Consider the following 115,343-nt stretch of genomic DNA (forward strand, 5'->3'; position numbering starts at 1 on the left):
TAGTTTTACGGTAAGTCCACTGTTCTTCCCAGGAGCTGACATAGGTAAACTAGCTGTGTGTGGAACTTGTAATGATCTTGCTATGATGGGTGCAAAGCCAAAATACCTGACTTGTAGTGTTATTATAGAGGAAGGTTTTCCTGTAAGAGACTTAGAAAAGATAGTACGCAGTATGAAAAAAGAGCTTGAAGTAAATGGTGCTATTGTTGTAAGTGGTGACACTAAAGTAGTTCCTCGCGGCAGTGTAGATAAGATTTTCATAAATACTACAGGTATTGGAGAAGTTCTTAAAAAAGGCATCAGCTCAAACAACATAACTAAAGATGATTTAATACTTGTTAATCGTGACATCGGTTGTCACGGTGCTACTATATTTGCTGCTCGCGAAGATATAGATATGAGTAGTTCATTAGAGAGTGACTGTGCTTCTCTTTACCCACAAGTAAAAGCTCTTCTAGACGCAGACATAAAGATAACTGCTCTTAGAGATGCAACAAGAGGTGGAGTAAGTGCCGTACTAAATGAATGGTCAAAACAGTCAAATATCTGTATAGAAGTAGAAGAAGAGAAGATTCCTGTAAGTGATGAAGTAAACGGCATCTGTGAGATGCTAGGTTTTGAAGCGGCAGCTCTCGCAAACGAAGGAACTTTTGTTCTGGCTATTAACAAAGAAGATGCCCACAGAGCGGTAGAGATACTAAAAACATTTGAGAATAATTCTCACGCAACGATAATCGGTAAGGTTACAGATGCTCACTTGCAAAAAGTAATACTCAACAGTAGCTGGGGTACAAAAAGATTTTTAGATACTCCAAGCGGTGAACTACTCCCTCGTATCTGCTAAATATGAAAATACTTCTAATTATCTCTAGTTTTAACTCTCTTTCTCAGAGAGTATTTTGTGAACTTCAAGATATGGGACACACAGTCTCAGTACAGTTTCCTATAAGTGACAAAGAGATGTTAGATGCAGTAGATAGTTTTAAGCCTGATATTATCTTTTCTCCCTTTTTAAAAAAGTTTATTCCCAAAGAGATTTTTCAAAATACTCCGACTTTCATTTTGCATCCTGGCATCCGAGGTGACAGAGGTCACAACGCACTTGATCATGCCATACGAGATAAAAAGGAAGAATGGGGTGTAGTTATACTCAAAGCAAATGAAGAGTTTGACGGTGGTGAAATATATAGCGAAGTACGTTTTAAGATGAGAGATGCATCTAAGGCGTCTATATATAGAACAGAAGTAGCAGATGCAACACTAAAAGCTATGAAAGAACTCTTTGTAAACTTAGAAGATAAAGCTTTTAAACCGACTCCACAACTCCAAGCTCCGATGCATAAATACTTAACACAAGAAGATAGAGCTATAAACTGGGAAAAAGACACAACAAAAGAGATAATAAGAAAAGTAAGATTTAGTGACAGCTATCCGGGTGTAAAGGATGAGTTTTTTGGCGCCGAGTGTTATCTCTTTGGAGTTTGGGAAGAAGATAAACTAAAAGGCAAGCCAAAAGAGGTTCTTGCTAAAAGGGATGGCGCTATCTGTGTAGGTACTATAGATGGGGCAGTATGGATAAGCCACCTCATAGAAGATGGAAAGTTCAAGCTTCAAAGTACTTATGTTTTAAAGGAAAAAATAAAAGGTGTTAAAGAACTTCGTCTTCCTCTTATCTTTGATATGACATATAAAACATTTTACGAGATCGGTTCGCATAGAGACGGTGATGTAGCATATCTGTGTTTTAACTTTCATAACGGTGCGATGACTTCTGAGCAATGCATTAGACTAAAGTATGCATTTGATTATATAAAAGAGAGCGCTAAAGTTGTTGTACTTATTGGCGCTGAGGAATTCTTCTCAAATGGCATCCATCTAAACATACTAGAAGACTCAAAGAAGCAGGGTGAAGACGGCTGGAGTAATATCAACGCTATGAATGATGTAGTCAAGTCTATTATATTTTCTGATGAAATTATTACAGTTTCATCTCTACATAAAAATGCAGGTGCAGGCGGAGTCTTTTTGGCTCTTGCCTGTGACTACGTTGTAGCATCTGAGTCTACAGTGCTAAATCCCCACTATAAGACTTTGGGTCTTAGTGGAAGTGAATACCATACTTACAGTCTTCCAAAAAGAGTAGGGGAAGAAAAAGCAAATGAATTACTGGAGAAATGTCTGCCAATAAGTGCCAACAAAGCAAAAGATATAAAGATGATTGATGAAGTCTTTGCTAAAGAGAATTATTTTGATGATTTGAGAAAGTTTGCAGCATCTTTACTAGAAAATGAAGATAGTTATGATGACTTTATATATGAAAAGCAAGATTATTTAGAAGATAACAAAGAGTATATAAATAAATGTAAAGAGCAAGAGCTTAAAGTCATGCATCCAGAATTCTGGGATGAGGCAAGTGAGTTCCATGCTTTAAGACATGAGTTTGTGTATAAAGTATGTCCAATTAAAACACCAGAGAGGTTAAGAGATGCATGAATATAGTATAGTCCAGTCATTGTTAGATAGTTGTGAAGAAAATGCAAGAGCAAATAATGCTTCTAGAGTGCTAAAAGTAGTTATAAAGATAGGTGTTATGAGTGGAGTTGAACCAGATCTTTTAAAAACAGCATTTGATACCTTTAAAGAAAAAACTATATGCGAAGAAGCTGAGTTTATCATTAATATACAGAAGGTTGTTATTTATTGTAACAATTGTGAAAAAGAGTCAACACTTGCCGAATTAGAGTACTGTTGTCCTCATTGTGAGAGTGTAGATTTGAAAATAATTGATGGTGAAGATATGTACTTAATGCAATTGGAACTTGATTAAATAAAACTTAAAGCTTGATTGGGTATAATTCCGCACTTTTATAAATATTCAAGGAATTGTACATGTACGCAATTATCAAAAACGGTGGCAAGCAGTATAAAGTTCAAGAGGGTGATATTTTATTACTAGATAAAATGTCTCTTGAGCCAAAAGCTACTATCGAGATTACAGAAGTTCTTGCAGTAAATGCTGGTGAACTTAAAATGGGAGCTCCATTCGTAGATGGTGCTATAGTTACTGCTGAAGTAATTAATGAAGGTCGTGACAAAAAAGTTATTATCTTCAAAAAACGTCGTCGTAAAGACAGTAAAGTTAAAAGAGGTTTCAGAAGAGACTTCACTCGTGTTCGTATCACGAAAATAACTGCATAATTAAGTAGGAGATTCAGATGGCACATAAGAAAGGTCAAGGTAGTACACAGAATAATCGTGACTCAGCTGGTAGAAGACTGGGTGTTAAGAAGTATGGTGGTGAGGCAGTAATACCTGGTAACATCATTATTCGTCAAAGAGGAACTAAGATTCACCCGGGTAAAAATGTTGGTATGGGAAAAGATCATACTATATTTGCACTAGTTGAAGGTGTTGTTAAATTCGAAAGAAAAGACAAAAAACGTCAACAAGTTTCAATCGTACCTGCTGCATAATTCCACTAATATTTGAGCTTCGGCTCAAATATTTCTACATTCAACAAACTTAGGTTTAACACCTAAACAATTTAAATATTTAACAATTTACTCTTTTTAAGCTCAAGTGAATTTTTAAGTATTAAGAAGTATAAAACCAAGGAAAACAAATGTTTACAGATAGTGTCGAATTAACAGTCTCATCAGGAAAAGGTGGACAAGGGTGTGTATCATTTCGTCGTGAAAAGTTTGTACTTAACGGTGGTCCTAATGGTGGAGACGGTGGAAAAGGTGGCGATATTTGGTTCAAATGTGATAACAATACACACACACTTTCTCATTTCCAAAGAAAAATGCACATAAAAGCAGAAGGTGGCGTTCAAGGCGAAGGTTCTCGTATGACGGGTAAATCTGGTGCGAAAAAAGTTATTATCGTTCCTCCTGGAACTCAGATTATAGATATGGAAACTGGTGAAGTTCTTTTTGACATGCTTGTAGATGGACAAGAAGAGAAGTTTATAGAGGGTGGAAAAGGTGGACTTGGAAATACTCACTTTAAATCACCTACAAATCAAAGACCTACTTATGCTCAACCTGGTGAACAGGGTGAAACAAGAGCTATTAAACTAGATCTTAAACTTATTGCTGATATTGGATTAGTCGGTTTTCCAAATGTTGGAAAGTCTACTCTAATCTCTACAGTTTCAAATGCTCGTCCGGAGATTGCAAACTATGAGTTTACTACACTTACTCCTAAACTAGGTCAAGTAAATATAGGTGACTTCGAATCATTCGTAATGGCAGATATTCCTGGTATTATTGGTGGAGCACATGAAGGTAAAGGTCTTGGAATTCAGTTTTTAAGACATATTGAAAGAACTAAAACTCTTTTATATATGGTAGATTTAGCTTCATATAGAGATCTTAAAGAGCAGATTGATACATTAAAAGATGAGATATCTTCTTTTTCAGAGAATTTGGGAAATAATAAGTATGCTATTGCTCTAACACGTGTTGATATAGTTCCACCTGAAGAGGTAAATGATTTAGTAAATGGTTTCTTAGATCTTCTTGGTCTTGAAGCAAACAAAGGCAGTGAGTTTGATTTTGATTCAGCTATGCCATACTATATTCAAGATTCTGCAGATGAAACATTAGGCTATGACAGAACAAAACCTTACTTAGTTGCACCAATATCTTCAGCTACTAATAAAAATATAGAAGCATTGAAATATGCACTATTTAATCTAGTTCAAACTGGCAGAGAATAAAATGAAAAGGGTTGTTGTTAAAGTTGGTAGTGCTGTTTTAACGCAAGATGATTCTATTGCAGTAGAACGCATGGAAGCTTTGGTTGATTTTTTAGCAGAATTGAAAAAAAGTAATGAAGTTATATTAGTATCTTCAGGTGCAGTTGCAGCTGGATATACAAAACTACAACTAGATCGTGATGTACTAAAAAATAAGCAAGCACTAGCATCTATAGGTCAGCCAATTCTTATGCATAAGTATTCCAAAAAATTTTCTAACTATGACATAATCACTTCCCAAGTTTTAGTAACAGCAGCAAACTTCAAAAAAGATGGAGATATTAAAAGAATCAAAGATACAGTTGATACTCTTTTAGTAAATGGTGTAATACCAATCATAAATGAAAATGATGCAACAGCAACAGAAGAGCTAGTAGTTGGTGATAATGATCAACTATCTGCGTACATAACTAAACATACAGATGCCGATATATTGATAATACTATCAGATATAGACGCTTACTATGATGATGATCCTCATAAAAACAAAGATGCTAAGGTACTTAAAATTGTCAATAACATTGATAAGTGTGCCTTGGAAAAAGAGGCGACTCCTCACGGTAATTTTGCTACAGGTGGAATAGTTACAAAACTAAAAGCTGCTTCATATCTTTTAGAGCATGGTATAGATATGTTCTTAGCAAGTGGTTTTGACTTGAGTGATGCTAAAAGTTACATGATATATAAAGATCATGATGGCGGAACACTCTTTACGAAGACAAATATCTAGATGCGTATTATTTTTATGGGCACGCCTGATTATGCTGAGGCAATATTAGAGCGTATTATTAATACAGCCGACATGGAAGTAGTTGCTGTTTATACTCAACCAGACAAACCTGTTGGTAGAAAAAAAGTTATTACTCCTCCTGTTGTTAAGACTTTAGCTCAAAAACACGGGATAGCTGTTTATCAACCAAATAGGCTTAGAGATAGTGAAACAGTAGAAGAACTTTTAAAAATAGAAGTAGATTATATAGTAGTTGCAGCTTATGGACAAATACTTCCATTAGAGATTTTACAACACGCTCCATGTATAAACCTTCATGCTTCTATTCTTCCTCAGTATAGAGGTGCAAGCCCAATTCAGCAAACTCTTCTTAATGGTGATAAAAAAACAGGTGTTACAGCGATGTTAATGGATGTTGGTTTAGATACTGGTGATATATTAAAGATAGATGAAATAGATGTTAGTGATGATGAAATGGTAGAGACACTTTTTGATAGACTAACAACTACAGCATCTGAGTTAACTATAGATATACTTAAAAATTTTAACTCTTATGAGCCTGTTAAGCAAGATGAGTCACTTGCTACTCACTGTGCAAAGATAAGCAAACACGATGGTGAAGTTAGTTTTACAGATGCTACAGAGCTTTATAATAAATACCGTGCATTTACTCCATGGCCGGCAATATATTTAGAAAGTGGACTTAAACTAAAGAGTATAAAGCTTGAAGAAAAAATATCTAATAATGAAAATGGAAAAATACTTCTTATAGATAAAGATTCAATAGTTGTTGGATGCGAAAAGGGAAGTATAAGAATATTCAAAATTCAGCCAGCATCAAAAAAAGAGATGGATATTCTTTCATACATCAATGGTAAAAGATTGACTCTTGCAGACACTATATCTTAAAGAGATAGGTTCAACCCAAAACTATTTAAAAGATCTTATTAAAGCTAAAAAGATAAACCTTCCATTTGCAGTTGTTGCAGATGCTCAAACAAACGGAATAGGCAGCAGAGAAAACATCTGGAACTCGTTAGAGGGAAATCTATTTTTATCATTTGCAATAGAGTTGAAAAACTTACCAAAAGATTTAAAACTTGAATCAGCATCTATATATTTTGCTTATTTATTAAAAAATACACTTAAGAGTTTAAATTCAGAAGTTTGGTTGAAATGGCCTAATGATTTTTATATAAAAGATAAAAAAATTGGTGGAATGATTACAAACATTGTAGGTAATGCGCTTATTTGCGGAGTGGGTTTAAACTTAGTTACACAACCTGATGGATTTTCAAAGTTAGACATAGAAATTACTAAAGAAGATTTACTAAAACTATATTTCACTAATATAGAAAAAAAAATCTCATGGAAGCAAGTTTTTAGTAAATATGAGTTAGAATTCCATAAGAACAAAAACTTTTTTACACATAATAATAGTTTAAGAATTCCATTGGAAGATGTAACGCTTCAGAGTGATGGCTCGATTGTACGCAACGGCGAAAGGATATATAGTCTAAGATGAGTGAAGTAATAGTAATTGCAAATCAAAAGGGTGGTGTTGGTAAAACAACTACTGCTGTAAACTTAGCTGCATCACTGGCTGTAGCAGAGAAAAAAGTGCTTTTGATAGATGCAGATCCTCAGGCTAATGCTACTACGTCTTTAGGTTTTCACCGTAATGATTATGAGTTTAATATCTACCATGTATTGATTGGTACTAAAAAGTTAAAAGACATAATTTTAAAATCAGATTTACCGACACTTCATCTAGCTCCTTCAAATATTGGTCTTGTTGGAATTGAAAAAGAGTACTATGATAATAATAATAAAGATGGGCGTGAGCTTGTATTAAAAAGAGCTATAGCAAATGTTCAAAAAGATTATGACTATATCATTATTGATTCACCTCCGGCACTAGGACCGATGACAATCAATGCTTTATCAGCATCTAACTCAGTGATTATCCCTATACAATGTGAATTTTTTGCACTTGAAGGTCTTGCACAACTTTTAAATACAGTTAAGCTTGTAAGAAAGTCTATTAATCCAAGTCTTAGTATAAAAGGTTTTTTGCCAACTATGTTTAGTTCTCAGAATAATTTGTCAAAACAGGTTTTTGCTGACTTATCTCAACACTTTAACGGTAAACTCTTTAAAGATCAAAAAAACAAATATATAGTAGTTCCAAGAAATGTAAAATTAGCTGAGGCTCCATCTTTTGGAAAACCTGCAATTTTATATGATGTAAAATCCGTAGGCTCTATAGCTTACCAAAATTTAGCACAAACGATAATTGCATAATGAAATCTCAAAAACTCGGCCGTGGATTAGACGCTCTTTTAGGTGAAATAGATGAAGCCTATGAAAATGAAGGTTCATCAAGAGATGAAGTTATGGAATTGCCTCTTAAAGATATCAGACCAAATCCATATCAGCCAAGAAAGCAGTTTGATGAAAATTCTCTTTTAGAACTTGGTGAATCTATCAAAAATGATGGCCTTCTTCAGCCTATTATTGTTACTCAAGATTTTGATGGATATGTGTTAATAGCAGGCGAGAGAAGACTTCGTGCATCTAAGTTAGTAAAACTAAAAACAATTCGTGCAATACTTATTCACTCTGATGAGAATAAAATGAGACAGTTTGCACTTATTGAAAATATTCAAAGAGATGAGTTAAATGCAATTGAACTGGCAGAAGCTTATAGTGAATTAATTAAGATGTATGATGTGACACAAGAAGAACTTGCAAATAAAATACATAAAAGCAGAACGCACATTACTAATACTATCAGACTATTACAATTATCCCCTAAAACACAAAAAGCTTTAGTTGAGAAAAAAATTACAGCTGGACATGCAAAAGTTTTAATCGGACTTGATGAAAAACAACAACAACTTATGGTTAACTCGATTATTGGTCAAAAACTTAGCGTAAGAGAAGTTGAGGGAATTATTAAAAACATGAAAGAAGAAAAAAACTCTTCCGAGCCTAAAAATAATTTCGTTGAGTATGATTTCTCTGATATTAAAGAAAGATTTGATTTTCTTGGGTTTAAAGCCAAAGCTTCTAAAAATAAATTGACTATAGAGTTTGACAATGAAAGTCAAATTAGTGATTTTTTAAAGTATATCTCAAAATAGTGATAAAAGACTGTGTACATTCAGCATAGTTTATATAAATTATAAAATTCTTTAAAATTCTTTCATCGTTTAACTATCCTTTCAATTTTCTCATAGTATAATCACGCAACTTTTAGGAGGTGCTATGTTAGATATAAATCCGATACTACTTTTAGCTACATTTGTTGTATTTCTTTCACTAATTGCCGTTCTAAACAGTTGGCTTTATAATCCTTTATTTAGTTTTATGAATAAAAGAAATGATGACATCAAAAAGGACCTACAAAAAGTAGGTAATAATGATGATGAAATCAACGAACTTAATTCAAAAGCTCAATCAATAATTACAAATGCTAAGCTGGAAGCTGCGGCCCTAAGAGAGAAAGTTATACAAGATGCTAAAGAGTTAGCAGATAGTAAGTTAGAAGCGAAGCGTGCTGAATTAGCTAGCCAATATTTAGAATTTGAGCAATCACTTGCTCAATCTAAAGAACAGTTAACAAGTGACATTATGTCACAGGTTCCACTGTTTAAAGAAGCTGTTAAAGCTAAATTTAGTCAAATATAAGGATGTGGTGTGAGTAGAATTTTACTATTAATTATAATGATATCAACTTATGCATTAGCATCTAGTGGTGCAGAGGGCGGAGGAACAGACATTATCCAAAGAACGGTAAACTTTTTACTATTTTTTGGTCTTGTTTGGTACCTTGTTGCTGAACCTGCTAAAAACTATTTTGCTGCGAGAAGTCAGGGAATTGCTGATGAGTTGCAAAAAGTACAAGATAAGTTAAGTGAGTCTGTTTCTCTTAAAAAAGAGGCGCTAACTAAAATTTCTGATGCTGAAAAGTTTGCAGAAGAGTTAGTAACTGTTTCAAAAAGAGAAAACAAAATCATAAATGACAACATCATGCTTCAATGTGAAGCAGACTTAGAAACAATTACTAAGCAAAATACTTCATTGATGGAGTTTGAACAAAGAAAAATGGTTCGAACTGTTGTTCAGGATGTATTAAGTGAAGTATTAAGTCAAAGTAGTGATAGTTTTGATAAAGAAGCTATGGCTAGTGTTATCTTAAAGAAGGTGGCATAGATGGAAGAATTAATTGCAAAAAGATATATCAAAGCTCTAAAACAGGGTTCTGATGCACAGACAATGCAAAATATGACTGTAGTCTTTTCAGCATTGGCCCAATCATTTAAAGATGCAAAATTTATCCAAATTATTGACAATCCAAATGTAACTAAAGAAGAAAAATTAGAAATTATTTTAGCAGCAGTTAAACCTGCTAAGTCTGAAACTATTGATTCTTTAGTGAAAATACTTGTAGAGAAAAAACGTCTATTTATCATTCCTGCGCTTGCTGAAGCTATGAGAAAAGACATGGTTAATACAAGTAAAACTTATAGCGGTGTTGTTTATAGTGATAGTGATATAGATGCCAAAGTTATAGAAGACTTAAGTAGTGGTTTGAGTAAAAAATTTGATTCAAATATTTCATTAGAATTTATTAAAGACAACTTTAATGGTATTAAAGTGGATGTAGAAGATCTTGGCATAGAGATTAATTTTTCTAAAACAAGAATTAATAATCAAATTATAGAACATATAGTAAAAGCAATTTAAGTTCATGAGAGGAGAAAAGTAGTGGTAGCAAAAATTCAAGCTGATGAAATCAGCTCAATAATTAAAGAGCGTATCGATAACTTTGAATTAAGTGTTGATATTAACGAAACAGGTAAAATCGTTTCTTATGCTGATGGTGTTGCACAAGTTTACGGACTTAACAACGTTATGGCTGGAGAAATGGTAGAGTTCGACGAGGGAACAAGAGGTTTAGTAATGAACCTTGAAGAAAGTGTAGTAGGTGTAGTAATACTAGGCCTAGGTACAGAACTTAAAGAAGGTATGTCTGTTAAAAGACTTGGTCGTCTTCTTAAAGTTCCTGTAGGAGATGCACTTTTAGGCCGTGTAGTAAATGCACTTGGTGAGCCAATTGATGGTAAAGGTCCAATTGAAACTACTGAAACTCGTTTCGTAGAAGAAAAAGCACCTGGTATTATGGATAGAAAATCTGTTCATGAACCATTAGCTACTGGTATCAAGGCTATTGACGCACTTGTTCCAATCGGTAGAGGTCAAAGAGAGCTTATTATTGGTGATAGACAAACTGGTAAAACAACTGTTGCACTAGACGCTATTATCAATCAAAAAGGTAACGGTGTTATTTGTATCTATGTTGCAATCGGTCAAAAAGAATCAACTGTAGCACAGATTATTCGTCGTTTAGAAGAGCATGGTGCATTAGAATATACAATTATTGTATCTTCAACAGCTGCTGAAGCTGCTGCACTTCAATTTTTAGCTCCATACACTGGTGTTACTATGGGTGAGTACTTCCGTGATAATGCAAGACATGGTCTAATCGTATATGATGATTTATCTAAGCATGCAGTTGCATATCGTGAGATGTCACTTATTCTTCGTCGTCCTCCGGGCCGTGAAGCATACCCTGGTGATGTTTTCTATATCCACTCTCGTCTTTTAGAAAGAGCTGCAAAAGTTTCAGATGAAAAAGGTGCAGGTTCTTTAACTGCTCTTCCAATTATTGAAACTCAAGCTGGTGATGTTTCGGCATATATTCCAACTAATGTTATCTCTATTACAGATGGTCAGATTTTCCTAGAGACTGAACTATTCAACTCAGGTGTACGTCCAGCGATTAACGTTGGTCTTTCTGTATCTCGTGTTGGTGGTGCTGCTCAGATTAAAGCTACTAAGCAAGTTGCTGGTACTTTACGTCTTGACCTTGCTCAGTATCGTGAACTACAAGCATTTGCTCAGTTCGCATCAGACCTTGATGAGACATCTCGTAATCAACTAGAACGTGGACAAAGAATGGTAGAAGTTTTAAAACAAGGACCTTTCTCTCCACTTTCTGCTGAGAAGCAAGTTGTTATTATTTTTGCTGGTAACGAAGGCTTCTTAGATGATTTTGCTCCATCAAATGTAGTTCGTTTTGAAGCTGAGTTATATCCATTTATTGAAGCATCATATCCTCAAATTTTTGAGAATATCAGAAGCTCTTCTAAAGTAGATGATGATACTAATGCATTAATGATTAAAGCACTTGAAGAATTCAAAGCTACTTTTGTAGTGGCATAAGGAAAACTTTATGGCAAACTTGAAAGATATTCAAAGACAGATAAAGAGTGTTTCTAACACTCAAAAGACAACTCGTGCTATGAAGCTTGTATCTACTGCAAAGCTTCGTCGTGCAGAAGAGCTTGCAAAACGCTCTCGTCTTTATGCTGCAAAAATGAATCAGGTTATTGCCGAAATAGCTGGACGCATTAAATGTAATAAAGTTGGAGGAATTGACAATCGTTGTTTTATCGAGATTGAAAATCCAAAAATGGTTGACATTATTTTTGTAACTGCAGATAAAGGTCTATGTGGTGGTTTTAATATTCAAACTATTAAAGCCGTTAAAAAACTAATTGCAGAATACAAAGAAAAAAATGTAAAAGTGCGTCTGCGCGGAATCGGTAAAAAGGGTGTTGAGTTCTTTAAATATAACGAAGTTGAAATGTTCGACTCAGTTACTAATTTAAGTTCAAAACCTGATAAAGAAAGAGCTGATGAGTTCATCATGACTTCTATTGAAGATTATAAAGATGGTAAAATCGATGGTCTTCATTTGATTTACAATGGATACAAAAATATGATAACGCAAGAGTTACATGTTAATAAAGTATTACCAGTAGATACAGAGCAATTTGAGTGTGATGATATTCAAAACTCGATGCTTGAAATAGAAGCTCAAGATGAAGAACATATGCTTGATTCTTTAGTGAGTAGATATGTTGAATACGCTATGTATTATGCACTTATAGATTCAGTAGCTGCTGAACATAGTGCTAGAATGCAAGCTATGGATACTGCTACTAATAATGCAAAAGATATGGTTAAGTCACTAAATGTTCAATTTAATAAAGCTAGACAAGCAGCTATTACTACAGAACTTATAGAGATTATAAGTGGTGTGGAGTCTATGAAATAATGGAGAAAAATATGATTGGTAAAATAAGCCAGGTTATGGGCCCGATTGTTGATGTTGATTTTGATGGTTATCTTCCAATAATTAATGAAGCAATCGAAGTTCAAATTAGTTTAGAAGGTGCTGAAACTCGTTTAGTACTTGAAGTTGCGGCTCACTTAGGTGATGGTCGTGTTAGAACAATTGCTATGGATATGAGTGAAGGTTTAGTACGTGGTATGAATGCTACTGCTACTGGTTCACCTATAAAAGTTCCAGTTGGAGATAAGGTACTTGGTCGTATCTTTAATGTAATTGGTGAGACTATTGATGGAGGCGAGCAGGTAACTGATTCACCTACTTGGTCGATTCACCGTGCACCTCCACCTCTAGTTGATCAGTCAACTACTACTGAGATGTTTGAGACAGGTATCAAAGTTGTTGATTTACTTGCTCCTTACTCTAAAGGTGGTAAAGTTGGTCTATTCGGTGGTGCTGGTGTTGGTAAAACAGTTATTATCATGGAACTTATTCACAATGTTGCAATGGGTCATGATGGTCTATCTGTATTTGCTGGTGTTGGTGAAAGAACTCGTGAAGGTAATGACCTTTACCACGAGATGAAAGATTCTAACGTACTTGATAAAGTTGCACTTTGTTATGGTCAGATGAGTGAGCCTCCAGGAGCACGTAACCGTATTGCTCTTACTGGTCTTACAATGGCTGAGTACTTTAGAGATGAGATGAATCTTGACGTTCTAATGTTCGTTGATAATATATTCCGTTTCGCTCAATCAGGTTCTGAAATGTCAGCACTTCTTGGTCGTATCCCTTCAGCTGTTGGTTACCAACCAACTCTAGCTCGTGAAATGGGTGCATTACAAGATCGTATTACATCAACTAAAAATGGTTCAATTACTTCTGTTCAAGCTGTTTACGTACCAGCGGATGACTTAACTGACCCTGCTCCAGCTTCTGTTTTTGCTCACTTAGATGCAACTACAGTACTTAACCGTAAAATTGCTGAAAAAGGTATCTATCCTGCAGTTGATCCACTAGATTCAACTTCAAGATTACTTGATCCACAAATTATTGGTGAAGAGCACTATTCTGTAGCACGTGGTGTTCAACAAACACTTCAAAAGTACAAAGATCTTCAAGATATTATTGCAATTCTTGGTATGGATGAACTTTCTGAAGATGATAAAAATGTTGTTGAAAGAGCTCGTAAAATTGAGAAATTCTTATCTCAGCCATTCTTCGTTGCAGAGGTATTTACAGGTTCTCCTGGTAAATATGTTTCTCTAGAAGACACTATAAAAGGTTTCAAAGCAATCCTTAATGGTGAATGTGATGATATGCCGGAAAATGCATTCTACATGGTTGGTGGTATGGATGAAGTAATTGAAAAAGCTGCAAAGCAAAAAAAATAACTCATAATATACTAAAGGACTGTAATGGATAAGTTAAGACTTGAAATCCTAACTCCTAATGGTGAAATCTTTAACGATGACGTCGTTAGCGTAACTCTTCCAGGTGAAGAGGGAGAGTTCGGTGTTTTACCACAGCATGCTTCATTAACAACTCTGTTGGAAGCTGGTGTGATTGATATCGAAAAAGATGATAAATCAGTTGAGTCAATTTTAATAAACTGGGGTGTAGTTCAAGTTGACGAAGCCAAAGTAATTGTTTTAGTTGAAGGTGCTGTTGCTATTCGTGGTGATAATGAAAGTGATATTGCAACTGCACTTGAAGATGCAAAAAAACTTATTAATGATATTGCTGATTCAAATCCAGCAATTGCTTCTGTTTCAGCTAGAATTGAATCAGCAGCAAAAAGATTACTATATTAGATGATCAACAATCTCATAGATTTTTATCTTAAAAGTCACCCAGTAACTTTGGGTGTACTGGCTCTATTGTCAGTATATTTTATTGTTCTTAACTGGGTGTTTTTCTACCGCTATTTTTCTATTAATAGTTGGCTACAAAATGAAAACAGCTCATTAGAGTCTCTTCTTTTGGGTGCTTCAACTGTTAGTGTGAAATCTTTTTTAAATAACTTCTTAAAAACCAGTACTAATGTTAGTAAAGAGATTCTAGGATTAGCAATGCTTGCTGCTACGAAAGAGGCAACTAAAGGCTTATCTTTACTATCTATATTTGCATCAACCACTCCGTTTATAGGACTTTTTGGAACTGTTGTATCAATTTTGGATACTTTTACACATATAGGTCAAAGTACAGGAAGTATGTCAGTTATTTCTAGTGGTGTTTCAGACGCACTAGTAGCTACTGCAGCCGGCATATTTGTTGCAATTTTTGCATATACATATCACCAAGTTTTAAAAAGAAAATCTTTCGAACTTGTTAGTTGCCTTCAGATGCAAAGTGACGCAGTTCTAGCTAGAAAAGTTTAGCAATATGTATGATTTTGAAGATAAACCAGAGCTAAATATTACTCCACTTGTGGATGTAATGTTAGTTTTACTAGCTATATTAATGGTAATAGCTCCAAATATTATATACGAAGAGCAAATAAAACTGCCACAAGGCTCAATGAGCAAACAGCTTTCTAAAATACCACCAGTACATATATCTATAGATAAAGAACTAAATGTTAAAATAAATAAAGACAATTATCAACTACATGAATTCATGGATAATTTTTTTCTTTATTCTAAAAAATTAGATTTAAAAGCTACGGTACTTATTAGTGCAGATAAAACTTTGGACTATGGTGTTGTTATGTCAGTTTTGGCTGCAGTAAAACAAGCAGGCTTTTCTGAGGTTTCATTAGCTACAAATGGGTAATAATAACTCATATTTTTATATAAGTGGTTTTATTTCTTTATCACTTTTTGCTTTCTTTGCATCTCTCATTATTTATATGTTATTTACAAAATCAAATGTTGATATATACGCTTTAAAAAAAGATAACTATATATCTATATCTCTAAATATGCCAGAAATACAAACAAGTTCAAAAAAAAGTGTTGCTACACCTATAGAAGAAAATAGCGTTATCGAGCCCAGCGACGTTAATATTGATGACTTGTTCAGTGATGTATGGACTAAAAGTATTAAAAAACAAAATATAGTTGAAAAAAATGTTGACAACAAAAGATTATTGGAGATTGGGAAAAAATTCAAAACTATTGATAAAAATAGTGTTAAGCCTGTATCAGAGAAGTTAACTGATAATAGTGTAGTTGAAAAAAGTGATGATTCACAAAAGATTTCAACTGCAAATGCGGTTAATGAATATTTGGCTAAAATTCAGGCTTTAGTTTATCAGAACTTTGTTCCACCTCAAAATTCTCAAGGACATAGTGTTAAGGCTATTATTGAGTTAAGTGCTATTGGAAAGGTTATGGATTTTAGAATCTTGACTTATTCAGCAAACAGTAGCTTAAATGATGAGTGTGACAAGATAAAAGATAGACTTTTAGGAGTGTTGTTCCCTGCAAATCCGCAAAACAAATCCGGAAATTATGTAATTATGTTAACATCCAAGGAGTAATTTTGAGAATATTATTTATACTTTTATTCATATTTAGTTTATCGCATGCAAATGATGCAACAATTGAAGTTATTAAAAAAGTAGAATCTCTTCCTACATTAGCAGTTGAAGATTCATCAGTAAGTTATGATGATACGTTTAGATTAAAGTTTTTTAAGGCTTTAGTTGCAGATTTAAATGTAATATCACTATTTAACGTAGATAGACATCATAGACAAACCCACTTTAATGACTCAGCTGTTATGGTTGATAATAAGGATATGGACTACGTTTTAAGATATAAGATGTTTGAAGATGATGACGGTGCTTTAAATATTGATCTTAAACTTATACATAAAGAAAATATAGCTCTAAATAAAAAGTATAGAATCAGTAGGAAAAATGTTTTTATGTTTGTTTCTCATACAATAGCTTACGATATTAATGAGTTTATGGGAGCCCCATCGGTTGAGTGGATGAAGCGAAGAGTTATTTTTTCTAGAGTTGTTGCTCCACAGAAAACTGAAGTAGTAATTTCAGATTACACTCTTGCGTATCAGCATACTGTCGTGAAGGGTGGGTTTAATATCTTTCCAAAATGGGCTAATAATGCTCAAAATGCATTTTATTATACATCTTTAGACGAAAAAAAGCCTACACTTAAATATGTTGATATTAAAACTGGAAAAAGTAAGGCTATTATATCTTCAGATGGTATGATGATCTGTTCTGATGTAAGCAGAAATGGAAAAAAACTACTACTTACAATGGCTCCAAAAGGTCAACCTGATGTCTATTTATATGATGTAGATACTTTTAAGACTCAACAACTAACTACATATGGCGGAATTGATGTTAATGCGCAATTCATGGACAGTGAAACAATTGTATTTATATCTGGCAGACTAGGTTACCCAAATGTTTTTTCTAAAAAAATTGGTAGTAACAGTGTAGAGCAAATGGTATATTATGGTAAGAGTAATTCAGCATGTAGTACACATGGAGAATATATAGTATATAAGGCAAGAGAGAGTTCAAATGCATTCTCAACAAATACTTTTAACTTACATTTGATCTCAACAAAGACAGATTTTATTAGAAGACTTACAGCTACTGGTGTAAATGAGTTTCCTAGATTTTCTATAGATGGAGATGCCATATTATTTATTAAAAACTATAAAGCTCAAAGTTCTATAGGTATTATAAGATTAAATCATAATAAGAATTATCTGTTTCCTCTTAAGTATGGTAAGTTACAAGCAATGGATTGGTAAGAAGATAGTAATATAGATGAAATTCATCACTTTGTACTGTGATATATCACTTTATTATTCTTTTTTTGGTACAATCAGAACAATTTAAAATCAAGGTAAGTAAATATGAAAAGTATAGTATTCTCAAGTATCGTAATGGCACTTTTAGTTTTTAGTGGATGTGCAGACAAGAAGCCTGCAGTAGATGAAAAAGTAAAAGAAGAAGTAGTTGCCCAAGAAGTTGAAGCCGTAAAAACTGAAACTGTATCCGCTGAAGATGCAACAGTTGGTGAAAGCAGTATGGAAAAATCAGATTCTAATGAGATGAAAATGGCGAACCTAGAAAAAGAATTATCAACTGTATATTTTGATTTTGACAAGTTTGTTATACGTTCTGATATGGAATCAAAAGTTACAAATTCTGCTACTGTTGCAAATAATACTGCAAAAGCATTCACTGTAAAGCTTGAAGGTAACTGTGATGAGTGGGGTAGTGATGAATATAACTTCGCACTAGGTCTAAAAAGAGCTTCTACTGTAAAAAAAGCATTAATGGCTGAAGGTGTAAACGAGACTCGTATCACTATGGTGAGCTATGGTGAAAGTAACCCAGTGTGTAATGATAAAACTCAAGATTGTTGGTCAAAAAACCGTCGCGTAGACTTTAAACTTCTTCCGTAATCTATGAATCGCATTATTTTAGTTGTTCTCATTGCAGCTATTGTGCCATTTAACTTATTCAGTGCTGAACCATCTGCGTTTGGTGCTGGTAATCTAGAAACTTCTCAACCTTATGGCTTAACTTCAAGTGAAAAGGTTATTCTTCAAAACAAAGACAAATTAAAAAAAGTTGTTGTCAATAGTAATAATCAAGCGAATCAAGTTGATTCATTAAGAGAGAGAATAGACGGTTTGCAAACTATTATTGAAGGACTTAGTCAAAAGTCTCAAGAAAATAGACTAAATCTCAAAAATTTAGAGAAAAAAAATACAGATGAGTTAATTAGTTCAAATGAGTATGAAAAGAGACTAAGTGAAATATCTCAAGCAAATGCTTTAGAGATAAAAGATATGAAGCTTGCAGTTAGTGAGCTAACTGCTTTAGTAAATATTGTAAATACAGCATATGTTTCAAAAGATGAATTTAATACTTTAGTAAGTGATTTTAATGTATTCAAAGAGTTAGTATCAAAAGAGTTAAAAGAAGGTTCTACTCCTAAAAAATCAAAGATTGATAGTATGTCAAATGCTGAAGTTGCAAAATTAGCACAACAAAGTTATGATAAAAAATATTATACTGAAAGTATTGAATATTATACTCATCTAATTAAGAAAAACTATAAACCTGCTGGTTCGCATTATAAGTTAGGTGAGATTTATTACTATAGAAAAAATTATGCTGAAGCAATCGCATATTTTAAAAAGAGTGCTTCATTGTATTCTAAGGCTTCCTATATGCCTACTCTAATGCTTCACACTGCTGTATCTATGGAGAAAACAGGTGATGAAAAAAATGCAAAATCTTTTTATAACGGTGTTGTAGTTAAATATCCAAATTCTACAGAAGCTAAAACAGCAAAAAGTAATCTTAGTAAGATGAAGTAGTTGCATAATATTTTAGTAATATTATGCATATTTATGTTAAAATCCAAAAAAATTAATAAAGGCTAATATAATGGCAATAGAAGCAAATCAAATCGTATCAATAGAGTATGAAGTTCGTGATGGAGAGGCTGTAGTAGACAGCAATGTAGGTGGATCACCTTTAGTATTTATGTTTGGTAAGGGTCAAATTATTCCAGGTTTAGAAACTGGAATTGTTAACATGGCAATTGGTGAAAAAGGCGATGTTTTAGTTAAAGCTGAAGATGCTTATGGAACTCATAATCCAGATGCTAAACAAGAAGTTCCTAAAGACCAATTTGCTGGAATTGACTTAGAAGTTGGAATGACTCTTTATGGTCAAGGTGAAGATGGTGGAACAGTTCAAGTTGTTGTAAAAGAGATAGGTGAAGAGACTGTAATAATTGATTTCAATCACCCCCTTGCAGGCAAAGATTTAATGTTCACAGTTACTGTAAACAATGTTAGAGATGCATCTGCTGAAGAAGCAATGACAGGTATTCCTGCTGAGAATCAACAAGACGATGAGTGTTGTGGTACAGGTGGTGGCACTGGTTGTGGATGCAACTAGTTTCATAACTGCTTCTGAGCCTTCGGCTCAAGCATTTAAAACAGCAACACTTTTGAAAACACTTAGTGTAAACTCTCTGATTTCTGGAGAAGTTGGTGTCGGTAAGAAAACTCTTGCTCGCTATATACTTCCAGACGCCATTATAATAGAGGCTTCTGATTTTGATGAATTACTTAGTACACTTGAAAGTGTAAATGAAATAATTATTATCAATTTAGAAAATTCTCCAAATATTAAGAGGGTTGTAGATGCTATTAATGTTAACTCTGTTAGGGTTGTGGCAACATCTAAAAGCTCTTTTTCCAATGAATATATAGATGAGATTTTTAGTGTTAAATTTGATATTCCACCTCTTCGTGATAGATTAGAAGATGTAGAAGAGTTAGTTGTGATGTTTATCAATGAAGCATCTTCTTTGTTTTGTAGTAATACTAAATTTAATACTAAAAATTTTACTCCTGACTTATCTCAAAATTCAAATTCACTTAAAAGACAAGTGATGATTCACTCTTTGTTACAAGATATTAAAGATGTAGAATTAATGGATATAGTTGAGAATTATTTAGTTGATAAACTTGGTTCACAAAGTGACTATAGAAACTTTTTGCATCTATATGAAGTACCACTTATAAAAGCTGGTCTCAGTAGATTTAAATCACAACTTCAATTATCGGATAAGTTAGGTTTAAATAGAAATACACTTAGAAAAAAAATTGCGGATAACAAAGAATATTTATAAATAAAGAAGGGAAATAATATGAATAAAATAGCAATGATATTTGCAGGACAGGGTAGTCAAGCAGTAGGTATGGGTCAGGACTTTTATGAAAATTCAGATATAGCAAAAGAGATGTTTGCAAAAGCTGGTGAAAGAATTGGTGTTGATTTTAAAGAAATTATTTTTGAAGAAAATGAAAAACTAGCTCAAACAGCTTATACACAACCGGCTATACTTCTTGTCCAAATGGTAGCTTATCGTCTTTTTAAAGAAGCTTGTCCAAAGATTGAAGCAACACTTTTCTTAGGTCATTCACTTGGGGAATTTTCGGCTTTATGTGCTAGTGGAGCAATAGACTATATTGATGCGGTTGAATTGGTTCATAATCGTGGCGCATTCATGCAGAGTGCTTGTGATGAAATTGAAGCTGGTATGATGGCAATTGTTGGTTTAGACGATGCTAGTGTTGAATCTATCTGTTCTGCCGCACAATCTGAGGGTAAAAAAGTTTGGCCTGCAAACTATAATCAGGATGGGCAACTTGTAGTTGCCGGTATGAAAGCAGATTTGGCTTCACTAGAACAAACTTTCAAAGATGCTGGTGCAAAAAGAGCACTTCTTCTTAATATGTCTGTAGCATCTCACTGTGACATCTTAGCTCCTGCACAAGAGCCTTTAGCTGATATGATGAAGACAATGATTAAAGATGAGTTCAGTGCACCTATTATTTCAAACGTAACAACTTTACCTTATAGTACAAAAGATGAAGCTGTATCACTGCTAAAAGATCAATTAGTAAAACCAGTAAAATATAAACAATCAATATTAGCAATTGCAGGCGATGTTGACATAGCTATTGAATTTGGAAATGGTGTTACTCTTAAAGGCTTAAACCGTAGAATTGCTCAAGAATTAATTACACTTAATATATCAGATATGGCTAGTTTAGAAAAAGTTGCAGAGGAAATATGTAACTAACATGAGAGTTACACTTGCTCAAACATCACCTAAATTAAATCGTTCTAATTTAGATTATATCTGTAAGACTATAGAAGAATTTAAAGATAAGAGTGATTTAATAGTATTTTGTGAATTATCCCTAAATGGTTATTTGTTGCAAGATAAACTATACGAAGATGCATGGAATAAGGATGAGCTTAGTTTATTAGAAGATTTAAGCAGTGAGATAGACATTGTAGTTGGGGGTGCTATGAAAGATAAAGAAGCATTTAGGAATGCAGCTTTATATTTTTCAAAAGGCAAACTTCTAAGTCAACATAATAAAGTTCATCTTCCAAATTATGGGATGTTTGAAGAGGCTAGATACTTTAAAGCCGGTGAAATATTTGAAAGCTTTACTAGTCAGTTTGGTAAGACTTCAATGTTGGTTTGTGAAGATCTATGGCATGACTCTGTTCATCATGATTTAATAAAAGAAAACCCAGATTTAATAATTGCACTAGTGGCATCACCTGCTCGTGGTTTTACAGAAGAAGGTTTAGTCATAGAAAATAAATGGTACTCTATAATTAAAACCGTAGCTTCAGAATGTAGTGCAGAATTGATTTTCGTAAATAGAGTTGGGTTTGAAGACGGACTTGGGTTTTGGGGTGGAAGTTGTATAGTAGAAAAGAATGGTAGTATTAGACACCAACTACCGCGTTATGAAACAATAATAAAAACATTTGACATATAAATAGGAATATAAATGAAAATAGCAATAATGGGTGCAATGCCAGAAGAAGTGGCTCCAATATTAGAAAAATTAGGAACATATAAAACAACAAAATATGCAGATAATGAATATTATGAAGCCTCATATAAAGGCGTTGATATAGTTGTAGCTTACTCTAAAATAGGTAAAGTGTTTTCAACATTAACAGCTACTACAATGATTCAGCATTTTAATTGCGACAAACTACTTTTTAGTGGTGTAGCTGGTGGCATAAATCCAAGTCTAAAAATTGGAGATTTAATAGTAGCGACAAAATTATCTCAGCATGATTTGGATATTACCGCATTTGGACACCCTATGGGCTTCGTTCCAGGTGGTAGTGTATTTGTTGAAGCAGATCAGGGATTAATTGAACTCTCAAAAGAGGTTGCAAAAGAGTTAGGTAAAACTGTGCAAGAAGGTATTATCGCTACTGGTGACCAATTTGTGCATGATGAAAAAGTTAAAGAGAATATTGTAAAGCATTTTAATGCTGATGCTTTAGAGATGGAAGGTGGATCTGTAGCAGTTGTTTGTAAATCTTTAAATGTTCCATTCTTTATTCTTCGTGCTATTAGTGATACTGCAGATACAGATGCCAGTTTTTCATTTGATGAGTTTATGGAATCGAGCGCGATTATATCAGCTGAGTTTATTATGAAAATGGTAGATAAGGTAATTACAAAATAAATGAAAAGAATTTGCCCATCTAAAAAAATCATGTCTAAACTAGGTAAAACTAATGCTGAGTTTGGCCTTATAGAAGAGGGCGATAAAATCTTAGTCGGACTAAGTGGCGGTAAAGACTCTTTAACAATGATTCATGCTATGAAAGAGCAACAGCATCGTGCTCCTTTTAAATTTGAGTTTATAGCTGTAACAGTTGGTTATGGCATGGGTGAGAACTTTGATAACTTAGCCAAACACTGTAAAGAATATGATATACCTTATATTGTCCACGATACTAAAATATATGATTTAGCAGAAGAAAAAATTAGAAAAAACTCATCATTTTGTAGCTTTTTTTCAAGAATGAGAAGAGGAACACTTTATGGTATAGCTGAAGAACAAGGATGCAATAAACTTGCCCTTGGACATCATATGGATGATGCTGCAGAGAGCTTTTTCATGAACTTTATTTATAATGGTCAGATGCGGTCTCTTGCTCCAAAATATAGAGCAGAAAATGGTTTAATAATAATTCGTCCTCTTATCCAGATGAGAGAGCGTCAACTATCCGCTTTTGTACTTGATAATGATATAGCTGCAATTGGTGATGAAGCTTGCCCGGCTATGCGTTTTGATGTTAAAATGCCACACGCACGAGCGAATATGAAAGAGATGCTATCTAAGATGGAGAAAGAGTTTCCATCGCTCTTTACCTCGCTAAATGCGGCATTTAAGAATATTTCTGTTGATAGTTTTTTTGATAAAGAGAAGTTTAATATTTAGAAGCAAGATTTTCTTCATCTTTAGCAATTTGTGATTTTTTATTATGAAGAGTCTCTTCTTTCAATGTTTTTAAAAATTCTAAAATATTTTCTTGGTATGAAATAGTATCTCTGTCATGTGTTAATTCAATAATAGGTTTTAAAGATTCTATATCAATTTTTTTAGCATATCTTGGAATAATTTTTAACTCTTTTTGTATGTGTGCAATAAGTGTATCGATATCTAAGCCATTGTTGTCTTGTACTTTTTTTACAAGTTCTTTTGTAGAGAGCATTAAAAGATTCGCCCTATCTTCGTCATTTTTATATATCTCCATACCAATGTTTTTTACAATAATATAATTTTCCACTGTCCTTTCCTCATCGGAAGCTATTAAGAGTGCAAAAATTTTGGCTCGAAATTCTAATGAACCATGATGATGAACAAAAAATTCACGAAAGGCACTGAAGAAATGGTGTTTAAGTCTAAAACTCAGTCTCATTTAAATTCCTACTACTTGTATATATGGTATTATACATCTTTGAATTTAAAATATAGTTTTATAGGTATGAAAAATGTTAAATGAAGAAGATTATAGCGTTTTAAAAAATAGTTTTATAGATTCACAGAGGCTTTTTAATAAGTTAAATGATGTTGCAAATCAAGCTTGTGAACTTGATTATGATGAGAGTGGATTGTTCTATGAAAAAGAAGAAATGCTTGACAGACATTGGTTGAAACTTAGCTCAAAAATCATAGATGCTCTTGGAGCCTCTTTAGAAGCTTACAATGTTGAACTGCTGAAAAATGATACATTAGAAAAAAGAGAGTTAACTATAAATTTAGTAAAAGAAGAAGAATCTAGCAAGATAATTGTAGATTACAGTGAAGATGGTGCACTCAGCATCTCACAAATAAGTTAAGGAGAAATTTTATGGGTAGAGCCTTTGAATATAGAAAAGCATCAAAAATGAAAAGATGGGGAGCAATGTCAAAATTGTTTCCAAAACTTGGCAAAATTATTACTATGGCAGCAAAAGAGGGAAGTAATGATCCTGATATGAACTCTAAACTTCGTACTGCAATATTAAATGCTAAAGCTGAAAATATGCCAAAAGATAATATTGAAGCAGCAATAAAAAGAGCTTCAGCAAAAGACACTGCAAGTATGCTAGAAGTCAATTTTGAAGGGAAAGCTCCTCACGGTGTTTTGCTTTTTATTGAGTGTATGACTGATAATAATACTAGAACCGTTGCAAATGTTAAAAATATACTTACAAAGCATGGTGGAGAATTACTAACTAATGGTTCATTAGAGTTTATGTTTGATAGAAAAGCAGTTATTGAGTTTTCTTTAAAAGATGATATGGATATTGAAGAACTAGAATTAGAATTAATTGATGCAGGACTTGAAGACATAGAAGCAGAAGATGATGTATGTTTGGTCACTGGTGATTATACTAGTTTTGGATCACTAACTGAGGCTCTAGAGAGTATGGATATTGAAATAACTAAGGCTAACTTAGAAAGAATGGCTAATACCCCTGTAAACATTACTGAAAAGCAACAAGCAGATATCGACAAAATACTAGAAAGATTAGAAGATGATGAAGATGTGCAAAAGGTTTTTACAAATCTAGCATAATATGAAGTTTATTAACACAGTATATACAAATACTCTTGAGGTTAAGCAATCAAAATTTATTGCTTTCCTCACTCCTTACACTCTATTCCAAGAAACACTTGATAAATTAAAACAAGAGCACACTAAAGCCAGACATTTTGTTGTTGCGTATAGATACTTAAATGAGTTTAATCAAATTGTAGAGCATTCAAGTGATGATGGTGAGCCAAAAGGTACATCTGGAAAACCGTCATTGTTCGTTCTGCAAGGCACAGATATGATAAATAGTGCAGTAATTATAGTTAGATATTTCGGTGGCACTAAACTTGGTACTGGTGGTCTTGTTCGTGCTTATAGTGATGCAGTAAATTTAGTTATAGATGAATCTACTCTTTTAGAATACAAGCAAGAGATAGAGGTGAAAATATATTTTGAATATTCAAATATTAGAATAGTAGAATATGAGTGTGAAGTATTTGATGTGCAAATAGTTGATAAATTTTTTGATATTGGGACTATATATATACTAAAAGCAAGTAAAGTGATAATGGAAGAGTTTTTAACTAAGCTTGACAGGTTGGTAAAGATCGTAGAGTAGATATAAATATCTACCTACCTACCTTGAACAGCATTCCCCATATCCCACATTGGTAAGAATATACCAAGAGCTAAAAGAATTACCATAGATGCTATGATTAATAGCATTATTGGTTCTATCGCTTCAGATAGACCATCGATAATAGCGTCAAATCTCATTTTATAGTATTCTGCAACTTTTTTTATCATTGTATCTAGTGTACCACTGTCTTCACCGGCTCTGACCATTTGAATAATCATATTTTCAAAAAGTTTTGTTTCTGCAAGTCCAGTATTTAATGTTCCACCTTTTTCAACAGTCATTCTTACTGACGATAGTTTTAGTTTAAGAGGTAGATTGTCAATCATAGCAATAGATGTATCAAGTGCTTCAGCAATTGGAATACCTGCACGAACAAGCTCTGCAAAAACTAAGGTAAAACGACTAAGGGTAGAAAACTTTATAATATTATTTATAAGATATGTCCTAAGTAAAAACTTATGCCATCCAAATCTTATATGTCTATAATTATTTATTAAATATTTAAATGTCGTAAAGGCTAAGAATAAAATAGCTAAAACATATAGACCATAATTATTAAATAGATGTTCTAATGTCAGTAGTATTTGAGTAGGCATTGGAAGCTCTGCATTAAGAGATTCAAAGATATCTTTAAATTGTGGAACAACATAAGATATGAGAATTGTAAAAGCTATTGCCATTGCTATCATAACATTTCTAGGATATGCCATTGCTTTTTTAAATTTAATTATATTCGCGCGAATCTCTTCAAGCATATCAGCAAGTGAGTATAAGGCTTCATCTAGGTTACCTGTCTTTTCACCAAGTTGAACCATGGCAATTGAAAGGTTCCCAAGTTCAAAACGAAAATTTTCCATTGATGAAGATAGTGCATGACCAGCATTGATATCGTCTGCTAGTCTGCCAAATACATGTTTAAGAGCTTGATCATCTGTTGAAGCAGCAATTTCACTAAGTGAATCATGGATGGAAATACCAGCATTAGTCATTACAGCTAGTTGTCTAACAGCAGCAATAAGTGCATCTGGCTTAATCTTTCTTTTTTTGATATTTTGAAAAAAGTTTGCTTTAAATCTTTTTAGTTGTGCCTCAAGAGGTTCTTTCCCCTCGACTACTTTAATAATTATTCCAGAATGCTTTAGTTTGGCGTACTCATTTGCTTCTTTTCTATCTTTTGCATAAAGCGGTATCTCTTCTCTCTTACCTTTTGTAAGAATCGTTACAATAAAATATTTCATCCCTTAGCCACCCTTAATACTTCTTCAATACTAGTTACTCCATCCAAAGCTTTTTGAATGCCATTTTCAAATATTCCTACAAACCCATCTTTTATAGCTTGAGATAGCATAGCATCTTTTGGTGCACCTTTTGCAATAAGAGATGATAATTCTTCCGTTACATTTAAGACTTCACAAATCATTTCTCTACCCATGTACCCAGTGTCATTGCACTCTTTACATCCTTGACCATGATAGAATATTGCATTTTCTGGAATAAATTTTTCTAATTCCTCTAATATGGAAGCTGGAACTTTTTCAACTGCTTTACATTTAGAACAAATCTTTCTAACTAGTCTTTGCGCTTGTATAGCTACTAATGCACCACTGATAAGATAGTTTTCTATTCCCATGTCAACCATACGTGGAATAGCACTTATGGAATCATTGGTATGCAGTGTGGATATAACCATATGACCAGTTAAAGCTGCTTTAATGGCAATTTCCAGTGTTTCTTGATCACGAATTTCACCAATCATAATTTTATCTGGATCTTGTCTAAGAATTGAACGAAGTGCATCCGCAAAACTTAGACCAACTTTTTGGTTAACTTGAACCTGCTGAATTAGATTCATTCTATACTCAACAGGGTCTTCAACGGTAATAACTTTATCTTCAACATTTCTAAGTTCATTAAGTGCACCATATAGAGTTGTTGTTTTACCACTTCCTGTAGGTCCAGTTACAAGTATAATCCCAAAAGGTTCTTTAAGACCTTTTAAAAGTTTGTTGTAGCTAAGCGTATCCATACCAGCATCTTCAAGTTTTACAAGTGCTTTTTCTTTGTCAAGTATACGCATAACAATAGATTCACCATACAGGATAGGAAGTGTTGATATACGAAAATCAAATTCTCTTGTACCAACTGCAGTAGAAAATCTACCATCCTGTGGCTTTCTCTTTTCTGCAATATCAAGATTTGCTAATAGTTTAAGTCTTGAGGCTAGAGGAGGATATATGTCTTTTTCAAAAATGAATATTTCAGCTAATTTTCCATCAACTCGAGCACGAACAACACAGTTTTTCTCTGTTGGCTCTATATGAATATCACTAGCTCTACCTCTAATACAAGCTTTCAAAATAACATCTATAAGTAGCAGAATTGATGAAGCCTCTTGTTGTTCTTCTATAGAGTTAATTGAGTTTAATTCATCACGTATTTTTTTTACTAAACCTTTTACACTATCTTTTAGCTCTACTTTAAATAGGTATGATTGTATTTGCTTTTTAGAAGCTGTAGCTATTTTTACAATCTTTCTTGGAAAGAGTCTTTGTATTGCTTCTTGAGCTTCAATATTAAGTGGATCACTAAAAGCTATTGTAACATACATGTCATCTTGAGAAATTGGTAAAGAGAGATATCTTTTAAGTTGAGCTAGTGGTACTTGACTTGTTAAATGATAGTCCATATCTATAGCATCTAAATCTAAAAAAGATAATTCTAAGTCTTTTGATAATTTTTGTAAAACTTCTTTTTCATCAATGTAGTCATAATTATCAATTATTGAGAGTTCGTAAACACCATTTCTTATTTGTTCAACAATAAAACGAATTAACCTATCCATAGTCATAAAGCCAGACAGTGTGATATCTCTCAATATTAAATCTGAACTTAAGCCTTTTGATAAGAGCCTGTCAACTTGGCCTTGCATGATTGACCCATTGGCAAGCAGGTCATTAGTTATTCTATCCATAATTAATTCCATTTACCAGTAAACACGTCGTTTTATGTTTATTGTATCATAAAACTCTTCAATAACTATTTTGCTTAGCTTAGTGTCTTTTTCAAGATATAATTTATATGATAGTTTTTTATCATTTTCATCTTCAAAGAGGTAAAAAGCTCTTGGCTCATGAACACCTAGTTTTGCATAAAAATCAAATACCTTTGATAAGACATAGTCAGTTGTAGGTAGGCTTAAAGACGATAAATCATAGTTGTCAATTAGTGCATGATAAAGTAGTTTTTTCTGCATAAGTATTACAGAAAAATATGCAGAATTAGCACGAGCCTCACGAGAAAATTTAAGTAAAGCTACTGGTATTGCTAATCGATCTATGTAGTCAGAGTTTAGGCAAGCAAAGGCGTATAATGAAACAAACTCTTCATCTTTTTTATATTTTTTAAAATTATCAAAACCTATACTACACACATCTTCATATTTTTTATTTTGGTAAAGATTAAACATGTTTTGTTTTATATCTGCATATAAGCTAATGCTAAAAAGTAGTATTAGTAATAATTTCATTTGAATTTCCCTGATGTAATCTCATCTAAAAGTATTTTAGCCTGACTAGAATGTGAGTGCTCGATGTACTTTTTTAATGTTTTAATAGCTTCATCTTTTTCATTTAGTTTAACTAATGATTTTGAAAAAATAATCCAACTAGCTTCTATATTGTCATTTATTTCGTTGGTTATAAGTGCATAGTTGTAAGATTTATGATACTCTTCAATTTCATAATATTTTTTTGCTACAAATAGACTAAGAGCTGGATTATTGTTCTTTTTAAATCTTTTTATAACATGGCTAATATCTTCTTGCGTATTTTGTCTTTCAATGTGTACTACATTTTTTTTCTCGATTGCTTTTACTTCAATTTGCTCTAGTTTTTCTTTTGGTGCTATTACTTTTTGTGTACTTTTATTCTTTGGTTTGATATTTACGCTTGGTGTACGAACTTCGTCATTGTCATCATAAGATATAGAACTATGTTTTATGTTTGACATAAAATTTAATGAAGGAGAAAGAATCAACATTTTATCATCAGAAGCTTGTTCTTTAGGAATTATTTTTTGAGTTTCTACTTTAGCAACTGTTATATTTTGCTCAATTATTTGCTTTAGCTTAGGGGTTGTATTTTCGTTTATTTGAATAGTTGTCTTCTCTTCTATTGTTTCTGTATTGGTAAATTTGTCAGAATTATTAACCATAGAAACAAGAATGAAAATAATAGATAAACTAGTCATTATAACAATATGAGGAATATAAGATTTAATCTTATATTTACGCCATCTTTTCTCTAAGTCATTTACATTAAGCATTTATTAGACCTGTTTGTATAGCTGACATCTCTACAATTTTTTTAGATATTACATCTGTTTTGATATTAGATGGATTATTTTCATAATACCAAGAATATATATCAAAGAGTGTATATAGTAATTTATTAGTATCTCTGTAATTGCCTTTTGTTAATTTAAATATTAGATTAACTGGTTTTTGAGAGAACATATTAGCACTATCAAAACAATTTGCTTTCATTAGTTTCTTTTGTATATAAATTTTTAGTTCACTACTTGAAGCATTTTCAAGTTCAATGGTTTCCCAAATTCTTGTTTGGAAGTGCTCTTTGGCAATTAAGTCTTCTTTTTCTGTTTTGTGCAGTGTAATGACAAACTTTACAGTTCTTGTATCTGATAAGAGCCTAATCTTTTCCATTTGAACACTAGAATATAGTTGTGCTTCATCTAATAATACTAATGGAACTTGAGAATCTTCTTTGAGATTTTGATTTACAATAAGCATAAATTGAGTGAAATTTAGTTCTCCTTGGTATTTTACTTCAAATAAATCTCGAGCGAGTGATTTAAAAAATTCACTTTCATCTAATATTGGAGTTTGATATATAAATACTTTTTGAGAAGAAGATAGGTCATGATAAAGTTTTGTTAAAAACATACTTTTGCCAGTTCCAGGCTTTCCATAAAGAAGTATCATCTTTAAAGGTTTTTTTACAGAGTCCTTTAAAGATTGATAAATAGTTGATACACGATCTAGTTGAATGTAATCTCTTGCGTTTACACTGTCTAGAAAAACATTTTTAGAGTTTTCAAAGATGCTATTTTTCATCTTCCTCTTTCACTTTATTGTCTTTTTGATGCTTTCCTGTGCTATCAACTTCTTTTGATAGACTGTCAGCTTGGTTTGATATAGAACTTTTATTTAGAATAACAGTATGATCTGTTATCCCTTTGTAGCCTAATTCAGCTAAAGAAAGATTATTATTTGCTTTATCGATGATGTGTGGCTCAATTACAATAACTAGTTCTTGTATTTGTTTTGTCATCTCTTCATATTTGAAAAGATAGCTCAACCCAGGAATATCACCTAATAAAGGTACCTTATTGGATTTGTTGACATTTTTAGTATTTATTAAACCACCTAAAATAATTCTATTACCATCTTTTACAGTTACTACAGATGATAGTTGACGACGATTTAGGTCTGGAGGCATGACTCTATTCGCTGAACTCTCTTGAGATATGTCTTGTGCAGTTTCTGAAAGAGAAGGATTAATTTTCAATGTAATTGATTTGTCGTCTGCAATTTCAGGCGTTATGTCTAAAAGAACACCTGCAAACACTGATTGAACAGTGTCATTTTGAGTAGTAGCGGCTACTCCGCCACCTGTTCCTTGTTGGTTTGTTTCTGATTTTATTTTGTAAAAATATTCTGTTCCCGCTGTTATAAGTGCAGGTTGATTATTAAGAGTCAAAACTTTTGGATTTGAGATTGAAACTACATCACCTTGCGTTTGTAGGAATTTTATAACTTCATCAAGTGTCCCACCAGCTTTTACAGTGACAAGACTTGCTTCATTTACCGCTTGTGCCCCAGCTGTAGTTATTTCAGTTCCAGTAAATGTTGGAACATTGTTCTTTGATAAATAGTTAGCAGAGAGTGTAACTTTTTGAAGTGCATAAAGTTGTTGCCAATCTACACCAGTAGTTTTTCCTTCTTCCATTGTTACTGAGAGAAGTTGTACATCTATTAATACCTGTAGTTGCACTTTGTCTTGAAGTTTTTTTAAATAACCTTCAAGTCTATTCATTTGTTTTAAAGTAGCTGTTACAGTTACAAGCCCTGCATTTTTATTAATTATAGGTGCACTGGCTTGATATATATCTTGAGCTGTGTTTATAACTTTTTGGAATTCTAAGTCAAGTTCCTCCCAAAATTTAACTTCATCTGTAGACTCTATTTTAATTCCAGATTCAGCAGAAGAACCGCCACCAGATGAACTTCCAGAGGCTCCTGCTGTAGATGCTGTTGTAGAAGACGTTCCAACAGCTCCGGGAGTGCTTGTAGCTGATGATGAGCTTAGTGTTATATTTGTACTTCCTACACCTTTTCTTTGAGAAAGAATGTAGTCTATACCAAAAACCTTTGTGTTTAGGTATGATATTTTTAAAATATTATTTTCAAGTGTGTAATATAGATTATTTTCCTTTAAAATAATACTTAGCACTTCATCAATCGTTAAGTTCTTTAAATGAGTTTTGTTTAGTTCAGTCTCTAAAAACTTTTCAGCATGTGGATCTGTTACTATGACACTAAATTCACACTCATCACTTAGTTGTTCTACAAAATCTATAATTTTAGTATCTTTAGTAGAACTTATGCTAAAAAGCTCATAAGAACAATCTGCGTAACTACTACTTGATAAAAGAAGTGTTATAAGTGACCCATAAACTATTTTCTTGATATTTTTCATTCTCTTATCCTGCTTATTTGAATTTTAAATTTCGTTTTGTATCGCTTGTTGTAAGGACTAACTTTCCATTACCTTTAGTTAGAACTACATTTGTTCTACTGATACTTGAGAGTTTAAAACTATCTACACTCTCATTAATCTTGTACCATTCACCATTTATTAGAGCTGAATTATTGATTATAGCACTAAGAATAAGAGGCTTAGATGGTTGATGCAATATAATAATGCTAGTAGAGTCTGATGAAGTTGTAGACTTTTTAGTAATAGAATGCATCACAGTCTTTTTTTTACTTTTAGTGTATTTTTGCTTAGTACGTTTACCAAAAAAAATAAAAGGATCTTTTATATTGGTAAGTTCTGAATCATTCATGCCCTTTCTGGCAGGTTTAATTGCTTCTACCTGAGTGTCCACCCATGATAGTTCATTAGCGCTAGGCGCGATTGATAAAAATAGAGCAAAGGCTATTACAATATGTGTTTTCATTAGTATGTAATCCCCCAAACTGAGATAAATAGTTCTGTATTTAGTGTTTTATCTGCTTTTATGCCTAAGTCATGGATGTCTACAACTAAATCACTTTGCTCTAATGAGTTTATGAATCTAAGAGTATCTTTATAGTTTCCATTTGTTTTTAAGCTTATATCTAGAATATGTCCGAATGAATTATTATTATCTGAATATTGATTTGTAAAATCAATAATCTTTATACCATGTTTTTTTGCATTAATTGAAACAGAATGCAGATACTCACCCCATGTTCTCTCATCATATATAAGTGATGAAATAGTTTCTATTTTACTTTTAATGTAAGCATTGTTCTCTTTCTGAGTTATTAACTGGGATTCAAATTTTTTAATTTCTCTATCTAGTATAGTTATTTTTGACTCAGGATTGGTCTGCAGATATGCTTTATCCATATTTATCTTAGAACTAATAGAAGTAATTTGTTTGTTTTTCTCTTCAAAACCAGTTTGAGAACTTTCCCAAAAAAGTAGATATGAAAAAGCGAAAATAAGACCAAAAATCATTATATAGGTCATATATATATCTTTTTGAGTTTTATCTTTAAAAGAGGCATCTATGCTTTGTAAGTAATCTTCTATATTTATTTTCATAATATACTCACTTTTAGTTCACTGAAGTATTTTTTAGACTTTTCTTTGAATTCTATATGTTCGAGTGAAAAGTTAAATTTACCTTCATGAATTTTTGTTAAATACTCTATCATCTCTGTGATTTTTTTGTCCTTCTCTGAAATGAGATTAAGCGTAAATGTTTTCAATTTTTCATCTTCTTTGTAAGATAAAGAATCAATATTAATATTAAATTTATTTAAATCTTTTGTCAATACAGACAAGAGTTTAGCTTTCATAGGGTAATTGACTTTAACATCATGAATTTTAATTAGAGTAGCTTTTTTCTCAGAATAATCTTTTATTTCTTTATCTAGTAGAGTTAAAACTTTAGCTTTATCTGCTTCTCTATTTTTTAAAGTTGCTTGTCTAGTTATTTTTATATTATGAAGTTCTGTATACTCTGTACTCAATAAATCATATTGAAGAGTTTGAGCATAAGTTAAAACCCAGTATGTAACTGGATACATAAAAGCAAGGACAAGTGAAGCTACACTAAGAAGTATAATCTTACCACTCTCTCTTTGCATAAATTTTGGAGGACGATGATAAGTTGTAAAGTTACAATCATATTTTTCATCCTTTGGTAGTGTTGTGTATATGTGCATTAATGCATGAAGTTGATCTATATATGCACCGTCACTCTCAAAACCATAGTTAAACTCAAAGTTACTTGATTTAATACCGAGTTCAACTTCTGTCATTTCATCTAACTTAGTTACGGTCTGAATTTGTGAACCTATATAAACATGTTCAATTTTTTCAAGTTCATAAGCTCTTTTTACATAAGTTAAAATATCATTTGCATTTGCAAAGATTTCTTTGTAAAGTTTAATGAAATATTCTTTGTAATCACTATTTGTCTCTTTTAGATTATGTTCAGAAAAGAATTCTATGAAGTTTTCAAATTCAACTCTCTCTCCATATAGCTCACAAAATCTTTCATGCATCTGCAAAAAAGAATAGTTAATTGATTTTGTATATAGAAACTCTTTTTCACTATAAACTGTTATAAATGCATCATTTTCTTGAAAGTAAATAAAACAGTGCACACCACCGGTTTCTATGATTTCCTTCTCATATAAAGATTTAAGTAGTAATGGAGAAGGAATTATTGTATCAATATATTTTATTTTAGAGGTTACAATAGAAAATGTTTCTTCTATTGTTAAAGGATCTATAATAAAAACATGAAAATTTCTGTTGTCTTCATCAAGAGAATTGAATGTCTCAATAAATTGTATTTGATAGGTAACTGCCTGGTCAAGTGCTAGTTCATCATAAACTTTGTTATTAATAGCATCATGTAAATCTTCTTCAGGAATATTCTTTGAAATAGATATCTGAGAATTAATAAAGCCTTTAGTATTTAAATATGAAATTGCATACTGTTCTTTACTGAATTCGGGAGAATTAGTTTGTGAAAGAAAACTAGAGATACCGCTAAGATATGTATCTTTGTATGGATTAACAGAAATTACACTTGAAAAAGAGTGTTCAGTTTTTTTACTCATTTACTATAATCCTATTTAAAGTGAGCCGTTGACATAGCGCAAAATTCATCATCTTTATAAAATTCTACTCTATATATTTTATGGCTTTTATCAACAGAAAAGCTTTTATCTAAATCTTTGTATTTTATGTCAATTCCACTCTCATTGAGATGTTCTTGTGACTTAAATCCAATTACATTTACACGAAAACCACTGTTGTTCATTATGCTAAAATCGTCATTAACAAAAAAAGATGAAGCAATTTTAACAGATTTTACCTGTTCATCAAATTTAACATCAAATTTTTGTTCACAATTTTTTGCAATTTTAAAGTATTGAGGTCTTAAAGTTGTTATTTTTTGATTACCGATATAAACAACAAAATTACCATTAATTTTCTTCACACTCCCCAAGGGATGCGAGAACTCGAATACATTACCTTCTGATTTTATCGGAATAAAGCTTAAAGATTTTTTTATGTCACATAAATTTAATAAGATATTGTTATTTATCCCTAAAGTACCATACTTTATGAGTATTTTATTAAGTTCTTTTTCATTTAGTTCAAACTCTCTTTCGAATGCAATATCCATGATTTTCATAAATTCTTCTATGGCTAGTAGTTGGTAAAAAACTTTTTTTGAGAGAGAAGAAAGGTTCTTACTGCTTTCAATTGCAAAAGCTGGTTTGTTATTTGTAACGGCAAAGTAAGTCAGAGAGAGTTGCATTGCTTCATCATCAAATTTTGTGTTAGTATTTTTAACACCAAGACTATGATGTTCTTTTAAAAGCTTTTTATTAATATTTTCTGTAACAACGGAAGCTATAGAATTTAAGTTACCAAATGGTTGTTCTTGTTTTAATTGACATTGATCTATAACACATGTTTGGCCCCAAGAGTTAGGATTAAATATGTTACCTCGGTGTTCTTTTCTGTAAAAGCCATTGCCATCATGCAAATTTAAAACTAATGATACTTTCTCTGAAAGTATTATATTTTTAATCTCTTCAATAGTTTTTTTATCTTTATCATTCTCTTTAATTACAGAAAACTTTCTATTCATATCACCATTTAAGCCTCTTTTATCGGCTTGAATACTTGATTGATTTAGATTTGGTACTATCCAAAGATTTTTAGAGTTTATTTTGTAGTGAGTTGAGAGTATTGAAGCAGCAAAATATCCACCAGGTTCATCACCATGAACTCCACCTATAACAAGTAGTGTAGTGTTTGAATCCGGATTTTCTTTTTTTATGAGTTGTACATTTGAAGAAGCATAAATATTTATATTTAGCAATATAAAAAGAGATATGAAAATTTTAAATTTAATAAAAGGCATTTTATTTTTCTGTTAAAATTTTCATATTGTTAGTTGCATCAAGTTTTACTACTAAAGTTTTATCCCCACTAAATTTAAAAGTATCAGATTCATAAAATTCTTTAAATGTTATTTGATATACATTATCAGTGTTAGGGTAAGGAATAACATTTATGTTGTTAAAAATTATTGTCTTTTTTTCAATTTTTTTAAATATTCTTGTCTTGTATTTTTTAAATCTATCAAAGTTCATTCCATCAAATCTAACAAAATCGCTTGAATAAAAGTTTAAATATCTATCTATATCATCAAATAGCCAACTATATCTCCACGAGTATAGTTGAGCAAGAATAGAGGAAAGAATCTCTTTTGAAATACCTTTTTTTACTTCACTGCTATTTATAATAAGAAGGGTGTTATCTATATCTATTCTTTTGTTTAGGCACTCTATATTTGGATTGTTTATTGCAATACAGCCTTTTGTGAATTCATCTCTATCTTGCTCTGTTGGAAGACCATGTATCCAAATGCCATGTCCATTTTTACCTCTATATGTGTCATATACATTAGGGTAAGAAGTGACGAATGCTAAAGGACCATAAAATGAATCTAGTTTATTCTCAGTAGAGAGTTTTTTTGTTATTTGATATATGCCTATGGGAGTTTTAAGGTCTCCTTCTTTTATCTTGTCACCTTTTATTTTTCCAGTATATGCGCTATATTCTTTTTTAAATCCATAAGAGTTATTATTATCTTTTACATATAAATTTAATGTAGATTTTTCTTTATCACATGTTAAAATATTTGAATAAGATTCTAAATATCCAAATGTTGTATCAATATTTTTTATATATTTATCCCAATACTCAAGTTTAGTAAGCTCTAAATCCATCTGTTTTTCAATATCGTTGATACCATTAATTCTATAGTTAGTCAGTATGTCATTTGCAGATAAAGACAGAGTAATCAGTATTAAAAAAACTATTTTCACGATTTATATCCTATCTCTTCTAAAAATGCTTTATCTTTAGACCAACCTTTTTTTACACTTACTTGTAGGCTTAAAAATGCTTTTTTACCACTTAATCTCTCTACTTTCTCTCGTGCGGATTTACCAATTCTTTTAATAGATTCTCCACCTTTACCGATAATGATTCCCTTTTGAGATTCTTTTTCAATAATAATGGTTGCATATATTTTATCGATTCCTTCTTCTTCCTTAATGGAATCAATAAGTACATCTGATTCATAAGGTATTTCATCACTTACATTTTCAAAGATGCCTTCTCTAATAAAACCTGCATAGATGTCGCGGACAAGTTCACTCGTTAGGTCTTCTGGATCATACAAAAAAGGCGATTCAGGAAGATTTTTTGAGATTGTTTTTAGTAGGTCTTCATGACCAACTTTTTTCGGAATTGCAACTGGAATAAGTGCTTCAAAATAATCTGAAAACTGATTGTAAGATGCGATTCTTTTAAAAAGTTTATCTTGATTTACTTGGTCTATTTTACTTAGTACAATAATATGTTTAACTTTTGAATTATTTAGTTTTAAAAACTTTTCATAGTGTTCTATAGAGTCAGTAACAGGGGCTAAATAAACGATTAAATCACAATCACCCATAGCTTTTAGAGCCTCATCAAGCATAAACTGATTAAGTAATTTTTCTCTCTCATGTAGTCCAGGAGTATCTACAAAAATTATTTGTGTGTCTTCATGCATTACGATAGCATTAGAACGCTTTCTAGTTGCATTGGCCTTTTGGCTGACCATTGCTATGTTTTCACCTAATAGTGAGTTCATTAGTGTACTTTTACCTGCGTTTGGACGCCCAATTAGAGATACGAAACCAGCTTTTGTCATTGTGTGTTACCTTTATAGTATATAACGTGATAAGTCGTCATTTTCAACAACCAAATCAAGTTTTTCATGTACAAGTTCACTTTTTACAATAAACTCTTGTCCTCTATGCTCATCTGCTTCAAAGCTAATTTCTTCTAAAACTCTTTCTAGAACAGTATGAAGTCTTCTCGCACCAATATCTTCAGTCATTTCATTTGCTTTATGAGATAGTTTTGCAATTGCTTTAATAGCTTCATCTTCAAAAATTAGTTTTACACCTTCAACACTTAAAAGAGCTTCGTACTGCTTAAGCAGAGAATTTTCTGTTTGTGTTAGGATTTTGTATAGAGTATCTTCTGTTAGTGATTCAAGTTCAACTCTTAATGGAAACCTGCCTTGAAGTTCAGGAATCAAATCACTTGGTTTTGTTATGTGGAATGCCCCAGCTGCTATGAAAAGTATATGATCTGTATTAATGACTCCATACTTTGTAGTTACACTGCTTCCTTCGACAATTGGAAGTAAATCTCTTTGAACTCCCTCTTTACTTGGATCATTTCTTCCTTGAGACTTTTCACTAACAGCAATTTTGTCAATCTCGTCTAAAAAGATTATTCCACCATCTTCAGCACGTTTTAACGCTTCAGTATTAATGTTTGTCATGTCAAGAAGTTTGTGACTTGCTTCAACTCTTAAGATTGATTTTGCATCTTTAACCGTAACTTCTTTTTTATTATCTTCTTTATTCATTGTTTCAAAAATCTTAGAAAAACTCTCTTGAACTTTTGCCATCTCTGGAGGAAGGTTTGTGTCATTAAACTCTAAGTGGACTTTATCAAATTGTAGTTCAATTACTCTATCATCCATTTCACCATTAATAACTCTCTCTTCCATAGCTCCTAGAAGTCTCTGATAGTCATCTTTTTTACTTTCACTAGCACCATCTGGAAGCGGTGGAAGAAGTTTTTCAACTATTTTATTTAAAATATAGTTGTCAATTTTTTCTTTGTTTGCTTCTTCTTTTTCTTTTTTTACTATAGATATTGAAGCTACAACTAAATCACGAATCATTGACTCAACATCACGACCAACAAAGCCGACCTCTGTATATTTACTTGCTTCTACTTTGATAAATGGAACACTCAACATCTTTGCAAGTCGTCTTGATATTTCTGTCTTACCAACACCTGTTGAGCCAATCATTAAAATATTTTTAGGCATGATTTCATTTTGCAACTCTTGAGAAAGCTGCATTCTTCTATATCTGGTTCTTAGAGCAAGAGCAATAGTTTTTTTAGCGTCTTTTTGAGATATGACGTATCTATCTAGATACTCAACTATCTCTTTTGGCGTTAAGTTCATTATTTATTTTCCTCTAGTGTAAGAGTTTTAATACTGTGATTAGTATAGATGCAAAGATCAGCAGCAATAGATAAACTCTCACGTACAAGCTCTTCTTCATCTAGTTGTGCATGTTTTTTTAGTGCTCTTGCTGCAGAAATAGCGTAGTTTCCACCACTACCTATAGAAGCAATCTCTCCATCCTCCGGTTCAACAACATCGCCATTACCTGTAAGTATAAAGATGTGATCATTGTTTAAAACAATCATCATTGCTTCAAGGCGTCTTAGAACCTTATCTTTACGCCAAGCTTTAGAAAACTCAATAACCGACTTTAAAAGGTCGCCTTTTTTATCCTCTAAGAACTCCTCAAACATATCAAAAAGATTAAAAGCATCTGCTGTACTACCTGCAAAACCAGCTAATATTTTCCCACGGTGAAGTGTACGGATTTTAGTTGCATTACCTTTAAGAACTGAATCTCCAAAAGTAACCTGTCCATCTCCACCTATTACAGCTTTATTTTTGCCTTTGTAAGCAAGTATAGTAGTAGCGTCAAACAAACTTATTCTCCTTGAACATCCACATGCAGTGTACCATGAATGCCATGACCTAATTTAAAGTCTAAGTCATGTTCACCAATGGTTTTAATAGCAGATTTTTCATTAATATGCTTTTTGTCTATCTCAATATTATGCTGTTCTTTTAGTGCTTGTGCAATTTCTTCTTTTGTAACAGAACCGAAAATATGGCCGTTTTGCCCTAACTTTTTAGTGATTATAATTTCACATTTATCAAGTTTTTTTGCTATTTCTTTAAGAACATTAACCTCTTTTTCAAGATTTTCTGCAACTATGATTTCATCTTGTGCATGTTGAGCTAAAATTTCAGGAGTTGCCTGTCTTGCGAAACCTTTTCCGATTAAAAAGTTTTTTCCATAACCATCTTTAACTTCTTTAACTTCACCGGCTTTTCCAAGACTTTTAACATCTTTAATTAATAATACTTTCATTGTTTATCCTAGTTTTATTTATCTTTCTATTTCGCCGCCATAAGAAACGATACCGTGAGTCAAGTTTCCTACTTTAGTGTATCCCATGTCTGTTAAGATTCTAGCACAGTGAGCAGAACGGCTACCAACGTGACAGTAAAGGATTATATTTTCATCTTTAGACAGTTTGGCATCATCAAGTACTTGGAAGAAACTACTTGTTGGAACTAGTACGTCAGCACCTTTGATGTGACCCATCTGCCATTCCATATGCTCACGAACATCTACAAGCTTAAACTCAACCATACCCAGTTCTCTAGCTTCAAGAAGTGACATTACTTCATCTCCGTCTAGCTCATATTGTTTAACTAAGAGATTACACTCTTCTTTTGTAAGACCACGTGAATGAGTATGAACAACTTCTTCCATTCCCATCTCAATACGTTTGTTTGCTGCAAATTCTGGAGTACAGAATATACCACAGTGACAAGCACCAACTTCAGGAATCTCTTTCTCTATCGCAGGCTTACAAGGACAGATTCTATCATCAACACTTTTTGGTTTATCTCCAGTAGCGTCAACCATAAAACATGGACAAAATCTTTTATTGTACATCATCTTGTATCTTGCAAGACCCATCTGTACACCTTCATTTACTTCTGCCTGCGGATTATATTCCCAGCCAAATTGTTGAACAACTTTGTCTGTGAATTTTACTGTTTTTTCCATTTCAGCCTGAAACTCAGGCGAATTCATATCTATCTTGATTATACTCATCATTTACCCCTTATATTAATGGTTATTTGTGATTTCTTTTTTTACCTGCAATGATTCTTCTTAGTGCATTTAGTCTAATAAAACCTTCTGCATCTTTTTGATTATATACTTCATCTTCTTCAAATGTTGAGTGCGCTTCAGAGTATAGGGACATATCTGATTCACGTCCTACTACTTCAACATTTCCTTTGTAAAGTTTTAGTTTAACACTTCCTTGAACATATTTTTGTGTAGTGTCAATAGCAGCTTGAAGCATCTCTCTCTCAGGAGAGAACCAGAATCCGTTATAGATCAACTCAGCATATTTAGCAATCATGCCATCTTTCATATGTGCTTCTTCACGATCTAGAGTGATAGACTCTATTGCACGGTGAGCTTTTAACATGATTGTTCCACCAGGAGTTTCATAACATCCTCTAGCTTTCATACCAACAAAGCGATTTTCAACAATATCAACTCTTCCGATACCGTGCTTATTCCCATATTCATTTAATTTTCTTAGTAATGTAGCTGGGCTTAACTCCTCTCCATTTAAAGAGATAGGGTCACCATTTTTATATCCGATTGTAATATATTCTTTTTCATCTGGAGCATTTTGGGGAGAATTTGACCATAACCACATTGATTCTTCTGGTTCATTCATTGGATTTTCTAAGTGAAGACCTTCGTATGAAATATGAAGAAGATTTGCATCCATAGAATATGGACTTACAGTTGGATTACCATCTGCATCAACATGTTTTTGATCAATTTTAATACCGTGTTCTCTAGCATATGATAAAAGCTTTTCTCTAGAGTTTAAATCCCATTCTCTCCATGGAGCAATCACAGTAATATCAGGATTAAGACCTAAATATCCAAGTTCAAATCTTACTTGGTCATTTCCTTTTCCAGTAGCTCCGTGAGATACGGCATCTGCACCCATTTTATATGCAATTTCAATTTGTTTTTTTGCAATAAGCGGTCTAGCTATAGATGTACCAAGGAGGTATTCTCCTTCATAAATAGCATTAGCTCTAAACATAGGGAAAACGTAATCTTTTACAAACTCTTCTTGAACATCAAGAATAAAAATATTTTCAGGTTTTATACCGTTGTCAAGTGCTTTTTGACGTGCAGGTTCCACTTCTTCACCTTGGCCTAAGTCAGCTGTAAAAGTGATAACTTCAGCGTTATACTCATCTTGTAACCATTTTAAAATAATACTTGTATCAAGTCCGCCAGAATAAGCTAAGACTACTTTTTTAACTTCTTTTTTCATATTGATAAGTTCCCTTTTGCAAAATAATTGACGCGATTTTACTATAAAAGAGATTAAAAAATGGTTAGATTAAATGTATGAATAGATTTATAAGGAATTGAAATAACAATTCTTATTTAGTGAAGATTCTCAAAGGGCTAATGTTATTTAGCCTTTTGAGTCAAATAGTATACCAGTTACTTCTTGCATTTTAGGAAGAAAATCCATCGCTTGTTCTGCTGGGAATCTTCTAATCATTTTATTAGTTTGAGATTCAATTACAGATACATAAAAGATATCTTGTGAATCAACTCCAAATTTCAAGTTAGTATTCATTGGTGCCATAGCTTTATTAAGCTGATCTACCAAATCTTTTACTTGCTCTTTAGAGTTAATCTTAGTACTTGTACTTGAGACTTCTTTCTGAATTTCTTTTACAACATCAGCCTGCTTTGGTTGCTGTACCTGCTGTTGAACTTTCTGAGACACTCTTCCTTGAGCTTCTTGTGTACCTAGTTGTGATTGTTGTTGTCTTGCAACATTAGCTATGCCATCCATGACTCACTCCTTATCCAAAGAATATTGTTATTACACAGCATATCGACATATAAAAAAATAACTTTAATATAAAAACATAATTTTTTTTATTTTTTTATTAAATGCCTAATAATATGATAATCTTTCACTTATGAATGAATATATACAACTATTAAAATCAGAACCGATTCTTAGAAGATTATCAACAATACAGCTTATCGCATATTTTGGTGCCTGGTTTAGCAATGTAGCCATATATACGTTACTTTTAGACCTAAATGTGTCAGCTTCAGTTGTTGCATTTGTAGCAATGTTACATTTTTTAGCTGGAGTGATTCAGGCACCTTTTTCAGGTTCTATTATTGACAGTGTTCGACCGAAAAAACTTTTATTAATTCTTATCAGTGCAGAAATATTTGCAACTTTTTTCTTAATTTTTGTAAATTCTACATCAGATTTATTGCTTTTATATCTACTTATTTTTGTAAAAATGGCAGCGGCAAGTTTTTATTTTACAACTGAGATGTCACTGCTTCCTAAAATCTTGCATGGCGATAAACTTCAAAAAGCGAATGAACTTCACTCTATTATATGGTCTTTTTCATATACCCTTGGAATGGCAATCAGTGGCTTTGTTGTCTATTGGTTTGGGGTGAAAGTTGCATTTATCTTAGATGCCTTAATGTTTGTAGTTGGATTTATTCTACTTTACAATCTAGATATAAAAGTAGAAATTATCAAAACAGGTGAAAATCTACTGCAGATGATGAGAGACACTTTTAGATATATGAAAAAGACTCCTCAAGCTTTGCATCTAATGTTAATACATGCTTTTGTCGGTTTAACGGCTTTTGATGCATTAGTCGCGTTGATGGTTGACAAGTACTATGCATCTGTTATCGCAACTTCTTTAGCTCTTGGACTTTTGCATGCATCTCGTGCCGTAGGTTTGGTTATTGGACCTATAGTTATAAGTAATTGGGTAAATAATAGACGAATTGTTTATATTTTTATTGCCCAGGCATTGGCAGTTTGGTTTTGGGCTTTTATGATGAAAGATTTTTATCTCTCACTCTTTGCAAGTGTGATTGTCGGTCTATTTACCACAACGCTTTGGTCTTATACATATACACTGCTTCAAAAAAATATTGAAGAAAAATATTATGGACGAATAGTTGCATACAACGATATGCTTTTTCTAAGTTCAGCGGCTTTTACTTCATTTATGATAGGTTTTTTAGCAACTACAGGTTTCTCTTTAGAGTTTATTACAGTTGTCATAGGAATAGGTTTCATCATTGGTGGAATTTATTTTTCCTGGATTTTAAAAACTCAAAACATTAAGGACATAAAATGATATATAAATCAAAGATTGGAGATATTGATTTAGCTAAGTTAACTAGACTTTATCCTGCTGCAGTTGTAGAGATGCAAGGTGAAGTGGCTGAGATGAGCTTAGAGTGGATAGAGATGAATGAAGATAAAGTAAATCTAAAAGAGTATATTTTAGTTTTTGATTTTACTCCGCTAAAAGAAGAAGTCAAAGATAAAAAAGTTCTTCATTTTGAGACAAAAGATGAGCTTATTCAGACAATGACAGAGGTAGCACAATTTTTTCAAGATTAGTCTCAAACGATACAAGAAGAGTCTTTAAACTTGCAATTCCTGCAGCATTAAAACATCTAGTAGATATCTTACAAATTCTTATTGATATGCTTATGGTCGGTATGGTTAGCGTATCTGCACTTGCAGCCGTTGGTATGAGTATGCAGTTTATGATGGTCATAAATGTTTTAATGACACTATACGTTGTTGGAGGTAATGCTCTAATCTCCAGATTTATTGGTCAAGGCAGAAAAAGACGTGCTTCTGCTTTGCTTTATGGATTAGGTGTTTTTGCCATTATCCTGTCAATTTTTGTAACATTTGGCGGTTATTTTGGAAGTGAGTATATTTACGCTCTTATGGGTGCTTCTGATGATGTAATAGCTCAAGGGTCAATGTATTTTAAAATACTTTCTCTTGGTATTGTAGTTATATTTATTGATAATCTTTTATACAATGCTTTATCTGCTGCGGGAGATACAAAAAGTTCACTCTATATAAAGCTTGCATCTGCAGCAATAAACGCTTTTTTAAACTATGTTTTAATCTTTGGTCATTATGGATTTGAGGCATATGGGATAGAAGGAGCGGCTTATGCCACTGTTATAGCTTATTGTTTCAATGTAGTAGCATATTATATGCTCATAAAAAAATCAAAGTCTAAGTTGAATATCATTCCGATAATCCGTAAAAAAGACATTATTAGAGTTTGGAATGTTGGCTGGAGTGCAGCACTTGATCGTGGCATCTCAAGTCTTTCGTTTTTAGTTTTTGTATCTATAATAACAGCTTATGGTACAGCCGAGCTTGCAGGCTATCAAGTAGGACTACGTATAGAGGGCATAGCATTTATGCCTGGATTTGGTTTTGCTATAGCAGCTATGGCTTTAGTAGGTCAAAATTTAGGGGCAAATAATAAAGATAGAGCTTATAATATGGGTATTATCAGTGGAAGAATTGCCTATATATTTATGGGAAGTGTGGGCGTTATATTGATTGTTATTCCAGAGATTTTAGTCTCTTTTTTCACACAAGATACAGCAACTATAGAGGTAGCATCTTATTACCTTATTTTGGTTGGATTAGCTCAAATTCCTCTAGCTATTATGTTTGTATATTCTGGAGCTTTAAGAGGAGCAGGGGCAACTAAAACCACTCTCTTAGTCAATGTTTTATCTTTATGGTTTTTGAGAGTTGTCCCGTCATATATAGCTTATAAAATGGGCTATGGGATTATTGTAATATTTGTAATTATGAATGTAGAAACATTGCTTAAGGGCTTGATATATTGGTATATATATCAAAAAAGAGAGTGGTTAAACACAAAAGTTTAAATTAAAAATGTTACAATGTAAAAAATATTAAAATTAATAATAATGAGTAGTAGTGAATATTCCTGAAAAGACGAAGCAAAAAACACTCTTACTATCCATAACTGTTTTACTTGTATCATGGGTAGTAGGGTATATATTTTTAGATTATCAGTTTAAAAATTCTGTAGATGAGCAGCTTGAGAATATAACTGAATCTACAGAAAAACTTTTTGAGATAAAAGTAAGAGAAGAAGATAAAACCATAAAGTTCAGGTTAGCTAGAATAGTCTCTGCAGATGGATTATCTAAGGCGATAGCTGAAGCTGATTATGAAAAAATTCACTCGATAATAACTCCTTATTTTAATCGTCTTAAAAGTTTAAACGAAGACGTTAAAATCCTTACATTCCGTTCTCCGGATGGAGTTACCCTCTATCGTGCACATAAGCCTGAATTTCGTGGTGACACTTTAAACAATAAAAGAAAACTCATCTTAGACACAAACACTATGCAGAGATCTTTTAGCGGCTTTGAAGTGGGTAAGTTAGAAATGACATATCGTACTACACAGGCTATTTTTTATAAAAATATATACGTCGGAAATGTAGAACTTGGTGTCTCTCCTGAGCTGTTTATAAAAGATTTAAATACAATCTTTAATATTGATATTGGTATAGCTATAGATAAATCACTTTTAGACATAATGTTAAACAATGACAAAATTTCTATAAATGATACATATACACTTATCAAAGGCAGTGAAAAATTAAGAAAGTTCTTCACAAGCCCAAAAGAGTTGTCTGATTTTAGAGTAGATATGAATATGCCTTTGCAAAATCATCTATCAAAAACACTTGGTATCTTAGTTGTAGGCTTTGATATTTCCAAGATAGTTGAACAAAACAGAGCTTTTATGTATAAGCTGCTTTTTATAGGGATATTTGTTGCTTTGCTTCTTGTAATTGTTTTGCATGAAGGTTTTAATATGATGTTAAAACATTTTACAAAACAGGTCTATACAGACCATCTAACAGGTCTTAGCAATAGACAAGCTTTAAATGATGCACTTTATTCCGGAGAGAGTAATGTACTAATTTTAAGTAATATAAAAGAATTTAGTCTTTTAAACGAGCTTTATGGAGTAGATGTAGGTAATGAAGTCTTACTTCAAGTAGCACATGAGTTTGAAAAGTTTGGAGTTGAACATGGCTTTAATTCTTATAGAGTCTCATCAGATGAATATGTGTTGCTCAAAGAAGATTCTAATTTTGAAGCAGAAGTTTATAGTGATTTTTTAGACGAACTACATAATAATATAAGTACGCTTCCAATTTATATAGGAAAAATAGAAGAGACTTTAAGAGTAGAGATATACTCGGGTCTTGCTTTTGATCATGAACACTCACTTGAAGAAGCTCAAATGGCTCTTAGAAAAGCTAAGGAAAAGTCGCTTCCATATTTGGCATACTCACAAAGTGTAGATACAAAAAAGAATTCTGAGCGTATCTTAGGTATGAAAAGAGTTATTAGACATGCGCTTGAACATAAAAATGTCATTCCATTTTTTCAGCCTATTACAGATAAGAATGGTAACATCATAAAGTATGAAGCTTTGGTTCGTATAGTTGATTTTGAAAATGGTGAAAAGAGTATAATTTTTCCTGATGATTTCTTGCCGGTTGCTATAAAAAGCGGACTATACATTGAAGTTGCACAAGAGATGCTTTCTCAGGCATTGTCTTTCTTTTCGGACAGAGATGAGAAAATATCTGTAAACTTTCTTCCAAATGATTTTTTTAATTATGCTCTTATGGATAAATTAGTGACTCTGATAAGTAAGTTTAAAACATCAGGAAAGATAGTAATTGAAATCACAGAACAAGAGGGAATAGAAGATTTTGACAGACTTGTAAGAGTTGTTGAGCGTCTGAGAAAACAGGGTGTCTTAATTGCTATAGATGACTTTGGAAGTGGGTATGCAAACTATGCACATATCTTGAGAATCAAACCAGACTATCTGAAGATTGATGGTTCTTTAATTAAAAATATATTAAATGATAATGACTCAAAGATTCTAGTTAAGAGTATTATACGATTTGCTAAAGATCTAGAAACTAAAACAATCGCAGAGTATGTAGAAAATGAAGAGATATTTGAACTACTTAAAGAATATGGTGTAGATGAATTTCAAGGATACTATTTTGGTCGTCCTACAGATTTAATAAATAGCTAAAAAAGAGACATTTGAAATTATGAATTTAGAAACAGATATTATTTATCTTATAGAAGACAACAGTGATTTAATTGAGTATAAAAATAATCAAATAATTATAATAACGAGTAGGTTAAGAGACGGCATCTATGAGTTGGTAAAAAAGATTAAAGATGAAATTACAAATGAAAAAGAACTTATTAGACTTGCCATCAGAAAAGCGTTAGAGCTTAAAGATAGTGATATCATAGTTATAAAACAAGATCATATCTTTATAAAGATCTTTAACGAAGCAAAAAGATATAAGGTGTCTTCTAGCGATGCAAATACAATTGCAGGAAGGTTTAACGGAATAGATGAAGTTGAACTTGATGAATTTTACAACGAGTACTTCACAAAAGAAGAGAGTAAGATTTTTTTTAATTCAATTGTAAAGCAGTTTGTAGAGATATCATTTATAGAAGAAAAAATTGATAATAATATATATGAAAAAAATGTATTTGGATATATTCAAGAATTAATAATGGAGCAACTTGTAAATGAGTTTGATTACTGCGAGGAGTTTTTAAAAGGCTTTAGCGGTTATGTATTTAGAATACATTTTAATGAAGTTTTTGAATCAATTGCTGAGTTTATGTTAAATGAAATCTCAATGTCCAATGAGTATATGGTTGAGTTTTTAAAGTACTACTCTTTAAATGTAGTGATAATAAATGGAGAAAAGTATCAAGTTCCATCTTTAGAGACAGATGATGGGCTTAAATGGAATGTTATCTCAATGTTGTCAATTGCTAAAGTATTTACAAGAACAAGAACTTCTGTAAACAAACTGCAAAAAGAGATATATGTGGTTGATGAGCAAATACTGAAACTGTTTATAAACGAGCTCTCCCCTGTGGAATATAATAATCTCTATATAAAAGAGAAACAAAAACTAGCTGACCAATTAAGAAATGAAGGCAGAATCTTAGAAAATCTTTTGGACTCAGTGCATAGAGTAAAGAATGAAAACATTAAAGATGGAATGAGAAGAGATATTGAGCGAACGAAACAAGATATCTTAGTGACAAAACAAAATATAGCAAAACTAGCTAGTAAAGAGATAAAGAGAAGTGTAATAGATAAGTACTTAAAATTAGAGCGTGAGATGGATAGTATGATTAGAGAACTTAAAGCTCAAGAGAAAATATTAGCTCAAAATAAAAACTCTTTTTTATCAATTAAAAAAGCACTTGTAAAAGCTTTAATATCAAAAAAACAGCGTATATAAATTAACATTGAGATAAAATCCCATTATGAATTTAGAAGATTATAAAAAAGCAGTTGAGCAGTTAAACCTCTACTCTCATCACTACTATGTATTAGATGATCCTATTACAACGGATGAAGTGTATGATAAGCTGTATCATGAAGTTGTACGATTTGAAGAGAATAATAAAAATGCAGTTCTGTATTCTTCTCCTTCGCAAAGAGTCGGTGACGCTGTCTCGAGTGGATTTACAAAGGCTTCGCATCTATCACGTATGTGGTCTCTAGAAGATATCTTTGACTCAGAGGGTTTAGAGAAGTGGCTTACTAAGACATATAAACTAGATAGTAATATCTCTTTTTATTGTGAACCAAAATTTGATGGGGCTTCTCTTAATCTTGTCTATGAAAATGGTGAATTAGTTCAAGGAATCACTCGTGGTGATGGTAGTGTAGGAGAACTTATAACTCAAAATGTTAAAACAATCCGCTCTATCCCACTAACGATAGCGCATAAAGAACGCATAGAGATTCGCGGTGAAGTCGTAATCTTTAAAGATGAGTTTGACAAAATAAACGAAGCAAGATTAAAAGCAGGTGAAGCAGTATTTGCAAATCCAAGAAATGCAGCGGCTGGAAGTTTAAGACAACTGGACTCTAGCATAACAGCATCTAGGAACTTGGTGTTTTTACCTTATGGTGTAGGCGAGGATTCGTTAGAGTATAAATTGCTTAGTGATAAGATGGCATATATTTATGAACTTGGATTTAGAAAACCACCTGCGAGTTCTACATGTAAAGGCTATGACGAGATAGAAGCCATATATGAAGTTATGAAAAATGATAGAGATTCTTACCCTATGATGCTTGATGGTATGGTTATAAAAGTCAACGAGATAGCATCTCAGATTGATATGGGCTATACAGTTAAAAACCCTCGCTTCTCAGTGGCTTATAAATTTCCTGCAGTTGAGAAGATTACGACTATAAGAGCGATAGTACTTCAAGTTGGACGAAGTGGTGCAGTAACTCCTGTCGCACAGGTTGAACCAACTGACATAGACGGTGTTGTAGTAGAGCGTGCAACTCTTCATAATTTTGATGAGATAGATAGAAAAGATATCCGCTTAAATGATAAGGTAATTATTCTTAGAAGCGGAGATGTAATACCAAAAATCATTAAAGTCTTAACTCATGAGAGAGATGGAAGTGAAGTTCCATATGAGCGTCCAACACTCTGTCCAGTTTGCGATAGTGAACTTTTAGATGAGGGTGTATTGCTGAAGTGTCAAAACTTGGAGTGTGAGGCTAGGGTAGTAAACTCTATTATATACTTTGCATCTAAGCCATGTCTAAATATTGATGGTTTAGGAAATAAGATAGTTGAAGCTCTGTTTGTTTCTGGACTTGTAAAAAGTGTTGTTGATTTGTTTGATCTGACTCTAGATAAACTCTTGGCTCTAGAAGGTTTTAAAGAGAAGAAGTCTCAAAATCTTCTAAACTCTTTAGAAGCAGCAAAGGGCTGTGACTACTGGAGATTTATAAACTCTTTAGGCATCGAACATGTGGGAGAGGTCGCATCTAAGACTCTTAGTGAAAACTTTGGTTCTTCATTTATTGATGCTACAAAAGAAGAGATAGTTGCATGTGATGGCATCGGTGAAGAGATGGCAGAGTCTGTTTTAGAGTTTGTAAGAGTAAACCGTGAGACTATACTAAACCTCCAAGAGATTTTAAAACCACTTGAACCTGTACAAAAAGCTGAAGCAGTAGAAAATCCTTTTAAAGGGAAAACTGCTGTTCTCACTGGAACTATGAGTGAGTCACGTGGTGCAATCAAAGAGATGTTAGAAGAGTTCGGTGCTAAGGTCTCAGGTTCAGTATCTAAAAAGACTGACTTTTTGATTTATGGTGAAGATGCTGGAAGTAAATACGACAAGGCAATGAGTCTTGGAGTTGAGTGTTTAACAGAAGATGAGATGAGAAGTAAAATAAGTGAGAATGCATAAATGAAAATAATTTTATCAATACTACTATTTTGTACGCTATTACTAGCAGATAGATCTGGACCATATGTAGGTTTTGGATATGGACTCTCTCAGTTTGATGATGATGGCATCTATAAAGAACTTAAAGAGAATGGATCTACTTCTATGACACTTTACGGTGGTGCATATATAAATAAGCATCTTTCAGTAGAACTTGGTTTCATTAATTTTACTGCCGGTAATTCTTATGAAGCAGTAGATGCTACTAATCAAACAAAAGAACTATCTTTTTCATCTCTAAATGTAAGTACTTTAGTCCACTACGCTTTTTTTGATGATACTTTAGATTTTTACGGTAAGTTTGGTGTAGGTGATATGACTGCTGGCGGTGTTGGTAGTACAGGATTTACAATGCTTGTTGGTGCTGGTGTTGGCGTTAGATTTAGCGAGATGCTAAGTATGAAAGTAGCCTATGATAGATACATCACTGACTATGAAAAAGATGGACTTAAAAATGAGATGCATGTAGACTTTATATACACAGCTTTTGAGGTTCAGTTTTAATGAGACTCGATAACTATCTTGTTGAAAATTCACTTAGCGAGAGTAGAACAAAAGCCCAGGGTATTATAAAAGATGGACTTGTAAGTGTTAATGGAAATATAATTACAAAGAGCTCACTAAAGATAGATGAAAGTGATGAGGTAAATGTAGCAGAGCATAAAGAGTATGTTTCTCGCTCAGCTCATAAACTTAGTTTATTTTTAGAAGAACTTAACCTAGATGTAACAGGAAATATAGCTCTAGATATAGGCTCATCTACCGGTGGGTTCACTCAGGTTCTTTTAGAAAATATGGTTAAGGAAGTCAGTGCTGTTGATGTTGGCCGTGATCAACTACATAAGAGTCTGCTCAATGATGAACGTGTGTTCTCACATGAAAGCTGTGATATTAGAGAGTTTAAAAGTGATAAGGTCTTTGATATTGTAGTCAGTGATGTTTCTTTTATATCACTACTAAATATTTTAGATGATGTTGACAGACTTGCATCTGATAAAATCATCCTACTGTTTAAACCTCAGTTTGAAGTAGGACGTGAAGCAAAACGAGATAATCACGGTGTAGTACTTGATGAAAAAGCTATTATGAACGCGATGATAAAATTTGAAGATGCAGCTATGCTAAAAGGATGGGAACTAATTATGAAGTCTCCATCAAAATTAACGGGTAAGGAAGGTAATCTTGAGTATTGCTACTACTATGAAAAATAGTACTGCCATAGCCATAGGTGGTTTCGATGGTATGCACATAGGTCATCAGCATCTCTTTGCAGAACTTGGTGAGCATGGAACTATTGTCGTAATTGAGACTGGTTATGCAAATATTACACCTAAAGAAGAGCGTGAGAATTTTTCTCACTATCCTATACTCTATCTTGAACTTGATGAGATTCGTCACCTAGATGGAGATGCATTTATATCTCTACTTAAAAGTGAATTTCCAAAACTCAAAAAGATAGTTGTTGGTTATGACTTTCATTTTGGTAAAGACAGAAAGTATTCATTTGAAGACTTGAAAACTCTCTTTAGCGGAGAGGTTAAGGTTGTTGAAGAAGTGACACTAGAGGGTGATTCTATTCACTCTCATAAGATCAGAGCAAAGGTTAAGATAGGTGACATAAAAGGTGCAAATGATTTTTTAGGTCATAACTATACTATAATGGGGGCTTTAGTAGCTGGACAAGGTATAGGTAAAAAAGAGTTAGTAGCAACTATAAACATAGAGGCAACAGGCTTTTTAACTCCTAAAGAGGGTGTTTATGTGACTCTGACTCGCATCGACGATGAAGAGCATTACCATCCATCAGTATCTTTTGTCGGTCATAGAGTTACAACAGATGGCTCGTTTGCCATAGAATCGCATATACTCGACGGTGAAGTTATATGTAATAAAAAAGCTAGAATAAGTTTTGTCTCATTTATAAGAGATAATAAAAAATTTGATTCCATTGCGGAGTTGAAAAAAGCGATAAAGAGTGACATCAATATTGCTTCACAAAAATTAAAGTTGTTACAATTATGAGAAAAAGAGAATATTTACAGAGTGTTGGTGAAGATATAAGTTTCAAGTTTTATCAGACTCCAACTGATTTCGTTGTTGATGAGATATCATCTACTGAGTTTAAAGGTAAGGGTAACTACCTGATACTTCATGTTAAAAAAGTTGAACTAACAACTTGGGACATGATTGCTATCTTTGCTGAGTATATGGCGGTTCCTGCACAGAAGATAGGTTATGCAGGACTAAAAGATAAGCATGCTACTACTACTCAGTATATCTCCGTAGATGCTTCTTATGAGACACTACTTAAAAAGTTTTATCATAAGCAGATAAAAATACTGAGCACTACGAGACATTCACACTCTATTCGTATGGGTGATTTAGCAGGAAATAGATTTAGTATCAATCTTCACTTTGTAGATAACATAGATGCGGGTAAAATAGAAAAAGTTGCAAGAAGAATAGCTAAAGATGGTCTTCCAAATTATTTTGGTTACCAGAGATTTGGTCGCGATGCAGATAGTATAAAACAAGCACAAGAGATGATTCAGGGTGAGCTTTTTATCGAAGACTCTAAACTGAAGAACTTTTTAATTTCTATCTATCAAAGTGTGTTTTTTAACGATTGGCTCAGAGATAGGGTTAACTTGACTTTAGAAAATAATGAGACAAAGTTTAAAATTCTTGAAGGTGATGTTTATCTATCAGATGCAGGAAATTTGTCTACACCAAAAATCATGCCAACAAAAGAATATGAGAGTAAAAAACTTGTTCCAACAGGACTTTTATGTGGAAGAGATATTTTTCGTGCACGTTCAGATGCTAGAGAAATAGAAAAAAAATATGATGATGAGTTTTTACAAGAAAAAGGTTACAGAAGAGAAGCACTTATATATCCAAAAGACATAGAGTGTACATATGTTAAGAAGCAAACACTACTGAATCTTTCTTTCTCACTTCCAAAAGGTTCTTATGCTACTGTTTTTCTCGAATCTATTGCTGGAAAAAACTATAGTGCCAAAGATGTAAAAGCTAAAGATGCAAAAGCTAAGGCAAAAAAGTAGGAAATAGAGATGAATTTGCAAAAAAGTATCTACTATTATAATAATTTAATGCAAGTTAGATTATAATCACGCAATTAATTTGAGACAGGGAGTACACCTATGGGTGAATTATTCACATTTTTTGGTCTAATATCTCACGATAAGACTTTTATCTACATTACGCACATGCTTTTATCTGCTGGAATCGCTTTACTGATCGTAAGAGCAGCAATGTCAAACCTTCAACTTGTTCCTAAGGGAACACAGAACCTAATGGAAGCATACATCGGTGGTGTTCTTCAAATGGGTAAAGATGTAATGGGTGCTGAAAATGCTCGTCGTTATCTTCCTCTTGTTGCTACAATTGGTCTTTTTGTTGGTATAGCTAACTTAATAGGTGTTGTTCCAGGGTTTGAAGCTCCAACAGCATTTTTAGAAATGCCTTTAACACTTGCTCTTGTAGTATTTGTTTACTATAACTTTGAAGGTATCCGTCGTCAAGGTGTTGTTAAATACTTTAAGCACTTCATGGGTCCAGTTTGGTGGTTATATTGGTTAATGTTCCCAATCGAGATCGTTTCTCATTTTTCTCGTCTTATCTCTCTTAGCTTCCGTCTTTTTGGAAATGTAAAAGGTGATGATATGTTCTTAATGGTAATCTTGATGCTAGCTCCTTGGTTACTTCCAATGATTCCATTCGCACTACTTACTTTCATGGCATTCTTACAAGCATTCATTTTCATGATGCTTACAACAGTTTACCTTGGTTCTGCAGTAGCGATCGAAGATCACTAGGTCTTATTAAGACAATATGCAAAAAGATAAATTCGATAGAATTATAAGCTTTTTGCTTGGAGCATCATGGGCAATAGTCATTTTTGGTGCTCTTATAACTTTTAAAGTTTTCCTCTTCCTCGGCTTTTCTTTAGCTCTTTTCACTACAGTTGTTTTTATTGTTATTGCTTTCTTTCTAATTTTAGGATTAGACTCTTTTGCTATAAACAGACTGAGACTTGATGAAGCTAGAAAACAGACTGAACTTTTAGAAAAAATATACTCCCAACAAACCACATAAAACCCTTTAAAGCAAAAATTGGATAGAATCTAATCAATTATTATTTATCCAAGGAAATATATGTTTGAAGTAGTTATAGGGCTTGAAGTCCATGTACAACTAAACACAAAAACAAAACTTTTTTGCTCGTGCCCAACGAGTTTCAATCATAAACAAAATACAAATACTTGTCCAACTTGTTTAGCTCTTCCAGGTGCTCTTCCAGTTTTAAATAAAGAGGTTCTTCATAAGTCTATTATGCTTGGTAAAGCTATAGATGCAACTGTCAACCAGACATCATTCTTTGATAGAAAGTCTTACTTTTACCCAGATTCTCCGAGTGCATACCAAATTACTCAGCTTTATACTCCTATAGTTGAACATGGTACTTTGAAAATAGATTTTGAAGATGGAAGTCATAAAATTATCAGAATTAATCGTGCTCATATTGAAGCAGATGCAGGAAAGAATATTCACGATGGTGATATCTCCAAAGTTGATTTAAACCGTGCAGGTACACCACTTTTAGAAATCGTTTCTGAACCAGATATGAGTAGTGCAGAAGAAGTAACTTTATACCTCAAAAAGCTTCACTCAATCATCCGTTACTTAGATATCGGCGATGCAAATATGCAGGAGGGAAGTTTTCGTGTAGATGTAAATGTTTCTATCCGTCCAAAAGGTGATGAGAAACTTTATACTCGTGTTGAGATCAAAAATATCAATAGTTTTAAATTTATCCAAAAAGCTATAGAAGTTGAAGTTGCTCGTCAGATTGAAGCTTGGGAGGATGGTCTTTATGAGCAAGAGATTTGCCAAGAGACTAGATTGTTTGATCAAGTAAAACAAGAGACTCGTTCTATGCGTGGTAAAGAAGAAGCAGCTGATTACCGTTACTTCCCAGAACCAGACCTACTAAAAGCTATTGTAACTGATGAGATGCTACAGATGTATTCTAAAATACCAGAACTTCCAGATGAAAAAATGGCTAGATTTGTAAGCGAATATGGCATGAATGAATACAATGCAGGCGTTGTAACATCAAGTGTAGAAATGGCTCACTTCTTTGAGACTATGATGGAAGAAAGGATTAGTGCCAAAAATGCTCTTACGTGGCTTACAGTTGAACTTCCATCTCGTCTGAAAGGTGATGTAAATATTACTAACTCACCTGTAGATGCTAAAAAGCTTGGGCATCTGGTTAAGCGTATAGAAGATAAAACTATTAGTGGTAAAGCTGCTAAAGAAGTTCTTGATTACTTGATGGAAAATGTTGAAGATGTAGATGCTACAATAGAAAAGCTTGGTCTTAAGCAAGTTAGTGACAGCGGTGCAATTGAAACTATCTGTGATGCGATTATTGCAGCAAATCCAGATAAAGTTGAGCAGTATAGAGGTGGAAAGGATAAATTATTTGGTTTCTTTGTCGGTCAAGTTATGAAAGAATCAAAAGGCAGTGCTAATCCACAAGCAGTTAATGAAGTATTAAAAGCAAAATTGGGGTAGATAAGTGATTCAGCGTTTGATTGTAGATCTTGCATATTTTATAAATACATCGGACGCTTATCAGAGAAAAAAGCGTTTTTTTTATAACCTGCTGGAAAACAGCAGTTACAAATATAAAAAATACTTCGATATTTTTATGATAACACTTATTTTTGCAAGTGTTGTTATCCTCATTCGAGAAGTAAAGTCACATGTAAATGACGACCTTCTCTTTTTTAACAACTATATAGTTTCTATTATCTTTTTTATTGAGTATATGCTGAGGCTGTGGATAAGCAGTAGTGTTACTCAAGTTATTATAGATCAGAGTGAACATGATGTTATGCTTGGAAATAAATTTAAACTTCTAAAAGCTATAAAAGATATAATTATTGCCAAATTTAAATATATTTTATCTATTAAAGCAATTATAGATTTACTAGCAATTATACCATTCTTCCATCAGTTAAGACTACTTCGTATATTTATACTTTTTAGGGTATTTAAGCTCTTTAGATACGCAAAAAGCATTCAAACATTTACATCAGTAATCTCAGCTAAAAAGTTTGAGTTTTTCACACTGCTTATTTTTGCATCTATAATCATATTTGTTTCATCGGTACTTATTTATGTAATGGAAGCGAATAACCCTGATTCTCCAATAGATACACTGTTTGAAGCAGTATATTGGTCTATAGTTACTATCTCAACAGTCGGTTTTGGAGATATTGTGCCCGTTACACAAGAGGGGCGTGTTGTTGCCATGTTTGTAATAGTTGCGGGTATCGGTGTTTTCTCCTTTACAACTTCGCTTATAGTTACATCTTTTACTGAAAAACTCGATGAGATTAAAGATCTAAAAGTTATTGATGATATATCAAAATTAAAAGAGTTTTATCTCATTTGTGGATATGAAAATGTATCTAAAGAAGTGGCTAAAAAACTTTCTCTTAATAACAAAGTAATTATTATGGAAGAAGATTTTAATAAGTCAGAATCAGCTAAAAAAGATGGTTTTATTTCACTTAACTACGACCCAGGTTCTATTGAGAGTTATAAGAAGCTCAATATAAATATTGAAACTCAGGTAAAGGCAATTCTGTGTTTGAGTCATAGTGATGTAGAAAATGTATATACGGCTCTAACTGTTCGTTCTTTTAATAAAGATGTTTTTATTCTGTCCATTTTGATAAATAAGATGAATAGAAACAAGTTGAACTTCGCCGGTGTAAATGAGCTTTTTTATGAGAAAGAACTTGTTGGAATAATTGCTAAAGAGTTCGTTGGTCAACCAGTTGCATTTGAAGCTATTCATGCTCTTCGTACAAACTACAATGGCATTGATGTGCAAGAGATGTTAGTAAGTGATAGAGTTTTAGAAAGCTTTGTAACGGTAGGGCAATTAGAAAATAAAAAGTATAGAATAATACTTTTAGGCATCTATAAAAAAGTTAGAAAGAGATTCTTTTTTAATCCAATCGATAGTACAGTTTTAGAAGTAGGTGATTATCTTTTAGTTATTGGTAACACACAGTTTTTAAAAGAGTTTTCTATTTATCTCCATAAAAAAGGCTCGAATAATGGAAAATAATGCCTTAATCTTCGGATATAATGATTTTACATTTGAGATAGAAAAAAACATATCATCAGAATATAAAAATGTATATATTTTTAAACTAGGTCAAGATGGTGAAGATAGTTTTGATTTAGGTGATAATTGGGATAACTTAAGTAGCAAAGTTGATATTAGTGACTGTGTTGCATTTTGTGTTCTTGAAGATATGGCTGAAAATATATTCTTAACTATCTCCCTTCGTGATGCTTTTAAAGATTTGATTATTGTTGCTCTTGCGCAAGATAAGGAGAGTGCGGATAAGCTTACTTTAGCTGGTGCAACCAGAGTCCTTCCAACTACTCAAACTACTGCAAATGTCATTGTTGAGATGCTTGAAAAACCGATAGTCACAGAAGTATTGCACGATATCTTATATGAAAAAAGTGCTTTGCAAATAGCTCAAATAAAAATAGAAGATCATACTGTTTTTGATGGAAAATATCCGGCAGACATTGAGTGGAGTTCAAAGCATGGAATCATAGTGATTTCAGTTGTACATGAAGATATGAGCAGAGAGTTTATCTACTCTTCAAAAGCAAAACATCACATCATAAAAAGTGGAGATATTTTTGTTGTAGTAGGTTACGAACACGATATCAAAGAGTTTGAAAAGTTAATAGGGAGTAAGTGTGAGTAAAATAGGTGTAATAGGAGCTGGAAAATGGGGCTCTGCTTTAGCTTTTGCATTAGGTCAAGAGAATGAAGTTTATATAACTTCAAGAACACCTAGAGATGTAGAAAATTTTGTATCTTTAGAAGAAATTTTAAAGCTAGAGTATTTAGTTATTGCTATTCCAGCACAGCAGATATCATCATGGTTAGAAGATAATTTTGTATTTAACAATCAAAAAATATTGGTAGCGGCAAAAGGTATAGAAGCAACAACAGGCAGATTTTTAAATGATATCTATAAGCCATACGTTCCAGATGAAAATATCGCCTTTTTATCTGGTCCATCGTTTGCTGCAGAGGTTATAAAGTCTCTTCCTACAGCACTTGTAATCAACTCTCATAACGAAAATCTGAGTGCAAAATTTGCTACTTTTTTTCCGCCATTTATAAAAACATATACTTCAACAGATGTAATGGGTGCTGAAGTTGCGGGAGCTTATAAAAATGTTATTGCTATAGCTGCAGGGATATGTGAAGGTTTAGGTCTTGGTAAAAATGCCGCGGCTTCACTTATCTCTCGTGGTTTAGTAGAGATGCAGAGATTTGGCTATGTTTATGGGGCTAAGGAAGAGAGTTTTGTGGGTCTTAGTGGAGCAGGGGATCTTTTCCTTACTGCTTCATCGACTATGAGTAGAAACTTTCGTGTAGGACTTGGCATAGCGCAGGGAAAAAGTCAAAAAGAGATATTGAAAGAGTTAGGTGAAGTTGCTGAGGGCATTGGAACTACTTATGCCCTTAACAAGATTGCAAAAAACAAAGATTTATATTTGCCAATAGCAACAGAAGTCTATAAAATGTTAGAGGGCGAAGACCCACATATTAGTCTAAAAAACTTTCTTTCTAACTGATATTATTTATCTAAAATATACTCAGCAATCGCTCTTGCTTCATCTTCTGTAAGAGCGCCTTTTTGTGATGGCATAAGACCAAAACGCTCTTTAGTCTCTTTTGGAAAAAGCATTTTCTCTTCAGACGGCTCAAGTGTGTAGTTGATTATAAAATTAATTCCATCTAGTCTGTTTGGATAAGCTACTTTTACTTTCTTAGCTAGTGCCCATGATGGCGGCGCTGCCATTCTATTTAGTTTTTCTTTTGTTATCTCTCCTATAAGGTGACAACTACCACATTTATTTTCAGCTAAACTCTCTATATCAGATGCTTGAACAAGTAGAGAAGCTGCCATAATGAATGGTATAGCTAATAAGTTTCGCATAATCTAGTCCTTATAATATTTATTTATTACTATTATAATTCAATATTATTTTATTAGCTTTGACTTTAATCAAATCATTATGTATAATAGTTCATAGATTAATTAAAGTAGGTATATATGAGCGAACACAAAGAGCAGTTTCAAAAAATAGGAATTGGTGTACTTATTGGCATCTTTGTATTTGCAATATCACTTTTTTTATTTAACCCGACTCAGGCTTCGCTTTTAGGACTCATAGCTTTTTTAGTTGCACTTTGGACAAATGAGGGTTTACCTCTTGCCGTTGTATCTCTGCTCCCTATCGTGCTTTTTCCGGCTTTCTCTATTTTAGACACAAAGGCTACGGCTGTAAACTACTCACATCCTATTATATTTTTGTTTTTAGGTGGTTTTTTACTTGCTATTGCAGTTGAGAAAAGTAATCTGCATACATGGATAGCAGACAAGATGCTAGGTCTTTTTCCTAACACTCCAAGAGGAATGATTTTTTCTTTGGCTATCACATCCGGACTGCTTAGCTCGATTCTCTCAAACACTACGACAACTCTGCTTCTTATGTCTATTGCGCTGTTTATTACAGATGATATAAAACTAAAACTCAGATTTGCTCTTGCCATAGCTTATGGTGCTAGTGTCGGTGGGATTATGACTCCTATTGGGACACCACCAAACCTTATATTGCTTGGAATTATGTCAGATAAAGGTATGGAGACTATTCCATTTTTTCAGTGGGTTTGGATGGTCGCTCCACTTGCATTTTTAATGTTTATTGTGGTGAGTATGATTTTAAGTTTAGGAGTTCCAAATACTCCAATACATAGAAACGGAGAAAAAGTACCACTAAACACAACTCAAAAAAAAGTTCTATATATTACAGGAGGACTTGTCTTCTTACTGCTTCTAAACGCTCCTATGAAACCATTTTGGGGAGGGTTGGGTCTTAGTGAAGCGGGTATCTTACTATCTGCAGGTTTACTTCTTTTTATGCCGCCGTTTAACGTCTTAGAGTGGATGGATGATAAGGCAAAAATTCCTTACAGAATCATGTTCTTATTTGGCGCAGGTTTTTCTATTGCAAAAGCTTTTAGCGCTACAGGTCTTGCATCTGAGGTTGCATCTTATCTTATTGTAATGACAGAACTGCATCCAATTGTATTACTATTTGCAGTTGCGACGCTTATAACTTTTACAACAGAAATAACCTCAAATACGGCACTTATATCTATCATGCTTCCAGTTATCTACTCAGTGGCCCAGCAGACAGGAATAAACACAACCCTATTTATGATGGTAGCAACTCTTTGTGCCAGTTATGCCTTTATGCTCCCAATAGCTACACCTCCAAATGCCATAGCTATGAGTAGTGGCGTAGTTGACGTTAAGAGTATGATCAGATACGGGATAGTTTTAAATCTTGTAGGAATATTTTTGATAGTTATGATAGCTGAGTTTTTCTGGAAAGGGATTCTTACTTAATATTACATCTGTTGATTTTTTTATTTTTAATCATAGTGTATGCATCTTTTAATATTAAAAACAGACAATAAAACCATAGCCCGCTAAGTATAAAGTTATTGTCTAACCCGTTCATGTATAAATATGGATAACCAAAAAAGTATGGCCACTTTAAAAAGTAAAAAAATAGTATGCCAACTCCATAGAGTTCTTTTAAAGTTCTTTTCATAAATGTATTATGCTAGAATTGCACTAAAAAAGGTATAAAAATGATAGTACACATAGTAATGTTCAAGTTTAAAGATGAAAAGAAAGAGGCAAATATAGAAGAAGTGACTTCAAGATTAAACGCTTTAGTTGATTTGATTCCTGCTCTAAAATCAATGGAAGTAGGAGTTGACTTTAACAAATCTGAGAGAGCATTTGACCTTTCACTATACAGCACTTTTTGGGACAAAGAAGACCTACAAGCTTACGCAGTTCACGCGGAACATCTAAAGGTTGTTGAACTTATAAAAGAAGTAACACTTGAGGCTAAGGTTGTTGATTACGTTCTTTAATATCTAGCTTATATTCCCATTATTCTAGTTCCCATCGTCCCCGATGGGAACGCTTATCTATATATTTAAGTAAAAAATAACTATAATGCACAGATGGGAAGAAGTAGATATAAAATACACGAACAAACACATCCACATTTTATAACCTGCACAATACTTCATTGGATACCTATATTTACAAGAGTAGATACAACGGAGATAGTGTTTGATACACTAGAATATCTTCAAGAAAAAGATAACTTAAAACTTCATGCATATGTAATATTGGAAAATCACTTGCATCTAATCGCAAGTAGTGATGATATAGCTAAAAGTATGAGAAGTTTTAAATCATATACTGCAAAACAAATACTTAAGCATCTGCAAGAGAAAAATGTAAAAACTATACTAGACCAACTGAGTTTTTATAAAAAAGCTCATAAAGTAGATGCAACATACCAACTATGGCAAGAGGGCTACTCCCCTAAGCTCATAGTAGATGATAAGATGATGATAGATAGAATAAACTATATTCATAATAATCCTGTTAAGAGAGGATATATTGATGAGGCAAAGCATTGGCGATACAGTAGTGCTAGAGATTATGAAGATATAAAAGGTTTAATATATGTTGAGAGGTTTTGGTAATATGGACTATAGTATGCATTCCCATCGGGGACGATGGGAACGAGGTAAGAACATTTCGATAGTATACAAACAAGACAAGATAGAAACCTATCTATAATTAACGCATATATGGATGGATATTCACAAGTAGAAGTTGCAGAATATTTAGGAGTATCAAAATCATTAATATCAAAAGTAATAAAAAGTGGAGATTCATTCACAGGGGTGTAATTGGGGGTGTAATTGATGAGTGTAACCAATTAGGTGGTGCAGAGTGTGGAGATAGACCATGAGAAAAATAATTAGAAATATGCTTTTAATAAGCGTAGTCTTTTTATTTACTGCGTGTAGTTCACCTTATAGACCAGTAAAGCCTAATGAAAAGTTAGAGAGTAAATATTTATCTTATGTTGTGCTAAATACAGATTGGAGAATTGATAAAGATTATGAAAGAGAAAGAGATAGATATAAAGAAGGTACATATTATTTGGGGCATATTGTTGAAAACATGAAATTCCATATCTACACCGACCCATATCATTATAGAATGATGAAAAAACATTTTACTAAAGATGCTTATTATCGTGATAGTGATATTAAAGAAAAAGTATTTACTAAAAATGATAAAGAAACAGGAATAACATATAAAAAAGGTTGGATAACTTATGTCAATTATCTCAAATGTTCAGGAAGTGTTTTTTCAAGAGGCTTTGGAGGAAGTTATTATAGTGGTGGAGTGAAATTCTACTCTATAAAGTGTGGTTATTACGATACAACAGAAACCATAAACGATGGAAAGAGAACATTAGTAATAGACTACCGATACACCCACAACACAAAAAAACCACAAGAAGCTAAAGAAAGAGAACAAATAATAAAAAAAGCAGTCAAAAAAGCCGTTTCAACACTAAAAATAAAAAATATGGATATAAAACGAATGGAGAAAGAGGGTTTAATGCATTACGATAAAGAGTTTAAATCTACTAAGTGGTAAATAAGAAAGTTTAAAAAAGGTAACCCATGGCACTAGAAATCGAGAGAAAATTTCTGATAGATATAGACAAGCTTCCAATATTGGCAAACGGTTACGACATCAAACAAGGTTATATTCAAACTAAAGATAAAACTGCTGTCCGTGTAAGAGTGAAGGGTGATGAAGCATTTTTGACTATCAAGGGTGAGAGTGTTGGTGCTACAAGACTTGAGTATGAGTATGCTATACCAGTAGTAGATGCAAATGAGATGCTAGATATGTTATGTGGTAAACCTATTATAGACAAGACTAGATATTTGCTAAAACATAAAAATCATCTATGGGAGATAGATATCTTTCATAAAGAAAATGAAGGCTTGATAGTTGCAGAAGTTGAGCTTGAGAGTGAAGATGAGAGTGTAGAACTACCAGAGTGGATAGTAAAAGAAGTAACGGAGGATGCTAGATATTATAACTCTAATCTTTTAGAGCATCCATACTCACAGTGGGGTTAACAATAGGCTTCTTATCTTCAAGCATTAAGATAGGGTCTATAAATGGAGCTACTTGAGCTAAGAAGTTAAGTAGTGTCATGACAGGTGAGCCGTAGAAAAACTTAACCTTGTTGTTGTAGTGCCAAAGACGGTCGGCGTACTGATACATCTTGTGAGAGGTGTCACCAATGTTGTCGCCATTAGTATCAAAACCTGCATATCTGTCCCAGTAGTTATACTCAACTACATTTGACTTCGTCTCAAATCCTGCTGTGCTTTTTACTATGTCGTCTATGTTTCCTACAAATTCATTATGGGTAAAGGTATTGTTTCGTATGGTTAGGTGAAAGTGTATAGCTTCTTTGTTGTAAGATATCTCATTATTCACTATATATCTCTTCATACTCATCTCCGTCCACTTAGAGTCTATGTACATTGCCTTAGCGTTGTATCTAAGCGTGTTGTACTCAAAAAGAATGTTATGTCCACCCTTTAGCATCACTCCGATGCCAGCAGCCCCTTTTGAGCTTTGTATGGAGTTGTTTGTGATTTTAGTGTTTTGTGTCATCATTAGCATTAATGAAACAGAGTTGTATCTGAACTCATTCTCTTTGATGAGGTTGTTTTTACTGTGAGCTATTTGTAAGCCAAATCTAGAGTTGAGTATATGGTTGTTCTCTAGTATGTTGTTATTTGAGTAGTTCATTGTTACATCTCTAACTCTATCTATAGTGTTGTTGCTTATAGTGTTGTTATGAGAGTGCCAGATCTTTAGAGCATCTCCTCTTAGACCTATATCATTGTTTTTAGAAGTTATGAAATTGTTTGAGATATTAGAGTCTTCTACCATGAGCATATCGATGCCGTATAGAGAGTTTAAAATTTTGCAGTTACTTATTTGGGAATTTTTAGATTTGTTTATAAATATAGCAGAGTCAAGCTGGTGCATCTGAGTACCGCTATTTGTGATTGTAAGATTTTCTATGGTAACGTTTGAGCTGTTTATAGTTATGACTTTTCCGATTCCGCCGCCATCTATGATGACACCGTCTTCTTTACCTAAGAGAGTTATAGGTTTGTTAATTATTATATTACCTTTGTAGATGCCAGCGGGTAGTTTGAGGGTTGCTCCAGAAGGAGCACTATCTATAGTTTCTTGGAGAATACTAGCGTTTAGTGCAGAGATGAAATATATAAATAGTAAAAGTTTTTTCATCTTATAAGGGAGGTAATTTTAGTAAAACCTATGGATTTCTTCCATAATATTTGAGAAATCTACATCGTCACCTTTGGACTTAAGGAAGTTAACTAAATAGTCTTGAGAAGCCTCAACGCCGTCTTTATTTTCTATTTCTAAAAGCTCTGCATAAAGTTCACTGATGATCTCTATTACGTGCTTAGATATTGTCTTTCTAGATGCATGATAACCGATAACAGCACCTGTGTCAGTGTCTTTACGGATTTCAAACTCTGTAAATATCCAGTAGTATCTACCGTCTTTTGCCAGATTTTTAACAACAGCATTGATATTTTTTCCGGCAGATATAGTTTCCCAAAGTAGTTTAAAAACTACCTTTGGCATATCTGGATGACGTACGATGTTATGCGGTGCACCTATTAGTTCTTCTTCATTATAACCTGAGACTTCCATAAAGTAGTCATTACAGTACGTAATCTTACCTTTAGCATCTGTCTCGCTGACTATGTAGCGTTTTGGATCAAGTACTATCTCAACATTTAGTGGTGTAGGCTTAGTCATTATTATATCCTTCCGTTTAAAAGTCTTATAAGTGCATTTGAGATTTCATTGAAGTGCATAATTCTTTTTCCGTTATGAGTTTTAGAATAAGCCTCTGCTAAATCATAAGTTGCAAATGGTGTTAAATCATCGCCTGCAGGGGAAGTAACATTAGCACCATAAACATAAAATGCACCCTTTGCGTTGATAGGTTTTAGTGTAGAGAAATCTGTTACAAGAATCTCTTTAAAGTCATCTTCACTCTTGACTCCAACATCAAACCATTTTCCAGGTTGATGGTAAAACTCAATCATTGATTTAGGGCTAGAGAAAAATACTTTCTTTCCGTTATTGAGTTCTATCTTTGCTACCCATTTAGGGTCTTTATACACTTTGAAGTGTCTAACTAAACATTCTGTGTCTTTTGTGTAATCCATCTCATATGAAAACAAAACACTCGCTGCTAAAACTACTGCTAAAACTATTTTAATCATTTTTATCTCCTTGATTTTTTAATATTAAACTAAATCTTTTTTCTCAAAAATCTTGTAACCCATAAATGCAAAAAGCAAACCTATAAAAAGAGGGTAACCTATAGACACAAGTACAAAAACCATCTGGCTCATAGAATCAAGTATGTAAAATGCAACTGGTCCCATAACCGTTAGTTCAGGATCAAACAGTGATATTGCCGCAACACGGAAAATCTCCATAGGATTTATCATTGCGATAAAGATAATAAGTTCTTCATTAAATCTGTTTTGCATCATAAGTGAAATAAGTGCGATATCTATAAAAGCAAGTAAAAATATCCAGATAAAAAATGCAATGCCTAGAGCAACTTCACTAGATTTTACAAATGAAGATATAAAAAATGCTATACCTAAAAATGCACTACTCATCGCAAATAATAGGCCAGTGTATAAGAAAAATATACTCCAAGGGATAGCTGCACCCTTAAAAGCGCCATAAATTATGGCAATAACCATAGCAAAAAGAACAGGAAGATAAACAGTAATAAAACGACCTATAATCTTACCCCAGTAGTACTGTTTAAGAGATATAGGAAAAGAGAGCATATACTCTAAAATATGGTTGTCTCTATCTCCAGAGATAGACCTCACCGTAGTTATGAGAATAAATATAGGCAAGATTACGATTGTAATCTGTATGTACATTAGAAGCAGTCTGCTAAGACCGCTAAAGCCCATAACCTGAGACTCTGTTACTCCTGCTATAAAAAACAGAGCTATCAGCCCTCCAAATACAAGAGAGTAAACAACAAACCATTTAGCTCTAAGAGACTCTTTTAAGTCTAAGTATGCGATTAAATATAAATTTTTCATTAATATCCTAGTATCTGTTTTCTAATTTTTGGGTTTGCCATATGCTCACCTCTTAACATTTTTATAGTGACTTCATCAAAGTCAATATGATTTTCAACACTGTTTTCATAAGCACAAAATCCGTAAGACATAGGAGTTTTTTCACCTATTTTATAACTTGCACTTGCTGCATCTATGTAGTGAGTTGTATCTTTAGAAAAGACTTTTGCCTTTTCTGTATTTATGCTGTTCTCATTACTCCATAAAATCATGCATCCTATATCGTCAAAGTAATGTACGATACCATTCTCAACTAAAGAAGCACTATGAGCATTTGACTTTTCTACTTCCATATGACACTTTGGACATACTTTTATCTCACTCTTTAGTGCTGTAGTTGATGAACTCTGTGATGAGTTACAAGCACTGAAAAAAGTTAGTGTTAATATGAGCAGAAAATTAAATCTTATCATCCGAAACCACTTTTCCCATATCCATGTATATCTGTCTATTTACCAGATCTTTTACTTCTTCAAGTCTATGCGTTACAAATAGAAGAACTTTTTCTTCTTCATTTTGCTTTAGCAGTCTGTAGAAGTCATCTCTAGCTTTAGGGTCTAGATTTGCTGTAGGTTCATCATAGATGATTATATTACTCTTTTTTGCTAGAGAGATAGCAATAAGAAGTTTCTGCTTCATCCCGCCACTTAGTTTAAAAAATGACTTATTCATGTTTGAATTTAAATCAAGTTTCATCTCATTCGCATAGTATTTGATTTTTTCTTTATCTACTTCTGCACTTATACTGATGTACTGAATAAGTTCATCAATATTTAGTTTAATCGGAGGAGGCAGTTGAGGAACAAAACTAATCTCTTTTAGAACTTCTACTCTTTGTTTGATTGGATCAAGTCCATTTATGGAAACATTTCCAGCATCTGGATGATAGTAACCAAGGATAGAACGGATAAGAGTAGTCTTACCCGCACCGTTTGCACCCATAAGTGCTATAGCTTCATTTTTGTTAAACTCACAAGTTACACTGTCAAGTGAAACGTGAGAGCCAAATTTTTTGGTTAAGTTATTAATTTTTATCATTATTTACACCAAGCTTTTTAATCTAAAGTCAAAGTTAAGAGCATCTGCGTGACAAACATCTATACATCTACCGCATAGTGTACAGTCAGCACCAGTGATATACTCTTTTGTGATACTTTTTTCTTCTCTTTGTTTGTCATATTTTGCTTTTGTAATCTCTAATACCTGATTTTCAAAACATACATCACTACAGACCATGCAGTGGTCACAGTTGTCATTCCACTCAATTCTAAGCGCAGATACCTTACCTATATAACCGTAAGTAGTACCTATTGGACAAATGTAAGTACACCAAGCACGGCGAGAATAAAATACTTCTATTGCAAACACAACAACTACCCAGAAAAATGCTAGAGACCATCCATAAGCAATCATTCTACTTAAAATACCAACTACGTTTAATGTCTCAAAAACAAGATACCCACTTGTAGCAGAAAGAATTAAAAATATCGCCCAAAAGATGTGTCTGACTCTGTGGTCAAATTTTCTCTCTTTGATGATTTTTTTATTTACTAAAGTGTTGTGCCATTTTTCACCTATTTCACTTAGGATTCCATAGGGGCATACCCAAGCACAGTAGCTTCTACCACCAACTAGGAGATAAACGATGACAATAGTTGCCGTACCTATAATCATGTTTATCGGCATTTCGTGAGTAGCTAAAAAAAGCTGCATAGTGGCATAAAGGTCAATCATATGAAAACCTAGAAATCTAGAGCCACTCAGTGTACCTTCAAGAAGCTGTAGGTCAATAAAAAATGACAAGAAGAAAAAGAGATGGATAGTAATAACTAATATCCATCTCTTCATTCTATAGCTAAATTTCTTTTTGCCATCTTTTGTAGTATCAAAAAATGTAGAGAAGAAAGTTGATTTCTTTATAGTTTCTCTATTGTTATATTTATCCATTTAAATACTCCGTTTTATTTACTACTAGTTACTTTTCTTTTGCCGCTTTTTCTTCTGCCGCTTTTTCTCTTGCTGGAAACTCACCGATTTCTTTAGCAAATCTTTTTAAGTCATCATCATTAAGTTTAATTAGAAGACCCTTCATAATCATATTCTCTTTTCTGCCAGCTTTGAAGTCTGCTAAGTCTTTGTAAATTTTTTCCTCAGTTTGTCCGAATAGTTTTGGTCCCATCATTGATTTTCCATTTTGGAATCCTGAACCGTTAACACCGTGACAAGATGAACATTTACTCTTATACTCATTACTAACTTTGAATGCTCCAGCATTTCCTGCTTTGTCTCTAAGTGCGTTTAATGCTTCATTTTCTTTTTCTCTGTCAGATTTTTCTTCAGGAGTTGTAGAAATTACTATTTTTTGATTTTTACCGTCACCCGTGCCAAAATCTTCAATAACTTTTGAATGCTCTCCACCATGATACACAGGATCATCCATCGCTGTAAAAACCATTAAGCCAATTATTATAAGTGTTAAAGCACCTACTATTATATTTTTCACTATTTATTCCTCATCTTATTTATCTCTTTATTAAATTCAAATATTTCATTTGCCATTTGTTTAATCTCATTATCGTTCATCATCTTTACTAAATCATTCATTAATGGATTTGATTTTTCACCAGTTTTAAATGATATTATTTTCTTGTATATATAATCTGAATCCTTACCAAGAAGAGATGGACCAATTACTCCATTCGCATAATCATTATGACATGCTGAACACTTTACTATGAATTCTTTTGAGAGTTTCTTAACAAGCATAGAGACTTGTATTTTCTCATAAGGACTTCTAACGTGCATATTTGCATCTATAATTGTTCTAGGTTTAACACGAACAGATGCATCATTATTGGCAGGCATAGAATTTTCATCGTAAGCACTTTTTACGTTGTAGTCATAGTAATAAGATTTACTTTGAGATTTATCATTCTCTTTTACTTCAACTTTGATAGCATGAGCATCTTTGTTTTGAACAACTTCGATTTTTGGAGCTTCAGCTGCTTTTGTAGAAGGCTCTTTTTTTGTTTGCTTTTCATCAGCACTGTCACTACAACCAGTAATTCCTGCAATAAATAAGAAGCTAAGCGTATATGCTAAAGCTTGAATTTTAGATGTTTTCATAATATCTCCTAGTTTTTACTTGCGTAATATTCTTTATAAGTCACTCTCGGTTTAACTACAATCGATGGTACTTTTGTTGGACAAACCTCTTGACAAGCACCACAGCCTATACAGCCGTCATAAATCTCAGGACGGTTTCCTCCACCCTCATTCGCAACCATGGCAATTGCACTGATTGGGTTTGGAATAGGACACATGTCTGCACAGAGTGTACACTGTTTGCCTTCATATTTTGAGAATTTTTCTAGAAGATCAACTTCTAGTTTGTTTAAGTTTGTAACCGAATCATTAAACTTACTCATTCTGTCTGTATATCCAGCCGGAACAGGAGTGTTCGTTATAGCTAAACATGTATCTGGAAATTCTAAAACAGCAATTCCCATATGGATGTCTTCTGGTTTCTCACAGTGGTGATCTAAGGCGCCACTTGGACATGCAAGAACACAAGGAACAGCACTACAAGCATAACAAGCACGCTCATTAGCATCTATATATGGTGTTCCAATACCATGACCTTTTACCATGTCTGTTAGTTTTATAGAATGGTAAGGACATACTTGAAGACACTGTCCACATTTAATACATAGAGCAAGAAACTTCTTCTCATCTACGGCCCCTGGAGGTCTTAGTCTATTTTCTGCTCTAAGGGTATAAGGGCTAAATATTATTCCTCCACCAAGAGCAAGGCCTAATATTCCAAGTGTAGAATATTTAACAAACTCTCTTCTATCTGTTTGTACTGTTGCCATGTTTATCCTTTAATCCTAACTTTAGGTTTTTCATCTTCAAATAAGAATACTGGTTTTGTAAATGGAGCTAGTTTAGCTAAAAAGTTTAGTAGTGAGATTACCGGTGAACCATAGAAAAATTTAACATCTGGATTATAAACCCAAAGTTGATCAGCATACTGATAAACTTTATGAGGAGTATCTCCGATATTATCTCCATTTCTGTCAAATCCTGTGTAGTTGTCCCAGTAATTTCCAACTATCTCATTTTCATTTGTTCTTGCACCTCTACTGTCATTAACAACGTCTTCTATATTTCCCATAACAACATTTTCTTTCATAACATTATCTATACTTAACGAGTGAAAATGTATTGCCTCAGAGTTATAAAGTACTTTGTTCCCGATGAGCCAATTCTTTGTGTCAGGTTCAAAAGGAGATCTGTCAATATAGATGCCTTGTGCACAATAAATTACACTATTGTCTTTTAGTATAAAGTTTGAAACATCTTTAAGACCGATTCCCATACCAGTTGCACCCAAAGAACTTTTTACAACATTTCCAATCGCTGTAGTGTCTTTTGAATACATAAAAAATATGCCTACACTGTTAAACTCATACATATTGTCTTTAATAAGGTTTTTACCTGCATACATAAGATGCAAAGAGTATCTACAGTATTTACCATAGTTCTCAACAATCTCATTTCCATGAGAGTACCAGACAACCATATCACGTGACTTTATAAGTGAGTTCTTTTTGACAATATTATCATTTGAGTACCAAAGTCTAAGTCCATCACCACGCATACCCAAGTCTAAGTCTTTTGAAGTTATTTTATTATTTGAAATAATAGAGTTATTTACCATTTGCAAATCTATTCCAAAAAGGCAGTCTTCAATAACACAGTTACTTATTTCACAGTGTTTACCTTCTACCATAGTAATAGCTGAATCGATTTTATCGTGTCTATCACCGCTTCCTATTATTTTCAGATTTTTTAGAGTCACATATGAGCTTTTTACATGTATTACAGTTCCAGAACCTTCGCCATCAATAATTACACCATCTTCTTTACCTATGATAGTAATAGGCTTATTGATTTTGATACTTCCCTTGTAAACACCAGCCGGTAGTTTTAAAATAGAGCCCTCAGGCGCATTGTCTATTGCATCTTGCAATATGTTAGCGCTAAGTTGGCTGTATAAAAAAAGAGAAACTATGAAGATAATTCTAAACATGTAAAGCCTTAACTCTCAATTTAAGATTGCATTTCTTTTAATGCTTTTTGTTTTGCAAAAAATGCAAGCAAACTAAGTAATCCGATAGCAACAATCATATAGAAACCAATTGATGGATATGAATGTGTAATAAACTGTGCAATTTTACCGTCTCCAAATACTGTCGGCATAAAAGGTTTAATCTTAAATGCTCCCCAGTCATGAAGGTTGTGCCCAAACCAATAAAGCCAGTATGAGTAATCTGCTATAAATAGTATTGGCAGAGAAGCTGGAACAAGCATCACATAGTTTAGGATTCTATTGTTATAAGCAATAAAGTATATCATACCAAGAGATAGTAAAAGTAGGGCATAAATACCGATTTCTCTCTCAAATATACCACCAATCCACATAGGATCCATTCCTACATAGTGATTAATAGTATTCATCTCATGAATTTCTCCACTATATCCATCAAAATGGAAATATACAGGGATACCTTCAGGAAAAGCTTCTTTTGGATAATTCGGTGCTTCTAGTGAAACAGCCCATATAGGCAGAGAAGCAACCCCAATCTCAGAAGCAGATTCAATCATCTGCTCTAAGTTGTTATGAGCTTCTTTAGGCGTAGATATACTCTTATATCTTCCTTTGTTGTAAAAGTTCCATACTTTTGCGCTAAATGAAGAGACTTGACTGCCCTCTTGATTGTCAATCTGGGTAAGTACTCCGTTAAAAGCAATCATTGGGAATGTGAATGAGAATGTTAAAATAATCAAAGCTAGTAAAGCAAATAATCTTGCTTTTTTTATACTTGGATGCATATGTTTTCCTTGTTGTTAAAAAAATAACACTAAATTTCATTAAATATCTAATTATTATAAAAATAATTTTAGATATCCAATAAACCTCTAATTATTATAGTTATTATTTAAATTGATTATATCAAAAATATTAGTTAAAAAACTAGATTTAAATCAATAAAAGATTAATATCAATAATAATAATTTTAATTATATTAATAAACTATAATTAAAAGTAAAAAATTATAATAGAATAATTGACGCAAGTCAAGTAAATTTAAATAAATTTATGATATAGGCATTTCTAGTTGAAAAGTGACAAAATTCAAATTTAATGATAATTAGTTAATGTTGATTAAGGTTGTTATGTAGTGGTGTACTGGAGTAAAGGAGGGAAATCCCTCCTTTGTAAATAAGCCTAAATCTTAATCTATTGTCTAGAATAAGTTAGCATTCTCGTCTATCCATTTAAGGTATTCGATAATGTCTTTAGTCTCTTGTTCATTCATATGTTGGTTAGGCATTTTAAGATTGAAGTAGTCAATCATGCTTTTTACATATGGATCATCGTACATTTCTTCTGGATTTAAAATGAATTTACTAACCCATTTTTCACCATTTTCATGTCTTTGTAGTGCACCTGTAAGGTCTGGACCAGAAGATACTTTACCAATAACGTGACAACCTGAACAACCACCTTCACCAAATGTTCTTTCACCAGCTTGAGCTGAAGCAGATTGTTTAGTAGCAACTAGTCTAACTAGAGCGTCTTTTGCTCTAATACCAACGTCAGCTGTTTTAACCATTAGTTGCCAAATCATATTTTCAAAAAGGATAGCTTTTTCAATGTCACCTTTTTTATATGCTTCGTCTGCTAATTTTTTCTGTGCAGGTATTTGACCATATTGGTCGAATGCATCAGTTACAAGAGCAGCAACAGTTTTGTGGTCACCGAATTTGTTTGCTTTTAAGAAAGCAACAACTGATTGGATTACAGCATCTGTAGCATCATTTACAGCAACAGTTTTTTTGTATTCAGCATCTAGTTGTTCTTTATTCATTGTTCCCATTTTGATTTTTTGAGCACTAACATATTTTTTGTTAGGATCTTTAACCATAAGGTAACCCATCATTTCTAAGTGTAGTGCAGAACAGAACTCAGTACAATAGTAAGGGAAAACACCCTCAATATCAGCTATAAAGTTAATTTCAGCAGTTTCACCTGGCTCTAATGAAGCGTGAACGTTAAAGTTATCTACAGTAAACCCGTGAGTCTCATCTTGAGCTCTCTCTAAGTTAGTCATGTACATAGTAACATTGTCACCTTTGTTTACAGTGATTCTCTCAGGGTTAATGTGAGATCTTACAAATGTAGAATAAATAAAAACATTTTTACCTTTAGGATCTATCTTACCTTTAGCATTACGTCTTTCAATTCTTTCTTGACCTGCTAAAGTTTTACCAACATGTTCTTTACCAGTTTTAGAGTTTGTACCCATTTTGTATCTTACGTGTGGGTGCAGTTTCTCAGCTCTGATTGCTACAGCTTGGTGAGGCTCACCTAGAGGTAAAGGCATATCTACTAATAAATCCATAGTCTTACCACTAATATCAATCAACTGGTGATTTTGTGGGTGAAGAGGACCAACATTTTGGAATCTATCTATTGCTAGTTTATTAAGAGCAATGATATATTTACCTTGAGGATCAGCAGTTTTACCTTCCATTCCACAAAGGTGACCAATGTTATAGTGTACATTCTCTTTATCTAGAACTTTAAGAGTCTTGTAATTCCATTTTACAACTTGAGAATCAACATAAAGTGAAGTATAGATCTCGCCATCAACTGGAGAGTACTGATTATGTAATGGCCCAAGACCTAATTCAACTTGACCGTGTAAAGATGATTTCATATCTAAGATAGGAATACCGTATGGATCTTTACCAGTGTATTTTTTGCTTTTGATAAGTTCTTTAATTTTGCTCCATTTATAAACAGAAGCGTGAGTATCTAGTTTACCACAAACAGTGATATATTCACCATCAGGAGAAACATCTACACCGTGAGGAGATTTAGGCTCAGGAATTAAAAATAATGCATCATTCTTAACAGCCACTTCAATTGGAATAACTTTGTGTCCATTAATAATTTTTACATTTTTCTTGTCTTTAGCTAATTTAGCTAATTTTTCCCAATTATATACGTGTAAGAAGTCAGTATCATTTCTTGACATACCAGCTTCATTTGGCGGCATACCAACTTCGATACCACCTGTATACATTTCAGTGTTAAATGAGTTTGTGAAACCCCAACCGTTAGAAACACCTTTACCAGAATCACTTAAATCCTGCATATATGGAGGCATCTCAACAGTAAAAGAATCTTTCTCTATAATTTTACCTATTTTATCGTCGAATTTCCAGATAGTTACACCACCACGGTATGACTCTTTGTACTCTTCAATTGGGTGATAGTTATTATCAAATGGTGCAGCATATTGTGCAGCATCAAGGATATACTCTGAGTTTGGTGTAAAGAATGCACCACCGTGAGCAGATTTAAATACTTTGTTAGAAACAATTTGTTTTGTCTCAAAGTCATGTAAATCGATAATAGCGATACGTGGATTAGCTTTATCGTTGATAGCTAACCATCTACCGTCATATTTACCATCTTTTTCAGAAAGTGCAGGGTGGTGAGTATCACCCCAGTTAATTTCACGACCACGAATGTTACCTTGTCTTAATATTTTAAGACTGTCAACATCATAACCGTACCCTTGCCATGGCTCAGGTGTAAAAACAGCGATATATTTTAAAATTCTCATTGATGGAACACCATAAACAATTACTTGTCCAGATTGACCACCAGAACTAAATACGATAAACTCATCTCTACCACCAGTAGGGTTGTAAGTTTTCGCAGCACGAATTACATCGTTTTCTGTTAAGCCTCTTGCCTTCATTACTTTTTCTAGTTCACCACCACCAGCAGCGGACGCAACTGTCGCAACTAATGTAGTTCCTAAAACAAGTGAAGTAAGCTTATTGAAATGCTTAGTCATATTCTTCTCCTTAATATTCCTTTGAATATATGAAATATATCCAAATGATTCAAAATATTATTACAATTGGGCGATGAATAATTTGACTAAGGTCAAAAAAAAAGATTAATTTTATATTTTAAGATTGTTTATGATTCTGGTGGGAGATTAGATTATCTAAATCTGCTTTTAGATTTTCCAACTTGAGTGTTGATGAAGTTAATTCTTCTAGAGATTGAATAAGAGCATCTTCTTTTTTGGTTAGTTCTTTATCTATACCTTCATTATTGTCCATTACATATAGTAGTTCTAATAAGTCTTCTATATTATTTTCTACAAGTTCTAATGACTTGTATGAGTGTTCTATTGATTTTGCTGAGTTATATATGGAATTATTTATTTTCTCTACTAAGTAGTTAAAGTTATTACTAGCTTCGAGTAGCTCACTGGAATTGTTATTAATTTTAATTGGTTCTAAATCTTTGATACTTGAATTTGTAATAATCTTTTTTGAAGTATGAATAAATTTTTGCATAAAAGTTATTACATCTTTGATTTGTGTAAATAGATATACAAGTAACAATACTAGAGTGAAAAGAGTGTGTACTGTATGTTTTATGGCTATTAATAGTTTCTTCAAAATAGAGATTATGCATCTCAATAAGCTTGTTAAATTCAACTACTAGTTTTATATTCGTATTATAGATGTCATTTACAACTTGCTCTAAAAGAATAGAAGAATATGTTGAAATAATTTTATTTTTATCTCTGAAATCTTGAACATGTTTATAAAATTTGTTCCACAAAATAACAATTTCGTCACTTTTATTCTTGATTAAAGCAGAGTCAATAGGATTTAATAGTTCGTCTCTGTTTTCTAAATTTTTTATAAATTTTTTAATAGAGTCATCAAGTTGTATCGTAGAAGCATTTTGATTCTTGTATATGTAGAAAATATTTTTAGAAATCTCTTGAGTAAAGCCTTTTTGAGCATTAATAGTGTCAAGAAGTTTATTATTGGTTTTATTTTCGTTAGAAATATAGTTAGACAAAATTGCTAATGCAATAGATAATATAAAAACTAGTACACCAACTATTTTTATCTTAGTCATTTCCTATCTCCCTTAATGCTATTGTATCCAATATTGTGACCTTTCCCTGCATTATATCAATAATCTTATTGCGTTTTAATCTATTTAGTACACGAGAGAGAGTTGCAGGCTGAATATGTAAAATAAGGGAAATATCGTGTCGTTTTAGTTTATTGAACATATCTAAATCAGAGTATAACATCATTGCTACTTTTTCTACTGAGTCAAAAATGAACTCTCTATTTATAAGTGATTCAATCTTTTTAGATCTTAAACTGATTTCATTTACAAGCTCTAAGCAGAGTAGATTCTTCTCTAAGAAGTGCTTTTTAAATTCTTTATAATCTATACTAAGAATTTGAGAATCTTCAACAAGTGCAACATTAGAAAATGATGTTAAAGTCTCATTTTTTATGTTTGTAATCTCTGAGATTAGAGATTCCTTATATATATAGTATAGAAAGATTTCGTTTGAGTGTTTATCTATCTTATATGTTTTTGCTAGTCCACTAACTAAAAACAGTAAGTTATTACTCTCTTCTTTTTCATAATAGAGTACATATTCACTATTGTATGATTGAAGTGTAGAAATGGAAGTTAAAAGTTCAACATCTTGAGTCTTTAAAGTGCTGAAAAAATCTAAAGACTCGATTGTACTTTTGATTGACAAAGCAAAACCTAGTTAATATTCGTTGGACAATCTTTCTGGGCAATGTCAAACTGAAATAGACGTACTTTCGTTTTAGCACTAACATATACATACGAAGTATTAATACCAGCCTCTAGAAATTTTCTTGATGATTGGCAGATCCCTGTTGTTACAGCCTGTTTCATTCTTGTTCTATCTTCTTTTTGTACAGTTTCATCACTCTTTACACCAGTGTTTATTTCAAATGTATAAACTAGCGTAGTGTCATTATTCTTTACAGAAGATAGAGTCGTATATTTGTCTATTATTTGCGGTAGTGTACTTGAGATTTCTTTTGCAACCATCTGTGCAATTTCTTTGTTTTGAGTTTTCATCTCTTTTTCAGGGAATGTACCAGTTCTTGTTTGTGTTTCAGAAGCTATTAAAGAAATAGATAATGCAAGGAAGATAGAAGATAGTTTTTTCATGGTAATACTCTTTTTTAGAGCATTATACACAAGAGAAGGTAAATATATTATATTAATTATAAGACTAAAACCTATTTTTTAGGTTATTAGTCTTGTTGTTGTCTCATGTAAGAAGGAATATCTAGATAGTTGTCGTCAAAGTCACCACCAACTACTAGTTTTGGACGAAGAATTACTTTTGGAGCCGGAGTGTCATTTACAAAATCTTCGTTGTTTGTACCACTTTTAATATCTTTTTCAAAACCAGTTGCAACAATAGTGATTTTGACATAGTTTGGTGCTATAGTTTCGTCTGTTGAAGTTCCAAATATAACTTCAGCATCCTCATGAGCACTCTCATGCACAACATTCATAGCATCTGAAATTTCCATTAGTGGGAATTCAGGGTGCATTTTAAAGTGTACTAGAACACCCATTGCACCATTTATAGTCATGTTATCGAGAAGAGGAGATTCAATAGCCGCTTTAATAGCCTCATAAGCAGCATTTTCACCTTCATATTCACCAACACCCATAAGTGCCATACCTTTATGACTCATTACCGTTTGTAAATCGGCGAAGTCAAGGTTGATGTCATTTTCTCCACTTGAGAGAATAACACCGGAAGTTCCACTTACTGCTTGAGCTAAAACACTATCTACAATTTTAAAACTCTCTTTTAAACCAAGTTTTCTGTCAATAATTGAAAGTAGTTTATCATTAGGAATAACTACTATAGAGTCACTCTCTTTCTTTAACTCTTCAAGACCAGCTTCTGCAAGCTTAAGACGTTTTCTACCTTCAAATGCAAAAGGTTTAGTAACGATAGAGATAGTTAAAGCACCAACTTCTTTTGCAATCTGAGCAACAACAGGAGCAGCACCTGTACCAGTACCACCACCAAGACCAGCAGAGATAAATACTATGTCAGCACCCTGAAGTGCATTCCTAATTTCATCATAGTTTTCTAATGCAGAGTCTTTACCGATAGCCGGTCTCATACCTGCCCCAAGACCTTTAGTAAGCTTAGTTCCTATTTGAATCTTAGAAGCACTCTCTGCTTCATAAAGAACTTGGGCATCTGTATTGATCATTATCATTTCGATGCCAGTAACACCCTCTTTAATCATATGACCAATCATATTACCACCGCCGCCGCCAACGCCGACTGCTATAATTCTTGCTCCGCTTACGTTGCTTGCTTCTTCAATTAAAAATGGTTCCATATCTCACTCCTTTAAAATAACTGGGTTGCCCAGTTCCAAAACTTACTAAATGCTCCAGCTTCGTCACTCTTTTTCTCTTTTTTAGATGGTAGAGTAACCATTTTTTGTACTTGTTCTTCTTCACTAGAAGGAGCAATCGGTATTTCAGGCTCACTTGAGAAGTCAACGCTACTTTGCGCTACTGGGGTCTCTTTTGAGTGACGTACTCTTTTGTTTACATCTATTTCGTAAGGAGTGTATGCACTCGCGCTATACATTACAAGACCAATAGCACTAGAAAATTCAGCACTTCTTAGATTGTCAAATAGTCCATCCATCTCTATTGGACGAGCAAGACGCACAGGTACAGAACCAAAAGTAGCTATTGCTAAATCTCGTATGCCTTCCATTTTAGAAAAACCACCAGTTAGAACTATTCCAGCACCTAGTTGATCTTTTAGTCCACTGTTTTCTATAAACTGAGCTAAAATCATCAGTGTCTCTTCAACTCTTGCAAAGATAACATTATGAACAACTTCAAGAGAGACTTCATGAGTTGTGTTTTCATCACCGATTATCGGGAGTTCTATAAGTTCATTGCTTGGTGTTAAAAGTGAACCATAGCTCAGCTTTACACTATCCGCAATATTTAGTGGTGTGTGAAGTGCCATTGAAAGGTCACTAGTCACATGATTGGAGCCAACACCTAAGAAGTCATTGTATCTGATGGAATTACCAGAGTGAATAGTAATATTGCTAGTGTTACCACCCATATCTATAACTGCAACACCTAATTCTTTTTCATCTTGATTTAGAGTTGCTATAGAAGAAGCGTATCCATTTAGGACTATATTTTCTACTTCAACACCAGCTCCGCGAACAGCTTTTTTAAGGTTGTTAAGATTTGATTTTTGAGTAGTGATGATATGAGTCTCTACTTCAAGTCTTGAAGCATTCATTCCAAGAGGGTCTTCTATGAAATCCTGGTCATCAACTTTAAAGTTAAAAGGAAGTGCGTGTAAAACATCATACTCATTTGGAATATTAGCATTATATAGAGATGTGTGCATAACACGTTCAATCTCTTTAAAGCTAATCTCTTTATTTTGAATATTTACTATACCGTTTGAGTTCAAACTTTTTGTATAAGCTCCGGATATAGATACCACGGCAGTTCTTACATCACTACCGGATACTCTTTTTGCGTCATTTAAAGCAGTCTTAATCGATTTAGAAGCCAACTCTATATTAGTTATGCTACCTTTTTTTAAGCCTTGTGCCTTAGAAGTTCCTGCACCTGTTATAGCTATTGATCCATCATCAGAAATTTCGGCGATGATAGCACATATCTTTGTAGAGCCAATATCTATGGCTAAAACAGTTCTGCTCAACTTAGAGTCCTTCGATAAATATCTCTGTTTTGTACTTGTTTTGTAGGTTTTTGATTAGACCTTCATTAAACATAGCACTTTTTAATCTAACAATTGGATTGTTTGGATTAGTGTTAGTCTTGTTAAGCAGTTTTTGTTCCAATATGTTATATAAAACAACATTTCCATTCTTTAATGATATAAAACCTCTTTTATCTTGTGAAGAAAATAGTGCTATAAGAAATTCATTAGCATCTGCAGGTTCCATGTTTGTTATTTTAGCAGCATCTTCATTAGTAATAAAGTCTGTTGTAGTACCTGTGAACGTTGCTACAGAATTTTTAGCTAACTCAAGAAGTTTGTTCTTTTTCTCTTCTTGAACAAACATAGGTAAAACATCTTTTTTTGCTTCTTCGAAAGATTTTGCTTTTGAAGAGTTTACTTTAAGTAGCTCAAATGTAAAGTATTCGTCATTAACTAAAATAGGTTTTAAGTATGGAGACGTTATAGATAGTTTTGAAATCTGTTCTAAAACATTTTCATTGTAAGGATTGTTTGACGCTGAAATAGTAGTAGTTGACACTTTTACATCAGAAGCAAGTTTACCTTTTTTATATGCTATATATCCTCTTAAAGCTTCATCCTTTGTTGCTTTAGCATCTAGCTCATTGATAACGGAACTTCTAGCACCTTCTAATGGTAAAAGTTTGCCTTCAACATCTTTGAAGTGAGTTTTGTTAGCCGCATAGTGCTCGTTTATCTGAGATTCTTCATACTTGTTAGATACTCTAGATTGTTTAATGAATTTAACTTCATAAGTAACTTCACTCATAAAGTTTTGTTGTCTTGCTTCCCAAAAAGGTTTAAGAGCAGCATCTGAAGTGTCAATGTTTATTTTTTCATCACTTAAGATTTTATAGTTTATTTTATCAGCAATATTTAGAACGCTACTGATGATGTCCAGCTCATTTTTACTTACATCCACTGGAAGAAGTTTTAGAGTCTTTTGGATAAGCAATTGTTTCTTTACACTAACTTCATACTCTTTTATACTCATGTTGTTTTGTGAGAGAACTTGCTTGTAAATCTCTTTATTGAAAACACCATCTTTAAAAAAATACTCTTGAGTTTTTAACTCATTTAAAAGTTCTGCATCATTGATCTCTAAATCATACGATAGTGCAAGGTTAATAATTAATGCCTGATCTGTCAGCTGCTTAAGTGCTTGTGATTGAAGACCAAAACTCTTTGCTTTTTCTTCATCAAAATTACCTTGAAACATTTTGTTGTATTGAGCATAAAGATTTGAGTATGTTTTTTGAAGTTCGCCCATAGTGACTTCTACATTTCCAACTTTTGCTACAGCTCCGGCTTTATCACCGTATGAGTATTGTCCCCAGCCAACAAAACCTGCTCCAACGAAAGCGATAGTTGAAATCCAGATAGTAATTATGAGGTATTTTTTATGTCTTTGCATCCATGTAATCATCTAGTTTAGTACCTTATGTATGATATTTTTGTAATTCTAGGTAAATTCGTATTAAAACTTGATAAATGTGGGTCTGTTATTTACATAATGGGAATTTTCGAAGCTTAAATAGATTTAAAATATCTATAGTATTTTGTGATACAATAATTTCCAACAGTTTTTTGATTGTAGAATGTCTTTAAGGATTATTATATAAATAATGTTTATATGAAAAGAGATGAAATGGATAAGTTGAATATTGTTTTAAGAGTAGTGTTTCCCTTTGTTTTAGGACTGCTTTTAATTGCTAGTGTATCAATTTTCGGAATGTATTATTTACAAAAACAGCACATAAAAAAACAATCATATAAAGTCTTTGAAAATGTATCTACAATACTATCTCAAACCATAACAAGTGATATAGAGAATTTTGTAGGTACAATTGAACTGCTTAAAAAAGATCCTAAGATTATAAAATATTTTAAGGAAAAAGATAGAGATAGACTATTTTTATACTTATATCAGATATATAGTGATTTTAATGAGATGTATAACATAACACATTTTTATTTTCACAATATTGATAAAACAAATTTTATACGGATACATAATCGTGACAAGCATTCTGATTATATAGACAGAATCACTTTGTCTAAAGCTTTTGAAACAGCTAATTACAGTAGTGGAATAGAATTCGGCATATATCATAATCTTACACTTCGGGTTGTAGCACCAATCTTTAATGAAGATGAGTTAATCGGTTTTATTGAGCTTGGCAAAGATATTGACTATCTTACACGAAGACTTTCAAAAAGTTTAAACGGCGAAATTATTTTCACTATAAGTAAAGATATGATTAGCAAAGAAAACTTTGAAGTATGGACTAAACAAGCTGCAAAAAATATATATTACAAGGAACTAGATGATTTTTATGTTATAGACTCTAGTATAAAATATATCAGATCTGAACTTCAGGATTTGCTAAACAGTCGTAATGACATTAGTAATATTGAAGTAGTTAATGGTAGGCATACTTTTCATGTAAACAGTACTCCTTTTAGAGATGTGACAGGCAAGGAAATCGGCAAACTATATGTGCTCCTAGATACAAGTGATGAGTTCAAGTTTTTGATATCACTTATAATTGAAATGAGCTTGATAGTTGGGGCAATCATAATAGCTATGATCTTTTACTATTGGAAGTATGTGAAAAAGACTGAGAAAAAGTTAAATAAAGCTCACGAGAAAATACATTCATTATCAATAAAAGATGGCTTGACAATGCTCTATAATAGACACTTTTTTAATGATAATGTTCCATTGCAAATAAATAACGCAGCCAGAAACAAGAAAAAGATTACTTTTTTAATGATAGATGCTGACAATTTTAAAAAATATAACGATAATTACGGACATGTAAAAGGCGATATAGTACTAAAAGAAATAGCAAATACATGTAAAGAACTTTTTCAACGTTCAACCGATATGTGTTATCGTGTTGGTGGAGAAGAGTTTGTTGTCGTTTTTGAGAGCGAAAATGATGAATATAGCCATTCAATGGCTGAAAAATTATGTAAAAGTATAGAAAACTTAGACATAGAACATAAATATAATGATGGTTATAACAGAGTGACTGTCTCAATAGGAATGTGTACATCAGATGTTCAAGAAATTACAAACTTTGATCATATATATGCAAATGCAGATAAAGCGCTGTATCTCTCAAAAGAGAATGGTAGAAACAGAGTGACAAAATATTGCTAGACACTCGTTGTTTTAAGACATTGTTATATAAACTAGCATAAGTATATTTAAGAGGCAAGCAGTATGAAAAATGAAGAACTTAAAAACCGAGACTTGGACGTTTTATGGCATCCATGTACTCAAATGAAAGACCATGAAACACTTCCTCTTACTCCTATAAAAAAGGCTTATGGGGTCTATCTAGAAGATTTTGAAGGCAACAAATTTATAGATGCAGTAAGTAGTTGGTGGGTAAATCTATTTGGACATACTAATCCTTATATAAATAAAAAAGTAAAAGAACAGCTGGATACGCTAGAACATGTAATTTTAGCTGGGTTTACACATGAACCGGTAGTAAAACTCTCTGAGCGTTTAGTAAAACTAACTCCAAAAGATTTACAAAAGTGTTTCTACTCTGATAATGGGTCAAGCGCTGTTGAAGTAGCCCTAAAAATGAGTTACCATGCACATAAAAATGATGGAAAAGATGGCAAAAATATCTTTGTTTCACTAACAAACTCATATCATGGTGAGACAATAGGCGCTCTTAGTGTAGGAGACGTAGAACTTTACAAACAAACATATGAACCGCTTCTTCTTAAAACTATACAAACACCTGTTCCAATGGATATGAGTATAGAATCTGCAAACATTGCTGCATATGAGTTTGAAGAGTTATGTAAAGAGAGAGCATCTGAAATAAGTGCAATAATCTTGGAACCTTTAGTTCAAGGTGCAGGATATATGCATATGTATCATTCAGAGTTTTTAGTTTTGGTTCGTGATATATGTGACAGATATGATGTACACTTAATAGCTGATGAAGTGATGGTTGGATTTGGAAGAACTGGAGAGATGTTTGCATGTCAAAAAGCAAATATTTCACCTGATTTTATAGTTCTCTCAAAAGGCTTGACGGGCGGATATTTACCTCTTTCAGTAGTTCTGACTACAAATGAGATTTACGCCAAGTTTTACTGTGATTATGGTGAGCATAAAGCATTTTTACATTCTCACTCTTATACTGGAAACGCTCTTGCATGTGCTGCTGCAAACGCGACACTTGATATTTTTGAAAATGATAATGTGATAGAAAAAAATAGAAAAATTGCAAAATATATGGGCGATAAACTTCAAAAGTTTAAAGAGCTTAAAAATGTAGCATCTATCAGACAAACAGGAATGATATGTGTAGTTGAGTTAAAAGGTTATTCTCCAGAAGAGAGAATAGGGCTGAAAGTGTATACCCATGGATTAAAGAATGGAGTTTTACTAAGACCTCTTGGACATGTAGTATATTTCATGCCTCCTTATACTATTACAGATAAAGAGATCGATAAAATGATGGATACAGCCTATGAGGCAATAGAAAGATTATAGTCTAGAATCTATAATCTTTTGGATATCTTCAGATAAAATAACGCCTTCCGCATCGTGTAAAATAGTCTCTTTATTTTTATAGATAATCATAGTAGGCAGTTGATAAACATCATATTCTTCTGCAATTTCAGGAGATTGATCAGTATTAACTGCCACAATTGATATTTTATCATTCTTACTACTAAGCTGTTCGAGCTCCATATCTAATGCAGAACATGCTTCACAAAACTCTGAACCAAATTTTAATATAACAATTTGACCCCTGCTAAACTCACCGTCCATTACGACATGAAAATTTTCTTCATCTACTTCAAATATTCTCATTTAAATATTTCCTTTATTTCTAATCAAAATTGTAATCTTTTTGAGAGCCGTCAAGCATTAATAACCTACAGCTTTTTTCTAAGATGGCAAGTTTTTTTGCCATTTCATGCAGGTCTCTGTTAAAAGCATAAACGCCGTAACCGCGTATAACCATGATATTTGTTTTTTTTGTTTGAAAATAGTAAGCTATCTCACTTTGTGCTCTGTCATACCAATCTTCAAACTGCTTAGGATCAACTATCTCAATCGAACCAAGCTCTTTAAAACCAAAGTAGTCTTTTGGTGTAATAATATTGTGCTCAAGCGAGTAAGCTGTTGTAAATGGAGGCATACTAAAAGATACAAATTTGGCATCTGATATTTGAGAGTAGATGCTAAAGTGTATGTTTGAGTCTATACTAGCTTGACTCCATCTATAATCTTTTTTAAAATATAGTTCAATGAGAGAATTCTCATCTATAGCATCAAAAACTGCTTCTTTTGTATTTATAAGAAAGCGATTTGATTCTGTTTTTGCAGATAAAGAACCGTGATAAATTCCAAAAAAATCTTTTCTGAACATAGATAATGATAGAGTTGACAATTTATTTTTTAGGTGTTGTCTATTCATTAATCGCATCTACCTTTATAATTTTGGGTAGTTTAGCATAAATTTTCTTTTAATTTCTTGGCATATTTAAGTTCTATTTCTTTTATCACATGGTATGCTTGTTATTAAATATTATATTTTTAAATGTGAATTGTCCACATTTGAAACACTATAAAACTGCTGAAGGGTTCTTAATGTTTAGGCTTAATCTCTATTTTCCTCTTATGATTGTTACTGTCCTGATGGCAATACTTACTATTGTGGCTATTATATATATTCAGGAAAATTCTATTCATAAAAGTAAAGAGAGTATCTCAAGAGATTTTAACGATAACCTAAATGAAAAAGTAAAGCTAGAAGCTACTATTTTAGGTGAATATATAGACTTTATCCAAAATAAAGATGATATCTCAAAACTTTTTTTAGAACAAAATAAAGAAGAGCTAAACAACTCTATCAAAAAGATATATACAAGATTAAACAAAAATGTAGATCTCACACATATGTACTTTATTAAAGCAGATGGAACTGTTCTTCTTAGAGCTCATGAGTATGATAGAGATAAAGATATTATTGATAGAACTACCTTTAAAAAATCACAAGAGAATCAATCTCTTTTTTACGGACTTGAATTTGGTCCAAAGAAAAACTATACTCTTCGAGTTGTTAAACCATGGTTTGTTGAGGGTAAGCTTATAGGTTATATAGAACTAGGAAAAGAGATAGATAAAATCATAAATGAGATATCTACATCTCTAAAAACACTTATATATATAGCTGTAAAAAAAGAGTTATATGCAAATGCTTTAGAATTTGTTAGAAATATACTATTAACAAAGGTTCAGACTAGAGATTATTACATTGTGTACAATACGTTCACAATTCCAAAAGAGATGGAGTATATACTGAATGAGACTATAATAAATGATGATATATCTCTTGAAAATAGTTCATATTTTGTTTCAAAGAGTATACTCTCTGATGTTTCAGGAAAAGAGCTTGGATACTTTGTTTTTTTAACAGATGTCTCGCTAGAGCATAGTGTTATGTACGGATCTATAAAAATACTTGGTACGATTCTTTTTATACTGACTAGTGGTATGCTTATCGGTGGATATTTTTTAATTAGAGACAGAGAAAGAAGTATTCATGCTTTAACTTCAAAACTGGAAAAGCAAAAAACTGGTCTAGCGCTTTTTAACGTAAAACTTCAAAAACTTTTTGATCTTCAAAAAAATATTGTTATAACTTCTAACGGTAAAACTATTAATATGGCTAACAATGCAATGGTTACTTTTTTCGGATTTAAAAATATTAATGATTACTTGAATCATCATAAGTGTATTTGTGAAAAGTTTATAGAAGATGATAATTTTTTCCATTTAGGTAAAGTAGATGAAGGTGAGAATTGGATAGATACGATAAAGAGTCTGCCGGATGAAAAATGTATTGTTTGTATGCTTGATTATAATAAGAAAATCCATTCATTCAGTGTTAAAGTAAGTGAAGTTGAAGATGAAAATTATATTATTTCTTTTACAGATATAAGTAATACAATGATTGAACATACTAACTTAAAAAGAAAATCTACTCATGATAAATTAACCGGTGCACTAAACAGAGAATTTTTTGATAATAATATTAAGTCCATTATTAAAGATATGTATCCAGAGAAGATGGGTATAGTGCTTTGTGATATAGATCATTTTAAAGATGTAAATGATACTTATGGACATAACCGTGGTGATAATGTTTTAAAAGAGTTTACTACTATTATCAAAGATTCTATCCGTGATAGCGATTATCTAATCAGATGGGGAGGAGAAGAGTTTATAGTGCTTATGAAAGTAAACACTATAGACTCACTTCAAAGGGCTACAGAGCATATGCGTAAGCATATTGAGAGTTATAAATTTGAAGAAGTAGGTACGATTACATCAAGTTTTGGTATAACTCTACACATAGAAAATGAAAAGATTTTAGATACTCTTGAGAGAGTAGATAAAGCTCTTTACAAAGCGAAAAACAATGGAAGAAATCAGTTTCAGATTTTATAGATTATAAGATGAATTTTAAGATAAAATTTGGAAATCTTGTTGAAGCGGAAGCTACTTTTATTGTAAATGCTTCAAACACAGAACTAACTTTGGGTAGTGGTGTTTCTTATGCTTTTAGTCAGCACTGCGGTGGAGATATTTACCAGAAAGAACTATATAAAATAAAAAAGAGTGTAGGAATTATAAAGCAGGGTGATGTGATAGTCTCTAGTCCAGGTTCTGCAACAAATTTCAAATATGCTCTTCATGTCGCAGTAATGAACTACAGTGAAGCATCCCAAACACCATCCCCGACATATCAACAGATGCAGAGTGCTTTAAACTCTATGCTTGGTATTATTGAAGAGATTGTTCAAAGTGAAAAAATAGAAAAACCAAGAATAGCTATGCCTCTGCTTGGATGCGGAGTCGGAGGACTGAGTAAGGAGAAAATATTTTTGATAATTAAAAGTATATTTAAAAAATCAGAATTGGATTTAGAAGTCTTGATATATTTTCATAATAAAAAAGATTATTATGAGTTTGCATCCAAAGAGATTCAGAACTAAGATTTTTTTCTATGATGAAAATAAACAACTAAGAAGTTCAAGAGAAGTCCAACTACACCTGCATGAAAGCCAAATGGTTTAGACGGTAGTGATGTTAGCAAAAAGATCAGAGTGATTCCCACACCTGTCAGCAGTCCGTAGAGGATGCTTTTATGGCTTAGTTTTTTAAAGTGGATACCGAGCATGATAGCAGGTGCGATATGTACTAATATTTCAAGCTTCATCTGAATAAGCCACCAAATAGTAGATGGCAGATTTACAGCAAGTACTACCATCAAAGCCATAATAATCCATGAAAAAACTTTACCAACATAAGTTAGTTTCTTCTGGCTTGCTTGTGGATTCTGTTTGTGGTAGATATCCTGTGTAAAAAGCGAGGCTATAGCTAACATAGCACTGTCTACGGTTGACATGATGGCTGCTATGGCAGCTGCTACAAAGATAGTGATGACTATACTCATTCCCTCTATGTGTGTAAGTTTATTTAGCATTAGAAGGATTATCTGCTCACTTCCTGCCTTGTCTAGTTCTGGAAAGTGAGCTGAACCGATGATTGCTATGATGATAAGAGGTAGGGTTGTTAGTAGGGGCATGATTATCATCAGACTAAGTGAGCGACGAAGAGTTGACTCGTTTTTAGCTGAGTATATTCTCTGTATAGCTTGTGGATAAACAGAGATTCCAAAGAATATTAGTATAAGAACACTTATCCATGTTATCTGATTTGCAGTAGTTACATCTGCAAAGAGATCAGGCTGGTTTTGTAAAAATAGTGCAGTGTTTGCATCTATAGAACCGTAGTTAATCATAATTACACTAAAGATGATTATAACTCCGACAAAAAGCAGTACACCTTGAATAGCATCTGTCCAAGCTACACTTCTCATTCCACCAAGAGTCTCATAGATAACCATGATAATAGCCATAAAGATTATGCCTTCAGTAAATCCGATACCTCCACCGGTTACGTACTCTATGATGTAACCTATGGCTTTTAGATTTGTTAGCATGTAGTTTGAGAGTGCAAAGATAGAGATTCCGACTATAAGATAAGTAAGAGTTTGAGAGTTGTATCGAAAGTTAATATAATCACCGACAGTGATAAATCCGTGTTTTTTACTGATAGGGAATAGTTTTGGAGCATAGATGAGGTAACCTGCGACTATAGCTATCATAAACGTAACGCCTACAAGAAAAAACCAACCATTTCTATATGCGCTGCCTGCGAAACCGATGAGTGAATTTCCACTGTACTGAGTCGCATACATAGTCAAAAACAAAACTCCTACACCGAAGCCTTTCCCGCCAAGATAAAAGTCTTTAAGAGACTCTTCTTTAGATGCAAACTTGCCTGCAAAACCTATGAGTATAAGTGAAGCTAGATAAGCAACTAAGAACCAGATTCCATCTTCTGAGAGTAGAGCCGTATTAGTCATTTTTATCTCTAAGCTTATTCCACCTTTTTTCTATAACAAAGATAAGCACTATAGCATATATCACAGTCGCACTTAGTGAAGCATAGACCCACAAAGGAAGACCGTAATAAATATCAGAGTTTAAAAAAGGGATAGTTAAAAATAAAAGTAAGAAGGAAAATTTAAACATGAGAGAGCGGTTTATGAAAACCAGCTCTTCATTTTGTCGATAGCAGAGTCTAAAACACCTTCATGTGGTTTTGACTCGATGCCAAAAGAGTCCTGGAGTTTAGTAAGAAGCTCTTTTTGTGCATCAGTTAGTTTTTTAGGGTAAGTGATGTTTACTTGAGCAATTAAGTTTCCTTTGCCATGTCCGTGAACATCTTCTATACCTTCACCTCTAAATGTAAAGTGTTGTTTGTCTTTTGTACCAACATCAAGTTTAAGTTCTAACTCACCTGTGAGTGATGGGATAGTTAGTGTCTCACCAGCAACTGCCTGCGTAAAGAATACAGGAATTGCAATATAAACATCGTTTCCTTCTCTTTGGAAATGTTTATCTGGTTTAACTGAGAATGTAACATAAAGATCACCGCGTGAACCTTTTTTACCGATATTACCTTTGCCTGAAACTCTCAGACGATTTCCTTCATCGATACCCTTAGGAACTTTGATAGTTACTTTTTCTCTTGTCTCTTCATAACCATTCCCATGACAACTAGCACAAGCATCTGATGGTGCACTACCTGCACCATGACATACTGGACAAGTTTGAGAGAAAGTCATAAAGCCTTGTTTCATATAAACTTGACCTTGACCTTTACACTGAGCACATGTAGAGAGTTTACCATTTTTAGCTCCAGTGCCCTTACAAGGTTTACAAGCTTTTTTATAAGTAAACTCTATCTCTTTTTCACATCCAAAGATTGCTTCGTTAAAAGAAAGATACATTTCTACATTCATGTCTAATGGATATTTTTCCATGTCTGCAGGGTTTTGACGACGGCTTCCACCACCTCCAAAGCCGCTAAACATCTCTTCAAACATTGAACCTAAATCATCAAAACCACCAGATGAACGTCCTCTGCCACCGCCGCCTTGAAGACCTTCTTTGCCGTAACGGTCATAGATGCTTCTTTGTTTGTCATCACTTAGGCACTGGTATGCTTCATTACACAGTTTAAAGTTGTGTTCAGCATCTGCATCTCCTTGGTTTTTATCAGGATGATATTTTTTTGCCATAGCTCTATAGGCTTGTTTAATAGTTGTTTTATCAGCACTTTTCGATACTTCTAATATTTCATAATAGCTTAGATCTTGCATAATAGATTAATACCCTACAAATGAATTTTTCGCAATTATATCGTTTTAAATTTAATATCAGTATAATTCTTATTATGACGAAAAAAATAATATTGATTATTACCATTTCAATGCTCTTTTTTGGGTGTTCTAAAGAGCCTGAAATATTGAATCCAGAGATGCCGAGAACATACTTAACTCAAGCTAGTTTTGATGAACTTCCAAGTTGGGAAGAAGAGAATTATGAAGAAGCAATCAGCTCATTTGTAAACAGTTGTCAAAGTATTAGAACTAAAAAAATATACTCTGAGTTATGTCTAAAAGCAGAGGAGCCTCAAGACGCTAAAGCATTTTTAGAAAATGAGTTTAATGTTTACAAAATAGCCTCTTCAGATGCTACAGATGAAGGACTTTTAACAGGTTACTATGAACCAAGTCTCAGAGGTTCTTTAGTGAAAAAAGAACCTTTTATCTATCCAATATATAATGAACCAAATGATTTAATAAGTGTTGATTTAAGCAGCATCTATCCAGATTTAAAGGACTATAGGCTTCGAGGTCGGATAGAGGGTAAAAAGCTTGTTCCATACCTTACCAGAGCTCAGATGAAAGAAGGAATAATAGATGCTGAGGTTATCTGTTATACAGACTCTAAAGTTGATCTTTTCTTTTTAGAAGTTCAGGGCTCAGGACGAGTGAACTTAGAAAATGGAGCGAGTATTTTTATTGGTTTTTCAAATCAAAATGGACATAAATACAGCTCTATCGGAAAGTATTTGATAAATATTGGTGAAATACCACAAGAAGATATATCGCTTCAAAGTATTCGGGCATGGTTTAAACTGCATCCTCATAGAGTAGATGAAGTCTTGCATCATAATGAGTCTGTAGTCTATTTTAAAGAGAAAAAACACGCAGCATCTGGCTCTCTAGGAGTTATTCTTACTCCTGAACGTTCAGTAGCAGTAGACAGAAACTTCATTCCTTTAGGAAGTATGTTGTTTTTAGATGCTAAAATAAACAAAAAAAATGTAAGTAGGGTTGTAATGGCAGAAGATACTGGCGGTGCTATTAAGGGTGCCATAAGAGCTGATATGTTTTTTGGTTCTTCTGAAGAAGCACAAATAAATGCCGGCGAATTAAAATCACCTCTTAAATTATGGATATTTTTACCAAAAGGCAAAGAGTGAGAGGATCGTTAGATAAGTTCAACCGTTTAGTAGATGCTTTGCAAGAACTGCCGACAATTGGTAAAAAATCAGCAACAAGACTAGCTTACCATATGGTTATGAAAGACAGCTATGTAGGTATGAAAATCTCTCATACTATTGAAGATGCACTTGGGTCTTTAAAAAAGTGTACAGTATGTGGGGGCATGAGTGAAGATGAACTCTGTTTTATCTGCTCAGATGAGAGACGAGATTCTACCGTACTATGCATCATAGAAAATGCTAAAGATATACTTTTACTAGAAGAAAATGGTCTCTTTGATGGTAGATACTTTGTTTTAGATTCACTAGAAGAACTTAGCATCTCTCATCTTGTTAAAATAGTTGAGAGTGGAGTTAATGAAGTACTTTTTGCTTTGACTCCATCTATTTCAAACGACGCTGTGATTTTATACATCGAAGATAAGCTTAGCGGACACAAACTAAGTTTTTCTAAAATCGCTCAAGGTGTACCTACTGGTGTTAGTTTAGAAAATATTGACATTCTATCTCTTACAAGAGCTTTAGAAGACAGAGTAAAGGTTTAGTTTTTGAAATACTTTTTAATATTATTATTTTTATATACAGCTCTTTTTTCCTCTTCAATAGATATGAGAAAAGGTAAAGAACTTGATAAGTATGAAGTAAATGAGATAGAAGATGCAGAGGCCAAAAAAGGTATGCAAAAGTGGTTAAACAGAGACTTTGGACTCAAACCACACAAGGTAAATTATATACTCCCTTATGCTTATAGAGAAGGGGTGTATAAGTCTTATGTACCAACAGATGAGTACAGAAATATAGAAGCAGAACTGCAAGTCAGTCTGAAACTTTATCTTGGAACAGGTCTGTTTGGACTAAATGAGAGTTACTACCTTGCCTATTCGCATCAAGCATTTTGGCAGATTTATTCAGAATCATCTCCATTTAGAGAGACAAATTACAATCCTGAAGGTTTTGTAGAGTTTCCTGTTTTAAGCAAAGACTCGATTTTCAATATGAAGTCTATTAAGATTGGTCTAGCTCATACCTCAAACGGTCAAGGTAATAATACAAATGTAGTCTATGCTAATCCTGCTAATAATCCTGGAAACCGTTCAAGAAGTTTGAACTATATGTACTCAGAATTTGCATTTCAGCATAATACTCTTCTTACAGAAGTTAGACTTATGTCTCCCTTTCCTGGAACTGCAAATGACTTAGACAATCCAGACATTATGGACTACCTTGGATACATGTCTGTAAAGTTTAACTATTTTACAGGCAGGCAAATGTTCACCCTAATGGGAAGAGGTAACTTCACTACTGGATATGGAGCAGTTGAAACTACATACTCTTACCCTCTCATAGATGATGCATACTTTTTCATGAAGATATTTAGTGGTTATGGTGAGAGCCTTATTGACTACAACAACTATATAACAAAGTTTTCTGTAGGATTTAGTTTTTCAAGATGAGTTTTTTTTCGTTATAATGTAAATATTGTTATAAGGTTGAAAATGAAAAAAATATTTATATTTATTGTATCTATTTTACTAGCCTCAATTTTGAATGCTGGTGAACTTGATAAAAGTAAGACTTATACTATAGCTTTCGCACAAGATACTCTCAATAATGACTACAGGCTAAAACAAGTTAAAGAAGTAGAAAAAGCGCTACTTAAATACCCAAATATTCGTTTCATATACAGCGATGCAAAAGCAAGTGCTTCTATGCAGGTTAAACAGATAGAAGACTTTATTTCCCAAGGTGTTGATCTCTTAATGACCAGCCCTTATGATGAGGATTCTACAAGACAAGTCATCTCAAAAGCATATAAATCAAATATACCAGTTGTTTTGGTGAGTAGAAGGGTAAAGGGGAATGACTTTACATCTTATATCCATCCAGAAAATAGGCAAATAGCAAAAGATGCAGCAAAATATCTTGTTAAGAAGATGAACTACAAAGGAACAGTTTTACTTTTAAAAGGCGTAGCAAAAACTAATGTTGAAAGAATGAGAACAGAAGGTTTTTTTGAAGTAGTAAATAAATATCCAAATATTAAAGTGATAGAAAGAACTGCAAACTATCTTCGTCGTGATGCAATTATAGAAGTAGATAAACTGCTAAGTGCAGGACAAAAGTTTGATGCGGTTATGTCACAGAGTGACAGCATGTTAGTCGGTGTCAGAATGGTTTTTAAAAAATATGGCATTAAACCTTCTTCGCTTGTAACTGTCGGTATAGATTATATAAAGCCTGCTCAAGATGCCATTCGTGATGGAGAGCAAAATAGTAGTTTTGTCTACTCTCTTTGTGCTAAAGAGAGCGCTGATATTGCCATTAAGATATTATCAGGAGAGAGTGTGGCAAAAGAGATAAAACTAGATACAAATCAGATAACAAGGAAGAATGTAGATGAAATTGAACCAATTTTTTAAGTACTTTTTTTCACTATTAAGTGCACTGATAGTTCTTGGTGGATGCAGTCCAAAAGATGAATCTAAACCTCTTCGTATAGGAATGAATACATGGCCAGGATATGAGCCTTTGGTCCTTGCAAAGGATTTGGGCTATTTGAGTGAAAAAACTCTTATCTCACGTCTTGACTCAGCTACTGATGTTGTAAAATCTTTTAAGAGTGATATTATTGATATTGCCTGTTTGACACTTGATGAAGCCATCATCCTTCAAGATAATAGTGAAGATGAGATAAAGATAATTGCTATTATAGACTTCTCAACGGGTGGTGATGCAGTTATTGCCAAAAAGGATATAGCATCTATGAAAGATCTTAGAGGAAGAAAGATAGGAGTAGAGTCAAGTGCACTTGGTGCATTTATGATTTCTCGTGCTATTGACTTGACTCCTGAGCTAGATAGAGATGATTTAACTATTGTAAACATTGGTTATGAGCACCATGAAAGTGAGTTTTTAAATGGAAACATAGATGCTGTTGTTACGTTTGAGCCTGTAAAGACGAAACTTCTTCAAAGCAATGCTCATATCATTTTTGATTCTACGCAAATCCCAGGCGAAATAGTTGATGTTATGATAGTAAAAACAAAGATTATAAAAGAGAAGAATTTGGAGATAGTTAAGCTTTTAGAAGCTTGGTACAAATCAGTTGAGTTTTTATCCAAAAAGGAAGAAAAAAGTTTAAAGATGATGGCGGAATATGAAGGTATAAGTTATGAAGATTTTAAAATAGCTTATGATGGAATCAAAATACCATCACTAGAAGAGAATAAAGAGTTTTTTAATTCCAAATTAGAAGATACTATTAAAAAAATCGACGCTATACTTTTAGAAAAATATCTTATACGAGGTAGTGTCGATCCAAAAAAAATATACACTACTCAGTATTTAAAAAGGTAGTTGTGTTTGAATACTAAAGTCTCATTAAAATTTAAACTGATTTTCTACACACTGTTTTTTACTGTAGTGTCAGTACTTTTAGTCGGTTATATAAGCAACAAATATTTAGAAGAGCATTTTTATGATGATTCGAAAAATGAATTTAAAGAGTCTTTTTTAGATCTCTCAATTGAACTTAAAAATACAGAAAAAGACATACTTGAGAGTATCGCTTTAACGTCTCAAAACAAAGAGATAATAGCTTCTATGAACCTTATTAAAAATTATGAGGATATAGATAGTTATGACGCATCTCTTTTTGATGAAGAGAAAAAAAGAATAGTAGATGTTCTAATCCTTGAAGGAAAACACTCCTTAAGTGATCATATATCCATATATGACTCAAATAACCGTCTTGTCGCTTTTATTAATCATATGAACAATAATCACTTAGCTACATTTACTTCATATGTAGATTCGAAGTCTGTATATTATTCAAAAAATGAAAATGAAGAAACATACACTCTAAGTAACTTGTCAACAAATATCAAAACCAGACTAAAAGATTCAGCTCGTATAGCAGCCTTCGATATTCAAAGTGGTGGTGTTGTTTATGAGAGAGATGGAGATATCTTAAGACTAAAAGCAAAACATGCAATTCTTAGAAAAATATCTGCAACGAAGAGAGAGTTTCTTGGCTACGTTGAGATTAGTAAACAGTTTTCTCAAAAAGATATGAATAAACTAATGTCTTCACGTATGATCATCAGTTACGACTTTAAAAACAAAACAAATGAAGCTAAGTTTACACATAATGCACCTCTTCTGTTTTCAAAATTTAAAGCAGATGAACTTCACCTACATAATGAAAAAAACATTTTCTTTACAAGAGTACAAGTTCCTCTGGAAAATGGTTCACTTTTTTTTAGAATCGAGACGAATAAAGAGGAGTTTGATAAGACACTAAGAAATAACAGACAAAGCCTAGTCGCAATTTTATTTTTTATAATCATTGTAACTTTTATAACAAGTCTTGTAATAATAAATAATATGTTATCAATACCATTGAAAAAAATACTAAATGGTATTGAAATTATCTCAAAAGGTAACTATGAAAATAGAATAGATATCACTTCTAAAGATGAACTTGGAGCGATATCTTCTCAATTTAATAATATGGCTGATGAAATTGCAAAACGTGAGACGCAGCTGGATGAATTGGCACATGTTGATCCACTGACAAAAATACCAAACAGGGTAATGTTTATTGAAACATTGGAAAAATCCATAAGTCGTGCAAAAAGATTAAATACAAAACTTGCAGTTTTCTTTTTAGACCTTGATGATTTTAAAAACGTAAATGATACACTTGGTCATTATGTAGGAGATAAGCTTCTAATAGAAATAGCTAAAAATCTCTCAATCGTGATGAGAGAGAGTGACACTATATCTAGGATAGGTGGTGATGAGTTTAACATCTTAATAGAAGATTTAGAATCTCTCTCTCACATAGGTGAAATAGCAGAAAAATTTATAAAACAGATGACTATCCCATTATATATAGAAAACAACGCGATAACAATCTCTGGTAGCATTGGTATATCAATATATCCTGATGATGGTGAAGATACTACGACGCTTCTTAAAAATGCTGACCTTGCAATGTATAAGGCAAAAGATAATGGAAGAAACCAATACAGTTTTTTCTCAAAAGAGCTGGAAGTATCTTTGAGTAAGCGTATAAATATGCTAAAAGAATTAAAAGAAGCAGTTAATAGAGATGAGTTTAGACTCTATTATCAACCAAAGTTCTCACTTATAGATGGATCTATAAAAAGTGCAGAAGCACTTATTAGATGGGATTCTAAAGAGTTTGGATTTGTCTCACCTGATGATTTTATACCTCTAAGTGAAGATAGTGGCGAGATTGTTAAGATTGGAGCATGGGTTATAAAACAAGCTTGTGAGGATTTTGCCTCATGGAGTGAGCTTGGATTGGGTATAACACAAGTTAGTGTAAATGTATCAAATGTTCAGTTTACTCGTGATGATATAGTAAAAGTACTATCAGACAATATCATAAAAAGTGGAATATCTCCAGAGTCTATAGAAGTCGAGATTACAGAGAGTTATATGCAAGAAGATAGTGAACGAGCTCTTCAAATACTTCATGATGTTCGAAAAATTGGCGTGGACTTGGCTGTTGATGATTTTGGAACAGGTTATTCATCTATGAGTTATCTCAAAAGATTACCTATAAACCGTTTAAAAATAGACCGCTCATTTATTGGAGATATTCCTCATGATGTTGATGATGTTGAAATTACTAGAATAATTGTAGCTCTTGCTAAAACAATGGGTTTGGCAATAACTGCTGAGGGTATTGAGACACTTGAACAGATGCACTTCTTACAAGAGATGGGTGTTGATGAAGGTCAGGGCTATATCTGTTCTAAACCACTGCCTTACGAGCAGTTTGTTGAACTTTTAAAAAAGAAAAATAGCTGTATAGAGTAGTGAGTTTTATGGTAAATATGATTTAAAAGTTATATAATATATTAAAGGTTGCGCATATGAGAGTAGTAATCGTAGGTGGCGGAATCGCCGCGGTATATTTAGCAAACAATCTTAAAAAACAAGATTCGTCCTCGGATGTAGTCATTGTAAGTGATGAGAAACATCCACCTTATGACAGGATACATCTTTGTCGTCTTATCGATGAAACAGAAGATGAGAGAGGGATATCTCTACCTCTAGACCCCACAGTAAAACTAGAATTAAACCAGACCATAAAGAAAATAGATAGAGATGCTAAAAGAGTATTCTCAGATGATGCTATGTTTAGTTATGACAAGCTCATACTTGCTACAGGTTCTATTCCGATAACTCTTTTTGATATAAGTGAAGTAAAAAATGCTGCTGTATTTAGAAGTGCAGATGATTGTGACATTATTAGAACTGGCACACAAGGTAGAGAAGTAGTTATAGTTGGAAGTGGACCTATAGGTTTAGAGCTTTTAGAGACTCTAAATGATATGCCAAATATCACGAATATTACTCTACTTATCAGAGGTAAGCATCTATATTCTAAAGACCTTTCAATAGACTCCATAAAAACAATAGAAGAGTGTTATACAAAAGATGGAAAGATAAAGATATCTTACGAAGATGAGATAGTAGATAAGATAATAGAAAATGGTGAGATAGTCTCACTTCAAACAAAAAAACTAAACATCAAAAATCCTTTTCTTATCTTTGGTACTGGTATCAAACCAAATATAGCCTCATTTAAAGATTCACTTAAAAGCAATAAGGGAATACTGACTAACCTTTATATGCAGACAGAGGATGAGAGCATCTATGCAGTCGGAGAGTGTGCTGAAGTAGAGAAGTTTAACTTTGTAGCAGGGCATGTTAAAGAGTGTACGATGCAGGCTGATTGTGCAATTTCGCATATAGTCGGTCGTGAAGTAAAAGAGTTTGAACTTGGAGTTAGCATTGATATGTTAAAAGTCGGTGAGTTTGATCTCATAGAAGTTAACTCTCCAAAGTTTAGTAGTGATTATGAAAAGATTCTTATCACTTCCAAAGAAGATAAGAGAATAGATGAATACTTTTTAAAAGATGACAAACTAACCAGGTTTATAGGGATAAACTCAAATGTAGATGTCGGTTATATTGAGACTCTTGTAAATAGTGGAGAAGAGGTAGACATAAACTATCTCTATCAAAACAGGCTAATTGGTGAGAGAGGACGACTTATTTGTAGCTGTGAACATGTTTATCATCAAGATTTAGTAGACATAGTAACTCAGACAGGTATAGGCTCATTCTCAGAACTCTCAGACTTCTCAGAAGCAGGTAGAGTCTGTGGAAGATGTAAGATGATGGTTCAAGATGTTATAAAAGATTCTCAGCATCTCATAGATCCAAATATGCCAAGAAAAACAGCCCAAGATTTAAAACGTGAACGTGAGATAGCAGAGGTTCAAAAACGTATAGATAAGTTTAATGCCCTAAACCCTAGAAATAATCTTACAACAGATAATCTAGATGCGGCTATGAACTCCTTAGATATAGCAAAGTCAGAAGTAAACAGCTGGGTGTCCATGGTTACGGCAAATATGCAACTTCATCCAAACTTTGAGCAAGTTATAGAGGGTGCTGTTTGTGCTCTGAACAAAGTTCCTATTATTTGGCTTGAGCTTGCTGATTGTAGCGGAAACTCCGAAGCGTTTATAAAGTCAACCAATCCGGCTATTGAAGATATTATTTTTGACTATGTTTCACTTGATTATCATGAGCTTCTTATGAGTGCGAGTGGAGATCAGAGTGAGACTATTTTAGAAGATATCATTACAAATCAAAAGGGTGAATATATTCTTATAGTCGAAGGTGCTGTGCCACTTGCAATTGATGGAAAGTATCTTCGCATCGGACCAAAGGGTGAGACAGGAATAGACCTTCTTAAAAAGTGTGCAAAAGATGCAGCTCTTGTTATCTCAGTTGGCTCTTGTGCATTTGATGGTGGAGTAGTAGCCGCTTATCCAAATCCAACAGGAGCTGTAGGTGTTGCCCAAGCACTTCATCGTGATGACATCATAAACCTCTCAGGATGTCCGACCAATCCTACAAATATAGTGGGAACACTTCTTTCATACTTGATGTTTGAAGAACTACCTCCGCTAGATAAGTTTAACCGTCCTCTTTGGGCTTACTCTGGACGCGTACATGATGACTGTGAAAGACGTGGTAACTATGAACTAGGCGAGTTTGTAAAAGAGTGGGGTGATGAGGGTGCTAAAAAAGGCTGGTGTCTTTTTGAGATGGGATGTAAAGGCCCATACACAAATGTAAACTGTCCGACCATGAAGTTCAACGGTGGAACAAGCTGGCCTGTTCAAGCCGGACACGGATGTATGGGTTGTGTAGAGATGGGCTTTTTTGATAAGTTTGCTAATGAGAGAAAGTATGAAGAGGAAAAAGATGACTCTTAGCTCTTTAAGAGTAGCTCTGCTTTCTCTTTTTTTGTAAGTTTTGAAACTACTAAATCATAAGACTCATCTATCATCGTAGTCAGTATGTTTTCTGGCATTGTGCCGTCTAGCGTTATCGTATTCCAATGCTTTTTATTCATGTAGTAACCGGCAGTTACACACTCATAAATATCGCGATAGCCAAGAGCATCTTGAGGAAGTGATTTTAGTGTTATCTTGAGTGGTTTTTCTTGCCAAGCAACAAGGGCAAACATTTTGTTCATAACTTTAAAGACCATAGCTTCTTCGCCAAATGGAAACTCTTTTACTGAGCCATTTTTTAGAGTAAGTAATTTTTCTAGCTCTACCAAAGTCATTTTCTTATCCTTATATATTTTTAACAGCCGAGTTCATATCATCATAAAACTTTACGTTGTCAAAGATGCGTGTTTTGTTTAGTTTTAGTAGTTGAGTCTTGTCTTTTTCTTGTGCAAGTATTATAACTTCTATATTGTCAATTTGTAGTTTTGAGATGAGATCTTTTAGAGTGAATATGGCAGTGATATCCATAAACGGCACATCTAAAATATCTATGATAACAATTTTAGTGTCAAGAATTGAGTTTGTTTCTCGCTCAAAGGCAGTACTTGAGCCAAAGAAAAAAGCACCATTTATCTTGATGACTCTGACTTTTTTTTCCATTAGATTGAACTGGATATCTGCATCTTCATGTTGGGAGTCAACCAGAGTTATTTTAGCCTCTTTAGTTATTCTGTAAACAATAAGTAGGGATGCCAGAACTATACCGACTCCAACAGCCGTGATGAGGTCAATGAAAACAGTTATTAAAAATACAACAAGCATAACACTTAAATCATTTTTAGGAGAATCTTTCCAGATAGATAAAAATTTATAGTCTAATATATCAACACCGACTTTTATTAGTATACCGGCAAGAATAGCTAGCGGTATCTTAGATGCTAATGGAGCCAAGAAAAGAACAGTGAGTAGAAGAATGAGAGAGTGAGTTATACCAGATATCTTATGAGTCCCACCACTTTTTATATTTATGACGGTTCTCATAGTGGCTCCAGCTCCAGGAAGAGAGCCTGTGAGTGCACAAATAGAGTTTCCTATGCCTTGACCAATTAGCTCTCTGTCTGGCTTGTGTTTGGTACCTGTAATGGAGTCTGCGACTATAGAAGTAAGAAGTGTGTCTATCATTCCTAAAACCGCAAGAGTAAAAGCTAAAGATATAACAGTTGTGTAGTGTTCTAAACTTAAAGTCGGCATCACAAACGAAGGTAGCGTTGCAGGAATCTCACCTATTGTAGCAATGCTCAAGTTTAGGTAGATGCTAATGGGTGTCAGAATACTCAGCGCGATAAGAGGAGCAGGAATAATATTTGATATTTTACTTGGTGAGAAAAACATGATAATAATCGTTGCAGTAGCAATAATAGCTGCACTTAGATTTGCATCTGTGATGTTTGATGGAAGAGTTATGAGTATGTGAACTATGGAAGCATCACTAGTAAGCCCTAAGAAAGGATTTATCTGTAAGATGATGATAATTACACCTATGCCGCTCATAAATCCTGAAATGACAGGATATGGAATATACTGTACAAATTTTCCTATTTTTGAAATACCAAAAATGATTTGAAAAATACCTGCAAGTAAAATTGTTGTGACTATTAAACCAATATCACTATTTAGACTTATGACTGCCGCAGCAACAACTACCGTCATAGGTCCTGTTGGTCCAGATATTTGAGATGGAGTACCACCAAAAAGTGAAGCAAAAAACCCTAGAATAATAGCACCAAAAATACCAGCAGCAGCACCCATACCACTGGCCACTCCAAATGCCAATCCTAAAGGCAGAGCGATTACAGCGGCTGTAATACCACCAAAGAGATTTTGCTTTAGATTCACTTTTTTTGTCCATATAATTATTTGCGTGTATTATATATCTAGTTTCCTTAAAAATATGAAGACACCAAAGATGTGATATTTAAACTTGCCTAATCTCTAAATATGATAGTATTATGTAAATATCGATATTTAATTAAGTAGAGGCGCATAATGAAGAAAATCGTTATTGATCCGATTACAAGAATTGAAGGGCATCTGAGAGCCGAAGTAATAGTTGATGAAGATGGAGTAATACAAGAAGCTTATGTCAGCGGACAACTTTTTCGTGGTATTGAAATTATTCTAAAGGGTCGTGATCCAAGAGATGCAGGGCTATTAGCCGGCAGGATTTGTGGAGTCTGTACAAATTCTCATTTTAGAGGAGCAGTCTCGGCGGTTGAAGATGCTTACTCTCTGGTCTTGCCAAAAAATGCTGAGATTATTAGAGATTTGATGGCAATGGCACTTTTTATTCAAGACCATGTTGTTCATTTTTACCATCTCCATGCACTTGATTTTGTAGATGTTACAAGTGCTCTATGTGCAGATGCAAAACTCACTTCAAAAGAGGCACACAAATATTCAGACAAGCCATTTAGAAACTCTCACTCACACTACGAAGAGACTATAAAAAAACTGCAAAACTTTGTAGATGCAGGGAAGCTCGGTCCATTTTCAAACGGCTACTGGGGACACAGTGACTATAAGCTCACTCCTGAGCAAAATCTGGTTATGATATCTCACTATCTTGAAGCTCTGAAGTTTCAAACAAAAATTTCTAAAGCTGTAGCCATTTTTGGAGGTAAGACTCCGCATCCACAGAGCATAGTCGTCGGTGGTATTACCAGTGTTGCTGATATGTTAAATCCTCAAAGACTAAATGACTACCTCTTTGTGATGAAAGAAGCAAAAGAGTTTATAGACCGTGCATACCTTCCAGATGCCAAGATGCTCGCAACTGCTTACAGAGATGAGATAAAAGCAGCAGTTGGCCGTGCAAACGGTAACTTTATGTCAGTAGGCGGTTATGAGTTTGAAGGCGAGCAGAGACTTTTTTGCAATGGCGTAATATATGCACATAACTTTGAAAACATAGAAGAGTTTGATGAAAACAAAGTTTCAGAAGAGGTTGACCGTGCTTGGTACAAGGTGAACGGCAAAGACAGAGAGGGTGTGGGGTATAAAGACAATGAAGTGTTTTATACTGATTTAAATGAAGACGGAAGTCTTAAAACTGCAAAAAATGATGATAAATATTCTTGGATAAAAGCTCCTAGATATGATGGCAAAGTCATGGAGACGGGACCGCTTGCTCGTGTTCTAATTAGCTATAAAAAAGATAACAAACTCATAAAATCTTTTGTAGATGAATTTTTGGAAGCTACTGATTTGGAGCTTATAGACTTATCTAGTACAGTGGGAAGAAATTCGGCTAGAGCTATAGAGACAGGATACATCTGTGAGTATATTTTTAAACTTGTCTCACGTCTCATACAAAACATTAAATACTACGACACAGATACCTGGACTAAGTATGATTTTGAAAAATTAGACAAGGACGCAAAAGGTAGAGTTTTTCTTGAAGTACCGCGTGGTACGCTCTCTCATTTTGTAAATATTAAAGATCAAAAAATAGATAATTATTCAGTAATAGCTCCAACAACATGGAATGCTACTCCTAAAAATTTTGATGGAGTAAGAGGAGCTTATGAAGAAGCACTAATTGGTGTAAAGATGCAAGATCCATCTAAGCCGCTTGAGGTTTTAAGAGTCCTTCACTCATTTGATCCATGTCTTGCTTGTGCAGTTCACATAATCGATACTAAGGGGAAAGAACTTAGTAGATATAAGATAAAAAGTTTGTAATAGGAGCCCAAGATGCAGCATCTCATAGGTGAAAATTGGCACAGTTTAGAAAGTCAAAAGATAGTTGAACTCTTTGAAAGTGACGTGACAGATGGGTTAGGATCTCTCAGTATTAAGCACCGTGAAGAGTTTTTTGGTAAAAATGCACTAAAAGAGAAAAAGCAAGACTCCTATCTTAAAAAGTTTTTTATTCAGTTTCATAATGCACTTATCTACATACTTCTTGGTGCATCTGCTGTTACTGCATTTTTACATGAGTGGGTAGATAGCGGAGTAATCTTTGGCGTTGTAATCATAAACGTTATCATAGGCTTTATGCAGGAAGTAAAAGCACAAGAAGCCATAGAATCACTTAAGCAGATGATGCATACTGAAGCAGTAGTCATAAGAGACAGTAAAAAAATAACTATAGATTCTGTAGACTTAGTTCCTGGAGATATAGTTATGCTTGAATCAGGTTCAAAAGTTCCTGCTGATATGAGACTAATCGAAATACGAGACTTAAAGGTTGACGAGTCTATGCTTACTGGTGAATCACTCGCTGTTTTTAAAAACATATCTACACATTCTGAGAACAGCATCTTGGGTGACAGAAAGAACATGACATACTCAGGAACCTTTGTTACGTATGGTCGGGCAAAGGGTATTGTTGTAGCTACATCCAATCATACCGAACTTGGAAAGATCGCACATCTTATAGAAAATACAACAGCGATGCAAACACCTCTTACAAAAAAGATAGCAGAATTTTCAAAAATCCTGCTCTATGTGATACTAGCTCTTGCTGCCTTTACATTTATCGTAGGTGTGTTAAGAGACAAGAGTGCTGTTGAGACATTTATGGCATCTGTGGCTCTTGCAGTTGGCGCTATTCCAGAAGGCTTACCTGCAGCTGTAACAATTACACTTGCTATCGGTGTAAGTCGTATGGCTAGTAAAAACGCCATCATCAGAAAACTAGCGGCTGTTGAGACACTAGGTAGTGTAACAACAATATGTTCAGACAAGACGGGTACACTGACTCAAAACAAGATGACAGTAACAAATATATTTTGTGGTAATGAGTCTTATGAAGTAACTGGGAATGGCTACGAGCCAAAAGGGCATATTCTTAAAAATGGAGAACAGTTAGCATCTTGTAACAATAATTTAAATGAGGTTTTAAAAGCAGGTTATCTCTGTAATGAGTCATATCTGGTAAGAAAAGATGGACACTATGATATAAGCGGTGATCCGACTGAGGGTGCTTTAATAGTCAGTTCAATTAAATGCGGATGGGATGAACATAGATTAAATAAATCATATCCTAGAGTTGATATTCTGCCATTTGAATCTGATAGACAGTTTATGGCGACGATAAATAAATACGTTAAAAATAATCAAAATATTATTTACATAAAAGGCTCTATAGAAGTTATTTTAGAGATTTGTGATTTTGAGTTTTTAAATGGAGAGTCTAAAGTAATAGACAAAAAGTCTATTATGAAAAAGGTAGAAGAGTACGCATCTGATGGATTAAGAGTTCTAGCTATTGCTGAAAAACTAACAGATAAAGAGAAGATAGAAGAGTCAGAGCTAGAGAATGAATTTATATTTTTAGGTCTTCAAGCAATGATGGACCCTCCAAGACCAGAGGCTATAAAAGCTGTACAAGAGTCTAAAGGTGCTGGTATAAATATCATAATGATAACTGGAGACCATGCTCTTACTGCATTTTCTATTGCCAAGATGATGTATATTGTTGATAATGACGCCAAGTTTGAAGAGTCTGTTCTTGTTGGAAATGATTTAATGAAGATTAGCGATGATGAACTTATAAAAAAAGTAGCAACAGTCAAGGTCTTTGCAAGAGTAGAGCCTGAACAAAAACTTCGAATAGTAGATGCTCTTCAAGCCAGAGGTGAAATAGTTGCAATGACTGGAGACGGAGTCAACGATGCACCTGCGCTAAAACAGGCAGACATCGGTATAGCCATGGGTTATGGTGGTACAGAGGTAGCAAAAGAAGCATCTGATATGATACTTAGTGATGATAATTTCCGCTCAATCGCACATGCTGTAAAAGAGGGCAGAATAGTCTTTGATAATCTGATAAAGTTCATTACATGGACTTTGCCGACAAATCTTGGAGAGGGCCTTGTTATCATGGTAGCGATTGTCCTTGGTCTAACTCTTCCGATACTTCCTCTACAAATACTCTGGATAAATATGTCAACTGCTATCTTCTTGGGACTTATGCTAGTCTTTGAATCAGGTGAAGGCTACATTATGAAAAGAGCACCAAGAAACCCTAATACTCCAATCCTGACCAAAGAGATAATTCATCAGATGCTGGTAGTCGGTGTATATATGCTAGTGGCATCTTATGGTATGTTTAATTATGCTCTTTCTAATGGTCACAGCATAGAATATGCGAGAACTATAGCGGTAAATATCTTTGTATTTATTGAGCTTTTTTATCTATTTAACTGTAAAGAATTGCAGCGATCAGTTTTTAGAACTAACGTGTTTAGTAATAAATTCTTACTTTTAGGAGTCGTTCTGATGACTCTCTCTCAGATTGCATTTACTCATACGGATTTTATGAACGACATCTTTAAAAGTGAATCTTTAGATTTATCGACGTGGATAGAGATTATAGTTATCTCATTCTCTGTTATGTTTGTAGTTGAAATAAAAAGATATATAGATAGTGTTATTGATAAAAGGTCGAGCAGTTAAGATTTTTTAGAATTAGGGACTTCATTTCTCTTTTTACGCTTCATTTGAAGTCGCTCACGAATACTGTTTAGTTTATCTATATCTTTGGTTTTCATTTTGACTTGTGTATCTGCAATGGTTTCACCATGTTTGATATCGAGCATATCTGATTTTTTCATCGCTAGAATCTGTGATGGAAAAACGCTACGATGACCAGTCATTAAAAAGCTGATAACTACGGATATCGCTGCATAATGAGCTACTTCAATTCCAAACAACTCCATTGCCATAATAGTTGCTGCAATTGGCGCATTTGTTGTTCCTGCAAGTACACTAATAAACCCTAGTGCCGCAAAAAAAGCTATATGATCACCCATAACAGAGCCAAAGAGATTACCGCTAGTTGCACCTATGTAAAAGATAGGTGTGACAACTCCACCACTTCCTCCTACAGCTAAAGTAATAGATGTAAATATTGTTTTAACAATAAAAGCATACCAAGGAATATCTTGGTAAATATTTGGGTCAGGTTGTAGAGCATTGTCTATTGTTGCAAGCCCCAATCCAAAGTATTGTTCTCCTACTAGCAGTGAAATAAGAACTAAAGTAAGACCACCTAAAAATGCTTTAATATAAACATTTAAAGGAATTTTTTTAATAGCACTGTTTATTCGTTTTAAGAAAGTTATAGTGATATCAGAGATTAAACCAAAAAATAATCCTGCCAGGACAACTTGAAAAATAAGAGGAAGATTTATCTCAACTTGATGTTTAAAATTTATGTCAAAATATGTATATTCTATTCCAAGGTATTGTGCAGTTGAAAATGCCGCAAAACCAGCAATAAAAGATGGAAGAAGAACTTCGTAACGGATTAGTCCAATTATGAGAACTTCAACCCCAAAAATAGCACCTGCTATAGGTGTGCCAAAAACAGATGCAAAACCGGCACCGATTCCGCAGATGACAAGTTTTTTTCTGTCTTCTTCACTAAAATTAAATAGCTCTGAGACAAAAGAAGCCATACCTGCACCAATCTGTGCTCCTGGCCCTTCTTTACCTACAGAACCACCAGAAAAAATAGTCATGACTGTTGCAAGTAGTTTTACAGGAATTACTGAAAGTTCTATCTTTCCACTTTTTTTATGCACAGCTTCAATAACTTTTTCTGTACCGTGGCCCTTTGCATCCGGAGCAAATTTATTTACAACCCAAACTGTTGCAACAAGCGCAAATGGAAGCAGATAATAGTGTGGAAATGGTAGTGATTCTTGATTTTGTTCTGAAAATTGTAAGATTTTTAAAAATAGTGTAACACTGGCACCGATAATAATGCCAATCATAGAGGAGAGTAATAGCCACTTTGTAACACTTATAAAGATAGTCGTCTGCTCGATAGTATGTTTTTTCATATGTTATGTATTGTACTCTATTTAATAGAGATTAGTGTAAGCTAAGTGATAATAGTTTAGAATAGTGTATAAATTGTTTCAAAGGTATCAATGCGAATGTATGATGTTTTGATTATTTCTCCCTTAATATTTGCACTAATGGTTATGCTAAACAGGTATGTCATGCAAAACACAATGGCAATTGTTTTTGTTAGCATCTTAGCTATTGTAAGCCTTAGTCATCTGTTCACTACAATTGACGTTTTACAAGCTTCACTGCCGCATCTCTTTCATAATATATTTATGTTTATTGATTTTATTTTACTAGCATACTTTCTCTGGCAGGGTATAGCCAAAAAACACAGCTTAGTTACTATGTTTGCCGTAATCCAGATGCTACTTTACACTTATGTTATATCTCTATCTCCAACTCTGCTCTCTAGTGATATTTTAGTCGATAAAGTATCTTCTATAATGTACTTAGTCATAAATATAGTCGGCGGAGTTATTATTATATACGCTCTTGAATATATTAAAAGTGAAGAGTTTAGTAAGTTTAAAAAGAGTGGATTTATTGCAATGTTATTTCTCTTTTTAAGTGTGATGAACTTTATTGTCTCTACTAACAACATAGAAATATTTTTTATGCTCTTTGAATTGACAACTCTCTTTTCTTATCTTCTAATAGCTTATCGCAGTGATGAACTCTCAAACAACAACGCTTTAAAAGCACTATGGATGAACCAGATAGGCGGAGTGGCAATACTTCTAGCTTTAGTCGTTTCCATAACCAAGTATGACACTCTTTATTTTGACATACTCATAAAAAACATAGATTCTACCTACTTACTCCCCATAGCTCTTTTAGCGATAGCAGGATTTGTTAAGGGGGCTAGCATCCCGTTTGATAAATGGTTACTTGGAGCTATGGTAGCACCGACACCAGTTAGTGCCATACTTCATAGTGCGACGATGGTAAAGATTGCTCCGTATCTAATGCTAAAGCTTTCTCCTGCCATTATAAGTAGCGGATTTGCATCTATAACTATAACTCTCATAGGAACATTTGTTTTCTTCGCAGCATCTATGCTCGCTCTGAGCAAAGACTACTTCAAAGAGATACTTGGTCTCTCTACCATTGCTCTTCTTGGTCTCATGATGGCTCTAGCGGCTATAGGGAGTGAAGAATCCATAACAGCTTGTCTGGTTCTCATAGTCTTTCACGCTATCTCAAAAGCACTTCTTTTTTTTCAAGCCGGAATCTTAGAAAAAGTAAATCATCTGAAATATGTAAAAGAGATAAATGGACTGGTAAATCACTCGCCGATATTAGTCTTTTTTATCATCATAGGTTTTGCATCTCTGACACTTCCTCCATTTGGAGCTTTCATAGCAAAGTTTATGGCCATAGAGTCAATAGCAACAGAGATAACAAGAAACCCTCTATATGTTCTAGCTCTTATATTCATAGCTCTTGGAAGTGTCTTTTTAACACTTCTCTACTTTAAAGTCGTTACAAAACTCTTTGCTAAAGATGTTAGTTCTAAAGAAGACAACCATACTCCTCTGCCAAAACTCTACATGATTCCATCAAGTATATTAGTATCTCTTCTTATCATAGGCATACTTGTAAGTTATGATATGAAACTCTTAAGCTCAACGGAGATAATAGTCCCATCACTACTAATAGCCATAGTCCCCATACTCTTCGTATCTGTGCTGTTTAAAAAAGCCCATAGAGTAAAAGAGTATCACTGTGGGGAAAAGGATGAGTTAGAGTTAAGTATGTACTATTTTGCTGTATCAGATGGTTATAAAAAAATCATAACTGCTGTGGCTATACTCCTTATACTTATCTTGGTTGTAGGAGCGGTGTTATGATAGAGATTATTCTAATTATATTTGCTCCACTAATCGGTGGTTTGATTTACGGTTTTGAGAGAGTTGTTCGTGCTCGGATGCAAAATCGTCAAGGGCCTCCTATTTTACAGCCTTTTTATGACATGTACAAACTCCTGGGAAAACAAGCGTTCATAGTAAATCCGTATCATTCCATCTTGGGAATTATGCACTTTGTTACACTATGGGTAGTTGTTGCTTTTGTCATACTTGGAGAGAATCTTTTATATGTCGTTTTCTTGCATCTACTCTCATCTATCTTTATAGTTTTAACAGGCTTTAGTGTCAGGTCAATCTACTCACATATAGGGGCAAATAGAGAACTGCTTTCTATAATCGCTTATGAGCCTATACTCATCATGCTTGCAGTTGGATTTTTCATGCTCAATGGAACTTTTGATATAGATGCCATAAGAAGTAGTAGTTCAGAACTTGCATCTATGTTTTTTCTGTTTTTAGCTTTCTTACTTGTTATCCCTGTAAAACTGAAAAAGTCTCCATTTGATGCAGCAGAAGCTCATCAGGAAATAGTCGGTGGTGTTGAGGTAGAGTTTAGCGGAGTCTTTTTTGAGTTCTTATACATGGCTAAGTGGTTGGAGTATGTCTTTATCTATTCACTGCTTATGCTCTTTGCTGGTAATAGCATACTACTCGGAGCAGTTCTGTTTGTCGTAGTATTTTTACTTGTAAACTTAGTAGATAACTCAACTGCCAGAGTAAAGATAAACCACCTGATTAAAATAGTTCTTAGCATCGGACTGACACTTGGCATGCTAAACCTCATAGGACTCTCTTATGTTTAGCCTGAAAAAGTACAGAAAAAAATCACCGTGGATACTTCACTATAATGCGGGAAGTTGTAACGGATGCGACATAGAAATATTAGCGGCTCTTGGCCCGAAATATGACCTAGAGAGGTTTGGAGTCATAAACACAGGAAACCCAAAACAATCAGACGTATTTTTAGTGACAGGACCTGTTACATATAGAAGTAGAGAGAGACTTGTAGAGTTATATATTCAGATGCCAGAGCCAAAAGTTGTGGTTGCATTTGGAAGCTGTACATGTACTGGTGGTGTCTTTAGAGATATGTACAATGTTGAAGACGGCATAGATAGATATATACCTGTTGATGTTTATGTCCCTGGATGTGCAGCATCTCCAGAACTTTTGATAGACGGGCTTGTTAAAGCTTTAGATATTTTAAAAGAGAAGACAAAAGAGATGGAAAAACCGTTTAAACTCTTTAGAGAGTCAGCATCTGAGGATGGCATCGTTAGTCGTAGAGATAACGCACTTAGAGTAGGGGAACCCTCAACCAAGGAGGATAAAGAAGATGATAAAGATTGAAGTCTCGTTAGAGAACGTAAGAGATAAGATAAAAGAGTTTTACAAAGAAAAAGAGTGGCATTTTTTGACTCTAAACGGTGTTGCACTTGAAGATAATAAGGTCGAGATTCAGTGGATATTTTCAAAGTATGAGGCTATGGATGAGGTAGTTGTATTCTATGCGAAGATAAAGTACTCTGAAATCGTGCCTTCCATAGTAGACATAATCCCATCTGCGATAATCTCTCAACGTGAGATAGTTGATATGTTTGGTGTTGAAGTAGAGGGAAGTGAAAAAGGACTCTACCTTGATGAAGACTCAGAGCTACGACCTTTATCATGTACAGTAAATTAAAGTTGCGTCATCCTCTGGTCTTATTTCATTTTCTCTTTTTTGTTAAGTAAGGTTTCATAGCGGCTGACGTATACTTTATGACTTTTTGAACTGAGTCAGCATCTACCTCTTGCCCTATTGTGTGTAAAAGTGAACTGTAAAACTGCCAAGATAAAGAGATGGAATCTACAAGAAAGTCTATATCCTCTTCATCTGTTATAGTAAGTTCTTCATTTATTATAAGGTTATTCAAAACTTGTCTTATGCGTCTACGGTGTGCGATATTATCTTTTATGTATAGATCTTCTAGCTCAGAGTCTCGTGCAAAAAGTGAAAGCATCTCTTTAAAGAAGAAGCGGTATTTCCACTGAACTTTTATAAGTATCTTTTCATGTTCGTGTAAAGTAGCTATAGATTTTGGAAGTTCATCTACAGATAGTGTTGTCTCTTTGCGCATCTGTATATATAATAAACGTATTATTTCTTCACGGTTTTTATAATGATAGTGCAGATTACCTGGACTAATCCCTATCGCTTTTGCTATATGGTTCGTAGTAGAGGATTGCGTACTTGTTTCATTAAAAAGTTCACGAGCCGCTTCTAAAATAGCTTCTTTTCTTGACATTTTTATTCCTTATAGTGAAATTATAGTGTAATTACTCTATTAAGTCAATGAATTGTATAATTCTATATAGTCACCTAGTTAACGATACTTATGGCTTGTATTTATGATATATATTTGGACTATTAGAGTAATTGCTCTTGACATTATTTTTTTATTGGCATATAATTTTAGAGTAATTACACTAAATATAAAAAAGTGTAGATAAAAAATCAAAGGAAAGAAAAATGAAATTAGTTCAAAGTTTAGCACTTAGTGCAGTAGTAGGTTTAAGTTTTTTAAATGCTGCAAGTTACAATGTAGATGCAAGTCATTCAGACGTAGGTTTTAAAGTAAAGCATATGATGATTAGTAATGTGAAAGGAAGTTTTGAAAAGTTTGGTGGTACTTTTACTATTGATGAAAAAACAAAACAGTTTTCTGCCATAAATGGTACGGTGGAAGTTGCTAGTTTAACAACACAAGAAACTAAGAGAGATATCCACCTTAAAAGTGGGGATTTTTTTGACGTGGCTAAATACCCACAAATGCACCTAAAATTTCTTAAACAAAATGATGACAAGGCAACTTTTGAACTTACTATAAAAGATGTTACAAAAGTAGTAACACTTGATATTGAAGAAATAAGTGGCACGATAAAAGACCCATGGGGTAATACAAGACTAGCATTTGAACTTCAAGGTAAAATCAATCGTAAAGATTTTAACATCAATTTTAATCAATTACTAGAAACTGGTGGTCTAATTGTTGCAGACGAAGTAAAGTTTGATATTGTTTTAGAAGGAATTCAAACTAAGTAGTTAAGTATAGAAAAAATAAATATAGTATTATATATACTTATATAAAGGAGTCTGTTATGAAAGTGATACATAAAGAAGATTTACACTACGGTGGTTTTGCAGGTCTTAGAGAACATCGAGTAGTAATGGACATCCGTGTTTTTGGTCCGCATAAAAACCAAGGAACTGCGGATGGTTTGGGTAATCTTCTCTATTTGGCAGATGCCAAATTTAATCCACATGGAGAGACCCATATGCATCCACATCACGAAGTGGATGTCATCACCGTTATGCTCGATGGAAGAGTAACGCATGAAGGATCTCTCGAACATGGAAGAAGTATCAACGAAGGAGAAGTTCAAGTCCAACGAGCGGGAGGCGAAGGTTTTGAGCATAATGAGATAAATCCAGACTCAAAACAGAACCGACTCATTCAGTTGTGGTTCGCTCCTGAAGTTTTAGGTGAAAAAGCAGGGTATCAACATTTTGCTAAAAGCGATAATAAAGTTCTCTGCGTTTACGGTGGAAAGGATGGGGATACGTTTGATAGTAAAACCGTAATGGAAATTATAAAACTGAAAAAAGGA

Annotated in this window: 122 protein-coding genes (2 of these 122 cut by a window edge); 73 read left to right on the top strand and 49 right to left on the bottom strand. The window is 33.4% G+C overall.

Annotated features, from left to right (window positions below; genetic code table 11):
- The 30 genes from hypE to SMGD1_RS11465 all read left to right on the top strand — a co-directional run.
- On the top strand, nucleotides 1–844 hold the 3' portion of the coding sequence (gene hypE, locus SMGD1_RS11320; RefSeq protein ID WP_008339297.1) for a hydrogenase expression/formation protein HypE. It extends 155 nt beyond the left edge of the window; 844 of the gene's 999 nt are visible here — the last part of the coding sequence; its start codon lies beyond the left edge, outside the window; it ends in the stop codon at nucleotides 842–844.
- A gap of 2 nt (nucleotides 845–846) precedes the next feature.
- Nucleotides 847–2,493 (top strand): hydrogenase maturation protein, encoded by a 1,647-nt coding sequence (locus tag SMGD1_RS11325; protein ID WP_008339234.1) that lies wholly within the window; start codon nucleotides 847–849, stop codon nucleotides 2,491–2,493.
- A complete protein-coding gene (gene hypA, locus SMGD1_RS11330; RefSeq protein ID WP_008339235.1) occupies nucleotides 2,486–2,827 on the top strand; it encodes a hydrogenase maturation nickel metallochaperone HypA in 342 nt (113 codons plus the stop codon). Before SMGD1_RS11325 ends, hypA begins: the two co-directional genes overlap by 8 nt.
- A gap of 62 nt (nucleotides 2,828–2,889) precedes the next feature.
- A complete protein-coding gene (gene rplU, locus SMGD1_RS11335) occupies nucleotides 2,890–3,198 on the top strand; it encodes a 50S ribosomal protein L21 (protein WP_008339555.1) in 309 nt (102 codons plus the stop codon).
- Between the two features lie 17 nt (nucleotides 3,199–3,215).
- Entirely contained in the window at nucleotides 3,216–3,473 is a 258-nt protein-coding gene (gene rpmA, locus SMGD1_RS11340) for a 50S ribosomal protein L27 (protein ID WP_008339515.1), read from the top strand.
- 149 nt (nucleotides 3,474–3,622) lie between these two features.
- Nucleotides 3,623–4,723 carry a GTPase ObgE gene (gene obgE / locus SMGD1_RS11345; protein WP_008339246.1) on the top strand — a complete coding sequence of 367 codons (1,101 nt, stop codon included), beginning with the start codon at nucleotides 3,623–3,625 and terminating at the stop codon, nucleotides 4,721–4,723.
- A gap of 1 nt (nucleotide 4,724) precedes the next feature.
- Nucleotides 4,725–5,492 carry a glutamate 5-kinase gene (gene proB, locus SMGD1_RS11350; protein WP_008341381.1) on the top strand — a complete coding sequence of 256 codons (768 nt, stop codon included), beginning with the start codon at nucleotides 4,725–4,727 and terminating at the stop codon, nucleotides 5,490–5,492.
- Nucleotides 5,493–6,401, top strand: a complete 909-nt coding sequence (gene fmt, locus SMGD1_RS11355; RefSeq protein WP_008339581.1) for a methionyl-tRNA formyltransferase — start codon at nucleotides 5,493–5,495, stop codon at nucleotides 6,399–6,401.
- On the top strand, nucleotides 6,382–7,017 hold the full coding sequence (locus SMGD1_RS11360; RefSeq protein WP_008339259.1) for a biotin--[acetyl-CoA-carboxylase] ligase: 636 nt from the start codon (nucleotides 6,382–6,384) through the stop codon (nucleotides 7,015–7,017). Before fmt ends, SMGD1_RS11360 begins: the two co-directional genes overlap by 20 nt.
- A complete protein-coding gene (locus SMGD1_RS11365; RefSeq protein ID WP_008339212.1) occupies nucleotides 7,014–7,796 on the top strand; it encodes a ParA family protein in 783 nt (260 codons plus the stop codon). Before SMGD1_RS11360 ends, SMGD1_RS11365 begins: the two co-directional genes overlap by 4 nt.
- A complete protein-coding gene (locus tag SMGD1_RS11370) occupies nucleotides 7,793–8,638 on the top strand; it encodes a ParB/RepB/Spo0J family partition protein (protein WP_394357052.1) in 846 nt (281 codons plus the stop codon). Before SMGD1_RS11365 ends, SMGD1_RS11370 begins: the two co-directional genes overlap by 4 nt.
- Nucleotides 8,639–8,762: 124 nt before the next feature.
- Nucleotides 8,763–9,185, top strand: coding sequence for a FoF1 ATP synthase subunit B' (locus SMGD1_RS11375; protein WP_008339375.1), 423 nt, complete (start codon nucleotides 8,763–8,765; stop codon nucleotides 9,183–9,185).
- A gap of 9 nt (nucleotides 9,186–9,194) precedes the next feature.
- Nucleotides 9,195–9,710, top strand: coding sequence for a F0F1 ATP synthase subunit B (locus SMGD1_RS11380; RefSeq protein WP_008341382.1), 516 nt, complete (start codon nucleotides 9,195–9,197; stop codon nucleotides 9,708–9,710).
- Nucleotides 9,711–10,244 carry a F0F1 ATP synthase subunit delta gene (locus SMGD1_RS11385; protein WP_008339248.1) on the top strand — a complete coding sequence of 178 codons (534 nt, stop codon included), beginning with the start codon at nucleotides 9,711–9,713 and terminating at the stop codon, nucleotides 10,242–10,244.
- A gap of 21 nt (nucleotides 10,245–10,265) precedes the next feature.
- Nucleotides 10,266–11,783, top strand: coding sequence for a F0F1 ATP synthase subunit alpha (atpA, locus tag SMGD1_RS11390; protein ID WP_008339461.1), 1,518 nt, complete (start codon nucleotides 10,266–10,268; stop codon nucleotides 11,781–11,783).
- Between the two features lie 10 nt (nucleotides 11,784–11,793).
- Nucleotides 11,794–12,681, top strand: a complete 888-nt coding sequence (gene atpG / locus SMGD1_RS11395; RefSeq protein WP_008339430.1) for an ATP synthase F1 subunit gamma — start codon at nucleotides 11,794–11,796, stop codon at nucleotides 12,679–12,681.
- Between the two features lie 11 nt (nucleotides 12,682–12,692).
- A complete protein-coding gene (gene atpD, locus SMGD1_RS11400; RefSeq protein ID WP_039920246.1) occupies nucleotides 12,693–14,090 on the top strand; it encodes a F0F1 ATP synthase subunit beta in 1,398 nt (465 codons plus the stop codon).
- Between the two features lie 24 nt (nucleotides 14,091–14,114).
- A complete protein-coding gene (atpC, locus tag SMGD1_RS11405; RefSeq protein WP_008341385.1) occupies nucleotides 14,115–14,510 on the top strand; it encodes an ATP synthase F1 subunit epsilon in 396 nt (131 codons plus the stop codon).
- Complete coding sequence (locus SMGD1_RS11410) at nucleotides 14,511–15,077, top strand: MotA/TolQ/ExbB proton channel family protein (RefSeq protein WP_008339313.1); 567 nt, start codon at nucleotides 14,511–14,513, stop codon at nucleotides 15,075–15,077.
- A gap of 4 nt (nucleotides 15,078–15,081) precedes the next feature.
- The gene (locus tag SMGD1_RS11415) at nucleotides 15,082–15,471 is read left to right on the top strand and encodes an ExbD/TolR family protein (protein WP_008339385.1); all 390 of its coding nucleotides are present in this window, start codon (nucleotides 15,082–15,084) and stop codon (nucleotides 15,469–15,471) included.
- Nucleotides 15,464–16,180: a TonB C-terminal domain-containing protein gene (locus tag SMGD1_RS11420; RefSeq protein WP_008339325.1), complete on the top strand. Its 717-nt coding sequence runs from the start codon at nucleotides 15,464–15,466 to the stop codon at nucleotides 16,178–16,180. The genes SMGD1_RS11415 and SMGD1_RS11420 overlap by 8 nt, the downstream gene beginning before the upstream one ends.
- Nucleotides 16,181–16,182: 2 nt before the next feature.
- Nucleotides 16,183–17,433 (top strand): Tol-Pal system protein TolB, encoded by a 1,251-nt coding sequence (tolB, locus tag SMGD1_RS11425; protein WP_008339345.1) that lies wholly within the window; start codon nucleotides 16,183–16,185, stop codon nucleotides 17,431–17,433.
- 105 nt (nucleotides 17,434–17,538) lie between these two features.
- On the top strand, nucleotides 17,539–18,093 hold the full coding sequence (locus SMGD1_RS11430) for an OmpA family protein (protein WP_008339222.1): 555 nt from the start codon (nucleotides 17,539–17,541) through the stop codon (nucleotides 18,091–18,093).
- A 3-nt stretch (nucleotides 18,094–18,096) separates the two neighbouring features.
- Nucleotides 18,097–19,017 (top strand): tetratricopeptide repeat protein, encoded by a 921-nt coding sequence (locus SMGD1_RS11435; protein ID WP_008339308.1) that lies wholly within the window; start codon nucleotides 18,097–18,099, stop codon nucleotides 19,015–19,017.
- A gap of 70 nt (nucleotides 19,018–19,087) precedes the next feature.
- Nucleotides 19,088–19,606: an FKBP-type peptidyl-prolyl cis-trans isomerase gene (locus tag SMGD1_RS11440; protein ID WP_008339243.1), complete on the top strand. Its 519-nt coding sequence runs from the start codon at nucleotides 19,088–19,090 to the stop codon at nucleotides 19,604–19,606.
- Nucleotides 19,593–20,345, top strand: coding sequence for a DNA-binding transcriptional response regulator (locus tag SMGD1_RS11445; RefSeq protein ID WP_008339464.1), 753 nt, complete (start codon nucleotides 19,593–19,595; stop codon nucleotides 20,343–20,345). Before SMGD1_RS11440 ends, SMGD1_RS11445 begins: the two co-directional genes overlap by 14 nt.
- Before the next feature lie 18 nt (nucleotides 20,346–20,363).
- Complete coding sequence (gene fabD / locus SMGD1_RS11450) at nucleotides 20,364–21,302, top strand: ACP S-malonyltransferase (RefSeq protein ID WP_008339492.1); 939 nt, start codon at nucleotides 20,364–20,366, stop codon at nucleotides 21,300–21,302.
- A gap of 1 nt (nucleotide 21,303) precedes the next feature.
- Nucleotides 21,304–22,020 carry a nitrilase-related carbon-nitrogen hydrolase gene (locus tag SMGD1_RS11455; protein ID WP_008339420.1) on the top strand — a complete coding sequence of 239 codons (717 nt, stop codon included), beginning with the start codon at nucleotides 21,304–21,306 and terminating at the stop codon, nucleotides 22,018–22,020.
- Nucleotides 22,021–22,032: 12 nt separating this feature from the next.
- Nucleotides 22,033–22,728, top strand: coding sequence for a 5'-methylthioadenosine/adenosylhomocysteine nucleosidase (locus tag SMGD1_RS11460; RefSeq protein ID WP_008341390.1), 696 nt, complete (start codon nucleotides 22,033–22,035; stop codon nucleotides 22,726–22,728).
- Entirely contained in the window at nucleotides 22,729–23,490 is a 762-nt protein-coding gene (locus SMGD1_RS11465) for a tRNA 2-thiocytidine(32) synthetase TtcA (RefSeq protein WP_008339566.1), read from the top strand.
- Here the strand turns inward: SMGD1_RS11465 and SMGD1_RS11470 are convergent.
- Nucleotides 23,480–23,971 carry a hypothetical protein gene (locus SMGD1_RS11470; RefSeq protein ID WP_039920236.1) on the bottom strand — a complete coding sequence of 164 codons (492 nt, stop codon included), beginning with the start codon at nucleotides 23,969–23,971 and terminating at the stop codon, nucleotides 23,480–23,482. The genes SMGD1_RS11465 and SMGD1_RS11470 overlap by 11 nt on opposite strands.
- Nucleotides 23,972–24,044: 73 nt before the next feature.
- Between SMGD1_RS11470 and SMGD1_RS11475 the strand changes: the two genes are divergently transcribed.
- The 3 genes from SMGD1_RS11475 to SMGD1_RS11485 are packed head-to-tail and all read left to right on the top strand — an operon-like array spanning nucleotide 24,045 to nucleotide 25,691.
- Nucleotides 24,045–24,392, top strand: coding sequence for a hypothetical protein (locus tag SMGD1_RS11475; protein ID WP_008339525.1), 348 nt, complete (start codon nucleotides 24,045–24,047; stop codon nucleotides 24,390–24,392).
- 11 nt (nucleotides 24,393–24,403) lie between these two features.
- Nucleotides 24,404–25,114 (top strand): YebC/PmpR family DNA-binding transcriptional regulator, encoded by a 711-nt coding sequence (locus SMGD1_RS11480; protein WP_008339347.1) that lies wholly within the window; start codon nucleotides 24,404–24,406, stop codon nucleotides 25,112–25,114.
- Between the two features lies 1 nt (nucleotide 25,115).
- A complete protein-coding gene (locus tag SMGD1_RS11485) occupies nucleotides 25,116–25,691 on the top strand; it encodes a YigZ family protein (RefSeq protein WP_008339244.1) in 576 nt (191 codons plus the stop codon).
- A 14-nt stretch (nucleotides 25,692–25,705) separates the two neighbouring features.
- Here SMGD1_RS11485 and SMGD1_RS11490 read toward each other — a convergent pair whose 3' ends face one another.
- The 18 genes from SMGD1_RS11490 to SMGD1_RS11575 all read right to left on the bottom strand — a co-directional run bounded on the left by SMGD1_RS11490 (nucleotide 25,706) and on the right by SMGD1_RS11575 (nucleotide 43,186).
- Entirely contained in the window at nucleotides 25,706–26,950 is a 1,245-nt protein-coding gene (locus tag SMGD1_RS11490) for a type II secretion system F family protein (RefSeq protein ID WP_008339362.1), read from the bottom strand.
- Nucleotides 26,947–28,683 carry a GspE/PulE family protein gene (locus SMGD1_RS11495; protein ID WP_008339286.1) on the bottom strand — a complete coding sequence of 579 codons (1,737 nt, stop codon included), beginning with the start codon at nucleotides 28,681–28,683 and terminating at the stop codon, nucleotides 26,947–26,949. Before SMGD1_RS11495 ends, SMGD1_RS11490 begins: the two co-directional genes overlap by 4 nt.
- A 12-nt stretch (nucleotides 28,684–28,695) precedes the next feature.
- A complete protein-coding gene (locus SMGD1_RS11500) occupies nucleotides 28,696–29,238 on the bottom strand; it encodes a hypothetical protein (protein ID WP_008341395.1) in 543 nt (180 codons plus the stop codon).
- The gene (locus SMGD1_RS11505) at nucleotides 29,235–30,035 is read right to left on the bottom strand and encodes a hypothetical protein (protein WP_008339462.1); all 801 of its coding nucleotides are present in this window, start codon (nucleotides 30,033–30,035) and stop codon (nucleotides 29,235–29,237) included. Before SMGD1_RS11505 ends, SMGD1_RS11500 begins: the two co-directional genes overlap by 4 nt.
- A complete protein-coding gene (locus SMGD1_RS11510; protein WP_008339371.1) occupies nucleotides 30,028–30,843 on the bottom strand; it encodes an ATP-binding protein in 816 nt (271 codons plus the stop codon). The genes SMGD1_RS11505 and SMGD1_RS11510 overlap by 8 nt, the downstream gene beginning before the upstream one ends.
- Nucleotides 30,833–32,488 carry a pilus (MSHA type) biogenesis protein MshL gene (mshL, locus tag SMGD1_RS11515; protein WP_008339559.1) on the bottom strand — a complete coding sequence of 552 codons (1,656 nt, stop codon included), beginning with the start codon at nucleotides 32,486–32,488 and terminating at the stop codon, nucleotides 30,833–30,835. The genes SMGD1_RS11510 and mshL overlap by 11 nt, the downstream gene beginning before the upstream one ends.
- 13 nt (nucleotides 32,489–32,501) lie before the next feature.
- Nucleotides 32,502–32,972 carry a hypothetical protein gene (locus tag SMGD1_RS11520; protein WP_008341397.1) on the bottom strand — a complete coding sequence of 157 codons (471 nt, stop codon included), beginning with the start codon at nucleotides 32,970–32,972 and terminating at the stop codon, nucleotides 32,502–32,504.
- Nucleotides 32,972–33,604: a type 4a pilus biogenesis protein PilO gene (locus SMGD1_RS11525; protein ID WP_008339193.1), complete on the bottom strand. Its 633-nt coding sequence runs from the start codon at nucleotides 33,602–33,604 to the stop codon at nucleotides 32,972–32,974. The genes SMGD1_RS11520 and SMGD1_RS11525 overlap by 1 nt, the downstream gene beginning before the upstream one ends.
- Nucleotides 33,601–35,136, bottom strand: coding sequence for a hypothetical protein (locus SMGD1_RS11530; protein ID WP_008339561.1), 1,536 nt, complete (start codon nucleotides 35,134–35,136; stop codon nucleotides 33,601–33,603). Before SMGD1_RS11530 ends, SMGD1_RS11525 begins: the two co-directional genes overlap by 4 nt.
- 11 nt (nucleotides 35,137–35,147) lie before the next feature.
- The gene (locus SMGD1_RS11535) at nucleotides 35,148–36,455 is read right to left on the bottom strand and encodes a M99 family carboxypeptidase catalytic domain-containing protein (protein WP_008339471.1); all 1,308 of its coding nucleotides are present in this window, start codon (nucleotides 36,453–36,455) and stop codon (nucleotides 35,148–35,150) included.
- Between the two features lies 1 nt (nucleotide 36,456).
- Nucleotides 36,457–37,425: a L,D-transpeptidase family protein gene (locus SMGD1_RS11540; RefSeq protein ID WP_008339512.1), complete on the bottom strand. Its 969-nt coding sequence runs from the start codon at nucleotides 37,423–37,425 to the stop codon at nucleotides 36,457–36,459.
- A complete protein-coding gene (era, locus tag SMGD1_RS11545) occupies nucleotides 37,422–38,300 on the bottom strand; it encodes a GTPase Era (protein WP_008339494.1) in 879 nt (292 codons plus the stop codon). Before era ends, SMGD1_RS11540 begins: the two co-directional genes overlap by 4 nt.
- A gap of 12 nt (nucleotides 38,301–38,312) precedes the next feature.
- Nucleotides 38,313–39,641 (bottom strand): ATP-dependent protease ATPase subunit HslU, encoded by a 1,329-nt coding sequence (hslU, locus tag SMGD1_RS11550; protein ID WP_008339580.1) that lies wholly within the window; start codon nucleotides 39,639–39,641, stop codon nucleotides 38,313–38,315.
- A complete protein-coding gene (hslV, locus tag SMGD1_RS11555; RefSeq protein WP_008339536.1) occupies nucleotides 39,641–40,183 on the bottom strand; it encodes an ATP-dependent protease subunit HslV in 543 nt (180 codons plus the stop codon). The genes hslU and hslV overlap by 1 nt, the downstream gene beginning before the upstream one ends.
- A 2-nt stretch (nucleotides 40,184–40,185) precedes the next feature.
- Entirely contained in the window at nucleotides 40,186–40,632 is a 447-nt protein-coding gene (gene rplI, locus SMGD1_RS11560; RefSeq protein WP_008339218.1) for a 50S ribosomal protein L9, read from the bottom strand.
- Nucleotides 40,633–40,650: 18 nt separating this feature from the next.
- Entirely contained in the window at nucleotides 40,651–41,388 is a 738-nt protein-coding gene (locus SMGD1_RS11565; protein ID WP_008339405.1) for a ferredoxin-thioredoxin reductase catalytic domain-containing protein, read from the bottom strand.
- Nucleotides 41,389–41,410: 22 nt separating this feature from the next.
- A complete protein-coding gene (locus SMGD1_RS11570; protein WP_008339261.1) occupies nucleotides 41,411–42,649 on the bottom strand; it encodes an argininosuccinate synthase in 1,239 nt (412 codons plus the stop codon).
- Between the two features lie 147 nt (nucleotides 42,650–42,796).
- Entirely contained in the window at nucleotides 42,797–43,186 is a 390-nt protein-coding gene (locus tag SMGD1_RS11575; RefSeq protein WP_008339240.1) for a flagellar protein FlaG, read from the bottom strand.
- Between the two features lie 130 nt (nucleotides 43,187–43,316).
- Between SMGD1_RS11575 and SMGD1_RS11580 the strand changes: the two genes are divergently transcribed.
- The 16 genes from SMGD1_RS11580 to SMGD1_RS11655 all read left to right on the top strand — a co-directional run bounded on the left by SMGD1_RS11580 (nucleotide 43,317) and on the right by SMGD1_RS11655 (nucleotide 60,309).
- The gene (locus SMGD1_RS11580; RefSeq protein WP_008339374.1) at nucleotides 43,317–44,522 is read left to right on the top strand and encodes an MFS transporter; all 1,206 of its coding nucleotides are present in this window, start codon (nucleotides 43,317–43,319) and stop codon (nucleotides 44,520–44,522) included.
- Nucleotides 44,519–44,791, top strand: coding sequence for a hypothetical protein (locus tag SMGD1_RS11585; RefSeq protein WP_008339524.1), 273 nt, complete (start codon nucleotides 44,519–44,521; stop codon nucleotides 44,789–44,791). Before SMGD1_RS11580 ends, SMGD1_RS11585 begins: the two co-directional genes overlap by 4 nt.
- 35 nt (nucleotides 44,792–44,826) lie before the next feature.
- Complete coding sequence (locus SMGD1_RS11590) at nucleotides 44,827–46,104, top strand: MATE family efflux transporter (protein WP_081444070.1); 1,278 nt, start codon at nucleotides 44,827–44,829, stop codon at nucleotides 46,102–46,104.
- Nucleotides 46,105–46,156: 52 nt separating this feature from the next.
- The gene (locus tag SMGD1_RS11595) at nucleotides 46,157–48,316 is read left to right on the top strand and encodes an EAL domain-containing protein (RefSeq protein WP_008339392.1); all 2,160 of its coding nucleotides are present in this window, start codon (nucleotides 46,157–46,159) and stop codon (nucleotides 48,314–48,316) included.
- A gap of 19 nt (nucleotides 48,317–48,335) precedes the next feature.
- The gene (locus tag SMGD1_RS11600) at nucleotides 48,336–49,565 is read left to right on the top strand and encodes a hypothetical protein (RefSeq protein WP_008339419.1); all 1,230 of its coding nucleotides are present in this window, start codon (nucleotides 48,336–48,338) and stop codon (nucleotides 49,563–49,565) included.
- Between the two features lie 25 nt (nucleotides 49,566–49,590).
- On the top strand, nucleotides 49,591–51,552 hold the full coding sequence (ligA, locus tag SMGD1_RS11605) for an NAD-dependent DNA ligase LigA (RefSeq protein WP_008339224.1): 1,962 nt from the start codon (nucleotides 49,591–49,593) through the stop codon (nucleotides 51,550–51,552).
- Nucleotides 51,553–52,095: an outer membrane beta-barrel protein gene (locus SMGD1_RS11610; protein ID WP_008341403.1), complete on the top strand. Its 543-nt coding sequence runs from the start codon at nucleotides 51,553–51,555 to the stop codon at nucleotides 52,093–52,095. It abuts the gene before it with no gap.
- On the top strand, nucleotides 52,095–52,802 hold the full coding sequence (gene tlyA / locus SMGD1_RS11615) for a 23S rRNA (cytidine-2'-O)-methyltransferase TlyA (RefSeq protein ID WP_008339213.1): 708 nt from the start codon (nucleotides 52,095–52,097) through the stop codon (nucleotides 52,800–52,802). Before SMGD1_RS11610 ends, tlyA begins: the two co-directional genes overlap by 1 nt.
- Nucleotides 52,792–53,613 carry a bifunctional riboflavin kinase/FAD synthetase gene (locus SMGD1_RS11620; RefSeq protein ID WP_008339384.1) on the top strand — a complete coding sequence of 274 codons (822 nt, stop codon included), beginning with the start codon at nucleotides 52,792–52,794 and terminating at the stop codon, nucleotides 53,611–53,613. Before tlyA ends, SMGD1_RS11620 begins: the two co-directional genes overlap by 11 nt.
- Nucleotides 53,610–54,656 (top strand): tRNA pseudouridine(13) synthase TruD, encoded by a 1,047-nt coding sequence (locus SMGD1_RS11625; RefSeq protein ID WP_008339359.1) that lies wholly within the window; start codon nucleotides 53,610–53,612, stop codon nucleotides 54,654–54,656. The genes SMGD1_RS11620 and SMGD1_RS11625 overlap by 4 nt, the downstream gene beginning before the upstream one ends.
- A gap of 99 nt (nucleotides 54,657–54,755) precedes the next feature.
- Complete coding sequence (locus SMGD1_RS11630; protein WP_008339363.1) at nucleotides 54,756–55,430, top strand: F0F1 ATP synthase subunit A; 675 nt, start codon at nucleotides 54,756–54,758, stop codon at nucleotides 55,428–55,430.
- Nucleotides 55,431–55,446: 16 nt separating this feature from the next.
- Nucleotides 55,447–55,710 (top strand): hypothetical protein, encoded by a 264-nt coding sequence (locus SMGD1_RS11635; RefSeq protein WP_008339323.1) that lies wholly within the window; start codon nucleotides 55,447–55,449, stop codon nucleotides 55,708–55,710.
- 60 nt (nucleotides 55,711–55,770) lie between these two features.
- A complete protein-coding gene (gene gatB / locus SMGD1_RS11640; protein ID WP_008339349.1) occupies nucleotides 55,771–57,195 on the top strand; it encodes an Asp-tRNA(Asn)/Glu-tRNA(Gln) amidotransferase subunit GatB in 1,425 nt (474 codons plus the stop codon).
- Nucleotides 57,196–57,199: 4 nt separating this feature from the next.
- Complete coding sequence (locus SMGD1_RS11645) at nucleotides 57,200–58,765, top strand: ion transporter (protein ID WP_241761481.1); 1,566 nt, start codon at nucleotides 57,200–57,202, stop codon at nucleotides 58,763–58,765.
- The gene (locus tag SMGD1_RS11650) at nucleotides 58,755–59,426 is read left to right on the top strand and encodes a TrkA C-terminal domain-containing protein (RefSeq protein ID WP_008339522.1); all 672 of its coding nucleotides are present in this window, start codon (nucleotides 58,755–58,757) and stop codon (nucleotides 59,424–59,426) included. The genes SMGD1_RS11645 and SMGD1_RS11650 overlap by 11 nt, the downstream gene beginning before the upstream one ends.
- Nucleotides 59,419–60,309 (top strand): NAD(P)H-dependent glycerol-3-phosphate dehydrogenase, encoded by an 891-nt coding sequence (locus tag SMGD1_RS11655; protein ID WP_008339304.1) that lies wholly within the window; start codon nucleotides 59,419–59,421, stop codon nucleotides 60,307–60,309. Before SMGD1_RS11650 ends, SMGD1_RS11655 begins: the two co-directional genes overlap by 8 nt.
- 2 nt (nucleotides 60,310–60,311) lie before the next feature.
- Here the strand turns inward: SMGD1_RS11655 and SMGD1_RS11660 are convergent, their stop codons facing one another.
- Nucleotides 60,312–60,674: a c-type cytochrome gene (locus SMGD1_RS11660; RefSeq protein ID WP_008341409.1), complete on the bottom strand. Its 363-nt coding sequence runs from the start codon at nucleotides 60,672–60,674 to the stop codon at nucleotides 60,312–60,314.
- A gap of 117 nt (nucleotides 60,675–60,791) precedes the next feature.
- On the opposite strand from SMGD1_RS11660, the gene SMGD1_RS11665 reads away from it, so the two are divergent.
- Nucleotides 60,792–62,150: an SLC13 family permease gene (locus tag SMGD1_RS11665; protein ID WP_008339340.1), complete on the top strand. Its 1,359-nt coding sequence runs from the start codon at nucleotides 60,792–60,794 to the stop codon at nucleotides 62,148–62,150.
- On the opposite strand, the gene SMGD1_RS11670 is transcribed toward SMGD1_RS11665, so the two are convergent.
- Nucleotides 62,143–62,358 (bottom strand): hypothetical protein, encoded by a 216-nt coding sequence (locus tag SMGD1_RS11670; protein WP_008339453.1) that lies wholly within the window; start codon nucleotides 62,356–62,358, stop codon nucleotides 62,143–62,145. The two genes, SMGD1_RS11665 and SMGD1_RS11670, sit on opposite strands and share 8 nt — an antisense overlap.
- A gap of 40 nt (nucleotides 62,359–62,398) precedes the next feature.
- Between SMGD1_RS11670 and SMGD1_RS11675 the strand changes: the two genes are divergently transcribed.
- The 4 genes from SMGD1_RS11675 (at nucleotide 62,399) to SMGD1_RS11690 (ending at nucleotide 64,783) form a co-directional block, all read left to right on the top strand.
- The gene (locus tag SMGD1_RS11675) at nucleotides 62,399–62,689 is read left to right on the top strand and encodes a Dabb family protein (RefSeq protein WP_008339264.1); all 291 of its coding nucleotides are present in this window, start codon (nucleotides 62,399–62,401) and stop codon (nucleotides 62,687–62,689) included.
- Between the two features lie 93 nt (nucleotides 62,690–62,782).
- Nucleotides 62,783–63,316, top strand: coding sequence for an REP-associated tyrosine transposase (locus tag SMGD1_RS11680; protein ID WP_008339527.1), 534 nt, complete (start codon nucleotides 62,783–62,785; stop codon nucleotides 63,314–63,316).
- Nucleotides 63,317–63,584: 268 nt separating this feature from the next.
- Nucleotides 63,585–64,289 (top strand): hypothetical protein, encoded by a 705-nt coding sequence (locus SMGD1_RS11685; RefSeq protein ID WP_008339569.1) that lies wholly within the window; start codon nucleotides 63,585–63,587, stop codon nucleotides 64,287–64,289.
- Nucleotides 64,290–64,315: 26 nt separating this feature from the next.
- Complete coding sequence (locus tag SMGD1_RS11690; RefSeq protein ID WP_008339523.1) at nucleotides 64,316–64,783, top strand: CYTH domain-containing protein; 468 nt, start codon at nucleotides 64,316–64,318, stop codon at nucleotides 64,781–64,783.
- Here SMGD1_RS11690 and nosD read toward each other — a convergent pair.
- From nosD to SMGD1_RS11790, 20 genes are all read right to left on the bottom strand, one after another.
- Nucleotides 64,746–65,978, bottom strand: a complete 1,233-nt coding sequence (gene nosD / locus SMGD1_RS11695; RefSeq protein WP_008339214.1) for a nitrous oxide reductase family maturation protein NosD — start codon at nucleotides 65,976–65,978, stop codon at nucleotides 64,746–64,748. The two genes, SMGD1_RS11690 and nosD, sit on opposite strands and share 38 nt — an antisense overlap.
- Before the next feature lie 18 nt (nucleotides 65,979–65,996).
- Nucleotides 65,997–66,521 (bottom strand): PAS domain-containing protein, encoded by a 525-nt coding sequence (locus SMGD1_RS11700; RefSeq protein WP_008339309.1) that lies wholly within the window; start codon nucleotides 66,519–66,521, stop codon nucleotides 65,997–65,999.
- A 2-nt stretch (nucleotides 66,522–66,523) separates the two neighbouring features.
- A complete protein-coding gene (locus SMGD1_RS11705; RefSeq protein ID WP_008339399.1) occupies nucleotides 66,524–66,994 on the bottom strand; it encodes a nitrous oxide reductase accessory protein NosL in 471 nt (156 codons plus the stop codon).
- A gap of 24 nt (nucleotides 66,995–67,018) precedes the next feature.
- Nucleotides 67,019–67,846 carry an ABC transporter permease gene (locus tag SMGD1_RS11710; RefSeq protein ID WP_008339195.1) on the bottom strand — a complete coding sequence of 276 codons (828 nt, stop codon included), beginning with the start codon at nucleotides 67,844–67,846 and terminating at the stop codon, nucleotides 67,019–67,021.
- A complete protein-coding gene (locus SMGD1_RS11715) occupies nucleotides 67,846–68,298 on the bottom strand; it encodes a hypothetical protein (RefSeq protein ID WP_008339541.1) in 453 nt (150 codons plus the stop codon). Before SMGD1_RS11715 ends, SMGD1_RS11710 begins: the two co-directional genes overlap by 1 nt.
- Entirely contained in the window at nucleotides 68,285–68,923 is a 639-nt protein-coding gene (locus SMGD1_RS11720; RefSeq protein ID WP_008339249.1) for an ABC transporter ATP-binding protein, read from the bottom strand. The genes SMGD1_RS11715 and SMGD1_RS11720 overlap by 14 nt, the downstream gene beginning before the upstream one ends.
- A 3-nt stretch (nucleotides 68,924–68,926) precedes the next feature.
- Nucleotides 68,927–69,832 (bottom strand): NapH/MauN family ferredoxin-type protein, encoded by a 906-nt coding sequence (locus SMGD1_RS11725; RefSeq protein ID WP_008339274.1) that lies wholly within the window; start codon nucleotides 69,830–69,832, stop codon nucleotides 68,927–68,929.
- A gap of 28 nt (nucleotides 69,833–69,860) precedes the next feature.
- Nucleotides 69,861–70,388 carry a c-type cytochrome gene (locus SMGD1_RS11730; protein WP_008339481.1) on the bottom strand — a complete coding sequence of 176 codons (528 nt, stop codon included), beginning with the start codon at nucleotides 70,386–70,388 and terminating at the stop codon, nucleotides 69,861–69,863.
- Nucleotides 70,388–71,011, bottom strand: a complete 624-nt coding sequence (locus tag SMGD1_RS11735) for a c-type cytochrome (protein ID WP_008339377.1) — start codon at nucleotides 71,009–71,011, stop codon at nucleotides 70,388–70,390. The genes SMGD1_RS11730 and SMGD1_RS11735 overlap by 1 nt, the downstream gene beginning before the upstream one ends.
- An 8-nt stretch (nucleotides 71,012–71,019) precedes the next feature.
- Complete coding sequence (locus tag SMGD1_RS11740; protein ID WP_008339366.1) at nucleotides 71,020–71,760, bottom strand: 4Fe-4S dicluster domain-containing protein; 741 nt, start codon at nucleotides 71,758–71,760, stop codon at nucleotides 71,020–71,022.
- A gap of 2 nt (nucleotides 71,761–71,762) precedes the next feature.
- Complete coding sequence (locus tag SMGD1_RS11745) at nucleotides 71,763–72,980, bottom strand: nitrous oxide reductase family maturation protein NosD (RefSeq protein ID WP_008339435.1); 1,218 nt, start codon at nucleotides 72,978–72,980, stop codon at nucleotides 71,763–71,765.
- A 20-nt stretch (nucleotides 72,981–73,000) separates the two neighbouring features.
- Complete coding sequence (locus SMGD1_RS11750) at nucleotides 73,001–73,783, bottom strand: hypothetical protein (protein WP_008339408.1); 783 nt, start codon at nucleotides 73,781–73,783, stop codon at nucleotides 73,001–73,003.
- Between the two features lie 416 nt (nucleotides 73,784–74,199).
- Nucleotides 74,200–76,827: a Sec-dependent nitrous-oxide reductase gene (gene nosZ, locus SMGD1_RS11755; protein WP_008339236.1), complete on the bottom strand. Its 2,628-nt coding sequence runs from the start codon at nucleotides 76,825–76,827 to the stop codon at nucleotides 74,200–74,202.
- Between the two features lie 118 nt (nucleotides 76,828–76,945).
- Nucleotides 76,946–77,341: a hypothetical protein gene (locus SMGD1_RS11760; protein ID WP_040766580.1), complete on the bottom strand. Its 396-nt coding sequence runs from the start codon at nucleotides 77,339–77,341 to the stop codon at nucleotides 76,946–76,948.
- Nucleotides 77,271–77,918 (bottom strand): hypothetical protein, encoded by a 648-nt coding sequence (locus SMGD1_RS11765; protein ID WP_008341414.1) that lies wholly within the window; start codon nucleotides 77,916–77,918, stop codon nucleotides 77,271–77,273. Before SMGD1_RS11765 ends, SMGD1_RS11760 begins: the two co-directional genes overlap by 71 nt.
- Nucleotides 77,911–78,567 carry a Crp/Fnr family transcriptional regulator gene (locus tag SMGD1_RS11770; protein ID WP_008339519.1) on the bottom strand — a complete coding sequence of 219 codons (657 nt, stop codon included), beginning with the start codon at nucleotides 78,565–78,567 and terminating at the stop codon, nucleotides 77,911–77,913. The genes SMGD1_RS11765 and SMGD1_RS11770 overlap by 8 nt, the downstream gene beginning before the upstream one ends.
- A gap of 8 nt (nucleotides 78,568–78,575) precedes the next feature.
- Nucleotides 78,576–79,013 carry a hypothetical protein gene (locus tag SMGD1_RS11775; RefSeq protein WP_008339588.1) on the bottom strand — a complete coding sequence of 146 codons (438 nt, stop codon included), beginning with the start codon at nucleotides 79,011–79,013 and terminating at the stop codon, nucleotides 78,576–78,578.
- 86 nt (nucleotides 79,014–79,099) lie between these two features.
- Nucleotides 79,100–80,218: a cell division protein FtsZ gene (gene ftsZ, locus SMGD1_RS11780; protein WP_008339520.1), complete on the bottom strand. Its 1,119-nt coding sequence runs from the start codon at nucleotides 80,216–80,218 to the stop codon at nucleotides 79,100–79,102.
- An 11-nt stretch (nucleotides 80,219–80,229) separates the two neighbouring features.
- A complete protein-coding gene (ftsA, locus tag SMGD1_RS11785; protein ID WP_008339250.1) occupies nucleotides 80,230–81,588 on the bottom strand; it encodes a cell division protein FtsA in 1,359 nt (452 codons plus the stop codon).
- A 1-nt stretch (nucleotide 81,589) separates the two neighbouring features.
- Nucleotides 81,590–83,056, bottom strand: a complete 1,467-nt coding sequence (locus tag SMGD1_RS11790) for a peptidylprolyl isomerase (protein WP_008339215.1) — start codon at nucleotides 83,054–83,056, stop codon at nucleotides 81,590–81,592.
- Nucleotides 83,057–83,263: 207 nt separating this feature from the next.
- Here SMGD1_RS11790 and SMGD1_RS11795 point away from each other — a divergent pair, with 207 nt between their 5' ends.
- Nucleotides 83,264–84,799: a sensor domain-containing diguanylate cyclase gene (locus tag SMGD1_RS11795; RefSeq protein WP_241761482.1), complete on the top strand. Its 1,536-nt coding sequence runs from the start codon at nucleotides 83,264–83,266 to the stop codon at nucleotides 84,797–84,799.
- A 63-nt stretch (nucleotides 84,800–84,862) separates the two neighbouring features.
- The gene (locus SMGD1_RS11800; protein WP_008339387.1) at nucleotides 84,863–86,161 is read left to right on the top strand and encodes an adenosylmethionine--8-amino-7-oxononanoate transaminase; all 1,299 of its coding nucleotides are present in this window, start codon (nucleotides 84,863–84,865) and stop codon (nucleotides 86,159–86,161) included.
- Here SMGD1_RS11800 and SMGD1_RS11805 read toward each other — a convergent pair.
- Both SMGD1_RS11805 and SMGD1_RS11810 read right to left on the bottom strand, forming a co-directional pair.
- Complete coding sequence (locus tag SMGD1_RS11805; protein ID WP_008341415.1) at nucleotides 86,156–86,485, bottom strand: thioredoxin family protein; 330 nt, start codon at nucleotides 86,483–86,485, stop codon at nucleotides 86,156–86,158. The genes SMGD1_RS11800 and SMGD1_RS11805 overlap by 6 nt on opposite strands.
- 19 nt (nucleotides 86,486–86,504) lie before the next feature.
- Nucleotides 86,505–87,095 (bottom strand): class II aldolase and adducin N-terminal domain-containing protein, encoded by a 591-nt coding sequence (locus SMGD1_RS11810; protein ID WP_008339379.1) that lies wholly within the window; start codon nucleotides 87,093–87,095, stop codon nucleotides 86,505–86,507.
- Between the two features lie 173 nt (nucleotides 87,096–87,268).
- Here SMGD1_RS11810 and SMGD1_RS11815 point away from each other — a divergent pair, with 173 nt between their 5' ends.
- Together SMGD1_RS11815 and SMGD1_RS11820 are read left to right on the top strand one after the other, a co-directional pair.
- Entirely contained in the window at nucleotides 87,269–89,131 is a 1,863-nt protein-coding gene (locus SMGD1_RS11815) for a sensor domain-containing diguanylate cyclase (RefSeq protein ID WP_008339468.1), read from the top strand.
- A gap of 8 nt (nucleotides 89,132–89,139) precedes the next feature.
- Nucleotides 89,140–89,679, top strand: coding sequence for a macro domain-containing protein (locus SMGD1_RS11820; protein WP_008339247.1), 540 nt, complete (start codon nucleotides 89,140–89,142; stop codon nucleotides 89,677–89,679).
- Here the strand turns inward: SMGD1_RS11820 and SMGD1_RS11825 are convergent.
- Both SMGD1_RS11825 and dnaJ read right to left on the bottom strand, forming a co-directional pair.
- Complete coding sequence (locus SMGD1_RS11825) at nucleotides 89,676–91,115, bottom strand: sodium:solute symporter family protein (RefSeq protein WP_008339353.1); 1,440 nt, start codon at nucleotides 91,113–91,115, stop codon at nucleotides 89,676–89,678. The genes SMGD1_RS11820 and SMGD1_RS11825 overlap by 4 nt on opposite strands.
- Before the next feature lie 180 nt (nucleotides 91,116–91,295).
- Nucleotides 91,296–92,417: a molecular chaperone DnaJ gene (gene dnaJ / locus SMGD1_RS11830; protein WP_008339400.1), complete on the bottom strand. Its 1,122-nt coding sequence runs from the start codon at nucleotides 92,415–92,417 to the stop codon at nucleotides 91,296–91,298.
- Nucleotides 92,418–92,491: 74 nt separating this feature from the next.
- On the opposite strand from dnaJ, the gene mltA reads away from it, so the two are divergent.
- From mltA to SMGD1_RS11865, 7 genes are read left to right on the top strand one after another with little or no spacing between them, the layout of a single operon-like run.
- Nucleotides 92,492–93,586 (top strand): murein transglycosylase A, encoded by a 1,095-nt coding sequence (gene mltA, locus SMGD1_RS11835; protein ID WP_241761483.1) that lies wholly within the window; start codon nucleotides 92,492–92,494, stop codon nucleotides 93,584–93,586.
- Nucleotides 93,583–94,152 (top strand): recombination mediator RecR, encoded by a 570-nt coding sequence (gene recR, locus SMGD1_RS11840; protein ID WP_008339290.1) that lies wholly within the window; start codon nucleotides 93,583–93,585, stop codon nucleotides 94,150–94,152. The genes mltA and recR overlap by 4 nt, the downstream gene beginning before the upstream one ends.
- Before the next feature lie 3 nt (nucleotides 94,153–94,155).
- Entirely contained in the window at nucleotides 94,156–95,061 is a 906-nt protein-coding gene (locus SMGD1_RS11845) for a phospholipase A (RefSeq protein WP_008339585.1), read from the top strand.
- 42 nt (nucleotides 95,062–95,103) lie between these two features.
- On the top strand, nucleotides 95,104–96,027 hold the full coding sequence (locus tag SMGD1_RS11850) for a substrate-binding domain-containing protein (protein WP_008339393.1): 924 nt from the start codon (nucleotides 95,104–95,106) through the stop codon (nucleotides 96,025–96,027).
- On the top strand, nucleotides 96,005–96,964 hold the full coding sequence (locus tag SMGD1_RS11855) for an ABC transporter substrate-binding protein (protein ID WP_008339449.1): 960 nt from the start codon (nucleotides 96,005–96,007) through the stop codon (nucleotides 96,962–96,964). Before SMGD1_RS11850 ends, SMGD1_RS11855 begins: the two co-directional genes overlap by 23 nt.
- Nucleotides 96,965–96,970: 6 nt before the next feature.
- A complete protein-coding gene (locus SMGD1_RS11860) occupies nucleotides 96,971–99,460 on the top strand; it encodes an EAL domain-containing protein (protein WP_008339390.1) in 2,490 nt (829 codons plus the stop codon).
- Between the two features lie 56 nt (nucleotides 99,461–99,516).
- Nucleotides 99,517–101,940, top strand: a complete 2,424-nt coding sequence (locus SMGD1_RS11865) for a hydrogenase small subunit (protein WP_008339407.1) — start codon at nucleotides 99,517–99,519, stop codon at nucleotides 101,938–101,940.
- Here the strand turns inward: SMGD1_RS11865 and SMGD1_RS11870 are convergent.
- Together SMGD1_RS11870 and SMGD1_RS11875 are read right to left on the bottom strand one after the other, a co-directional pair.
- A complete protein-coding gene (locus SMGD1_RS11870) occupies nucleotides 101,937–102,296 on the bottom strand; it encodes an MmcQ/YjbR family DNA-binding protein (RefSeq protein ID WP_008339216.1) in 360 nt (119 codons plus the stop codon). The two genes, SMGD1_RS11865 and SMGD1_RS11870, sit on opposite strands and share 4 nt — an antisense overlap.
- Nucleotides 102,297–102,306: 10 nt before the next feature.
- Nucleotides 102,307–103,857 carry a SulP family inorganic anion transporter gene (locus SMGD1_RS11875; RefSeq protein WP_008339583.1) on the bottom strand — a complete coding sequence of 517 codons (1,551 nt, stop codon included), beginning with the start codon at nucleotides 103,855–103,857 and terminating at the stop codon, nucleotides 102,307–102,309.
- 150 nt (nucleotides 103,858–104,007) lie between these two features.
- On the opposite strand from SMGD1_RS11875, the gene SMGD1_RS11880 reads away from it, so the two are divergent.
- Complete coding sequence (locus SMGD1_RS11880; protein WP_008339553.1) at nucleotides 104,008–105,702, top strand: nickel-dependent hydrogenase large subunit; 1,695 nt, start codon at nucleotides 104,008–104,010, stop codon at nucleotides 105,700–105,702.
- 12 nt (nucleotides 105,703–105,714) lie between these two features.
- A complete protein-coding gene (locus SMGD1_RS11885; protein ID WP_008339262.1) occupies nucleotides 105,715–108,423 on the top strand; it encodes a cation-transporting P-type ATPase in 2,709 nt (902 codons plus the stop codon).
- Here the strand turns inward: SMGD1_RS11885 and SMGD1_RS11890 are convergent.
- Entirely contained in the window at nucleotides 108,420–109,814 is a 1,395-nt protein-coding gene (locus SMGD1_RS11890; protein WP_008339322.1) for a chloride channel protein, read from the bottom strand. The genes SMGD1_RS11885 and SMGD1_RS11890 overlap by 4 nt on opposite strands.
- A 162-nt stretch (nucleotides 109,815–109,976) precedes the next feature.
- Between SMGD1_RS11890 and SMGD1_RS11895 the strand changes: the two genes are divergently transcribed.
- From SMGD1_RS11895 to SMGD1_RS11910, 4 genes are read left to right on the top strand one after another with little or no spacing between them, the layout of a single operon-like run.
- Nucleotides 109,977–111,674, top strand: coding sequence for a proton-conducting transporter transmembrane domain-containing protein (locus SMGD1_RS11895; protein ID WP_241761484.1), 1,698 nt, complete (start codon nucleotides 109,977–109,979; stop codon nucleotides 111,672–111,674).
- Nucleotides 111,671–112,495: an NADH-quinone oxidoreductase subunit H gene (locus tag SMGD1_RS11900; protein ID WP_008339306.1), complete on the top strand. Its 825-nt coding sequence runs from the start codon at nucleotides 111,671–111,673 to the stop codon at nucleotides 112,493–112,495. The genes SMGD1_RS11895 and SMGD1_RS11900 overlap by 4 nt, the downstream gene beginning before the upstream one ends.
- Complete coding sequence (locus SMGD1_RS11905; protein ID WP_008339238.1) at nucleotides 112,488–113,042, top strand: NADH-quinone oxidoreductase subunit B family protein; 555 nt, start codon at nucleotides 112,488–112,490, stop codon at nucleotides 113,040–113,042. Before SMGD1_RS11900 ends, SMGD1_RS11905 begins: the two co-directional genes overlap by 8 nt.
- Nucleotides 113,029–113,376 (top strand): NADH-quinone oxidoreductase subunit C, encoded by a 348-nt coding sequence (locus SMGD1_RS11910; RefSeq protein ID WP_008339535.1) that lies wholly within the window; start codon nucleotides 113,029–113,031, stop codon nucleotides 113,374–113,376. The genes SMGD1_RS11905 and SMGD1_RS11910 overlap by 14 nt, the downstream gene beginning before the upstream one ends.
- A 25-nt stretch (nucleotides 113,377–113,401) precedes the next feature.
- Here the strand turns inward: SMGD1_RS11910 and SMGD1_RS11915 are convergent, their stop codons facing one another.
- The gene (locus SMGD1_RS11915; RefSeq protein ID WP_008339438.1) at nucleotides 113,402–113,980 is read right to left on the bottom strand and encodes a TetR/AcrR family transcriptional regulator; all 579 of its coding nucleotides are present in this window, start codon (nucleotides 113,978–113,980) and stop codon (nucleotides 113,402–113,404) included.
- 224 nt (nucleotides 113,981–114,204) lie between these two features.
- On the opposite strand from SMGD1_RS11915, the gene SMGD1_RS11920 reads away from it, so the two are divergent.
- Nucleotides 114,205–114,777 carry a YceI family protein gene (locus SMGD1_RS11920; RefSeq protein WP_008341419.1) on the top strand — a complete coding sequence of 191 codons (573 nt, stop codon included), beginning with the start codon at nucleotides 114,205–114,207 and terminating at the stop codon, nucleotides 114,775–114,777.
- A gap of 56 nt (nucleotides 114,778–114,833) precedes the next feature.
- Nucleotides 114,834–115,343, top strand: the 5' portion of a protein-coding gene (locus tag SMGD1_RS11925) for a pirin family protein (RefSeq protein ID WP_008340226.1). It continues 165 nt past the right edge of the window; the window shows 510 of its 675 coding nt (coding positions 1–510); its start codon is at nucleotides 114,834–114,836; the stop codon falls past the right edge of the window.

Source organism: Sulfurimonas gotlandica GD1 (genome assembly GCF_000242915.1).
GTDB classification, from domain to species: Bacteria; Campylobacterota; Campylobacteria; order Campylobacterales; family Sulfurimonadaceae; genus Sulfurimonas; species Sulfurimonas gotlandica.

Excerpts from the sequence above, each read along its gene's own strand:
- SMGD1_RS11715 (WP_008339541.1), bottom strand. The coding sequence starts at position 68,298 with ATGATAAGATTTAATTTTCTGCTCATATTAACACTAACTTTTTTCAGT.
- SMGD1_RS11735 (WP_008339377.1), bottom strand. The coding sequence starts at position 71,011 with ATGAAAACATCTAAAATTCAAGCTTTAGCATATACGCTTAGCTTCTTA.
- rplU (WP_008339555.1), top strand. The coding sequence starts at position 2,890 with ATGTACGCAATTATCAAAAACGGTGGCAAGCAGTATAAAGTTCAAGAG.
- SMGD1_RS11460 (WP_008341390.1), top strand. The coding sequence starts at position 22,033 with ATGAAAATAGCAATAATGGGTGCAATGCCAGAAGAAGTGGCTCCAATA.
- SMGD1_RS11470 (WP_039920236.1), bottom strand. The coding sequence starts at position 23,971 with ATGAGACTGAGTTTTAGACTTAAACACCATTTCTTCAGTGCCTTTCGT.
- atpD (WP_039920246.1), top strand. The coding sequence starts at position 12,693 with ATGATTGGTAAAATAAGCCAGGTTATGGGCCCGATTGTTGATGTTGAT.
- SMGD1_RS11675 (WP_008339264.1), top strand. The coding sequence starts at position 62,399 with ATGATAGTACACATAGTAATGTTCAAGTTTAAAGATGAAAAGAAAGAG.
- SMGD1_RS11455 (WP_008339420.1), top strand. The coding sequence starts at position 21,304 with ATGAGAGTTACACTTGCTCAAACATCACCTAAATTAAATCGTTCTAAT.
- SMGD1_RS11685 (WP_008339569.1), top strand. The coding sequence starts at position 63,585 with ATGAGAAAAATAATTAGAAATATGCTTTTAATAAGCGTAGTCTTTTTA.
- fmt (WP_008339581.1), top strand. The coding sequence starts at position 5,493 with ATGCGTATTATTTTTATGGGCACGCCTGATTATGCTGAGGCAATATTA.
- SMGD1_RS11800 (WP_008339387.1), top strand. The coding sequence starts at position 84,863 with ATGAAAAATGAAGAACTTAAAAACCGAGACTTGGACGTTTTATGGCAT.
- hslU (WP_008339580.1), bottom strand. The coding sequence starts at position 39,641 with ATGAACTTAACGCCAAAAGAGATAGTTGAGTATCTAGATAGATACGTC.
- SMGD1_RS11820 (WP_008339247.1), top strand. The coding sequence starts at position 89,140 with ATGAATTTTAAGATAAAATTTGGAAATCTTGTTGAAGCGGAAGCTACT.
- SMGD1_RS11625 (WP_008339359.1), top strand. The coding sequence starts at position 53,610 with ATGAGAAAAAGAGAATATTTACAGAGTGTTGGTGAAGATATAAGTTTC.
- nosD (WP_008339214.1), bottom strand. The coding sequence starts at position 65,978 with ATGAAAAAACTTTTACTATTTATATATTTCATCTCTGCACTAAACGCT.
- SMGD1_RS11700 (WP_008339309.1), bottom strand. The coding sequence starts at position 66,521 with ATGACTAAGCCTACACCACTAAATGTTGAGATAGTACTTGATCCAAAA.
- SMGD1_RS11880 (WP_008339553.1), top strand. The coding sequence starts at position 104,008 with ATGAAGAAAATCGTTATTGATCCGATTACAAGAATTGAAGGGCATCTG.
- SMGD1_RS11630 (WP_008339363.1), top strand. The coding sequence starts at position 54,756 with ATGGGTGAATTATTCACATTTTTTGGTCTAATATCTCACGATAAGACT.
- SMGD1_RS11570 (WP_008339261.1), bottom strand. The coding sequence starts at position 42,649 with ATGAAAAAAGAAGTTAAAAAAGTAGTCTTAGCTTATTCTGGCGGACTT.
- SMGD1_RS11905 (WP_008339238.1), top strand. The coding sequence starts at position 112,488 with ATGTTTAGCCTGAAAAAGTACAGAAAAAAATCACCGTGGATACTTCAC.
- SMGD1_RS11725 (WP_008339274.1), bottom strand. The coding sequence starts at position 69,832 with ATGGATAAATATAACAATAGAGAAACTATAAAGAAATCAACTTTCTTC.
- SMGD1_RS11850 (WP_008339393.1), top strand. The coding sequence starts at position 95,104 with ATGAAAAAAATATTTATATTTATTGTATCTATTTTACTAGCCTCAATT.
- SMGD1_RS11530 (WP_008339561.1), bottom strand. The coding sequence starts at position 35,136 with ATGAGTAAAAAAACTGAACACTCTTTTTCAAGTGTAATTTCTGTTAAT.
- SMGD1_RS11815 (WP_008339468.1), top strand. The coding sequence starts at position 87,269 with ATGTTTAGGCTTAATCTCTATTTTCCTCTTATGATTGTTACTGTCCTG.
- SMGD1_RS11765 (WP_008341414.1), bottom strand. The coding sequence starts at position 77,918 with ATGACTAAGATAAAAATAGTTGGTGTACTAGTTTTTATATTATCTATT.
- SMGD1_RS11415 (WP_008339385.1), top strand. The coding sequence starts at position 15,082 with ATGTATGATTTTGAAGATAAACCAGAGCTAAATATTACTCCACTTGTG.
- SMGD1_RS11795 (WP_241761482.1), top strand. The coding sequence starts at position 83,264 with ATGAAAAGAGATGAAATGGATAAGTTGAATATTGTTTTAAGAGTAGTG.
- SMGD1_RS11825 (WP_008339353.1), bottom strand. The coding sequence starts at position 91,115 with ATGACTAATACGGCTCTACTCTCAGAAGATGGAATCTGGTTCTTAGTT.
- SMGD1_RS11670 (WP_008339453.1), bottom strand. The coding sequence starts at position 62,358 with ATGAAAAGAACTTTAAAAGAACTCTATGGAGTTGGCATACTATTTTTT.
- SMGD1_RS11520 (WP_008341397.1), bottom strand. The coding sequence starts at position 32,972 with ATGAAAACACATATTGTAATAGCCTTTGCTCTATTTTTATCAATCGCG.
- SMGD1_RS11895 (WP_241761484.1), top strand. The coding sequence starts at position 109,977 with ATGCAAAACACAATGGCAATTGTTTTTGTTAGCATCTTAGCTATTGTA.
- rplI (WP_008339218.1), bottom strand. The coding sequence starts at position 40,632 with ATGAAAGTATTATTAATTAAAGATGTTAAAAGTCTTGGAAAAGCCGGT.
- SMGD1_RS11565 (WP_008339405.1), bottom strand. The coding sequence starts at position 41,388 with ATGAGTATAATCAAGATAGATATGAATTCGCCTGAGTTTCAGGCTGAA.
- SMGD1_RS11690 (WP_008339523.1), top strand. The coding sequence starts at position 64,316 with ATGGCACTAGAAATCGAGAGAAAATTTCTGATAGATATAGACAAGCTT.
- nosZ (WP_008339236.1), bottom strand. The coding sequence starts at position 76,827 with ATGACTAAGCATTTCAATAAGCTTACTTCACTTGTTTTAGGAACTACA.
- SMGD1_RS11810 (WP_008339379.1), bottom strand. The coding sequence starts at position 87,095 with ATGAATAGACAACACCTAAAAAATAAATTGTCAACTCTATCATTATCT.
- obgE (WP_008339246.1), top strand. The coding sequence starts at position 3,623 with ATGTTTACAGATAGTGTCGAATTAACAGTCTCATCAGGAAAAGGTGGA.
- ftsZ (WP_008339520.1), bottom strand. The coding sequence starts at position 80,218 with ATGGAACCATTTTTAATTGAAGAAGCAAGCAACGTAAGCGGAGCAAGA.
- SMGD1_RS11485 (WP_008339244.1), top strand. The coding sequence starts at position 25,116 with ATGAAGTTTATTAACACAGTATATACAAATACTCTTGAGGTTAAGCAA.
- SMGD1_RS11775 (WP_008339588.1), bottom strand. The coding sequence starts at position 79,013 with ATGAAAAAACTATCTTCTATCTTCCTTGCATTATCTATTTCTTTAATA.
- SMGD1_RS11465 (WP_008339566.1), top strand. The coding sequence starts at position 22,729 with ATGAAAAGAATTTGCCCATCTAAAAAAATCATGTCTAAACTAGGTAAA.
- SMGD1_RS11705 (WP_008339399.1), bottom strand. The coding sequence starts at position 66,994 with ATGATTAAAATAGTTTTAGCAGTAGTTTTAGCAGCGAGTGTTTTGTTT.
- SMGD1_RS11890 (WP_008339322.1), bottom strand. The coding sequence starts at position 109,814 with ATGAAAAAACATACTATCGAGCAGACGACTATCTTTATAAGTGTTACA.
- SMGD1_RS11740 (WP_008339366.1), bottom strand. The coding sequence starts at position 71,760 with ATGGCAACAGTACAAACAGATAGAAGAGAGTTTGTTAAATATTCTACA.
- fabD (WP_008339492.1), top strand. The coding sequence starts at position 20,364 with ATGAATAAAATAGCAATGATATTTGCAGGACAGGGTAGTCAAGCAGTA.
- SMGD1_RS11865 (WP_008339407.1), top strand. The coding sequence starts at position 99,517 with ATGAGAGTAGTAATCGTAGGTGGCGGAATCGCCGCGGTATATTTAGCA.
- SMGD1_RS11490 (WP_008339362.1), bottom strand. The coding sequence starts at position 26,950 with ATGAAATATTTTATTGTAACGATTCTTACAAAAGGTAAGAGAGAAGAG.
- SMGD1_RS11900 (WP_008339306.1), top strand. The coding sequence starts at position 111,671 with ATGATAGAGATTATTCTAATTATATTTGCTCCACTAATCGGTGGTTTG.
- SMGD1_RS11435 (WP_008339308.1), top strand. The coding sequence starts at position 18,097 with ATGAATCGCATTATTTTAGTTGTTCTCATTGCAGCTATTGTGCCATTT.
- SMGD1_RS11585 (WP_008339524.1), top strand. The coding sequence starts at position 44,519 with ATGATATATAAATCAAAGATTGGAGATATTGATTTAGCTAAGTTAACT.
- SMGD1_RS11750 (WP_008339408.1), bottom strand. The coding sequence starts at position 73,783 with ATGCATCCAAGTATAAAAAAAGCAAGATTATTTGCTTTACTAGCTTTG.
- mshL (WP_008339559.1), bottom strand. The coding sequence starts at position 32,488 with ATGAAAAATATCAAGAAAATAGTTTATGGGTCACTTATAACACTTCTT.
- SMGD1_RS11855 (WP_008339449.1), top strand. The coding sequence starts at position 96,005 with ATGAAATTGAACCAATTTTTTAAGTACTTTTTTTCACTATTAAGTGCA.
- SMGD1_RS11525 (WP_008339193.1), bottom strand. The coding sequence starts at position 33,604 with ATGAAAATAAATATAGAAGATTACTTACAAAGCATAGATGCCTCTTTT.
- rpmA (WP_008339515.1), top strand. The coding sequence starts at position 3,216 with ATGGCACATAAGAAAGGTCAAGGTAGTACACAGAATAATCGTGACTCA.
- atpC (WP_008341385.1), top strand. The coding sequence starts at position 14,115 with ATGGATAAGTTAAGACTTGAAATCCTAACTCCTAATGGTGAAATCTTT.
- SMGD1_RS11495 (WP_008339286.1), bottom strand. The coding sequence starts at position 28,683 with ATGGATAGAATAACTAATGACCTGCTTGCCAATGGGTCAATCATGCAA.
- SMGD1_RS11805 (WP_008341415.1), bottom strand. The coding sequence starts at position 86,485 with ATGAGAATATTTGAAGTAGATGAAGAAAATTTTCATGTCGTAATGGAC.
- hypA (WP_008339235.1), top strand. The coding sequence starts at position 2,486 with ATGCATGAATATAGTATAGTCCAGTCATTGTTAGATAGTTGTGAAGAA.
- SMGD1_RS11635 (WP_008339323.1), top strand. The coding sequence starts at position 55,447 with ATGCAAAAAGATAAATTCGATAGAATTATAAGCTTTTTGCTTGGAGCA.
- SMGD1_RS11410 (WP_008339313.1), top strand. The coding sequence starts at position 14,511 with ATGATCAACAATCTCATAGATTTTTATCTTAAAAGTCACCCAGTAACT.
- SMGD1_RS11745 (WP_008339435.1), bottom strand. The coding sequence starts at position 72,980 with ATGTTTAGAATTATCTTCATAGTTTCTCTTTTTTTATACAGCCAACTT.
- SMGD1_RS11620 (WP_008339384.1), top strand. The coding sequence starts at position 52,792 with ATGAAAAATAGTACTGCCATAGCCATAGGTGGTTTCGATGGTATGCAC.
- SMGD1_RS11600 (WP_008339419.1), top strand. The coding sequence starts at position 48,336 with ATGAATTTAGAAACAGATATTATTTATCTTATAGAAGACAACAGTGAT.
- SMGD1_RS11665 (WP_008339340.1), top strand. The coding sequence starts at position 60,792 with ATGAGCGAACACAAAGAGCAGTTTCAAAAAATAGGAATTGGTGTACTT.
- SMGD1_RS11920 (WP_008341419.1), top strand. The coding sequence starts at position 114,205 with ATGAAATTAGTTCAAAGTTTAGCACTTAGTGCAGTAGTAGGTTTAAGT.
- tlyA (WP_008339213.1), top strand. The coding sequence starts at position 52,095 with ATGAGACTCGATAACTATCTTGTTGAAAATTCACTTAGCGAGAGTAGA.
- atpG (WP_008339430.1), top strand. The coding sequence starts at position 11,794 with ATGGCAAACTTGAAAGATATTCAAAGACAGATAAAGAGTGTTTCTAAC.
- SMGD1_RS11420 (WP_008339325.1), top strand. The coding sequence starts at position 15,464 with ATGGGTAATAATAACTCATATTTTTATATAAGTGGTTTTATTTCTTTA.
- SMGD1_RS11760 (WP_040766580.1), bottom strand. The coding sequence starts at position 77,341 with ATGCAAAAATTTATTCATACTTCAAAAAAGATTATTACAAATTCAAGT.
- SMGD1_RS11510 (WP_008339371.1), bottom strand. The coding sequence starts at position 30,843 with ATGAAAAATAGCATCTTTGAAAACTCTAAAAATGTTTTTCTAGACAGT.
- SMGD1_RS11440 (WP_008339243.1), top strand. The coding sequence starts at position 19,088 with ATGGCAATAGAAGCAAATCAAATCGTATCAATAGAGTATGAAGTTCGT.
- SMGD1_RS11915 (WP_008339438.1), bottom strand. The coding sequence starts at position 113,980 with ATGTCAAGAAAAGAAGCTATTTTAGAAGCGGCTCGTGAACTTTTTAAT.
- SMGD1_RS11575 (WP_008339240.1), bottom strand. The coding sequence starts at position 43,186 with ATGGATGGCATAGCTAATGTTGCAAGACAACAACAATCACAACTAGGT.
- SMGD1_RS11885 (WP_008339262.1), top strand. The coding sequence starts at position 105,715 with ATGCAGCATCTCATAGGTGAAAATTGGCACAGTTTAGAAAGTCAAAAG.
- dnaJ (WP_008339400.1), bottom strand. The coding sequence starts at position 92,417 with ATGCAAGATCTAAGCTATTATGAAATATTAGAAGTATCGAAAAGTGCT.
- SMGD1_RS11365 (WP_008339212.1), top strand. The coding sequence starts at position 7,014 with ATGAGTGAAGTAATAGTAATTGCAAATCAAAAGGGTGGTGTTGGTAAA.
- SMGD1_RS11480 (WP_008339347.1), top strand. The coding sequence starts at position 24,404 with ATGGGTAGAGCCTTTGAATATAGAAAAGCATCAAAAATGAAAAGATGG.
- SMGD1_RS11650 (WP_008339522.1), top strand. The coding sequence starts at position 58,755 with ATGGAAAATAATGCCTTAATCTTCGGATATAATGATTTTACATTTGAG.
- SMGD1_RS11610 (WP_008341403.1), top strand. The coding sequence starts at position 51,553 with ATGAAAATAATTTTATCAATACTACTATTTTGTACGCTATTACTAGCA.
- SMGD1_RS11710 (WP_008339195.1), bottom strand. The coding sequence starts at position 67,846 with ATGAAAAATTTATATTTAATCGCATACTTAGACTTAAAAGAGTCTCTT.
- SMGD1_RS11430 (WP_008339222.1), top strand. The coding sequence starts at position 17,539 with ATGAAAAGTATAGTATTCTCAAGTATCGTAATGGCACTTTTAGTTTTT.
- SMGD1_RS11500 (WP_008341395.1), bottom strand. The coding sequence starts at position 29,238 with ATGAAATTATTACTAATACTACTTTTTAGCATTAGCTTATATGCAGAT.
- SMGD1_RS11325 (WP_008339234.1), top strand. The coding sequence starts at position 847 with ATGAAAATACTTCTAATTATCTCTAGTTTTAACTCTCTTTCTCAGAGA.
- era (WP_008339494.1), bottom strand. The coding sequence starts at position 38,300 with ATGACAAAAGCTGGTTTCGTATCTCTAATTGGGCGTCCAAACGCAGGT.
- SMGD1_RS11720 (WP_008339249.1), bottom strand. The coding sequence starts at position 68,923 with ATGATAAAAATTAATAACTTAACCAAAAAATTTGGCTCTCACGTTTCA.
- ligA (WP_008339224.1), top strand. The coding sequence starts at position 49,591 with ATGAATTTAGAAGATTATAAAAAAGCAGTTGAGCAGTTAAACCTCTAC.
- SMGD1_RS11680 (WP_008339527.1), top strand. The coding sequence starts at position 62,783 with ATGGGAAGAAGTAGATATAAAATACACGAACAAACACATCCACATTTT.
- SMGD1_RS11375 (WP_008339375.1), top strand. The coding sequence starts at position 8,763 with ATGTTAGATATAAATCCGATACTACTTTTAGCTACATTTGTTGTATTT.
- SMGD1_RS11580 (WP_008339374.1), top strand. The coding sequence starts at position 43,317 with ATGAATGAATATATACAACTATTAAAATCAGAACCGATTCTTAGAAGA.
- SMGD1_RS11790 (WP_008339215.1), bottom strand. The coding sequence starts at position 83,056 with ATGATTACATGGATGCAAAGACATAAAAAATACCTCATAATTACTATC.
- SMGD1_RS11505 (WP_008339462.1), bottom strand. The coding sequence starts at position 30,035 with ATGCTTAATGTAAATGACTTAGAGAAAAGATGGCGTAAATATAAGATT.
- SMGD1_RS11870 (WP_008339216.1), bottom strand. The coding sequence starts at position 102,296 with ATGACTTTGGTAGAGCTAGAAAAATTACTTACTCTAAAAAATGGCTCA.
- gatB (WP_008339349.1), top strand. The coding sequence starts at position 55,771 with ATGTTTGAAGTAGTTATAGGGCTTGAAGTCCATGTACAACTAAACACA.
- SMGD1_RS11910 (WP_008339535.1), top strand. The coding sequence starts at position 113,029 with ATGATAAAGATTGAAGTCTCGTTAGAGAACGTAAGAGATAAGATAAAA.
- SMGD1_RS11660 (WP_008341409.1), bottom strand. The coding sequence starts at position 60,674 with ATGCGAAACTTATTAGCTATACCATTCATTATGGCAGCTTCTCTACTT.
- proB (WP_008341381.1), top strand. The coding sequence starts at position 4,725 with ATGAAAAGGGTTGTTGTTAAAGTTGGTAGTGCTGTTTTAACGCAAGAT.
- SMGD1_RS11475 (WP_008339525.1), top strand. The coding sequence starts at position 24,045 with ATGTTAAATGAAGAAGATTATAGCGTTTTAAAAAATAGTTTTATAGAT.
- SMGD1_RS11535 (WP_008339471.1), bottom strand. The coding sequence starts at position 36,455 with ATGCCTTTTATTAAATTTAAAATTTTCATATCTCTTTTTATATTGCTA.
- SMGD1_RS11385 (WP_008339248.1), top strand. The coding sequence starts at position 9,711 with ATGGAAGAATTAATTGCAAAAAGATATATCAAAGCTCTAAAACAGGGT.
- mltA (WP_241761483.1), top strand. The coding sequence starts at position 92,492 with ATGACGAAAAAAATAATATTGATTATTACCATTTCAATGCTCTTTTTT.